This window comes from Methylobacterium sp. JK268 (assembly GCF_054052225.1).
Genome location: NZ_JBSVZN010000011.1, coordinates 1 through 108,778, shown reverse-complemented (window position 1 = coordinate 108,778; position 108,778 = coordinate 1). Strand labels below are relative to the sequence as shown.

The 108,778-nt window shown below is 71.6% G+C and carries 111 protein-coding genes and 1 tRNA gene (1 of these 112 cut by a window edge); 62 read left to right on the top strand and 50 right to left on the bottom strand.

Annotated features, from left to right (window positions below; translation table 11 throughout):
- Positions 1-218 carry the beginning of an MFS transporter gene (locus ACW9J6_RS14010; RefSeq protein ID WP_457117090.1) on the bottom strand. 991 nt of this gene lie to the left of the window's left edge, so only the first 218 of its 1,209 coding nucleotides appear in the window; it begins with the start codon at positions 216-218; its stop codon lies off the left edge, out of view.
- A gap of 101 nt (positions 219-319) precedes the next feature.
- Here ACW9J6_RS14010 and ACW9J6_RS14005 point away from each other — a divergent pair, with 101 nt between their 5' ends.
- Positions 320-907: a TetR/AcrR family transcriptional regulator gene (locus tag ACW9J6_RS14005; RefSeq protein WP_457117089.1), complete on the top strand. Its 588-nt coding sequence runs from the start codon at positions 320-322 to the stop codon at positions 905-907.
- Positions 908-961: 54 nt separating this feature from the next.
- Here the strand turns inward: ACW9J6_RS14005 and ACW9J6_RS14000 are convergent, their stop codons facing one another.
- A complete protein-coding gene (locus tag ACW9J6_RS14000) occupies positions 962-2,230 on the bottom strand; it encodes an MFS transporter (protein WP_457117088.1) in 1,269 nt (422 codons plus the stop codon).
- A gap of 218 nt (positions 2,231-2,448) precedes the next feature.
- Between ACW9J6_RS14000 and ACW9J6_RS13995 the strand changes: the two genes are divergently transcribed.
- A complete protein-coding gene (locus ACW9J6_RS13995; protein WP_457117087.1) occupies positions 2,449-2,952 on the top strand; it encodes an N-acetyltransferase family protein in 504 nt (167 codons plus the stop codon).
- An 8-nt stretch (positions 2,953-2,960) separates the two neighbouring features.
- On the opposite strand, the gene ACW9J6_RS13990 is transcribed toward ACW9J6_RS13995, so the two are convergent.
- The 8 genes from ACW9J6_RS13990 to rpmI all read right to left on the bottom strand — a co-directional run bounded on the left by ACW9J6_RS13990 (position 2,961) and on the right by rpmI (position 9,327).
- Positions 2,961-3,137, bottom strand: a complete 177-nt coding sequence (locus tag ACW9J6_RS13990; protein ID WP_457117086.1) for a hypothetical protein — start codon at positions 3,135-3,137, stop codon at positions 2,961-2,963.
- Between the two features lie 113 nt (positions 3,138-3,250).
- A complete protein-coding gene (locus ACW9J6_RS13985; RefSeq protein ID WP_457117085.1) occupies positions 3,251-4,150 on the bottom strand; it encodes a DUF1186 domain-containing protein in 900 nt (299 codons plus the stop codon).
- A gap of 19 nt (positions 4,151-4,169) precedes the next feature.
- A complete protein-coding gene (gene pheT / locus ACW9J6_RS13980) occupies positions 4,170-6,596 on the bottom strand; it encodes a phenylalanine--tRNA ligase subunit beta (RefSeq protein ID WP_457117084.1) in 2,427 nt (808 codons plus the stop codon).
- A 40-nt stretch (positions 6,597-6,636) separates the two neighbouring features.
- Positions 6,637-7,119: a hypothetical protein gene (locus tag ACW9J6_RS13975; RefSeq protein ID WP_457117083.1), complete on the bottom strand. Its 483-nt coding sequence runs from the start codon at positions 7,117-7,119 to the stop codon at positions 6,637-6,639.
- The gene (locus ACW9J6_RS13970; RefSeq protein ID WP_457117082.1) at positions 7,116-7,433 is read right to left on the bottom strand and encodes a hypothetical protein; all 318 of its coding nucleotides are present in this window, start codon (positions 7,431-7,433) and stop codon (positions 7,116-7,118) included. The genes ACW9J6_RS13975 and ACW9J6_RS13970 overlap by 4 nt, the downstream gene beginning before the upstream one ends.
- A 21-nt stretch (positions 7,434-7,454) precedes the next feature.
- Positions 7,455-8,537, bottom strand: coding sequence for a phenylalanine--tRNA ligase subunit alpha (gene pheS, locus ACW9J6_RS13965; RefSeq protein WP_457117199.1), 1,083 nt, complete (start codon positions 8,535-8,537; stop codon positions 7,455-7,457).
- A gap of 157 nt (positions 8,538-8,694) precedes the next feature.
- Positions 8,695-9,072, bottom strand: coding sequence for a 50S ribosomal protein L20 (gene rplT, locus ACW9J6_RS13960; RefSeq protein ID WP_457117081.1), 378 nt, complete (start codon positions 9,070-9,072; stop codon positions 8,695-8,697).
- A gap of 54 nt (positions 9,073-9,126) precedes the next feature.
- Positions 9,127-9,327 carry a 50S ribosomal protein L35 gene (rpmI, locus tag ACW9J6_RS13955; protein WP_457117080.1) on the bottom strand — a complete coding sequence of 67 codons (201 nt, stop codon included), beginning with the start codon at positions 9,325-9,327 and terminating at the stop codon, positions 9,127-9,129.
- A 265-nt stretch (positions 9,328-9,592) separates the two neighbouring features.
- Here rpmI and ACW9J6_RS13950 point away from each other — a divergent pair, with 265 nt between their 5' ends.
- The 5 genes from ACW9J6_RS13950 (at position 9,593) to tam (ending at position 13,051) form a co-directional block, all read left to right on the top strand.
- Entirely contained in the window at positions 9,593-10,384 is a 792-nt protein-coding gene (locus ACW9J6_RS13950) for a class II glutamine amidotransferase (RefSeq protein ID WP_457117079.1), read from the top strand.
- Between the two features lie 117 nt (positions 10,385-10,501).
- On the top strand, positions 10,502-11,224 hold the full coding sequence (locus ACW9J6_RS13945) for a sigma-70 family RNA polymerase sigma factor (protein ID WP_457117078.1): 723 nt from the start codon (positions 10,502-10,504) through the stop codon (positions 11,222-11,224).
- 176 nt (positions 11,225-11,400) lie between these two features.
- Positions 11,401-11,814 (top strand): DUF1236 domain-containing protein, encoded by a 414-nt coding sequence (locus ACW9J6_RS13940; RefSeq protein ID WP_457117077.1) that lies wholly within the window; start codon positions 11,401-11,403, stop codon positions 11,812-11,814.
- Positions 11,815-11,915: 101 nt separating this feature from the next.
- A complete protein-coding gene (locus ACW9J6_RS13935; RefSeq protein ID WP_457117076.1) occupies positions 11,916-12,200 on the top strand; it encodes a hypothetical protein in 285 nt (94 codons plus the stop codon).
- A gap of 74 nt (positions 12,201-12,274) precedes the next feature.
- On the top strand, positions 12,275-13,051 hold the full coding sequence (gene tam, locus ACW9J6_RS13930) for a trans-aconitate 2-methyltransferase (protein ID WP_457117075.1): 777 nt from the start codon (positions 12,275-12,277) through the stop codon (positions 13,049-13,051).
- 13 nt (positions 13,052-13,064) lie between these two features.
- On the opposite strand, the gene ACW9J6_RS13925 is transcribed toward tam, so the two are convergent.
- Positions 13,065-13,334: a hypothetical protein gene (locus tag ACW9J6_RS13925; protein WP_457117074.1), complete on the bottom strand. Its 270-nt coding sequence runs from the start codon at positions 13,332-13,334 to the stop codon at positions 13,065-13,067.
- A 230-nt stretch (positions 13,335-13,564) separates the two neighbouring features.
- Here ACW9J6_RS13925 and ACW9J6_RS13920 point away from each other — a divergent pair, with 230 nt between their 5' ends.
- Positions 13,565-14,146: a hypothetical protein gene (locus ACW9J6_RS13920; protein WP_457117073.1), complete on the top strand. Its 582-nt coding sequence runs from the start codon at positions 13,565-13,567 to the stop codon at positions 14,144-14,146.
- A gap of 21 nt (positions 14,147-14,167) precedes the next feature.
- Here the strand turns inward: ACW9J6_RS13920 and ACW9J6_RS13915 are convergent, their stop codons facing one another.
- The 4 genes from ACW9J6_RS13915 to ACW9J6_RS13900 form a co-directional block, all read right to left on the bottom strand.
- Positions 14,168-15,016, bottom strand: a complete 849-nt coding sequence (locus tag ACW9J6_RS13915) for an LptA/OstA family protein (protein WP_457117072.1) — start codon at positions 15,014-15,016, stop codon at positions 14,168-14,170.
- Positions 15,013-15,747 carry an LPS export ABC transporter periplasmic protein LptC gene (gene lptC, locus ACW9J6_RS13910; protein WP_457117198.1) on the bottom strand — a complete coding sequence of 245 codons (735 nt, stop codon included), beginning with the start codon at positions 15,745-15,747 and terminating at the stop codon, positions 15,013-15,015. The genes ACW9J6_RS13915 and lptC overlap by 4 nt, the downstream gene beginning before the upstream one ends.
- Before the next feature lie 122 nt (positions 15,748-15,869).
- The gene (locus ACW9J6_RS13905; RefSeq protein ID WP_457117071.1) at positions 15,870-16,484 is read right to left on the bottom strand and encodes a ribonuclease D; all 615 of its coding nucleotides are present in this window, start codon (positions 16,482-16,484) and stop codon (positions 15,870-15,872) included.
- Between the two features lie 87 nt (positions 16,485-16,571).
- A complete protein-coding gene (locus ACW9J6_RS13900; RefSeq protein ID WP_457117070.1) occupies positions 16,572-16,988 on the bottom strand; it encodes a ComEA family DNA-binding protein in 417 nt (138 codons plus the stop codon).
- Positions 16,989-17,218: 230 nt separating this feature from the next.
- Here ACW9J6_RS13900 and rpmF point away from each other — a divergent pair, with 230 nt between their 5' ends.
- Positions 17,219-17,404 (top strand): 50S ribosomal protein L32, encoded by a 186-nt coding sequence (gene rpmF, locus ACW9J6_RS13895; RefSeq protein ID WP_012334986.1) that lies wholly within the window; start codon positions 17,219-17,221, stop codon positions 17,402-17,404.
- 55 nt (positions 17,405-17,459) lie between these two features.
- On the opposite strand, the gene ACW9J6_RS13890 is transcribed toward rpmF, so the two are convergent.
- Both ACW9J6_RS13890 and phaR read right to left on the bottom strand, forming a co-directional pair.
- The gene (locus tag ACW9J6_RS13890; RefSeq protein WP_457117069.1) at positions 17,460-17,663 is read right to left on the bottom strand and encodes a hypothetical protein; all 204 of its coding nucleotides are present in this window, start codon (positions 17,661-17,663) and stop codon (positions 17,460-17,462) included.
- Positions 17,664-17,761: 98 nt separating this feature from the next.
- Positions 17,762-18,361: a polyhydroxyalkanoate synthesis repressor PhaR gene (gene phaR / locus ACW9J6_RS13885; RefSeq protein ID WP_457117068.1), complete on the bottom strand. Its 600-nt coding sequence runs from the start codon at positions 18,359-18,361 to the stop codon at positions 17,762-17,764.
- A gap of 259 nt (positions 18,362-18,620) precedes the next feature.
- Here phaR and ACW9J6_RS13880 point away from each other — a divergent pair, with 259 nt between their 5' ends.
- The 4 genes from ACW9J6_RS13880 (at position 18,621) to ACW9J6_RS13865 (ending at position 22,418) form a co-directional block, all read left to right on the top strand.
- The gene (locus ACW9J6_RS13880) at positions 18,621-19,802 is read left to right on the top strand and encodes an acetyl-CoA C-acetyltransferase (protein ID WP_457117067.1); all 1,182 of its coding nucleotides are present in this window, start codon (positions 18,621-18,623) and stop codon (positions 19,800-19,802) included.
- Positions 19,803-19,974: 172 nt separating this feature from the next.
- Complete coding sequence (gene phbB / locus ACW9J6_RS13875) at positions 19,975-20,703, top strand: acetoacetyl-CoA reductase (protein WP_457117066.1); 729 nt, start codon at positions 19,975-19,977, stop codon at positions 20,701-20,703.
- Positions 20,704-20,901: 198 nt separating this feature from the next.
- A complete protein-coding gene (locus ACW9J6_RS13870; protein ID WP_457117065.1) occupies positions 20,902-21,675 on the top strand; it encodes a ferredoxin--NADP reductase in 774 nt (257 codons plus the stop codon).
- Positions 21,676-21,692: 17 nt separating this feature from the next.
- Positions 21,693-22,418 (top strand): aspartate/glutamate racemase family protein, encoded by a 726-nt coding sequence (locus tag ACW9J6_RS13865; protein ID WP_457117064.1) that lies wholly within the window; start codon positions 21,693-21,695, stop codon positions 22,416-22,418.
- A 363-nt stretch (positions 22,419-22,781) separates the two neighbouring features.
- Here ACW9J6_RS13865 and ACW9J6_RS13860 read toward each other — a convergent pair whose 3' ends face one another.
- From ACW9J6_RS13860 to ACW9J6_RS13850, 3 genes are all read right to left on the bottom strand, one after another.
- Entirely contained in the window at positions 22,782-23,207 is a 426-nt protein-coding gene (locus ACW9J6_RS13860; RefSeq protein ID WP_457117063.1) for a hypothetical protein, read from the bottom strand.
- Positions 23,208-23,276: 69 nt separating this feature from the next.
- Positions 23,277-24,773: a M48 family metalloprotease gene (locus ACW9J6_RS13855; RefSeq protein WP_457117062.1), complete on the bottom strand. Its 1,497-nt coding sequence runs from the start codon at positions 24,771-24,773 to the stop codon at positions 23,277-23,279.
- 5 nt (positions 24,774-24,778) lie between these two features.
- Complete coding sequence (locus tag ACW9J6_RS13850) at positions 24,779-25,624, bottom strand: DNA-binding protein (RefSeq protein WP_457117061.1); 846 nt, start codon at positions 25,622-25,624, stop codon at positions 24,779-24,781.
- Between the two features lie 485 nt (positions 25,625-26,109).
- Between ACW9J6_RS13850 and ACW9J6_RS13845 the strand changes: the two genes are divergently transcribed.
- The 4 genes from ACW9J6_RS13845 to ACW9J6_RS13830 all read left to right on the top strand — a co-directional run bounded on the left by ACW9J6_RS13845 (position 26,110) and on the right by ACW9J6_RS13830 (position 30,892).
- On the top strand, positions 26,110-26,559 hold the full coding sequence (locus ACW9J6_RS13845; RefSeq protein ID WP_457117060.1) for a helix-turn-helix domain-containing protein: 450 nt from the start codon (positions 26,110-26,112) through the stop codon (positions 26,557-26,559).
- 93 nt (positions 26,560-26,652) lie between these two features.
- Positions 26,653-27,831 (top strand): methionine adenosyltransferase, encoded by a 1,179-nt coding sequence (metK, locus tag ACW9J6_RS13840; protein WP_457117059.1) that lies wholly within the window; start codon positions 26,653-26,655, stop codon positions 27,829-27,831.
- An 88-nt stretch (positions 27,832-27,919) separates the two neighbouring features.
- Positions 27,920-28,621 carry a tRNA (guanine(46)-N(7))-methyltransferase TrmB gene (gene trmB / locus ACW9J6_RS13835; protein ID WP_457117058.1) on the top strand — a complete coding sequence of 234 codons (702 nt, stop codon included), beginning with the start codon at positions 27,920-27,922 and terminating at the stop codon, positions 28,619-28,621.
- A gap of 450 nt (positions 28,622-29,071) precedes the next feature.
- Positions 29,072-30,892 carry a PAS domain-containing protein gene (locus ACW9J6_RS13830; protein ID WP_457117057.1) on the top strand — a complete coding sequence of 607 codons (1,821 nt, stop codon included), beginning with the start codon at positions 29,072-29,074 and terminating at the stop codon, positions 30,890-30,892.
- A gap of 60 nt (positions 30,893-30,952) precedes the next feature.
- On the opposite strand, the gene ACW9J6_RS13825 is transcribed toward ACW9J6_RS13830, so the two are convergent.
- Both ACW9J6_RS13825 and ACW9J6_RS13820 read right to left on the bottom strand, forming a co-directional pair.
- Positions 30,953-32,473, bottom strand: coding sequence for a carbohydrate porin (locus tag ACW9J6_RS13825; RefSeq protein WP_457117056.1), 1,521 nt, complete (start codon positions 32,471-32,473; stop codon positions 30,953-30,955).
- An 86-nt stretch (positions 32,474-32,559) separates the two neighbouring features.
- Entirely contained in the window at positions 32,560-33,438 is an 879-nt protein-coding gene (locus ACW9J6_RS13820) for a hypothetical protein (protein ID WP_457117055.1), read from the bottom strand.
- 222 nt (positions 33,439-33,660) lie between these two features.
- Between ACW9J6_RS13820 and ACW9J6_RS13815 the strand changes: the two genes are divergently transcribed.
- The 4 genes from ACW9J6_RS13815 to ACW9J6_RS13800 all read left to right on the top strand — a co-directional run bounded on the left by ACW9J6_RS13815 (position 33,661) and on the right by ACW9J6_RS13800 (position 38,772).
- Complete coding sequence (locus tag ACW9J6_RS13815) at positions 33,661-34,260, top strand: superoxide dismutase (RefSeq protein ID WP_457117054.1); 600 nt, start codon at positions 33,661-33,663, stop codon at positions 34,258-34,260.
- A 461-nt stretch (positions 34,261-34,721) separates the two neighbouring features.
- Positions 34,722-36,401, top strand: coding sequence for a methyl-accepting chemotaxis protein (locus ACW9J6_RS13810; RefSeq protein ID WP_457117053.1), 1,680 nt, complete (start codon positions 34,722-34,724; stop codon positions 36,399-36,401).
- A 72-nt stretch (positions 36,402-36,473) separates the two neighbouring features.
- On the top strand, positions 36,474-37,868 hold the full coding sequence (locus ACW9J6_RS13805) for a sulfatase family protein (protein ID WP_457117052.1): 1,395 nt from the start codon (positions 36,474-36,476) through the stop codon (positions 37,866-37,868).
- Positions 37,869-38,061: 193 nt separating this feature from the next.
- Entirely contained in the window at positions 38,062-38,772 is a 711-nt protein-coding gene (locus tag ACW9J6_RS13800; protein ID WP_457117051.1) for a L,D-transpeptidase, read from the top strand.
- 35 nt (positions 38,773-38,807) lie between these two features.
- Here the strand turns inward: ACW9J6_RS13800 and ACW9J6_RS13795 are convergent, their stop codons facing one another.
- The 3 genes from ACW9J6_RS13795 to ACW9J6_RS13785 form a co-directional block, all read right to left on the bottom strand.
- Positions 38,808-39,716 (bottom strand): carbohydrate ABC transporter permease, encoded by a 909-nt coding sequence (locus tag ACW9J6_RS13795; RefSeq protein ID WP_457117050.1) that lies wholly within the window; start codon positions 39,714-39,716, stop codon positions 38,808-38,810.
- Positions 39,713-40,594: a carbohydrate ABC transporter permease gene (locus ACW9J6_RS13790; protein WP_457117049.1), complete on the bottom strand. Its 882-nt coding sequence runs from the start codon at positions 40,592-40,594 to the stop codon at positions 39,713-39,715. Before ACW9J6_RS13790 ends, ACW9J6_RS13795 begins: the two co-directional genes overlap by 4 nt.
- 316 nt (positions 40,595-40,910) lie before the next feature.
- Positions 40,911-42,287, bottom strand: a complete 1,377-nt coding sequence (locus tag ACW9J6_RS13785; protein ID WP_457117048.1) for an ABC transporter substrate-binding protein — start codon at positions 42,285-42,287, stop codon at positions 40,911-40,913.
- Between the two features lie 518 nt (positions 42,288-42,805).
- On the opposite strand from ACW9J6_RS13785, the gene ACW9J6_RS13780 reads away from it, so the two are divergent.
- Both ACW9J6_RS13780 and ACW9J6_RS13775 read left to right on the top strand, forming a co-directional pair.
- Positions 42,806-44,209 carry a methyl-accepting chemotaxis protein gene (locus tag ACW9J6_RS13780; protein WP_457117047.1) on the top strand — a complete coding sequence of 468 codons (1,404 nt, stop codon included), beginning with the start codon at positions 42,806-42,808 and terminating at the stop codon, positions 44,207-44,209.
- A gap of 65 nt (positions 44,210-44,274) precedes the next feature.
- Positions 44,275-44,592: a hypothetical protein gene (locus ACW9J6_RS13775; protein ID WP_457117046.1), complete on the top strand. Its 318-nt coding sequence runs from the start codon at positions 44,275-44,277 to the stop codon at positions 44,590-44,592.
- A gap of 45 nt (positions 44,593-44,637) precedes the next feature.
- Here ACW9J6_RS13775 and ACW9J6_RS13770 read toward each other — a convergent pair whose 3' ends face one another.
- The 5 genes from ACW9J6_RS13770 to ACW9J6_RS13750 form a co-directional block, all read right to left on the bottom strand.
- A complete protein-coding gene (locus ACW9J6_RS13770; protein ID WP_457117045.1) occupies positions 44,638-45,774 on the bottom strand; it encodes an L-talarate/galactarate dehydratase in 1,137 nt (378 codons plus the stop codon).
- A gap of 30 nt (positions 45,775-45,804) precedes the next feature.
- A complete protein-coding gene (locus ACW9J6_RS13765) occupies positions 45,805-47,172 on the bottom strand; it encodes an MFS transporter (RefSeq protein ID WP_457117044.1) in 1,368 nt (455 codons plus the stop codon).
- Positions 47,173-47,423: 251 nt separating this feature from the next.
- A complete protein-coding gene (locus ACW9J6_RS13760; protein WP_457117043.1) occupies positions 47,424-49,424 on the bottom strand; it encodes a glycosyltransferase in 2,001 nt (666 codons plus the stop codon).
- Complete coding sequence (locus ACW9J6_RS13755) at positions 49,406-50,641, bottom strand: HlyD family secretion protein (protein ID WP_457117042.1); 1,236 nt, start codon at positions 50,639-50,641, stop codon at positions 49,406-49,408. Before ACW9J6_RS13755 ends, ACW9J6_RS13760 begins: the two co-directional genes overlap by 19 nt.
- Before the next feature lie 989 nt (positions 50,642-51,630).
- A complete protein-coding gene (locus tag ACW9J6_RS13750) occupies positions 51,631-52,512 on the bottom strand; it encodes a ChbG/HpnK family deacetylase (protein ID WP_457117041.1) in 882 nt (293 codons plus the stop codon).
- Between the two features lie 93 nt (positions 52,513-52,605).
- On the opposite strand from ACW9J6_RS13750, the gene ACW9J6_RS13745 reads away from it, so the two are divergent.
- The 4 genes from ACW9J6_RS13745 (at position 52,606) to ACW9J6_RS13730 (ending at position 57,045) form a co-directional block, all read left to right on the top strand.
- The gene (locus ACW9J6_RS13745; protein WP_457117040.1) at positions 52,606-53,625 is read left to right on the top strand and encodes a glycosyltransferase family 2 protein; all 1,020 of its coding nucleotides are present in this window, start codon (positions 52,606-52,608) and stop codon (positions 53,623-53,625) included.
- Positions 53,626-54,083: 458 nt separating this feature from the next.
- Complete coding sequence (gene murJ / locus ACW9J6_RS13740; RefSeq protein WP_457117039.1) at positions 54,084-55,613, top strand: murein biosynthesis integral membrane protein MurJ; 1,530 nt, start codon at positions 54,084-54,086, stop codon at positions 55,611-55,613.
- 84 nt (positions 55,614-55,697) lie between these two features.
- Positions 55,698-56,141: a carboxymuconolactone decarboxylase family protein gene (locus ACW9J6_RS13735; RefSeq protein ID WP_457117038.1), complete on the top strand. Its 444-nt coding sequence runs from the start codon at positions 55,698-55,700 to the stop codon at positions 56,139-56,141.
- Positions 56,142-56,148: 7 nt separating this feature from the next.
- A complete protein-coding gene (locus ACW9J6_RS13730) occupies positions 56,149-57,045 on the top strand; it encodes a sigma-70 family RNA polymerase sigma factor (RefSeq protein ID WP_457117037.1) in 897 nt (298 codons plus the stop codon).
- Here the strand turns inward: ACW9J6_RS13730 and ACW9J6_RS13725 are convergent.
- The 4 genes from ACW9J6_RS13725 to ACW9J6_RS13710 all read right to left on the bottom strand — a co-directional run bounded on the left by ACW9J6_RS13725 (position 57,024) and on the right by ACW9J6_RS13710 (position 62,861).
- Positions 57,024-58,361: a TULIP family P47-like protein gene (locus ACW9J6_RS13725; RefSeq protein ID WP_457117036.1), complete on the bottom strand. Its 1,338-nt coding sequence runs from the start codon at positions 58,359-58,361 to the stop codon at positions 57,024-57,026. The two genes, ACW9J6_RS13730 and ACW9J6_RS13725, sit on opposite strands and share 22 nt — an antisense overlap.
- A 70-nt stretch (positions 58,362-58,431) precedes the next feature.
- Positions 58,432-59,973: a TULIP family P47-like protein gene (locus ACW9J6_RS13720; protein ID WP_457117035.1), complete on the bottom strand. Its 1,542-nt coding sequence runs from the start codon at positions 59,971-59,973 to the stop codon at positions 58,432-58,434.
- Between the two features lie 29 nt (positions 59,974-60,002).
- Positions 60,003-61,445 carry a TULIP family P47-like protein gene (locus tag ACW9J6_RS13715; RefSeq protein WP_457117034.1) on the bottom strand — a complete coding sequence of 481 codons (1,443 nt, stop codon included), beginning with the start codon at positions 61,443-61,445 and terminating at the stop codon, positions 60,003-60,005.
- Positions 61,446-62,111: 666 nt separating this feature from the next.
- Complete coding sequence (locus ACW9J6_RS13710) at positions 62,112-62,861, bottom strand: DNA helicase (protein ID WP_457117033.1); 750 nt, start codon at positions 62,859-62,861, stop codon at positions 62,112-62,114.
- A 188-nt stretch (positions 62,862-63,049) separates the two neighbouring features.
- On the opposite strand from ACW9J6_RS13710, the gene ACW9J6_RS13705 reads away from it, so the two are divergent.
- Positions 63,050-64,228, top strand: coding sequence for a nucleotidyltransferase family protein (locus tag ACW9J6_RS13705; protein WP_457117032.1), 1,179 nt, complete (start codon positions 63,050-63,052; stop codon positions 64,226-64,228).
- A gap of 119 nt (positions 64,229-64,347) precedes the next feature.
- Entirely contained in the window at positions 64,348-65,481 is a 1,134-nt protein-coding gene (locus ACW9J6_RS13700) for a L,D-transpeptidase family protein (protein WP_457117031.1), read from the top strand.
- A 4-nt stretch (positions 65,482-65,485) separates the two neighbouring features.
- Here ACW9J6_RS13700 and ACW9J6_RS13695 read toward each other — a convergent pair whose 3' ends face one another.
- On the bottom strand, positions 65,486-66,028 hold the full coding sequence (locus ACW9J6_RS13695; RefSeq protein ID WP_457117030.1) for a DUF1643 domain-containing protein: 543 nt from the start codon (positions 66,026-66,028) through the stop codon (positions 65,486-65,488).
- Positions 66,029-66,187: 159 nt separating this feature from the next.
- On the opposite strand from ACW9J6_RS13695, the gene ACW9J6_RS13690 reads away from it, so the two are divergent.
- A complete protein-coding gene (locus ACW9J6_RS13690; RefSeq protein WP_457117029.1) occupies positions 66,188-66,427 on the top strand; it encodes a hypothetical protein in 240 nt (79 codons plus the stop codon).
- 6 nt (positions 66,428-66,433) lie between these two features.
- Here the strand turns inward: ACW9J6_RS13690 and lipB are convergent, their stop codons facing one another.
- Entirely contained in the window at positions 66,434-67,159 is a 726-nt protein-coding gene (gene lipB, locus ACW9J6_RS13685; RefSeq protein WP_457117028.1) for a lipoyl(octanoyl) transferase LipB, read from the bottom strand.
- A gap of 68 nt (positions 67,160-67,227) precedes the next feature.
- On the opposite strand from lipB, the gene ACW9J6_RS13680 reads away from it, so the two are divergent.
- Complete coding sequence (locus ACW9J6_RS13680) at positions 67,228-67,533, top strand: FliM/FliN family flagellar motor switch protein (RefSeq protein WP_457117027.1); 306 nt, start codon at positions 67,228-67,230, stop codon at positions 67,531-67,533.
- 111 nt (positions 67,534-67,644) lie between these two features.
- Positions 67,645-67,729 (top strand) — tRNA-Leu (locus tag ACW9J6_RS13675).
- Between the two features lie 367 nt (positions 67,730-68,096).
- On the opposite strand, the gene ACW9J6_RS13670 is transcribed toward ACW9J6_RS13675, so the two are convergent.
- The 5 genes from ACW9J6_RS13670 to ACW9J6_RS13650 all read right to left on the bottom strand — a co-directional run bounded on the left by ACW9J6_RS13670 (position 68,097) and on the right by ACW9J6_RS13650 (position 71,708).
- Entirely contained in the window at positions 68,097-69,320 is a 1,224-nt protein-coding gene (locus ACW9J6_RS13670) for a GGDEF domain-containing protein (protein WP_457117026.1), read from the bottom strand.
- A 142-nt stretch (positions 69,321-69,462) separates the two neighbouring features.
- A complete protein-coding gene (locus tag ACW9J6_RS13665; protein WP_457117025.1) occupies positions 69,463-70,215 on the bottom strand; it encodes an IS6 family transposase in 753 nt (250 codons plus the stop codon).
- 127 nt (positions 70,216-70,342) lie between these two features.
- Positions 70,343-70,627 (bottom strand): hypothetical protein, encoded by a 285-nt coding sequence (locus ACW9J6_RS13660; protein WP_457117024.1) that lies wholly within the window; start codon positions 70,625-70,627, stop codon positions 70,343-70,345.
- Between the two features lie 547 nt (positions 70,628-71,174).
- Positions 71,175-71,537 (bottom strand): CsbD family protein, encoded by a 363-nt coding sequence (locus ACW9J6_RS13655; RefSeq protein ID WP_457117023.1) that lies wholly within the window; start codon positions 71,535-71,537, stop codon positions 71,175-71,177.
- Positions 71,538-71,546: 9 nt separating this feature from the next.
- A complete protein-coding gene (locus ACW9J6_RS13650) occupies positions 71,547-71,708 on the bottom strand; it encodes a DUF3309 family protein (RefSeq protein WP_457117022.1) in 162 nt (53 codons plus the stop codon).
- A 227-nt stretch (positions 71,709-71,935) separates the two neighbouring features.
- Between ACW9J6_RS13650 and ACW9J6_RS13645 the strand changes: the two genes are divergently transcribed.
- The 4 genes from ACW9J6_RS13645 (at position 71,936) to ACW9J6_RS13630 (ending at position 73,308) form a co-directional block, all read left to right on the top strand.
- Entirely contained in the window at positions 71,936-72,145 is a 210-nt protein-coding gene (locus ACW9J6_RS13645; protein ID WP_457117021.1) for a hypothetical protein, read from the top strand.
- 78 nt (positions 72,146-72,223) lie between these two features.
- Positions 72,224-72,607 carry a hypothetical protein gene (locus ACW9J6_RS13640; RefSeq protein ID WP_457117020.1) on the top strand — a complete coding sequence of 128 codons (384 nt, stop codon included), beginning with the start codon at positions 72,224-72,226 and terminating at the stop codon, positions 72,605-72,607.
- A gap of 52 nt (positions 72,608-72,659) precedes the next feature.
- Positions 72,660-73,109, top strand: a complete 450-nt coding sequence (locus tag ACW9J6_RS13635; protein ID WP_457117019.1) for a hypothetical protein — start codon at positions 72,660-72,662, stop codon at positions 73,107-73,109.
- A 10-nt stretch (positions 73,110-73,119) separates the two neighbouring features.
- On the top strand, positions 73,120-73,308 hold the full coding sequence (locus tag ACW9J6_RS13630) for a hypothetical protein (RefSeq protein WP_457117018.1): 189 nt from the start codon (positions 73,120-73,122) through the stop codon (positions 73,306-73,308).
- Positions 73,309-73,634: 326 nt separating this feature from the next.
- Here the strand turns inward: ACW9J6_RS13630 and ACW9J6_RS13625 are convergent, their stop codons facing one another.
- Genes ACW9J6_RS13625 through msuE form a run of 3 tightly spaced genes read right to left on the bottom strand, consistent with a single transcriptional unit; the run spans position 73,635 to position 75,916 of the window.
- Complete coding sequence (locus ACW9J6_RS13625; protein WP_457117017.1) at positions 73,635-74,459, bottom strand: ATP-binding cassette domain-containing protein; 825 nt, start codon at positions 74,457-74,459, stop codon at positions 73,635-73,637.
- Positions 74,460-74,484: 25 nt separating this feature from the next.
- On the bottom strand, positions 74,485-75,273 hold the full coding sequence (gene ssuC, locus ACW9J6_RS13620; RefSeq protein WP_457117016.1) for an aliphatic sulfonate ABC transporter permease SsuC: 789 nt from the start codon (positions 75,271-75,273) through the stop codon (positions 74,485-74,487).
- A gap of 58 nt (positions 75,274-75,331) precedes the next feature.
- Positions 75,332-75,916 (bottom strand): FMN reductase, encoded by a 585-nt coding sequence (gene msuE, locus ACW9J6_RS13615; protein ID WP_457117015.1) that lies wholly within the window; start codon positions 75,914-75,916, stop codon positions 75,332-75,334.
- A 573-nt stretch (positions 75,917-76,489) separates the two neighbouring features.
- Here msuE and sfnG point away from each other — a divergent pair.
- From sfnG to ACW9J6_RS13600, 3 genes are all read left to right on the top strand, one after another.
- Positions 76,490-77,605 (top strand): dimethylsulfone monooxygenase SfnG, encoded by a 1,116-nt coding sequence (sfnG, locus tag ACW9J6_RS13610; protein WP_457117014.1) that lies wholly within the window; start codon positions 76,490-76,492, stop codon positions 77,603-77,605.
- Positions 77,606-77,616: 11 nt separating this feature from the next.
- Entirely contained in the window at positions 77,617-78,873 is a 1,257-nt protein-coding gene (locus ACW9J6_RS13605) for an SfnB family sulfur acquisition oxidoreductase (protein ID WP_457117013.1), read from the top strand.
- Between the two features lie 886 nt (positions 78,874-79,759).
- On the top strand, positions 79,760-80,554 hold the full coding sequence (locus ACW9J6_RS13600; RefSeq protein WP_457117012.1) for a DUF2189 domain-containing protein: 795 nt from the start codon (positions 79,760-79,762) through the stop codon (positions 80,552-80,554).
- Here ACW9J6_RS13600 and ACW9J6_RS13595 read toward each other — a convergent pair.
- Entirely contained in the window at positions 80,527-81,771 is a 1,245-nt protein-coding gene (locus tag ACW9J6_RS13595) for a serine hydrolase domain-containing protein (RefSeq protein WP_457117011.1), read from the bottom strand. The two genes, ACW9J6_RS13600 and ACW9J6_RS13595, sit on opposite strands and share 28 nt — an antisense overlap.
- Before the next feature lie 125 nt (positions 81,772-81,896).
- Here ACW9J6_RS13595 and ACW9J6_RS13590 point away from each other — a divergent pair, with 125 nt between their 5' ends.
- The 6 genes from ACW9J6_RS13590 to ACW9J6_RS13565 all read left to right on the top strand — a co-directional run bounded on the left by ACW9J6_RS13590 (position 81,897) and on the right by ACW9J6_RS13565 (position 87,159).
- Positions 81,897-82,853 (top strand): NAD(P)H-dependent flavin oxidoreductase, encoded by a 957-nt coding sequence (locus ACW9J6_RS13590; RefSeq protein WP_457117010.1) that lies wholly within the window; start codon positions 81,897-81,899, stop codon positions 82,851-82,853.
- A 105-nt stretch (positions 82,854-82,958) separates the two neighbouring features.
- Positions 82,959-83,192 carry a type II toxin-antitoxin system RelE family toxin gene (locus ACW9J6_RS13585; protein ID WP_457117197.1) on the top strand — a complete coding sequence of 78 codons (234 nt, stop codon included), beginning with the start codon at positions 82,959-82,961 and terminating at the stop codon, positions 83,190-83,192.
- 12 nt (positions 83,193-83,204) lie between these two features.
- Positions 83,205-83,621, top strand: a complete 417-nt coding sequence (locus tag ACW9J6_RS13580; RefSeq protein ID WP_457117009.1) for a helix-turn-helix domain-containing protein — start codon at positions 83,205-83,207, stop codon at positions 83,619-83,621.
- Positions 83,622-83,965: 344 nt separating this feature from the next.
- Positions 83,966-84,796, top strand: coding sequence for a dienelactone hydrolase family protein (locus ACW9J6_RS13575; RefSeq protein WP_457117008.1), 831 nt, complete (start codon positions 83,966-83,968; stop codon positions 84,794-84,796).
- Positions 84,797-84,869: 73 nt separating this feature from the next.
- Positions 84,870-86,108 carry a Zn-dependent hydrolase gene (locus ACW9J6_RS13570; RefSeq protein WP_457117007.1) on the top strand — a complete coding sequence of 413 codons (1,239 nt, stop codon included), beginning with the start codon at positions 84,870-84,872 and terminating at the stop codon, positions 86,106-86,108.
- Positions 86,109-86,175: 67 nt separating this feature from the next.
- Positions 86,176-87,159 carry an MBL fold metallo-hydrolase gene (locus ACW9J6_RS13565; RefSeq protein WP_457117006.1) on the top strand — a complete coding sequence of 328 codons (984 nt, stop codon included), beginning with the start codon at positions 86,176-86,178 and terminating at the stop codon, positions 87,157-87,159.
- A gap of 4 nt (positions 87,160-87,163) precedes the next feature.
- On the opposite strand, the gene cutA is transcribed toward ACW9J6_RS13565, so the two are convergent.
- A complete protein-coding gene (gene cutA, locus ACW9J6_RS13560) occupies positions 87,164-87,484 on the bottom strand; it encodes a divalent-cation tolerance protein CutA (protein WP_457117005.1) in 321 nt (106 codons plus the stop codon).
- 82 nt (positions 87,485-87,566) lie between these two features.
- Between cutA and ACW9J6_RS13555 the strand changes: the two genes are divergently transcribed.
- A complete protein-coding gene (locus ACW9J6_RS13555) occupies positions 87,567-88,337 on the top strand; it encodes an NAD kinase (RefSeq protein WP_457117004.1) in 771 nt (256 codons plus the stop codon).
- Positions 88,338-88,373: 36 nt separating this feature from the next.
- Here the strand turns inward: ACW9J6_RS13555 and ACW9J6_RS13550 are convergent, their stop codons facing one another.
- Positions 88,374-88,793, bottom strand: a complete 420-nt coding sequence (locus ACW9J6_RS13550) for a hypothetical protein (RefSeq protein WP_457117003.1) — start codon at positions 88,791-88,793, stop codon at positions 88,374-88,376.
- 360 nt (positions 88,794-89,153) lie between these two features.
- On the opposite strand from ACW9J6_RS13550, the gene ACW9J6_RS13545 reads away from it, so the two are divergent.
- Genes ACW9J6_RS13545 through ACW9J6_RS13530 form a run of 4 tightly spaced genes read left to right on the top strand, consistent with a single transcriptional unit; the run spans position 89,154 to position 92,261 of the window.
- Positions 89,154-89,957 (top strand): MetQ/NlpA family ABC transporter substrate-binding protein, encoded by an 804-nt coding sequence (locus ACW9J6_RS13545; protein ID WP_457117002.1) that lies wholly within the window; start codon positions 89,154-89,156, stop codon positions 89,955-89,957.
- Between the two features lie 58 nt (positions 89,958-90,015).
- Positions 90,016-90,819 (top strand): ABC transporter substrate-binding protein, encoded by an 804-nt coding sequence (locus tag ACW9J6_RS13540; protein WP_457117001.1) that lies wholly within the window; start codon positions 90,016-90,018, stop codon positions 90,817-90,819.
- Between the two features lie 12 nt (positions 90,820-90,831).
- Positions 90,832-91,575 carry an amino acid ABC transporter permease gene (locus ACW9J6_RS13535; RefSeq protein ID WP_457117000.1) on the top strand — a complete coding sequence of 248 codons (744 nt, stop codon included), beginning with the start codon at positions 90,832-90,834 and terminating at the stop codon, positions 91,573-91,575.
- Positions 91,572-92,261 carry an amino acid ABC transporter permease gene (locus tag ACW9J6_RS13530; RefSeq protein WP_457116999.1) on the top strand — a complete coding sequence of 230 codons (690 nt, stop codon included), beginning with the start codon at positions 91,572-91,574 and terminating at the stop codon, positions 92,259-92,261. Before ACW9J6_RS13535 ends, ACW9J6_RS13530 begins: the two co-directional genes overlap by 4 nt.
- On the opposite strand, the gene tpiA is transcribed toward ACW9J6_RS13530, so the two are convergent.
- Positions 92,252-93,010, bottom strand: a complete 759-nt coding sequence (gene tpiA, locus ACW9J6_RS13525) for a triose-phosphate isomerase (protein WP_457116998.1) — start codon at positions 93,008-93,010, stop codon at positions 92,252-92,254. The genes ACW9J6_RS13530 and tpiA overlap by 10 nt on opposite strands.
- 162 nt (positions 93,011-93,172) lie before the next feature.
- Between tpiA and ACW9J6_RS13520 the strand changes: the two genes are divergently transcribed.
- The 9 genes from ACW9J6_RS13520 (at position 93,173) to ACW9J6_RS13480 (ending at position 102,302) form a co-directional block, all read left to right on the top strand.
- Positions 93,173-95,071 carry a SurA N-terminal domain-containing protein gene (locus tag ACW9J6_RS13520; RefSeq protein WP_457116997.1) on the top strand — a complete coding sequence of 633 codons (1,899 nt, stop codon included), beginning with the start codon at positions 93,173-93,175 and terminating at the stop codon, positions 95,069-95,071.
- Between the two features lie 295 nt (positions 95,072-95,366).
- Positions 95,367-96,881 carry an anthranilate synthase component I gene (trpE, locus tag ACW9J6_RS13515; protein ID WP_457116996.1) on the top strand — a complete coding sequence of 505 codons (1,515 nt, stop codon included), beginning with the start codon at positions 95,367-95,369 and terminating at the stop codon, positions 96,879-96,881.
- 103 nt (positions 96,882-96,984) lie between these two features.
- The gene (locus ACW9J6_RS13510; protein ID WP_457116995.1) at positions 96,985-97,266 is read left to right on the top strand and encodes a type II toxin-antitoxin system HigB family toxin; all 282 of its coding nucleotides are present in this window, start codon (positions 96,985-96,987) and stop codon (positions 97,264-97,266) included.
- Entirely contained in the window at positions 97,266-97,679 is a 414-nt protein-coding gene (locus ACW9J6_RS13505) for a helix-turn-helix domain-containing protein (protein ID WP_457116994.1), read from the top strand. The genes ACW9J6_RS13510 and ACW9J6_RS13505 overlap by 1 nt, the downstream gene beginning before the upstream one ends.
- Positions 97,680-97,799: 120 nt before the next feature.
- Positions 97,800-98,420 carry an anthranilate synthase component II gene (locus ACW9J6_RS13500; RefSeq protein WP_457117196.1) on the top strand — a complete coding sequence of 207 codons (621 nt, stop codon included), beginning with the start codon at positions 97,800-97,802 and terminating at the stop codon, positions 98,418-98,420.
- Between the two features lie 45 nt (positions 98,421-98,465).
- Positions 98,466-99,479, top strand: a complete 1,014-nt coding sequence (gene trpD, locus ACW9J6_RS13495; RefSeq protein WP_457116993.1) for an anthranilate phosphoribosyltransferase — start codon at positions 98,466-98,468, stop codon at positions 99,477-99,479.
- Positions 99,480-99,505: 26 nt separating this feature from the next.
- The gene (gene trpC / locus ACW9J6_RS13490) at positions 99,506-100,351 is read left to right on the top strand and encodes an indole-3-glycerol phosphate synthase TrpC (RefSeq protein ID WP_457116992.1); all 846 of its coding nucleotides are present in this window, start codon (positions 99,506-99,508) and stop codon (positions 100,349-100,351) included.
- A gap of 248 nt (positions 100,352-100,599) precedes the next feature.
- The gene (gene moaC, locus ACW9J6_RS13485; protein ID WP_457116991.1) at positions 100,600-101,082 is read left to right on the top strand and encodes a cyclic pyranopterin monophosphate synthase MoaC; all 483 of its coding nucleotides are present in this window, start codon (positions 100,600-100,602) and stop codon (positions 101,080-101,082) included.
- A complete protein-coding gene (locus ACW9J6_RS13480; protein ID WP_457116990.1) occupies positions 101,079-102,302 on the top strand; it encodes a molybdopterin molybdotransferase MoeA in 1,224 nt (407 codons plus the stop codon). The genes moaC and ACW9J6_RS13480 overlap by 4 nt, the downstream gene beginning before the upstream one ends.
- Positions 102,303-102,319: 17 nt before the next feature.
- Here ACW9J6_RS13480 and ACW9J6_RS13475 read toward each other — a convergent pair whose 3' ends face one another.
- Entirely contained in the window at positions 102,320-102,583 is a 264-nt protein-coding gene (locus ACW9J6_RS13475) for a hypothetical protein (RefSeq protein WP_457116989.1), read from the bottom strand.
- A gap of 305 nt (positions 102,584-102,888) precedes the next feature.
- Between ACW9J6_RS13475 and ACW9J6_RS13470 the strand changes: the two genes are divergently transcribed.
- The 3 genes from ACW9J6_RS13470 (at position 102,889) to ACW9J6_RS13460 (ending at position 107,672) form a co-directional block, all read left to right on the top strand.
- Entirely contained in the window at positions 102,889-103,182 is a 294-nt protein-coding gene (locus ACW9J6_RS13470) for a NepR family anti-sigma factor (RefSeq protein ID WP_457116988.1), read from the top strand.
- On the top strand, positions 103,179-103,724 hold the full coding sequence (locus ACW9J6_RS13465) for a sigma-70 family RNA polymerase sigma factor (RefSeq protein WP_457116987.1): 546 nt from the start codon (positions 103,179-103,181) through the stop codon (positions 103,722-103,724). Before ACW9J6_RS13470 ends, ACW9J6_RS13465 begins: the two co-directional genes overlap by 4 nt.
- 351 nt (positions 103,725-104,075) lie before the next feature.
- The gene (locus tag ACW9J6_RS13460; protein WP_457117195.1) at positions 104,076-107,672 is read left to right on the top strand and encodes a glycosyltransferase; all 3,597 of its coding nucleotides are present in this window, start codon (positions 104,076-104,078) and stop codon (positions 107,670-107,672) included.
- A gap of 49 nt (positions 107,673-107,721) precedes the next feature.
- Here the strand turns inward: ACW9J6_RS13460 and ACW9J6_RS13455 are convergent.
- Positions 107,722-108,668, bottom strand: a protein-coding gene (locus ACW9J6_RS13455) for an IS630 family transposase (RefSeq protein WP_457116050.1) whose coding sequence is annotated in 2 segments (ribosomal slippage) — positions 107,722-108,329 and positions 108,329-108,668 — 948 coding nt in all. Because the reading frame shifts where the segments join, the coding sequence is not laid out codon by codon here.
- Positions 108,669-108,778: the final 110 nt, after the last annotated feature.

Genomic DNA, 108,778 nt, shown 5'->3' with positions numbered 1-108,778 from the left:
CCCAGCGCCATGCCGAGGGCGTAGAGCGAGATCAGGTCGCCGATCGCCGCCACCGAGGCGCCGAGCGCCGCCGTGAGGTCGGGCATCATGCCGGCCACCATGAACTCGGAGGTCGTCACCCCGAAGATCGCCAGTCCGAGCAGGGAAACGATCCCCCGCGCCGGGATGGTCCGGGACCCGGTCTCGACCCCGCCGGTCGTCGCTCTCGACGCGTCCATCGTCTTCGCCTATTTCTGTAGTTGGGATGATAGAAACCGCTAGCGGATCCATGACGCTGAGTCAACGATTTCTATCAATCTGACTACAGAAAGGTGCCTCCATGGCCTCCCGCGGCCGTCCGCGCAGCTTCGATCGCGACCTCGCCCTCGCGCGGGTGATGGAGGTGTTCTGGGAGAAGGGCTACGAGGGCGCGCAGCTGACCGACCTGACGGCGGCGATCGGCATCACGGCGCCGAGCTTCTACGCGGCCTTCGGCGCGAAGGAGGCGGCGTTCCGCGAGGCGGTGGACCATTACGTCGCGACGATCGGGGTCCCGCCGATGCGCGCCCTGGCGGAGGCCCCGACGGTCCGGGAGGGGCTGCGGGCCATGCTGATGGGGAGCATCGACGTCGCCCTGTCGCGGCAGCCCGGCGGCTGCCTGCTGATCCTCGGGGTGGTGAACTGCTTGCCCGCCAACGCGGCGGCGCGCGAGCACCTCCTCGGCCTGCGCCACCGCACCGTCGCGCTGATCGCCGAGCGGTTCGAGCGCGGCATCCGGGAGGGGGAGTTGCCGGCGGATTTCCCGGTGGCGCAACGCGCGGCCTTCTATCACGGGATCATGCAGGCGATCTCGTTCCAGGCGCGCGACGGGGCCTCGCGGGCGGATCTGGAGGCGCTGATCGAGCCGGCCCTGGCGGGGCTGGGCTGACATCAGCGGGACGGACCCGCCCTCCCCGCGGCGCGACGGGGCCCGGCGGTCCGGTCAGGTCGCGGACGGCGCGGGGCGCTCCGTCCAGTCCGCGTAGCGGGCGAGGCCCACGGCCCCGATCAGCGCGATCCCCGCACCGCAGGCGACGATCACCGGCAGCACGCCCAGGGCCGTGAAGGCGAGCGGCGCCAGAAGCAGCGCGGTCAGGATTCCCGCGGTGGCCGCCGCCATCGAGGCGCGCATGGCCGCTGCGAGGTCCGGCCGCGCCACGTGCGTTTGACGCAGCACCGCCACGGGGATGTCCTTCATCGGCCCGCCGATCGCGCCCAGCGCGGCGGACGCCATCAGGCCGAGGAGGACGGAGGATGCGGGGAAGCAACTGGCGAGGCCGAGCAGCATGACGCCGCAGCCGACCAGCATGTTGCCGGCGCAGATCTGGACCTGCGGCCGCAGCGAGGGCGCGCGGCTTCCGACGACCAATGTGGCGATCAGGTTCGTGCTGCCATAGGCGGAGATCACCGCCCCGTAGGCGCCGAGGCTGCTGCCGCCCAGGCCGGTGATGCCGCGCTGCTGGATCAGCAGGGGAAGGCCGAGGAAGAACACCGCGTACCACGCGCCGTTCACCCATCCGGTCGTGGCGAGCACGTAACCGAGCAGCGGGTGCCCGCGCATGGCCTGGATGCCGCGCCGGATGGCGTGCAGGACGCTCCCAGGACCCGGATTCGTGGAGACCAGCCGGCCGCGATGCCAGCGCCCGATCATGGCGATGGCCGCGCCCGAGCACAGGAAGCTGACGGCGTCGAGCGTCAGGAAGTGCACGACCGGCACGATGCCCGCCAGCAGGGCGACGAGCCCGGGTCCGAGCAGGCGCGCGGCGCGTTCGGTGGCATCGATCAGGCCGTTCGCGGCCGGCAGAAGCCGGACGTCATCGACCAGCGTCGGCAGGAGCGTCTGGAGCGCGGGGCGGAACACGGCCTCGCCGGCCGAGAGCACGACGATGGCGGCGACGAGCTGCGGCACGCTCGGATGCCCGCTCGCCAGCCACAGGCCCGCGACGGCGAGCAGGATGAGGGCGCGGGCGAGGTCGGCGCCCACCATGCTGCGCCGCCGGTCCCAGCGGTCCGCCCAGTGGCCGATGCCGAGGACCGCGAGCAGGATGACGAGGGATTGAAGCGCGGCGAGGTACCCCGCAGACGGGCCGAGGACGGCGACGCCGATCCAGGCCAGCGCCACGGCATAGAGCTGGTCGCCCACGGCGGACAGGACGAGACCGGCCCAGAGCAGCCGGACGGGAGGGCTGCGCAGGGGGTGGAGGATTCTCACGCTCGGATGCCGTCGGCCGGGATGCCGCCGACGCGGATCGCGGGGACCGCCGCAACGACGCCGCCTCTGCGTCCGTCCATACGATGCTCCTGATCCGGCGTTGTCCCCGGTTCGATCGGGGATTCTGGCGTCCTGCGAATGCGATGCCCCGCGGTGGCGAAGCGGCTTCGCCCTTCTCCACGGTACCGTTAGGGTAACCCGGCCGATAAGGAAACGCGATGCCAGATTCCTTCACCCTGCGCCGGCTCGAATCCGCCGATGCGGCCGCCTTCCGCGACCTGCGCCTCGAAGGATTGCGCGACCATCCGGCGGCCTTCGGCGCCTCCTTCGACGAGGAGGCCGCCCGTCCCGTCGCGTGGTTCGCCGAGCGGCTGGCGGCCGGGCACGTCCTCGGCGCATGGACGCCGGAGGGCCGGCTGGTGGGCCTGGCCGGCCTCGCTTTCCACGATACGGCGAAGCTGCGGCACAAGGCGCTCCTGTGGGGCGTCTACCTGCGACCGGAGGCGCGCGGCACCGGCCTCGCCGAGCGCCTGATCCGGCGGGTGCTCGGCGAGGCCGGTGCCCGTGCCAGCGACGTCCACCTCACCGTCGGGGCCGCCAATGCGGCCGCGCGCCGGCTCTACGCCCGGCTCGGCTTCGCGGCCTACGGGACGGAACCCCGCGCCCTCTTCGTCGACGGAGCCTTCCACGACGAGATCCACATGGTGCTCCGCGTGGCGTGACGCCGCCCTCAGGCGAGGACGCGCTCCCCGGCGGGTGTGCGTACCCGCGCCCGGAGGGCCGCGATCGGTCCGGCCCGTGTCGTCGGCGGATCGACGAGGCCCAGCCTGCCGTGGAGCCCGGCGATCCGGTCCGGCTCGGGATGCGCGACCTCCAGGGACAGGAGCCGCGCCCCGTCCTCCGGCATCCCGGCCGCCGTCCCGCATCGGCCGGCCGAGGCTCGCGCGCACAGGGGCCTCGCCCTCCTGCAGGCTCGGGGCGACGATCACGAGGTGGTCGAGCCGCAGCGTCGCGCCGCGCTCAGACGCTGGCCGCCGTGAGTTTGTCGTAGCAGCACTTCTTGAACTTCTTGCCCGATCCGCAGGGGCAGGGATCGTTGCGGCCGACATCCCGGTAGGGGTTGTGGTAGGTCGCGGGTGGCGCGTCATCGGCCCCGCCATCGCGCTCCACCGGGAGGGACGGCGACGCTCCCTCCGCCGTCCAGGCCAGCTCCGTCGCGAGATCGCCCAGGTAGCCGAGCCGCAGCCGCTCGAAGCGCTTGCGGCTCTCCGGCTTGGCGATCGCCTCGCGCAGGTTCTTCTCGAAATCCGACAGGTACGAGATGTCGGTCGGCGTGCGGCCGCTGCGGCGGGACTCGCGCACGCGGTCGGCGAGGTCGCTGAACCCCAACGCGCCGATCGCGTCCTCCCAGCCCTGCCAGGCCGGATCACCCGCCTCCGCCCCGCTCTCGGCGTCGAAGCGGACGAGGAGGTCATGCGTCCGCTCGCGGTCGATGCGGCCCTCGGCCGTCAGGAAGGCGGCGGCTCCGAACAGCTCCATCCGCACGATCCCGTCCGTCTCGGGAGCCATGATGGTCGCGAAGAGCGTGTCGGCGTCGCCGTCGAACAGGCTCGCGACGACCCGCGGGGCCGTGTCGACGAAGTCGTCGCCGAGCACCTCCAGGACGAAATCCTCGGGGTGGCGCAGCAGGCGCATCAGCGGGGCGAAGGCCTTCGTGTCGCGGGCCCGCGCCAGCACGTGCAGGCCCCAGAACAGCAGGGTCGCCTGAGGGACCTCGAGGTTCTCGCCCGCCGACGCCCGCTCCAGCGCGGCGAGCACTGGCCCGGCGATCGTCTCCGGCGCCGCCACGGCCCGGGCGAGGGCCTCGGCCGGCAGGTGGGAGGCCTGCGAGAGTTCCGCGACGAGCGCGTCATCCGTCATGGTCGATCTTCCCCGTCCGTCACGCCCGCAAGCTGGCGCCGGTCTTCTTCGTCACCTCGGCGACGATCTTTCCGCTCACCGCCTCGATCTCCGCATCGGTGAGCGTGCGGTCGACCGGCTGGAGCCGCACCGCCACCGCCACGGACTTCTGGTCCTCGCCGATCCCCGGCCCCTCGTAGACGTCGAAGACCTCGGCGCCCACGATGAGGGCGCGGTCGGCCCCCTGCGCGGCCTTGAGGATGTCGCCGGCCGCCACGTCGCGCCCGACCACGAAGGCGAAGTCGCGGGTCAGGGGCTGGAAGTCCGAGAACTTCGCCGCCGGCTTGACCTTGGTCGGCCGGTGCTTGGGCAGCGGCAGGGCGTCGAGGACGATCTCGACGACCACGACCGGCCCCTTCGCGTCGAGGGCCTTGAGCACCCGCGGGTGCAGTTCGCCGAAATGCCCGATCGCGTTGCGCGGCCCGAATTGCAGGGTGCCGGAGCGGCCGGGATGCAGCCAGTCGGGCCCGCCCGCCACGACCTGCAGCCCGCCGGTCGGCACGCCCAGCGCCGTGAGCAGCGCCAGCGCGTCGGCCTTGGCCTCGTAGGCGTCGACCGGGCGGGCGGCGCCGTCCCAGTGCCGTCCTGCGCCCCCGAAGCGCGCGCTGCCCCGGCGCAGGGCCGCCGCCCGGATGGTCTGGCCCTCCGGCTCGTCCGAGGCGAAGCACTGCCCGACCTCGAACAGGGCGACGTCGCCGTAACCGCGGTCGGCGTTGCGCTGGGCGGCCCGCAGCAGGCCCGGCACGAGGCTCGGGCGCATGTCCGAGAGGTCGGCGGCGATCGGGTTCGCCAGCGCCAGGTCCAGCCGGCCGCCCCCGAAGGCCTTCGCGTCGTCGCGGGGGATGAAGGACCACGTCACCGCCTCGACGAGGCCGCGCGCCGCGAGCTCCCGCTTGGCGAGCCGCGTGCGCTTCTGCAGCACGGTGAGGACCGGGCGGATCACCGTCGCCTCGACCCGCGGCAGGGGCTTCGCCTCGATCCGGTCGAGGCCGGCGATGCGCACGATCTCCTCGACGAGGTCGGCCTTGCCCTCGACGTCCGGGCGCCAGGAGGGGGTGAGCACCTTGGCGCGGTCGCCCGTGCCGGAGACGTGGAAGCCGAGCGCCTCCAGGGTCACCCGCATCTCCGTGCGGGGCAGGTCGAGCCCCGAGAGCCGGCGCACCTCGGTCCAGGGGAAGTCGATGATGCGGTCGGTCTCGGGGAGCGCGCCCGCCGCGACCGCCTCGCTCGGCACGCCGCCGCAGAGGTCCACCACCATCCGGGTGGCGAGGTCGAGGCCCGGCAGGGTGAAGGCCGGGTCGACGCCGCGCTCGAAGCGGTAGCGGGCATCCGTGACGATGCCGAGCCGGCGGCCGGTCTTGGCGATGTTCCGCGGGTCCCAGAGGGCCGATTCGATCAGCACGTCGGTGGTGGTCTCGTCGCAGCCCGAAGGCTCGCCGCCCATGATGCCGGCGATGGATTCCGGCCCGGCCGCGTCGGCGATGACCACGATCTCCTCGTCGAGCCGGTAGGTGCGGCCGTCCAGCGCGAGCAATTCCTCGCCCTCCCGCGCCCGGCGCACGGTGAGGTCGCCCTTCACCTTGGCGGCGTCGAAGACGTGGAGCGGGCGCCCGCGGTCGAAGGTGATGTAGTTCGTGATGTCGACGAGCGCATTGATCGGCCGCAGCCCGATCGCCCGCAGGCGTCGCTGCAGCCACGCGGGCGAGGGGCCGTTGCGCACGCCGCGCACCAGCCGCAGGCCGAAGAGCGGGCAGAGGTGCTCGTCCTCGGGCGCGAGGTCGCGGGTCACGGAGACCGGGCAGGCCCCCTCCCCGCGCACGGGCGCCAGGGTCTCGCGCCGGAGCGTGCCGAGTCCCGCCGCCGCGAGGTCGCGGGCGATGCCCGAGACGCCGGTGCAGTCGGGCCGGTTCGGCGTCAGGTTGATCTCGATCACCGGGTCGTCGAGGCCCGCATAGGCCGCGTAGGCCTGGCCCACGGGGGCGTCGGCCGGCAGGTCGAGGATGCCGTCGTGGTCGTCCGAGAGGCCGAGCTCGGCCCCCGAGCAGAGCATGCCGCGGCTCTCGACGCCCCGGATCGTGCCCACCGAGAGCGTGATGTTCTTGCCCGGCACGAAGGTGCCGGGCGGCGCGAAGACGCTCCGCATCCCGGCCCGGGCGTTCGGCGCCCCGCAGACGACCTGCACGGGTGCGTTCCCGTCGCCGAGATCGACGGTGCAGACGCGCAGCCGGTCGGCGTTCGGGTGCTGCTCGGCGGTGAGGACGGCGGCGATCCGGTAGGCGGCGAGGTCCGCGGCCTTGTCCTCGATGCGCTCCACTTCGAGCCCGATCCGCGTCAGCGTCTCGGCGACGACCGCGAGGGACGCGTCGGTGTCGAGGTGGTCCTTGAGCCAGGAGAGGGTGAATTTCATGGGGGACGGCCGTTGGCTGGAAAGGGTCAGGTCCGAGCGGTCACGATCGACGCGTCCGGGCGAGGAGCAGGACGGCGAGGTGGCGGTAGGTTGGGGCGGGCAGCGCCTCGATCAGGTCGACGGCCTCGCGGGCCAGCGCGATCAGGACCAGCACGTCGGAGCGCGTGTGACGGCTGCGCTCCGGGCTGTAGTCGGCGTCGTGGCGCTCGCGCAGGAGTTCGAGGAAGGCGACGCCGATCCGCTTCACCTCGGGGCCGAGCGCCTGGACGTCGGAGCGTTCGAGCCTGCGCTTGGTCTCGAGGTGGTCGAGCGAACGGTAGAGCGCGGAGACCTGCTCCGGCGGGCTGCTCCAGCCGATCAGCCCGTCCGCGGACAGGTAGCAGAGGGCGTGAAAGAGGGCGTAATAGGCATCGCTCACCGCGCGGCGCAGCGACGTTCCGCGCGGCCGCCCCGCCTCGTGGCGCGCCCGGGCCTCGGCCGTGTCGAGCAGATCGCGGACGATCCGATGCCGGATCCGCCTCATGACGGCGTGCCGATCGCGTCCGCCGGATCGTCGTCCAGGTCCCCATCGTCCGCGTCGTCCGGATAAGCGTAGGAGAGGTAGGCGTGACGGCCCTCGTCCTGCGCGCGCAGAGCGTCCTGCAGCGCGACGCTGGCGTCGATCGCCGTCCGGCCGGGAACCAGTTCGGCGCCCGGCCGCATGACGGCCCGGACGAAGAAGGACGCATCCCCGTCCTGATCCTCCCCGGCCGCCACTTCCGCGCGCTCGAAGCCGAGCGGGCCGAGCACGTGCCCGAGGATCTCGTTCGCCAGAACCTGAACCTCCGCCGCCTTCATGGCGACCTCCTCCACGATGCGTCAGCCCGTCAGCCCGCCCACCAGGCTCGGGATGTCCAGCGGCCGGAAGCCGTAATGGTCGAGCCAGCGCACATCCGCGTCGAAGAAGGGGCGCAGGTCCGGCATGCCGTATTTGAGCATCGCGATGCGGTCGATGCCCATGCCCCAGGCGAAGCCCTGGACCTCGTCCGGGTCGAGGCCGCACTGGCGCAGCACGTTCGGATGGACCATCCCGCAGCCCAGGATCTCCAGCCAGTCGTCGCCCTCGCCGAAGCGGATCTCGCCGCCCTTGCGCGAGCACTGGATGTCGACCTCCGCGGAGGGCTCCGTGAAGGGGAAGAAGGAGGGCCGGAAGCGCATCTTGACGCTGTCGACCTCGAAGAACGCCTTGCAGAACTCCTCCAGGATCCACTTCAGGTTCGCGAGCGTCGCGGAGCGGTCGATGACCAGCCCCTCGACCTGGTGGAACATCGGCGTGTGGGTCTGGTCGGAATCGTGCCGGTAGGTGCGGCCCGGGCAGATCACCCGGATCGGCGGCTGCTGGCTGCGCATGGTGCGCACCTGGACCGGCGAGGTGTGGGTGCGCAGGAGCTTGCGCTTGCCGTCGCGGCCGGGCGGCAGGAAGAAGGTGTCGTGCATCTCCCGGGCCGGGTGGCCCTCGGGGAAGTTCAGCGCCGTGAAGTTGAGCTCGTCCGTCTCGATATCCGGCCCCTCGGCCACGGCGAAGCCCATGTCGCCGAAGATCGCCGTGATCTCGTCGATGACCTGGGTGATCGGGTGGACGCGCCCGCGGGTCTCGGGGCCCTCGCGCACGGGAAGCGTCACGTCGATGCGCTCGGCGGACAGCCGCGCCGCGAGGGCGGCCTCGGCCAGCGTCTCGCGGCGGGCGAGGATCGCGCCCTGCACCCGGTCGCGCAGGCCGTTGATGAGGGGGCCGCGCTCCTTGCGTTCCTCGGGCGACATGGCGCCCAGCGTCTTCAGGAGGTCGGAGACGGCGCCCTTCTTGCCGAGGGCGGCCACCCGCACGCCTTCGAGCGCCGCCTCGTCGGACGCGCCCTCGACCTGCGCCAGGAGGTCGGATTCGAGGCTGTGAAGATCGGTCATCATGTCCCTGCCGGATCGCCGGGATGCCCTGCCCCGCGGGGCGCGGGCGGTCAAGCCGCCGCGGCGGCTGCCGAAACGCGAACGGCCCGCGCGAGGGCGGGCCGTCGAAGCGTGCGGTCTCCCCGAGGGGAGGCTCGCCAAGCGGAGGAATCCCGCGTCAGGCCGCCTGCGCGACCTCGGCGGGGAGCGCCGCCTTGGCCTGCTCGACCACGGCCGCGAAGGCCGCCGGCTCGTGGATGGCGAGCTCCGAAAGCGCCTTGCGGTCGACGACGATGCCCGCCTTGGCGAGGCCGTCGATGAAGCGCGAATAGGTCAGGCCGTGCTCGCGGACCGCCGCGTTGAGGCGCTGGATCCACAGCGAGCGGAAGTTGCGCTTCCGGTTCTTCCGGTCGCGGTAGGCGTATTGGAGGCCCTTCTCCACCGCCTGCTTGGCGATGCGGATCGTGTTCTTGCGCCGGCCGTAATAGCCCTTGGCGGCCTTCAGCACCTTCTTGTGCTTCGCGTGACTCGTCACGCCGCGCTTGACGCGTGCCATGATGATCTCCTGGATCTAGATCGAAAACAGATTGCGGTGCGTGTGAGGAGGACTTCAGCCGTTCGGCAGGAAGTACTTCTTCACGTTGGCGGCATCACCCTCGAACAGGGTGGTGGTGCCGCGCAGGCTGCGGATCTGCTTCGTGGTCCGCTTGATCATCCCGTGGCGCTTGCCGGCCTGGGCGTACATCACCTTGCCGGTGCCGGTGATCTTGAAGCGCTTCTTGGCGCCCGACTTGGTCTTGAGCTTGGGCATTTTGCTCTCCTGAACGCGAACGAGACCGGACCCTCGCGGGTCCGACCGTCACGCGCATCGGTTGCGTGGAGCGAAACGACCCGCCACGGCAGCCCTCACGGCCGGGCGGTTCGGTCGAGGGGCGCGCTCTAGCACAGGCGCCGCTTGCCCGCAATCGGGACCCGGATGCCGGGTCGCCCGGCGGGATTGCGCTCCCCGGACGATTCGGGAAGGGTGCTCCCCCTTCGCCCGCCTTCCCCCCTCCTCCCCCGGCCCGGTCCCCGCGATGTGCGAATTGCTCGGCATGAGCGCGAACGTGCCCACCGATATCCGCTTCAGCTTCGCGGGGCTGGCGCGGCGCGGCGGCGAGACCGGCCCGCACGGGGACGGCTGGGGCATCGCCTTCTACGAGGGGCGGGGCTGCCGCAGCTTCCACGACCCGCAGGCCAGCGCCCGTTCGCAGATCGCCCGGCTGATCCGCGAATACCCGATCAAGAGCCGCATCGTGGTGGCGCATGTCCGCCGGGCCAATCGCGGCCGGGTCTCGCTGGAGAACACCCACCCGTTCAGCCGGGAACTCTGGGGCCGCACCTTCACCTTCGCGCATAACGGGCAGCTGAAGGGCGTCAAGCGGCTCCCCCTCGGGCGGTTCCGGCCCGTCGGCACCACGGACAGCGAGCACGCCTTCTGCTGGATGCTGGGGCGGCTCGAAGCCCGCTGGAAGACCCTGCCGAAGCCGACGCTCCTCGACGGCGCGGTGCGGGCGCTCGCGGCCGAGCTGCACGGGCTCGGCGTGTTCAACATGCTGCTCACCGACAGCCGCACCCTCTACGCCCATTGCGGCAAGCGCCTCAGCTACCTCACCCGGCGGGCCCCCTTCGGCACCGCCACCCTGATCGACGAGGATTGGCGCGTGAACTTCTCCGAGGAGACCACGCCCGACGACATCGTCACGGTGGTGGCGACGCAGCCCCTGACCCGCGACGAGCGCTGGACCGAGATCGCGCCCGGCACGGTTCTCGCCTTCCGTCTCGGCGTGCCGGACGGCGACGAGACCGCGGCCGGGGTCGGGGGGTGAGGCCGGGGTTTCCGCGGCGGCCCAGCGACCCATGTGAATCCGGGGAGTGAGACTCTCGGGACCTGAACCGAGGGGCGCGAGCGCCCCGGCCTGAGGGGCGAGCCGACGCGGAGACCCATGACGCAGGACAGCGCCCACGACCGGCCCGACGCGCCGCGCCCCGGCCTCTCGGCCAGCATCCGCAGCCATCTCGGCACCCAGCTGCGGGTCGCCTACGAGACCCTGGGCACCGAGGATCCGAGCAATCGCTTCGCGGAGCTGATCGCCCGGCTCGAAGGGGCGCTCGCCGCGCAGGGCCAGGCCGTCCGGCCCGAATTCCGCGACGGGCTGCTCCAGGCGGTGCCCTCGCTGCGGGCCTTCGCGCTCTCGCTCACCAGCAACGCGGCCCGCGCCGACGACCTCGTGCAGGACACGCTCCTCAAGGGCTGGCAGCATCGCGCCCGGTTCCAGCCCGGCACCAACCTGAACGCGTGGCTGTTCACGATCCTGCGCAACATCTTCTACTCGGACCACCGCAAGCGGGTGCGCGAGGTCGAGGACCAGGACGGGTCCTACGCGGCCCGCCTCGCCACGGCGCCCCACCAGGGCGACCGGCTCGACGTCGAGGACCTGCAGAGCGCGCTGGCCAAGCTGCCGCCGGACCAGCGCGAGGCGCTGGTGCTGGTGGGCGCCGAGGGCGTCTCCTACGAGGAGGCGGCCGCGATCATGAACTGCAAGGTCGGCACGGTGAAGAGCCGGGTCAGCCGCGCCCGCACGCGGCTGGCCGAACTGCTCGGCTACGACGAGGAGGATCTGGGCACCGACCGGCTCATCCAATCGGCCATGCCGAAGGACGGCTGAGAGTTCCGCGCAGCACCGGCAGATGTCTGATCTGCAACGATGAATCGCGTCACGGCGCAGATTTTCGGCACTCCGGCGCAGATTTCGGCTGAACCGTTTCGCGGCTCGCGGCGTTACTCCCGCCGAACGCCGCCCCGCTCGACCGGGGTCGACGGGACGAAGACGGAGAGTGATTCATGAAGACCAAGACGCTTCTCGCCGCGGCCGCCCTGGCCTTCACGCTGCCGATGGCCGCCCAGGCGCAGGGCCTGGTGCGCGGCGCCCAGCGCGGCGCCGAGGAGGGTACGGACGCGGCCGGTCCGATCGGCGGGATCGTCGGCGGCGCGGTCGGCGCGGCCACCGGCGCGGTGGGCGGCCTGCTCGGCGTCGACGAGCGTCCCCGCTTCCGCCAGTACGTCACGGGCCGCCACGTGCGCTCTTACGACTACAGCGGCGACGTCGGCGTCGGCACGGTGCTGCCCTCCGACGGCGTGACCTATTACGAGGTCCCCTCCGAGTACGGCGTGCGCGGCCGTCGCTACACCGTGGTCAACGACCGCGTCGTGCTGGTCGAGCCGGGCAGCCGCCGCGTCGTCCAGATCCTCGACTAAATCCTGCTCCGCGCCGCCCCCGGGCGGCGCCTCGCGCCCCGGTCCGCCCCCCGGCGGGCCGGGGCTTCGTCGTTCCGGTGCCGCCGCGAGGGAGGACGATCATGGCCGAGACCGACGCCGACCGGCCCGAGCCGGCTTCCGAGGGCGAGGAGCGCCCCTCGCTGCCGCCGCCGGTGCGCGATCACCTCGCCCTGCAATTGCGGGCGGCCTACAACCGGCAATCCGCCAAGCCGGATTACCTCGGCGACCCCGCGCTGCCGCCGCACCTCGCCCCGCCGCTCCGCCGCCTGGAGCGGCGCCTGACGGCGCAGGATGCGGGGACCGAGGCGGTCGCGGCGGCCCTGGCGGCGATCGCGGATCCGCCGCCGGAGCCGGATGCCGCCTGACCGGGGCGTTTCGCGCGATCTCGCGGTGGCCGCCCGGCGCGAATCCGGGCAAGCTTCCGACAGGGAGGCGGGCCATGGCGGATTGGAACGCGGCGCAGTACCTGAAATTCGCGGATGAGCGGACCCGGCCGGCCGCCGATCTCCTCGCCCGCGTCCCGCTGAAGGACGCCGCCCGGGCGGTCGATCTCGGCTGCGGCCCCGGCAACAGCACCGAACTGCTCTGCGCGCGGTTCCCGGCGGCGCAGGTGACCGGGCTCGATTCCTCGTCGGACATGCTGGCGGCGGCGCGCGCGCGCCTCCCCGCCGTGACCTTCCTCCAGGGCGACGTCGCGCAGTTCAGCCCCGCCGAGCCGCCGGACCTGCTCTTCGCCAACGCCGTCCTTCAATGGCTGCCGGACCATGCGGGCCTGCTGCCGCGCCTCGCCCGACTCCTCGCCCCAGGCGGCTGCCTCGCCGTGCAGATGCCCGACAACCTGGAGGAGCCGTCCCACCGGCTGATGCGCGAGGTCGCCGCCGAACCGGACTTCGCCGGGCCCCTCGCCGAGGCCGCCGGCGCGCGCGCGCGGCTCGGCTCGGCGCGCGACTACGATGCCTGGCTCTCGGCCGCGGGCTGCCGGGTCGAGATCTGGCGCACCACCTACTACCATCCCCTGGCGGGCCACCGGGGCATCGTCGAGTGGGTGCGCAGCACCGGCCTGCGCCCCTTCCTCGATCCCCTCGACGCCGCCGGACAGGCCGCCTTCCTCTCCCGCTACGAGGAGGCCCTGGCCCGGGCCTATCCGCCGCAGGCCGACGGGCGGGTGCTGCTGCCCTTCCCGCGCCTGTTCCTGGTGGCGCGGCGCGTGCGCTGACGGCGCCGGACCCTCAGTACGGGCTGCCGTAATAGGGACCCGGAACGGGGCGGTAGCGGTGCCCGACCGGGCGGCCGTAGGGAGGATAGGCCCGGATGTAGGGGTCGAGCCGGGGATCGCGGTAGTTCCCGTTGTTGATTCCCGCCGAGCGGTCGTTGCCGCTCAGCGCGGCGTAGGGCGAGAGACCGCTGCCGGAATCGCTGTTGCCCCGCGCCAGGGCGGGCCCGGCGAGCCCGACCAGGAGGGCGGCGGCGAGGGCATTGCGGGACGTGGCCGTGAGCACGGGACCCCTCCTCTGGAGATCGGCGGTGTCGACAACGGGTGGCTCGCTCCTTCGTTTCAGCGTCCCGTCGTCGCAATTATGAGTTGGCTATCCCGGCGGGCCGGATCGCGGGGATTCGCGTGGACCGCACCTCTGTTGACCCAGCGGAATGTCGTGCGATCATCCCGGCCGGGGCGGATCTCCGCCGCAGCGCGGTCGGGGGTCGGGCGATGGGGGGACGGGTGATCCGGATGATCGCCGCGGCTTGGGCCGCAGCCAGTCTCGGGGCCGGACCGGCCGCCGCCCTGGTGATCGAGGTGCAGGATGGGACCATGGTGCTGCGCGGGCCGATCGTGCCGGGCGACGGCGCGGCCTTCGCCCGGGCTCTCGCCGAGCCGGAAGCGCGGGGCGTGCGGGCGGTGTCCCTCGACAGCGGCGGCGGCAAGGTCCTGGAGGGCATCGCGATCGGCCGGGCCGTCCGCCGCGCCGGGCTCGCGACCATGGTCGACGCGGCCGCGGCGCGCTGCGACAGCGCCTGCACGCTGATCTTCGTCGGCGGCGTGCGGCGGTACTACGTGCACGGCGAGACGGTGTTCGAGGGATTGTCCGGCCGCACCGGGCTCGGCTTCCACACCGCCCACCGGCCCGGCACGCGCGTCGAGGGCAGCACGCTCAGCGAGCGCGGCAGCGACATCATGCGCCGCTTCTACGACGAGATGGGTGTGCCCCGCGCGGCGGATCTCGTCGCCCGGGCGGCCTTCAATACGCTCTACCGCCCGTCCGGCACGACGGCGCTGCAGCTCGGCATCGCCACGAGCCTGCAGGCGCCCTGACGCGAAAGCCCCCCGGCCCGCTCAGTTCGCCTGCGCGCGGGGCTTCGGCGCCGGCTTGCCGGCCTGGGCCGGGGGCTGCTGGCAGCCCGCCTGCTTGCCCGTTTTGGACTCGTCCTTGCCGCCGGGCACGAACATCGCCGAGACCCGGCCGCCGGAGGTCGGGTCCATGTTCGCCCGCCCGGTAGTCATGTCGTAGACGAGCCGGTTGCCGCGGGTCACGTTCTGGCACTGGCTCAGCACGACGTTGCCGGTGAGGATCACCCGGTTCGCGGCCTTGTCGAACACGGCGTGGTTCCCGGTCGCCACCTGGTCCTTGTTCACTACCGTGACCGGCCCCGCGCATTCCACCTGCCGGATCGCGCCGCTGTCGGTGGGGTCGACCGGCGGGGCGTCGGCCGGCTTGACCGCGGCGTCCCGGGCCTGGGGCACCCGGGGTCCGGCCGTTTTCCCGTCACCCGACCGGGTCGGCTCGGTCTTGGCCTGGAGGGTCTTGCCCGGCTCGGCTTTGGCCGGCTCGATCTTGGCCGCTTCGATCTTCGCCGGTTCGACCTTGGCCGCTTCCGGCTTGGTCTCGCTGCCCTTGGGCTCGTCCTTGGCCGCCTTGTCGTGGTTGCGCTGGTAGTAGACCGTCATGGTGGAGCAGCGGATGGTGCTTTCCCCCTGCACCGCCACCACGTTGCCGGCGAAGATCGCCTTGTTCTCGCGGTCGAACACGTCGAGGCGGTCGGCGTCGATCTTGATCGGCTCCTTGCCGGAACTGCCGAAGGCGCCGAAGCCGGATCCGCGCTCCTTCTTGGGCGTCTCGGCCGAGGCGGCGGCCGGGGCGGCGAGGATCAGGAGGGCCGCGAGGGCGGCGAGGCGGCGGGTCACGGCTGGTCGTCCTTCACTTCGGCCGAGGAGGTGCGCAGCGTCGGCGCGTCCGCGCCGCCGGTCACGCCGCCGTCGAACACCGCCCGGACCCGCCCCACGAAGGAGATCGTCCGGCCGTTGTCGATCACGTCGAGCGTGTCGGCGTTGATCGTGCCGTTCGGCAGCGTCACCGCCACCGGCTCCCGGGACGACAGGGTCCCGGCCTTGAAGTTCACCTGGGCGGAGGAGAGGCGCGCCTCCTGGCCCTTGTCGGTCCACATGCGGATGTTGCGCGTGAGGTCGAGCGATTCGCGCTGCGTGTCGAACACGCCCGTCCGGGCCTCGATGTGCGAGCGGCCCCCCGACTCGTCGGCCTGCATGTGGCCCACCATGTCCTGCAGCTCGATCACGGTCGGGTGCCGCACGTCCTGCAGCGCCGCCGTCGCCGTCACCACGTACGGGCGGCCGTCCTTGCCGCGATAGCCGGTGAGGCGGGGATGCTCCATCGTCACCTTCGAGCCCGAGACGCTGACCGCACCGAGGCTCACGGTGACGCCGAGCGCCCCGAAGGGATCGAGCCAGGTCACGGCCGCGACCGCCAGCACCGCGGCGGCGGAGCCGACCGGGATCGCCCGGCGCAGGAAGCGCACCCGGGCGCTGTGCGCCTGGGCCCGTCGATGCGCGCGCAGGCGCAGCGGATTGATGCCGGCGGGATTCGGGCCGGTGGGAGTCGGGCCGATGACGGCTTCCATCACGGGAGGGACCACGGGCGACGGCGCTCCGGCTGGGATCCCGGCTCTCCGGCACGGGCGAACTGCCCCGCCATGCACGCTCCGGGTGTCGAAGTTGTGGCCGCCGCGCGGGCGGCGCGCCCTCAGCTATGGGCCAGGATGTCGACCTCGGCCCAGCCGAGGAGATCGAGCCGCGCCCGGGTCGGCAGGAAGGCGAAGCAGGCCTCGGCCATGGCCGTCCGCTCCTCGCGGGCCAGCATCGCGTCGAGCTTGGTGCGCAGGGCGTGCAGGTGCAGCACGTCGGACGCCGCGTACTCGACCTGCGCCGGGCTGAGGGTCTCGGCCCCCCAGTCGGAGGATTGCTGCTGCTTCGACAGCTCGACCCCGAGCAGCTCCCGCACGAGATCCTTCAGCCCGTGCCGGTCCGTGTAGGTGCGCGCGAGGCGCGAGGCGACCTTGGTGCAGTAGATCGGCCCCGGCATGACGCCGAGCCGGTGATACAGCACCGCGAGGTCGAATCGCGCGAAGTGGAAGATCTTGGTGACCGCCGGGTCGGCGAGGACGCGCTTGAGCACGACCGGTTCCGGCCCGGCCTTCGGGATCTGCACGAGGTCGGCCTCGCCGTCGCCGCGGGAGATCTGCACCACGCAGAGTCGGTCGCGGTGCGGCTGCAGGCCGAGGGTCTCGGTGTCGACCGCGATGGCCGGGCCCGGCGCGTAATCGTCGGGCAGGTCGCCGCGGTGCAGGCGGTGGGACATGGGGCGTCGGATCCGGGTCGGGGCGCCGCCTCCGCGGCGGCTCCCCGGCGCCTAACACCCCGCCCCGGGCGCGGCAAGCGCGGGCGATCAGCTCTTCTGACGCGCGATGATCTTGTCCTTGATGCCCTCGTAGGCGTTCTTCGGGATGATCTTGCGGGCCAGGAGGTCGTCCTTGCCGCGATAGGGGCGGTTCTTGATGATCGCCTCGGCGCGGGCCGGGCCGATGCCCGGAAGCCCGTCGAGTTCCTCCTTGGTGGCGCTGTTGATGTCCAGGAGGACGGATTTCGCCGCCGGTGCCGCGCTCGGCGCCGTGGTCGCCGCCGGCGCCGCGGCCGGCTTGGCCGCGGGGGCCGGTGCGGGCGCCGGCTTCGCGGCCGGGGCAGTGGGCGCGGGCTTGGTGGCCGGCGTGGTGGCAGGCGTCTGGGCCAGGGCGGGGAGCCCCGTGCCGAGGAGAGCCGCCACCGCGAGGGCGCGGCCGAGGCGGGGGAAGCGGATCTGCGTCATGGGAAGAAGGACCTCCGAGGGTCGCTCACGCCGGTCAGCACCGGCCCCTGCATCAGGCCCGGCGGCGCTTGAACCCGCGCTTAACATGGCCAAGCTGACGCCAGAAATCGACCGGACGGGCTAGCCAGGCGCGAATCTCCTCTGTATAAGCCGCGCTCCGATGAGTTCTCAGGGTGCGCGGCGGCTCCGCCCGGGGCAGCCCGCGCCTGTTTTGTTGCAAGAGACGTGTCATGGCCGTTCCGAAGCGAAAGACCTCCCCGTCGCGGCGCGGCATGCGCCGCTCCGCCGACGCCCTCAAGGCCCCGACCTATGTCGAGGACAAGGATTCGGGCGAGCTGCGCCGCCCGCACCACATCGACCTGAAGACCGGGATGTATCGCGGTCGTCAGGTGCTGAAGGTCAAGACCGAGGCGTGAGGCGCGGCGCCCCGCACGGGGCGCCCCGAATCCCGCGCGGCGCCCGTCGGGCGCGTCAGGACCCCTCCCCGGCCCGGGCGAGGGGTTTTTGCGTGGCGCCGACGCGCGCGCCGGCCGCGTAGCGCTCCGACGCCTCGCGGGTGCGGCGCTGCCGGGACGGGCGCAGCGCCCCGGCCGGCCCGTCGATCAGCTGCACCAGGAACGAGGCCAGGGGCCGGGCGGGCACAGCCCGCGCCGGCTCGGGCGGAGCGGTCGCCACCAGCGCTCGCGAGTCCGCCCCATTCGCCGTCTCACATTCGGACAAGGTCCGCCTCCTACCGCGCCGCCGGACCGGTGACGCGCAAGGCGCGGGCCGGTTCATTTCTTGGCGAGGGCCTCAAGCCGGGTCTGCATCTCCAGCATCTGGCGGCGCAGGTCGTCGAGCTCGCCGCGCGAGGCGGCCGGCGGGGCCGGCGGTGCGGGCTCGGTGGGCTTCTCGGGGACGGCGGCGCCCTGCGTGAAGGGGGTGAACATCCGCATGGCCTCGCTGAAGAAGGTCATGTTGGCACGCACCTGCTCCTCCATGGCGTGCTGGAACGCGCTCGCCCCGAAGGTCTGGGACATCTTCTCGCGCAGGCCGTCCTGCTCGCGCGTCAGATGGTCCATCGAGAATTCCAGGTAGCTCGGCACCATCGCCCGCATGCTGTCGCCGTAGAAGCGGATGAGCTGGCGCAGGAAGGCGACCGGAAGCAGATTCTCGGCGCCCGCCTTGTTTTCCTGCTCGAAGATGATCTGCGTCAGCACCGAGCGTGTGATGTCCTCGCCCGACTTCGCGTCGTAGACCACGAAATCCTCGCCCGCCTGCACCATGGCGGCGAGATCTTCCAGGGTCACGTAGGTCGACGTGCCGGTGTGATAGAGCCGCCGGTTGGCGTACTTCTTGATGACGGTGGGAGTCGACTTGCCGCTGTCCGCCATCTCGACGGGCTCTCCTCTGGGACACGCGCGGAGCGTGGCGATCCGCCCGTTCCGGACCGGCCGATCGGGCGTCTTTCCGGCTGAGACCTTAAGGGGTTCCTGTGCTGGCGAAAATAGCAATCTGCGCGGCGTCCACGCAAACAATGCCTTCACAGGCGCGCAAGCCCCCCGCGCCCGCGTCTTGACTTCGGGGAGGTGACGGCGTTCATCGGCATTAAACGCGCTCCGAGGCGCGGACGATGAACAGGTGGAGGTGCGCATGGCAGAGAAGCAGGACATCGTGATCGTCGGCGCGGCGCGCACGCCGGTGGGCTCCTTCAACGGCGCCCTCGCCAGCCTGCCGGCCCACGAGCTCGGGGCGATCGCGATCAAGGCCGCGCTCGAGCGCGCCAAGGTCTCGCCGGAGGACGTGGACGAGGTGATCTTCGGCCAGGTGCTCACCGCGGGCGCCGGCCAGAACCCGGCCCGCCAAGCCGCCATGGCCGCCGGCATCCCGCAGGAGGCGACCGCCTGGGGCCTCAACCAGCTCTGCGGCTCGGGGCTGCGCACGGTGGCGGTCGGCATGCAGCAGATCGCCAACGGCGACGCCGACATCATCGTGGCGGGCGGCCAGGAATCGATGTCGATGGCCCCCCACGCCCAGCACCTGCGCGGCGGCCAGAAGATGGGCGACCTCGCCCTGGTCGACACGATGCTGAAGGACGGCCTCATGGACGCCTTCAACGGCTACCACATGGGCAACACCGCCGAGAACATCGCCCAGCGCTGGCAGCTGACCCGCGAGGAGCAGGACGCCTTCGCGACCCGCTCGCAGAACAAGGCCGAGGCCGCCAAGAAGGGCGGGCGCTTCAAGGACGAGATCGTCCCGGTCACGATCAAGACCCGCAAGGGCGACGTGGTCGTCGACCAGGACGAGTACATCCGCGACGGCGCGACGCTCGAGGCGATGGCCAAGCTCCGTCCGGCCTTCTCGAAGGAGGGCACGGTCACGGCCGGCAACGCCTCGGGCATCAACGACGGGGCCGCCGCGATCGTGCTGATGTCGGCTGCCGAGGCCGAGAAGCGCGGCCTCAAGCCCCTCGCCCGCATCGCCTCGTGGGCGACCGCCGGCGTCGACCCGAAGATCATGGGCACCGGGCCGATCCCGGCCTCCCGCAAGGCCCTGGAGAAGGCCGGCTGGAAGCCCCAGGACGTCGACCTGATCGAGGCCAACGAGGCCTTCGCGGCCCAGGCGCTCGCGGTGAACAAGGAACTCGGCTTCGACGATTCCAAGGTCAACGTGAACGGCGGCGCCATCGCGATCGGCCACCCGATCGGCGCCTCGGGCGCGCGCGTCCTCGTCACCCTGCTCCACGAGATGCAGAAGCGCGACGCCAAGAAGGGGCTCGCCACCCTGTGCATCGGCGGCGGCATGGGCGTCGCCCTCTGCGTGGAACGCTGACGGCCGCCGCGCATTGCCTGGGGCGGGGCCGCGCGGCCCCGCTTCGGAAGGGGGGTCAAAGTCAAGACCCCGTTCCGGCAGACCAAGAACCAAGATGAAACGGGCGGACGGGCCCTTCTCCACCGGCCCGACGACCTCTAGGGAAGAACACGCATCCGCAGGGAGAGGGAGCATGGCAGAACGCGTCGCACTGGTCACGGGCGGGACGCGCGGCATCGGCGCTGCGATCTCGAAGGGGCTGAAGGACGCCGGCTACAAGGTGGCGGCGAATTACGGCGGCAACGACGAGGCCGCCAACGCCTTCAAGGCCGAGACCGGCATCCCGGTCTTCAAGTTCGACGTCGGCGATCCGGCCGCCTGCGAGGCGGGCATCCGGGCCGCGGAGGCCGAGGTCGGCCCGATCGACGTCCTGGTGAACAATGCCGGCATCACCCGCGACGGCATGTTCCACCGCATGACCTTCGAGCAGTGGCAGGCGGTGATCCGCACCAACCTCGACTCGATGTTCACCTGCACCCGGCCGCTGATCGACGGCATGCGGGCGCGGGGCTTCGGCCGCATCATCCTGATCTCGTCCATCAACGGCCAGAAGGGCCAGATGGGCCAGACCAACTACTCGGCCGCCAAGGCCGGCGTGATCGGCTTCGCCAAGGCGCTCGCCCAGGAGAACGCCAACAAGGGCATCACCGTGAACGTGATCGCCCCGGGCTACATCGCCACCGAGATGGTCAAGGCGGTGCCCGAGGAGGTGCTCAAGTCCAAGATCCTGCCGCTGATCCCGGTCGGCCGCCTCGGCGAGGCCGAGGAGATCGCCCGCGCGGTGGAGTTCCTGGCGAGCGACCAGGCCGGCTTCGTCACCGGCTCGACCCTGACCATCAACGGCGGCCAGTACTTCGCCTGACCGGCGCGCCGCCCGCCCCGTCTCCGGGGCGGGCGGGTGCGGCGGCGCACCGCCTTTCGGGAGCGATTCCAACAAGCAGCCTTCTGTCGCGGCGCCTTGAGCACCGCGCAGACCCGGTCCGTTGCCAGGCACCTTGACGGGTCTGCCGCAGGTGCGAGAAGACGCGGCCAAACGGTTGATGATCCAGGAATCCGCCCGATGAGCAACTTCAACGAGGAGCGTGTGCTGTCCGTCCATCACTGGACCGACACGCTCTTCAGCTTCCGCACGACCCGCGACCCGTCGTTCCGCTTCCGCAACGGCGAGTTCACGATGATCGGGCTGAAGCAGGAGGGCAAGCCGCTGCTGCGCGCCTACAGCGTGGTCTCGGCCAATTACGAGGACGAGCTGGAGTTCTTCTCCATCAAGGTCCAGAACGGGCCGCTCACCTCGAAGCTGCAGCACCTCAAGGTGGGCGACCCGATCATCGTCAGCCGCAAGGCGACCGGCACCCTGGTGCTCGACAACCTGATGCCCGGCCGGCACCTCTACCTGCTCGGCACCGGCACCGGGCTGGCGCCGTTCCTGTCGATCATCAAGGATCCGGAGACCTACGAGCGCTTCGAGAAGGTCGTGCTCGTCCACGGCTGCCGGCAGGTGCAGGAACTCGCCTACGGCGAGACGATCACCGAGACGCTGCCGAACCACGAGCTGATCGGCGAGATGGTCCGCGACCAGCTGATCTACTACCCGACGGTGACGCGCGAGCCGTTCCGCAACCGCGGCCGCATCACCGACCTCATCACCTCCGGCAAGCTGTTTCAGGATGTCGGCCTGCCGCCCATGGCGATCGAGAGCGACCGCTTCATGCTCTGCGGCAGCCCGGACATGATCCGCGACACCCGCGACCTGCTCTCGGGCGCCGGCTACGTCGAGGGCAACCACGGCGAGGCCGGCCACTACGTGATCGAGAAGGCCTTCGTGGAGAAGTAGCGGGAGCCGCCGGGGCCATGCGCCTCCTCCTGATCAACCCCAACACGACGGCGTCGGTGACGGACCTCGCCGCCGAGGCCGTGCGCCGGCTCGCGCCGGAGGTGGAGGTGGTGGCCGCGACCGGCCGCTTCGGCGGGCGCTACGTGGCGACCCGCGCCACCTACGCCATCGCGGCGCACGCGGCCCTGGACGCGCTCGCGGAGCACGGCGGATCCTGCGACGCGGTCTACCTCGCCTGCTTCGGGGATCCGGGCCTCCTGGCCCTCAAGGAGGTCTCGCCCGTCCCGGTGGTGGGCATGGCGGAGGGGGCGCTTCACCTCGCCTGCACGCGGGGCCGGCGGGTCGGGATCGTCACCGGCGGGGTGGCCTGGGGGCCGATGCTGTGGGACTTCGCGGCCGCGCTCGGCCTCGCGGAGCGGATCGCCGGCATCCGCACCGTCGCGCCGACCGGGGGCGAGATCGCCCGCGACCCGGACGCGGCCCTGGCGCGCCTCGCCGCGTCCTGCCGGGCCTGCGCGGAGGATGACGGGGCCGACGTGGTGGTGCTGGGCGGCGCCGCGCTCGCCGGGCTCGCCGCCCGGATCCAGCCGGAGGTGCCGGTGCCGGTGCTGTGCTCCGTCGAGGCCGGCGCCCGCATGGCGCTCGCCGCCGCGGGGCTGCGCGGCGACCGCGCCCCGCCGCCCGCGAGCGAGAGCGTGGGCCTGAGCCAGGCGCTGGCGGCGCTGCTGGCGAACCCGCGCTGAGGGGGTTGGCGCCCCCCCTTCCCCGCAAAGTCACGGCTGTCAGGGTAAAATTCGAGGCACTGCTCCCCTCTCCCGAGTGGGAGAGGGGCCGGGGGATCGAAGATCCCGCGTGAGGGTGGCTCGGGTTCAGATTGGAACTGAACCGTCGAGCTGCCAGCGGCGCTGTCCAGGCATCTTGCTGAAGCGTCCGTCCCTCACCCCTACCCCTCTCCCACTCGGGAGAGGGGATCCTCCGCCTGCTGAACTGGTGTCGTTTGTTGTTGGATGGGTGCTTCCCGGGGACCAAAGCGCGTTCTTGCGGGCCTTGGATTTTCTCCGGACAGCCATGCCGCAGAGGGGGGAGGGTTCCGGCTGCGCGCCGCCCTACTGCACGATCTTCGGCCCATTGCCCTCCTGCGGCGCCCCCTCCGGGGCCGCGGCGTCCCCCGGCAGCAGCACGCCCTTCGCGACATTGCCCTCGGGCCCGTACTCGGTGGCGACGATCCGGCAGGCATTGTCCCGGTTCGCCATCATCTGGTTCGACATCAGCGTGAAGATCGCCTGGACCTGCGCCCCGAAGGGGCCGCGGGGCGGGCGCACGTCGTCGAGCGTCACCTTGAACTGCCCGAGCAGGGTCTCGAAGGGCGCGACGCCGATCCGGTAGCCGCAGACATTGGCCGCCGCGAAGACGTAGGCGGCGGTCTCCAGCGCCCGCGGCGGCGGAGCGTTGCGGATCGGCTGGGCGGCGGCGCTGCCGCCGAGGGCGGCACCGGCGAGGACGAGGCCGGCGGGCGCGAGACGGGTCTTCATCGAGGGGGGATCCTCCGGGTCGGGGCTCTCCCGGCCCCGCTCGACCCCGAGATAGGGCAGATCCGCCCCCTACTCCACGGCCAGCTTGTAGGGCTGGCCCGGGCGCAGGGCCGCACCCCGCTCCAGCCCGTTCAGCACCAGGAACTGGTCGAGGGCGCGGTCGCCCGTCGCCATGCGGTGCGAGAGCCCCTCGGCGGTGTCGCCCTGACCCGCCGACACGATCTGGATCCGGGCCGGGTGCAGGCGCCGGGCATCCTCCGGGCTCACCGCCGCCAGGCTGGCGAGCCAGCGTTCGAAGGGGGCCTGCGGGTCGCTCGCGCCCTTGGCGGCCATGATCATCCGGAAGGTGTTGGTCCCGACCCGCACCGCCGCGAGGCGGAAGAACCAGTCCTTGCCCTTCGAGGCGGCCGTCACGGCCGGGAAGCCGTTGATCATCCGGGTCTCGACGCTGCCGGCCTCGATCGCGTCGGTCCAGGTGGCGCGCAGCACCTCCTCCAGGCCTTGGCCCGCATTGGTCTCGACCGCGTCGAAGAGCAGGCGCCGCCCGCCCTCGGGCGTGGTGCCGAGCACGGCCCGGGCGGTGTTCTCCAGGGCGAAGCCGTCCGGAGCCTCGAACGTCACCCCGAGGCGCGGGTGGATGAAGCGGCGGCCGCGCACCAGCCCGTCGCCCGGATTGTCGCCGTAGGCGATGCCGTCGATCGCCGCGAGATAGAGGGCGCGATCCTCCGACCCGAGCCCCGGCGCCCCGATCCGGCGGGCCGCCTGGGTCACCTGCGTGATGCGCTCGGGGGTGCTCGGATGGGTGGCGAGCAGGTCGGGCTCGCTCGGGATGCCGCTGCCGGCGCGCAGGGCCGTCGCCCGGTTGAGGCTGGTCAGGAACCGCGCCGCGCCGAACGGGTCGTAGCCCGCCCGCGCCAGCGTGCGCACGCCGGTCTGGTCGGCCTCGAATTCCTGGCTGCGCGAGAACTTGGCGAGCACGAAGCGCGACTGGTCCTGCAGCAGGGCCCCGGTCGCCGGGTCCTTGAGGACGTCTGCCACCACCTTGCTCACGAGCTCGGAGCGCAGCGCCATCTCGGTGCGGGCGTTGGCGTGGCGCAGCGTGACGTGGGCGATTTCGTGCGCCAGCACGGCGGCGAGTTCGGAGGAATCGTTGGCCAGAGCCAGGAGCCCGCGCGTCACGTAGAGCCGGCCGGTCGGCAGCGCGAAGGCGTTCACCACGGGCGAATCGAGCAGCGTGACCGCGTAGGTCTCGTCCGGGCGCTCGGTCGCCCGCACCAGCCGGTCGGTGACGTCGCTCACGAGGCGCAGGGCGGCCGGCGCCCGGTACTCGCCGCCGAAGGAGGCGACGAGCTTGGCGTGGTCCGCGTCGCTGCCGCCGCGCTCGCGCCCGCCGGTGGCGCGCGGCGCCTCCGGCGGCACCGTCACGGCGACGGGCGTCAGCGTGCCGGTCTGGTCGCCCGCGCAGGCGCCGACGGCCAGCACCACGAGCGCCGCCGCCCACCGCCCCGCCCGCGGGCCGCCCGATCCGTTGCGCGTGGATCCGTTGCGCGTGAAGAGCCCGTCCATTCCGATCAGCGCCGCTGCGCCCGCTCCTCATCCAGCATCTCGATCGTCTCGGCGGCGCTCAGGTCCAGGGTCGGCCCGCGCCACGAGTCGAGCACACCGCGCGCCCGGACGCGTCGTCCCCGAAGCGCGGCCGCGTTCAAACCACGTTCGAGCAGGGTCCGCCAAGTGCGTTTCGACACGGTGATGGTCAGACCTTCCTCTCCGAAACGGGCGAAGTTGAGGTAGGTGCGGGTTTTGCGCTCGCCCACGTTGCGTATCCGGCCCTCGACGATCACGAAGTGTCCAACCCGCGCCTTCAGGACCTCGACCTCCTCCGCCCGCACCACCGCCGCCTCGGCCCAGAGGCCGCGCCGCTGCGAGCGGGCCGCGGCCTCGACGGCGAGGAGCCCCGGGCGGCACAGCCTATCCGATTCGCCCGCATCGACCAGGGCGAGGCCCGCCGCCAGCAGCCCGCCCGCGAGGTCGACCGGCTCCTCCGACGCCTCGCCCTCCGCGGAACCCTCCGCGCGGCCCTCGGCCACCGCGTCGAGCACCACCCGCTCCCAGCGGTCCGCCAGCCGCTCCTCCCGGGTCGCGAGGGGGCGCCCGCGCAGGGCCTCCAGCCACGCGCGCGCCGCCGCCGCCCGCGCCGGATCCTCCGGCAGCCGCACGCCGTCGAGGCGCGCCCGCCGCCCCGAAGCGAGGAGGAGGTCGCCCTCCGGGGCGATCCCGGCGAGGCGGTCGGTCCCGTCGACCCGGCCCGGGCAGGTCTCGGCCGAGGCCGGTGCGGCGAGCGCCGCGAGGAGGAGGATCCGGAGCGCGACGGCACCCCGTCGTCCCGGTTGGCGGCCGCCCGTCGAGATGCTATGCACGCCCCGTGGGTCTCCGTAGCTCAGCTGGACAGAGCACAGGTTTCCTAAACCGGGAATTGGGCGTCGCGCCGGGAAACCGCGCGGCGGATCCGCTCAAAGTCGGGGAAAGCGTCGATCCCGCATCACGCCGATCCCGAGCCAAGCCCGGCCGCGAGGCCGGGAAGGTGTAGAGACTAGACGGGCGGCACCTAAGGGCCTCGCGCCTACGGTGAAGGGATAGTCCAGACCACGAACGCCGGGAGGCGGCGGCGAAAGCCGAAGTGGGATGAAACCTGGGGTCGCAGGTTCGAGCCCTGCCGGGGACGCCACACCTCTCCCCATGGGTCCGGAGACGCATCGGCCCGCCGCCGCGCCCCTTCGCGGCCGGTCCGGCCGCCGCGTCCGTTCGCCCGGTCGCCGGGCATTCATCGAAAATCAACCATCGGGGATCAACAATTGCCCATCCCCAGCGACGGCGCCCCCGCGCGCCCCTTCGGCGAGCCACCATGGCCGGCAAACCCGCGGACGCGCGCGACGCGCATATCGGCCGGCGCCTGGAGCAGCTGCGGCTCGCGGCCAAGCTCTCGCGGGAGGCCGTCGCCGACCGCATCGCCATCTCGGACACGCAGGTCGGCAAGTACGAGCGCGGCTTGAACCGGATGAGCGCCGCCGACCTCCACGCCGTCGCGCGCCTGTTCGATGTCCCGATCGAGTACTTCTTCGAAGGAATGCCGCGGGACGAGGAAGGGGGGCCCGGCCTGCGCGACCGGCCGCAGGCGTCCCTCTCCGGCACCGGAACCTACGCGGATTTCGCGGGCGCGGTCGCCCGCGCCGCCGACGCGCACCTCCCCGCCGACGAGCGGCGCCGCCTGGCCGCCGTGGTCAAGGCCCTCGACCGTGCCCTCGACAGAGCAGCACCGTTCGATATAGAGAACGTCTCCGGTTCTTCGGGTTGACCTCCGGTTTGCCGGCTGCCACAACCGCCCTCGATCGAGGTGACGGGCAGACGATCGGACGGATGCGCCCGGCCTGACAGGGGGTACGCAGCGATGGCACGTTCCGATTATCTGTTCACCAGCGAGTCGGTCTCCGAGGGCCACCCGGACAAGGTCTGCGACCGCATCTCCGACACTGTCGTGGACGCCTACCTGGCCGAGATGCCGGAGGCCCGGCTCGGCGTCGAGACGCTCGCCACCACGAACCGGATCGTCATCGCGGGCGAGGTGCGCGGCCCCGATTCCGTGACCTTCGCGCGCCTGGAGGAGCTGACCCGCGCCGCCGTGCGGGACATCGGCTACGAGCAGGACGGGTTCCACTGGAAGAACGCGGACGTCGCCATCCACCTGCACGCCCAGTCCGCCGACATCGCCCAGGGCGTCGACGCCTCCGGCAACAAGGACGAGGGCGCGGGCGACCAGGGCATCATGTTCGGCTACGCGACCGACGAGACGCCCGCCCTGATGCCGGCGCCGATCTACTACGCCCACAAGATCCTCAAGGACCTCGCGGAGGCCCGCAAGGCCCGGCAGGGCGCGGCCGCGGTGCTCGGGCCGGACGCCAAGAGCCAGGTCACGGTGCGCTACGAGGGCGGCCGCCCGGTCGAGGCGACCCAGATCGTGCTCTCGACCCAGCACCTCGACGAGAGCCTCGACTCGCCCGCCGTGCGCGCCATCGTCGAGCCCTATATCCGCGCGGCGCTTCCGGGCGGCTGGGTCACCGACCGGACCGTCTGGCACGTGAACCCCACCGGCAAGTTCGTGATCGGCGGACCGGACGGCGATTGCGGCCTCACCGGGCGCAAGATCATCGTCGACACCTATGGCGGCGCGGCGCCCCATGGCGGCGGCGCCTTCTCGGGCAAGGACCCGACCAAGGTCGACCGCTCGGCCGCCTACGCGGCGCGCTACCTCGCCAAGAACGTGGTGGCGGCGGGCTTGTCCCGGCGCGCCACGATCCAGCTCGCCTACGCCATCGGCGTCGCCAAGCCCCTGTCGATCTACGTCGACCTGCACGGCACCGGCGAGGTCGACGAGGCGAAGCTGGAGCGGGTGCTCGGCGAGATCCTCGACCTGTCGCCCCGCGGCATCCGCACGCATCTGAGCCTCAACAAGCCGATCTACGCCCGCACCTCGGCCTACGGCCATTTCGGCCGCGAGCCCGACGCGGACGGCGGCTTCTCCTGGGAGAAGACCGACCTCGTGCCGGCCCTCAAGTCGGCCCTGGCCTGACCGGCGCCCGCGGTGCTACGGGGCGCCCTCGCCCCGCGGCGCCGGGCCTCCGGGGCCGCGGGGCTCCCGCGCGCTGCACCGGACCACGATGACCGACGACGACACCGACGCGGCCCCCGAGCGGGGCCGTGCCTTCTACGGCCGCCGCAAGGGCAAGCGCCTGCGCGCCGGCCAGGAGGAGCGCATCGCCGCCCTCCTGCCGCGGCTGCGCCTGCCCGCGGAGGGGCCGATCGACCCCACCGGCCTGTTTCCCCGTCCGGTCGAGGCCCTGTGGCTGGAGATCGGCTTCGGCGGCGGCGAGCACCTCGCGGCCCAGGCCCGCGCCCATCCGGAGGTCGGCCTGATCGGCTGCGAGCCCTTCGTGAACGGGGTCGCCAAGCTGCTGCGGGCCGTCGACGACGACGGGCTCGACGCGGTGCGCCTCTGGGACCGCGACGCGATGGAGCTGCTGCCCCGCCTGCCGGCCGCGAGCGTCGCCCGGGTGTTCCTGCTCTACCCCGATCCCTGGCCCAAGCGCCGCCAGCGCAAGCGCCGCTTCGTCTCGGACGAGAGCCTCGCCGAGATCGCCCGCGTCCTGAGGCCCGGCGGGCTGTTCCGCTTCGCGAGCGACATCGACGACTACGCGGGCTGGACGCTGGTGCGGGCCGCCCGCCAGCCCGCCCTGTCCTGGACGGCGGAGCGCGCCGACGACTGGCGCCGGCCCTGGCCCGACTGGCCGGGCACCCGCTACGAGGCGAAGGCGCTGGCCCAGGGCCGGCGGCCCACCTACCTCACCTTCCGGCGCGCCTGACCGGGCGGCGCAGTGCAGCTCACGAAACTCCCGCCGCGCTGGAGGCGCCACGGCGAACGACGACGGTGATCGGGAGTGTTGGCAGAGACACTCGCCCGGTCTCCGGGCGGTGGCGGCGCGAGGCCGAAACCGGCCTCGCTCAGGTCCGCCCCCGCCTGCGCCGCGCCACCTTCTGCCCGTTCTGCCTTTGGTGATAGGCTGCGGCCGCGAAGACCGAGAGAGCCTTGTCGCTGAGTGTCTTGTCGCTGAGTGTCATGGCGGTCATCATCCTGCGCGCCTCACGGCCCTCCGGGCCGGGGCGCCGGGGAAGGGGAAGCGGGGAGACCGGCCGGGGCGCGGGCGAGCCGGACGCGGTGTCGCGACGCGCGAGACCTTCTCCCGTTCTGGCCGGCGCTCCGGCCGGCCCGAGCGGCCGGCGGGGAACCGGCCCGGAGACCAGCGGGGCGCGTCTTGGACCACAGGCCTGATCACGAGACCGTCCGGCGGGAGGATGCGCCGGATCCGGGGAACGAGGACGCCGCGCTCCTGCGCCTCGCCTTCGAGGCGGCGCCCGTCGGCATCGTCTGCCTCGCCGGACCCGGCGACCGGCCCGGGCCGGGGGACCGCATCCTCGCGGTGAACGCGCGGCTCTGCGCCCTCCTGTCGGCCGCCCCCGCCGACCTCGTCGGACTGCACCTCGGCGACCTCCTGGATCCCGACGGCATCCCGCCCGATCCCGTGTCGGGCGCGGCGATCGAGCAGTGCTGGCGGCGTCCGGATGGCGGCACCGTCTGGGTCACGGTGCGGGCCGGCCCGCCGCGCCCGGGCGCGGAGGGCCAGCGGCGGGTGCTGATCGTCGAGCCCGCCGAGGATCACGGGGCCGCCGCCCGCGCCGAGCAGACCCGCCTCGCCCTCTCCTCGGCGGGGCTGGGGGACTGGAACTGGAGCCGCGCGGGCGGGCGCATCACCCTCTCGGAGCGCGCGGCCGAGATCCTGGGCCTGCCGCCGGGCCCCTCCACCACCTGGGAGGACCTCCAGCTCCGGCTGCACCGGGACGATTTGGAGCGGGCGCGCGCCGCCGTGCAGGAGGCCGCGCCCCTCGGCCGGGCCTACGCGATCGACGTGCGCTACCGCCGGCCGGCGGACGACCAGGAGGTCTGGATCTCGGCCCGGGGCCGCGCGCAGCTCGCCCCGGACGGGAGCGTGACCGGGATGATCGGCGTCGTGCAGGACGTCACCGCCCGCGAGGAGGCGCGGCGCGCCCTCCACGACCGCGAGCAGCGGCTGCGGGTCGCCACCTCGGTGGCGGCCCTCGGCATCTTCGAGTGGCACGTCCTCGACGACCAGGCGCTCTGGGAGAACGAGCGCATGTGGGAGATCTTCGGCCGCCGGCCCCGGGACGGCACGATCAGCATGACGGAGTTCTTCCGCACCGTGATGCACCCGGAGGACCGGGGACCGTTCCGGGCGGCGGTGGCCGCGGCCCTGCGGGGCGAGGGCGTGCTCCACGCCGCCGGCCGCATCCGCCGGGCGAGCGACGGGGCGTGGCGCACCATCGAGATGGCCGGGCGCTTCGAGCGCGACAACCCGGGCGGCCTGCCCCGCCGCCTGATCGGCGTCGTGGCCGACATCACCGACCGGCGCGTCGCCGAGGAGCGCCAGACCCTGCTCATCCGGGAACTCCATCACCGGGTGAAGAACACGCTCGCCACCGTGCAGGCGATCGTCGGCTCGACCGCCCGCACGGCGTCGAGCATCGAGAGCTTCTACGAGGCCTTCGTCGGGCGGATCATGTCCCTCGCCCACACCCACTCGGTCCTGACCGAGGACGTCTGGCAGACCGCCTCGCTCCGCGGCCTCCTGGAGAACGAACTCAGGCCCTACGCGGACGGCGCCATGACCCCGCAGGAGGAGGGACGGATCACCCTCGACGGACCCGCCGTCGACCTCGCCTCCGAGATCGCGGTGCCGATCGGCATGGCGATCCACGAGCTCACCACCAACGCGGCGAAGTACGGCGCGCTCTCGGGCCGCGGCGGACGGGTGCAGGTCTCCTGGAGCCTGGAGGAGGAGGACCGGCCGATCCTGCGCTTCGAGTGGCGGGAATCCGGCGGGCCGCGGGTGGTGCCGCCGACCCGCCAGGGCTTCGGCTCGCGCCTGCTGCAGCGGGTGCTCTCGACCCAGGTCCAGGCCAGCGTCGCGATCGACTACGCGCCGGAGGGCCTGCGCCTGACCATGCTGGCCCCCCTGCCCACGCGCAACATCGCCCTCAATCCCCTGGCGGCGCTGTAGGGCGGGGTCCGTGTTCTCGTCGCGAAGACCGGACGAGCTGCATCGCCGTCTCGGCCCCCTTCAGTAGCGCACCGTCGCCCGCAGGCCGAACACCGCGGCGTTCCTGATCCGGCTTCCGTCGGGGTCGCGCGGGTTGGGGATCCCGCCGCCCGGCTTGAAGACGTACTGCACGCTCGGCTGCAGGGCGAGACCGGGGCCGAGCACCAGCTGGTAGGTCGCCTCGACCGCCGCCTCGACGCTGCGCCGCGGGCGCGGCATGCCGAAGAACGCCGCCGCGGCGTCGAGGCGGCGCGCCTCGGGCGAGATCCGGGCGAGGCCAAAGGCGAGGCCGATCGTGTCGTCCGAGCGGCCCTCGAGCAGGCCCCGGTACGCGATGCCGGTATCGACGTAGAGGTCGACGAGGTTGCGGTCCGGGGGCGACCAGGAGGCCCGCAGGAAGACGGCGGCGCCGTCGTTGGGGTCGTCCGGCTCCTGGTAGATGGTCTGGTCGATGAGGCCGTAGACCCCGCTGTCCCCCCGCAGCCGGCGCCCGACGCCGGTGCTCGCCGGGTCCGCCAGGAACAGACCGCCCGCGTCGCGGGCGAGCGCGTTGAAGCGCCCGAAATGGTACCAGCCGCCGAGCGTCACCGTGCCGGGCCTGACCGTCGCCCCCGGCTCGATGCCGTAGGCGTAGGCCGCCTCCGCGATGACGAGCGCCGGGTCGGAGAGCGGGAAGCGCAAGTCGTTGGGGTTGCGCTTCTGCGGCTCGGGCTGGCGGCCGAACCGGTCGGGCCCGCCCGGATCCCCGTCGTAGAGGCCGGCCTGGAGGGAGAAGTTCTGGTTCGGCACCAGCTTCAGCCGCGCGCCGGGCGACCCGAACGGATAGGCCGGGCCGCCGCCCGGCAAGTCGGCGGCGAGGCCGGTCGGCCAGCCGAAGGTCCCATTGGCGAAGAGCAGCCCGGTCTGGCTGACCATGTACTCGGTGTCGGTGGCGAGCTGCCCGACGCGCAGGGCCACGAGGCCGTCGAAGAGGCTCTGCTCGAACCAGTACTCCGCCAGGCGGGAGGAGGTCAGGGCCTCGATGTCGCTGACCGCCAGGAGGTTGCCGACGTAGGAGCGCGAGGCGCCGCGCCCGTTCACCTGGTAGAAGGTGGTGTGGAGCTTGGCCCCGGTCCAGCCCGCGAGCCCGTCGAGGTCGACATCGATGTCGATGTCGAGGAGCCCGAGCGTCGCGGTGCCCCGGCGCATCCCGCCCCGGGCCGTCCGCACGGCCTCCGCGGTGTAGATCACCCCGAAGGTGATGCCGCGATCCTGCAGGAAGGCCCGGAACCCGCCCGGGTCGCCCGCCGGGCCGAGGCGGTCCTGGATCGAGGTCGTGACGTCCGCCGAGCGCCGCGCCGAGAAGACCGGCTGGGCGACCGAGGTCTGGGGATCGTTGCCCGCGCCGACGCGCGAACCGATCGCGAGGCCTTCCCGGGCGATCCGCTCGGCCTCGCCGGGCGCTTCCGGCGCCGGCTGCGCCGCGGCGGTCCCGGCGCCCAGCGCCAGCAGGAGCGCGGCCGTGCGAGCGGGCCGCGCTATCGCCCGGACCCTCCGCCCCATCCCCCCAGAGTCCTCCGCCCCGCTCGCCCTCCTTCTGCCCCCTCGCCCGTGACAGCCTCACGAAGCCCGTCGCGGCGCGACGCGGCTCAGGCGGCGCCGGAGCGCAGATCCCCGCCCGATTCCCCGCCCTCGGCGATGAAGGTCTTGAGCTCGTCGAGGGAGTGGAACCGGAACTTCCCGCTCGGCGTCTGGGCGTCGATCGTGCCGTCCTCGTACATCACGTAGGTGTTGCCGCCCGAAGCGTAGGTGCCGACGATCGTCGGTTCGGGCGCCGGCGGTGGAGCGGCTGCCGGGACCGGCGGCGGCGCGTCGGGGACCTCCGGGGCCGGGACGGGCGACGCCGGGTCCTCCGTGAGCGAGTCCTCACGCCCCGGATCCTCCCGCCCCGTGTCCTCCGGGTGCGGGACGTGCCGGGGCGGAGGCTCGGCGGCCGTGTCGGCGAGGGCCGACGGCGCGGCCTCCTCGTGCGGGCCCGGGTCCGCCGGCGGCTCCTCCGGCTCCTCCGCCCGGGGCGGCGGCGCGGCGGGCTCGTCGGGTGCGGGGTGGATCGGGCGCACCTCCTGCGCCGCGAGTTCGGCCGCGCCCGCCACGCCCGCCCCCCCGAGGGCCGCCGCGATGGGCGAGGGTGTGGGCACCACCGGCTCCGGCGCGGGGGGGCGCTCCGGCAGGAACGGGGCGGCGGGCCGGAACGCGGGGGCGCGCATCTCGGGCAGGGTCGGCGCCGGGATCTCGGCGGGGGCCGGCGCGGCGAGGGGGCGCGGCGCGGCGAGATGCTGCTCGATGCGGGCGAGCCGTGCCGCCGCCACCGCGAGGCCGAGCAGCACCGCCCCGCCGCTCGCCCCGACGCTGCCGGCGATGACCATCGTCCAGCCGACCTCCAGCCGCACGTAGGGGATGCCCTGCGCCATCGCGGCGAGGCCGCCCAGGATCATCAGCAGGGCAAGGGCGAACAACGCACGAATCATCACCACTCTCGAACACGCGCGGGCGGGCCGCCTACGGCCGAGATTAAGGGGCTGACGCGCTTTTGCAAAATTCGCCCCGATCCGGACCGGCGGGATCCGCCCCGCTCTCCCGCGCGGCACGTTGCCGGACCGCTCCCGCCGACTTACCTAACGCCCGGATCCCGGGCCGCAGCGCGCCTGCCGGCCGCGCGGTCCGCCGCCCACACGATGCGGAGACAGACGATGGCCTTCACGCTGCCCGAACTGCCCTACGCCTACGACGCGCTGCAGCCCTACATGTCGAAGGAGACCCTCGAGTTCCACCACGACAAGCACCACAAGGCCTATGTCGACACCGGCAACAAGCTGCTCGAAGGCTCGGAGCTGGCGGGCAAGAGCGTCGAGGAGGTGGTGAAGGCGTCCTACGGCCAGAACCAGCCCCTCTTCAACAACGCCGGCCAGCACTACAACCACATCCATTTCTGGCAGTGGATGAAGCCGAACGGCGGCGGCGCCATTCCGGGCGCGCTCGAGAAGAAGATCGCCGAGGACCTGGGCGGTACCGACAAGTTCAAGGCCGACTTCATCCAGGCCGGCGTGTCGCAATTCGGCTCGGGCTGGGCCTGGCTCGCCGTCAAGAACGGCAAGCTCGAGATCCTGAAGACCCCCAACGGCGAGAACCCGCTGGTGCACGGCGCGCTGCCGATCCTCGGCGTCGACGTGTGGGAGCATTCCTACTACATCGACTACCGCAACCGGCGTCCCGACTACCTCAAGGCGTTCATCGAGAACCTGGTGAACTGGGAGCACGTCGAGAAGATGTACCACGAGGCCACCGCCTGAGGGCCGCCCTCTCCGCGGCACCGGCGGGGACTCGCCTCGCCTTCGGCGAAGCCGTCGAAGGCGAGGCGTGATCCCTCGTGTTCGCGCGATCCCGGGCTTGCCCGGGATCGAGCCGGGCGGCGAGCCGCCCCGTCCTCCCGCGCGTCACGGCCGCCACCCGCGCCGTGCGCCCGCGTCGACCGCGCAGGGAGCCGTCCTGGCCGGCGCCTCGGTCCGTCCTCGCCCACCCGGGGACGCCGGATCTCCGCACCCGGCCCCGAGCGGCGCCCGGACGATCCACCGACAACCGTGTCATCGGAACGTTGTCGATCAGAATTCGAGGGCCATAGATCCCTGAATGTCGAGCGATTCGGCCGAAAAATAGATCTTAGATGGCTAAATTAATCGCGGTTTTAAGCCGGGATTAAAGGGATCTGCTTTATCGGCGAGGGCGATTTCGTGGATATGAAGTGTCGCCCGTCATGCGTCTCACACTCGGCCGGAAGCTCGGCGCGGTCATCCTCGCCCTCAGCCTCGTCGCCGCCGGCATCTCGGCCTTCGCGCTCGTCCAGGCGGAGACTGAGCAGCGGCGGGCGGCGGTGACCGACGCGATCGTCGCGACGGCGCTGCAGGCGCGCAGCCTCGCCCAGGCGATCGAGCACGCGGTCGTCCAGGCCACCGCGGTCTACACGGCGGACGACACGCAGGGCGCCAAGGCCCGCTTCTCGGCCCTGCAATCGGCCCTCGCCGAGGTCGAGCGGGCCCGCGGCGCCTTCCTGTCCGCCCTGGGCGAGGACGTGCCGGCCGACGAGGCGCGGCGTCTCGATCTCGCGATCAAGGAATTCGTGGCCTACCAGGCCGACACGGCGGAACTGGGCCTGACGATCTCGCCCAAGGCGGCGCTGATCCAGGCGACCGACGAGGCGACGGTCCGCAACCGCGAGCAGATGGTGCGGCGGATCACCGATCTCGGCGAGAGCACGCTGGCGCGGCTCGACCGGCAGCGGGAGGCGGCCGCCGCCGAGCGGCACCGCGCGCGGCTCGCCCTGGTGCTCGCCCCCGGCCTCGCGATCCTGATGTCGCTCGCGGCCGCCTCCGTCCTCGTCACCACGCAGATCCGCCGCCCCCTCGTGCGGCTGAAGGAGACCATGCGGGCGCTCGCGGCGGGCCGGCTCGACCTGGCGGTGCCCGACACGGGGCGCCGCGACGAGGTCGGCGAGATGGCCCGCGCGATCGCGACCTTCCGGGCGGCGCTCGTGGAGAAGCGCGACCTCGACGCGGCGGCGCAGGACCGGGCGGCGCGGGACGAGGTGCGGGCGCAGGATCTCGCCCAGGCGACCGCCGCCTTCCAGGTGGAGATGGAGGAGGTCTCCGCCGCGCTGGTGGGGGCGGCGGACGACATGCAGCGCGCCGCCGGGACCCTGCTCGCGGGCGCGGGCGAGACCAGCGGCCAGGCCGGCGCGGTGCTGCGCGCCGCGCACCATTCCTCACAGATGGTCGGCACCGTGGCGGAGGCGATCGGGCAGCTCTCGGCCGCCGCCGACGCGATCGCCGGCCGGATCGCGCGCACCAACGCCATCGCCGGCGGGGCGCTCGACCAGGCGCGGGGCCTGGAGGCGACGGTGGGCGACCTGACCTCGGCCGCCGCCGAGATCGGCGCGGTGGTGACCCTGATCCGCGCCGTCGCGGAGCAGACGAACCTGCTGGCGCTCAACGCCACGATCGAGGCGGCCCGCGCCGGCGCCGCCGGCAAGGGCTTCGCCGTGGTGGCCGCCGAGGTGAAGGCGCTCGCCGGCCAGACCGCGCTCGCGACGGACCGGATCACCGCGCAGGTGGCAGCGATCCAGGCCGCCGCCGAGGGCACCGCCGCGGCGCTCGGCGCCATCGGCGGGACGATCGGGCAGGTCGGCGCCATCGCCCAGGAGGTGGCCGCGGCCGCCGAGGAGCAGGAGGCGACGACCCGCGCGGTCGCCGCCGCGATCGCCGGTGCGGCGGCCGAGACCGAGACGGTGTCGGTCAGCATCGAGGGCGTGCAGGCGGCGGCGCGGTCGAACGAGGCCGAGGCCGGGCAGGTGCGCCGCGCCGCGGACGCCGTCGCGGCGCGCAGCCAGGGTCTGCAGGGGGCGGTGGCGGCCTTCGTGGAGCGGGTGCACGCCGCCTGAGGCCGCCGCGCGGGCTGGCGGCGCCCCGCGGTATGGCCTAGCTTGGGGCCGGACTCGGCCGGGGGGTGGAGCATGGGGCGCGTGACGCGGCGGCGCGTGCTGGGGAGCGCGGCGGGGGCGGTGCTGGGCGCCGCGACCCGGGCGCGGGCGGCGGCGGCGCCCAACATCGTGTTCATCGTGGCCGACGACCTCGGCTACGCGGATCTCGGCTGCACCGGCCGGCCCGACATCCGCACCCCGCAGATCGACCGCATCGCCGCGCGGGGCCTGCTTTTCACCCAGGCCTACGCGAATTCCGCGGTCTGCTCGGCCACCCGGACCGCGCTGATCACCGGGCGCTACCAGGACCGGCTGGCGGTCGGCCTGGAGGAGCCGGTGACGACCCGCTTCACCGGCGGCATCCCGGCCGACCACCCGACCCTGCCGGGCCTGCTGCGGCGCGCGGGCTACCGCACCGCCCTCATCGGCAAGTGGCACCTCGGCAGCGTGCACGAATTCGGGCCGCTGCAGCGGGGCTACGACGCCTTCTGGGGCTTCCGGGGCGGGACGATCGACTATTTCAGCCACCGCGGCACCGACGACAAGCCGGATCTCTGGGACGGCGACGGGGCGGTGGAGGAGGACGGCTACGCCACGCACCTGCTCGGCCGGCACGCGGTCGAGGAGATCGCGAAGGGCGCCGGGAGCGGGCGGCCCTTCTTCCTCAGCCTGCACTTCAACGCGCCGCACTGGCCCTGGGAGGGGCCGGACGATTCCGAGGAATCGCGCCGCGTCGCCGGCACCAACCTGCGGGACTTCGACGGCGGCAGCCAGGAGACCTACCGGCGCATCGTCGCCGAGATGGACCGGGAGGTCGGGCGGGTGCTCGACGCCCTCGACGCGCACGGGATCGCCGAGGACACGATCGTGGTCTTCACGAGCGACAACGGCGGCGAGCGCTTCTCCGACACCTGGCCTTTCACCGGCCGCAAGACCGAGCTGCTGGAGGGGGGCTTGCGCGTCCCGGCCCTGCTGTCCTGGCCGGCCCGGCTGCCGGCGGGGCGTAGCTGCGACCAGCCGATGATCAGCATGGACTGGCTGCCGACGCTGCTCGCCGCGGCCGGCACCGTCCCCGACCCGGCCTACCCGCCCGACGGCATCGACCTCCTGCCGATCCTCACCGGCGCGGCGCCGGAACGGCCGCGGACCTTCCACTGGCGCTACCGCGCCAACGCCCAGGCGGCGACGCGCGACGGAACCCTCAAGTACCTGCGGATTCGCGGCAACGCCTTCCTGTTCGACGTGGTGGCCGATCCCCTGGAGCGGGCGAATCTCCGCGCCCGCCGGCCGGCGGATTTCGCCCGGCTCGAAGCCGCCTGGACGGCCTGGAACGCCGCCATGCTGCCGCTGCCGCCCGACAGTTTCTCGGAGACCTATACGGGCGCCCAACTCGCGGATCACTTCGGTGTCGAAGAGAAGGGGCGGTGACGGCGCGGCCGGTTGCCCTGTTCTCGACACCAAGACCTGCAGGATCGGCCCCGAGCGACGGGATCGTCACGTGTCATCGTGGCGGCCGGTGCTTGCCAGCCGGGCCGTGGGCCGGCACTCTCAAGCGTGGCAGGACGCCGGACGGGAGGATGCCGCAAGAGCATCGCGCCGGCCGGCCGGACAGGGGGACGTGATGACGATGGATGGTGGACGTGCCGCGGCCGGCACGATGGATGCGGTCGCGCGGCGCGGATCCCGGGCGGAGTCTCTGAGCCGCCGGTCGTTCCTGGCCGGCTCGGCCGCCGGCCTGGGGGCCCTCGGGCTCGGCGGCTGCGCGACCTCCGACGGCCTCGCCTACGTCGATACGGCCGTGATCTACGGCCCGGTGCCGGACGAGAAGTTCGCGATCCCGGCGGTCGACGTGAGCAAGGTCGATCCGAAATACTACCGCCGCACCGTGCGCTACGACACCAAGGAGGCGCCCGGCACCATCATCGTCGATCCCGGCCAGTACTTCGTCTATCGCGTCGAGGGTGACGGGATGGCGACCCGCTACGGCGCCAATGTCGGCCGCGACGGCTTCCTGTGGAGCGGCGACGCCTATGTCGGGCGCAAGGCCGAGTGGGCGACCTGGACGCCGCCCAAGGAGATGATCAAGCGCCAGCCCGAGGCGGCGAAATACGCCCGCGGCATGCCCGGCGGCCTCGACAACCCGCTCGGCGCCCGCACGCTCTACCTCTATCAGAACGGCGCCTACACGCTCTACACGATCTACGCCAGCCGCGACGCCGAATCGATCGGCTCCGGGATCACCAGCGGCTGCGTCGGCCTGCTCAGCCAGGACATGCTGCACCTCTACGCGCGGACGCCGGTGAAGACGAAGGTGGTGGTCCTGCCGGCCTAGGGGCGGCTCGTCCACGACGGGCAGCGCCGGCGGCCTCAGCTCTTCACCGCGCCGGCCGTCAGCCCCCCGACCATGTAACGCTTGAACACGTAGTAGACCGCCGCCGGCGGCAGGGCGTAGATCAGCCCCGTCGTCATGAGCAGTTCCCAGGGCGAATCGTCGGCCGCCAGGAAGCTGCCGAGGCCGACCGGCAGGGTCACGTCCGTGTCGCGGGACAGGAGCAGGAAGGCGAACAGGTATTCGTTCCAGGCGAGCAGGAGCGCGTAGACGCCGATCGCCACGAGGGACGGCATCATCAGGGGCAGGTAGACGAAGCGGAAGAGCTGGGGCGGCGAGGCCCCGTCCATCACGGCCGCCTCGTCCAGCTCCGCCGGCAGCTTGTCGGAGGCCTGCTTCAGCACCCAGATGGCGTAGGGGCTGGCGATCGTCACCATCGCCAGGATCAGCGCCCACTTGGAGTTGAGCAGCCCGTAGGCGCCCATGGTCTTGTACATCGGCACGGCCAGGAACGCCGCCGGGATGAAGTAGGTGAAGAGCGCGAGGTTCATCACCGTCCGGCCCCCCTTCACCTTCAGCCGGCTGATCGCGAAGGCGGCCGAGGTCGCGATCAGCAGCGTCAGGAATCCGGTCGCGAACGCGATGACCACCGAGTTCCAGAATTGCTGCCAGAAGTTCGACAGGAAGTAATGCCGCTGCCCGAAGACGATCTCGAAGTTCTTCAGGGTCGGATGCTCCGGGAAGAGCGCGCCCGACATCGCGTCCTCCTTCGGCGAGATCGCGAACAGGACGAGGTGGTAGATCGGGATCAGGGTCCAGAGCAGGACCGGGATGCCAACGAGAAGCAGCTTCGCCTCGGTCCCGGCGGCCCTCAGCCAGTCCGAGCGGGGCCGGGGGTCGGGGGCCCGGGCGGCGGCGAGCGGCGCCTGCGCGAGGCCGGTGCTCATTTCGACAGTCTCCGCATCAGCACGTAGACGAGGGGCAGGACGAAGGGCATCGCGCAGACGACCGCCGCCATCGAGTGGTCGACCTGATCGAGCCTGAGGTAGCGGATGCCCAGCGTCGCGAGCACGTGGGTGAGGTCGGCGGGACCGCCGCCGGTGAGCAGGTAGACGCTGTTGAAGTCGCCGAGCGTCCAGATCATCGAGAGGATCGTGCAGGTCACGTAGAGCGTCCGCATCGACGGCCACGTCACGTGCAGGAACTTCTGCCAGCGCGTCGCCCCGTCGACGGAGGCCGCCTCGTAGAGGTCGGCCGTGATGGCGAGGCGCCCGGCGAGCAGGATCAGCGTCCAGAACGGCAGCGACTTCCAGATGTGGACCGCGATGGCGAGCGTCAGCGCGAGGGCGGGGTCGTTGAGCCAGTTCGGCCCGTCGTCGCCGGTGAGCCGGAAGATGATCTGGTTCACGATTCCCCATTCCGGGTTCAGCATGAACCGGACGGAGAGGATCGTCGGGATCGACGGCACCGCCCAGGGCAAGATGAACAGGACGGAGAGCCAGCGGATCCAGCGCCGCTCGTTCGTGAAGAAGCCCGACAGGAACAGCGCGATCACCATCTTCACGTTGATCCCGACGAGCAGGAAGATCAGCGTGTTGACGACGGCGCGGGCGAAGATCGGGTCGGCCGCGAGGTGGGCGTAGCTCGCCGGGCTGCGGGCGAGCCAGAGCCCGTAGCCGACCGGGTAGACCACGAAGAACAGGAACACGAGGAGATAGGGCGCGATCAGGATCGCGCCCCAGGCCTGCCAGGCGCTGAGGCGGAACGGCGGGGCCGCCGCCGCCGGGGCGGCGGCATCGACCGTGAGGGCGCGGGTTCCGGTCATCCTCGGTCTCCCTGGTGGGGCGCCGCCCCGGGTGTGTCGTGCGGGCCGAACTCACGGCTGCTTGAGTACGAGGCACCTCTCCCCTCTCCCGAGTGGGAGAGGGGCCGGGGGTGAGGGCGGCTCGAGTGCAGCAAGAAAACTGAACGGTGCCGCTGGCAGCTCAACGGTTCAGTGCCCTTGTGGAACCCGAGCCACCCTGCGCGATCTTCGATCGCCCCTACCCCTCTCCCACTCGGGAGAGGGGATCCCACGTCATTCTCAGGCACCGGTGGCTTGTCTGCAGATGCTCAAACCTCCCTAAAGACAGCCGCCCCGCCTAAGGCCCGGCGATCTGCTTGATGCGGGCGAGCATCTCGTCGGCGGCCTTCTCCACCGGTACCTTCTCGCTCACCACCCGGTTCATCGCCTTGGCGAACACGTTCTCGTTGTTGACCAGCGTGAATTTGTAGTTCTTCACGTAGTCGAACGGCTCGGTCCCCGACTTGAACTGGTTGTACACGGTCCTGCGGTGCTTGTCGGCCTGCCAGAACGGGCTCTCGATCGAGGCCTTGGTGACCGGGAACCAGCGGCCGATGGCGCCCTCGACGTAGGGGCGCAGGTTGTCCTCCTCCATGATGAACTTCACGAATTCCTTGGCGGCCGCCTTGTTCTTGGCGCCCGAGAAGACGACGCCGTGCTTCACGTCGGCCCGGTACGTCATCGGCTTGCCGTCCGGCCGGTTCGGGAACGACCCGGTGATGATCGTCTCCTCGTAGGCCTTCCGGGCGTTCTCGCGCTGCTCGGGCGTCGCGCTCGGGTTGACGCTGTCCTCGTACCACTTCGCCGCGATGGAGATGGTGAAGTTGTGCGTCATCACCGTGGTGCGGTTGTGGAAGGCGACGTTGTTGTCGGGGTCCTTCCAGGTCGTCGCGGAGGCCGGGACGCACCCCTTGACGTAGGGATCGGTGTAGTCCTTGAGCGCCTTGACCAGAGCCTCGCGGGTCTTGGGCTCGTCCACGAGGAGCTTGCCGTCGTTGTCGACGAGCCGCACGTCGTAGGCGTCCATGTAGGCGTAGAAGGACTGGAAGCTGTCGGTCGATTCCACGCCCATCGGCGCGCCGATCCCGTAGATCCGGGTGCCGGTGGCCTTCCGGTAGGCGGGCTGGACCTTGTCGCACCAGAAGGACCAGTAATCGGCCCAGTTCGTCGGGATGTCGCTGGCCTTGAGCCCGGCCTTCTCGATCATGTCGCTCCAGATTTCCGTATGAAGCGTCTGCCGCTTCAGCGGGAACCCGTAATACGCCTTCTTCTGGGTCTGGCCGTTGTAGAGCAGCGTGTGCTCGACCGTCTGCGGGGCGAAGCGCGCCATCATCGGCTGCAGGACGTCGGTGAGGTCCTCGAGCTTGCCCTCGAAGGCCCACTTGCCGGCCGCCTGGTTGTTGTAGGTGTCGGAATAGCCGACGTCCGGCGGCGAGCCGGAATCGAGCGCCGCGACGGTCTTGGGGATCATGTCCTGGATCGCGTATTGCGACAGCTCGACCTTGATCCCGGTCTTCTGCTCGAACTTCTTGATGGTCGCCCAGAGGGACTCGTCCTCGGAGCGGTAGAAGCCCTTGCTGAACCAGACGGTCAGCGTCTTCTCCTGCGCGACGGCCGGCAGCGCTGCCACCATGCAGCCGCCCAGCACCAGCGCTCCCGCGATCCCTCGCCTCATCGGTCCACTCCTCCCGGCCGCCTCGTTCAACGGACGGCTCTTGGGGATTTCAGCACGTGACGCGGCCCGTGGCAAATCGACGGGGGGCGGTGGCGAGGGCCGGAAACGGGGCGCTTCCCGGTCCCGCGGACCCTGTTTCGCGGCGGCCGCGCCTCCCCCGATCCGCGGACGAGCGCGCGCGGAGCAGACGGCCCGGTCTCGCGCCAGGGGAACGTGGATCATCGAGACTTGACTCGGCGTTCAGTCAGGTGTCGACAATAACAAGATTCATGTAACCATCACTCGCCTCATCTAGACGGAGTAGATTGGTCAGGATTCGGCCTAATGCGCTCAAATTAAAGATTTATTAGCACTTCTCGCCAAGTCTTCGGGGGGATCGGCAGCAGCGAATACAAGCGTATCTCCGCAGCCGGGCAGCATGACCGGAGCTTCGTGGCGTTATGAACTGGTTGAGCAAGGGCAGTCGCGGTGCGAACAGGATGGAGGTTGCGGCCCTTGCTGCGCTCCGGACCAACGTCATGATCGCCGACGCCGACATGACCATCACCTACATGAACCCCGCCCTCGCGCGCTTCATGCACGAGGCGGAGGCCGACCTGAGGGCCGACCTCCCGCGCTTCGACGCCGCCAAGCTCGTCGGCAGCAACATCGACGTCTTCCACAAGGACCCGAGCCACCAGCGCCGCATGCTGGCCGCCCTCGACAAGCCGCACGCCGCCACCATCCGGGTCGGCAAACGCGTCTTCGACCTCCTCGTCACGCCCCTGTCCGAGAACGGGCGCCGCCTCGGCTTCGTCGTCGAGTGGAGCGATGCCGGCGATCGGCTGCTCAACCTCGACTATTCGAGCCAGATCGCGGCGATCGGCCGGTCGCAGGCGGTGATCGAGTTCCTGCCCGACGGCACCATCGTCACGGCAAACCGGAACTTCCTCAGCCTGATGGGCTACAGCCTGGAGGAGATCCGCGGCCGTCACCACGGAATCTTCGTCGAGCCGGAGACCCGCGCGGGCCGCGAGTACACGGAGTTCTGGGAGCGGCTGCGCCGCGGCGAGTACCAGGCGGCCCAGTTCAAGCGCATCGGCCGCGACGGCCGCCCCGTCTGGATCGAGGGGTCGTACAACCCGATCCTCGACCAGCACGGCCGGGTGTCGAAGATCGTCAAGTTCGCCAGCGACGTCACCGCCGAGGTGAAGCGCCTCACCGAACTGAAGACGCTGATCGACGAGAACTTCGCCGAGGTCGACCAGGCCGTCGCGCGCTCGAACAGCGAGGCCGAGCTGGCGCGCCTGGCCGCCGGCAAAACCTCCGACAACGTGCAGTCGGTGGCGGCCGCCGCCGAGGAACTCGCGCGCTCGGTCAACGAGATCTCCGCGAGCATGGGCAAGGCGCGCGTGACCAGCGATGAGGCCCAGCAGCAGGCCGGCGCCGCCGGCGAACTCACCCAGCGGCTGACCGCCACCGCCGCGGCGATGAACGGCATCGTCGGCCTCATCCAGAGCATCGCCAGTCAGATCAACCTGCTCGCCCTCAACGCGACCATCGAGTCGGCCCGGGCCGGCGAGGCGGGGCGCGGCTTCGCGGTCGTCGCCCAGGAGGTCAAGAACCTCGCCAACCAGGCCGCCCGCGCCACCGACCAGATCGCGACCGAGATCGGCAGCATCCAGGCCGTGTCGGGGCAGGTCGTCGAGTCGCTGCGCACGATCCAGGGATCGGTCGAGGTGATGCGCGACTACGTCGTGCGGACGGCCGCGGCCGTCGAGCAGCAGAGCGTGGTGACGCAGGACATGTCGGCCAACATGCAGGACGCCGCGGGGGCGGTGAGCGCGATCGCGCACAATATCGGGGCGATCTCGCAGGCGGTGGGGAGCGTCACCCAGGCGGTGGAGACCACCAAGGGCGCCGCGCGCGTGCTGGCGCGCTGACCGGGCGGCCGGCGCGCGGCTTTCCTCCGCGCTCCCCGAGAGGCCATGCGAGCAGGCGGTGCACCATGACGCAGATCCACCTTCTTCCCGTCATCCCGGCACCGGAGGCGAGCGGGCGGCTCGCGGAGGGCCTGGTGCAGGTCCTGGCGGCCGGCATCGATCCGGGCCCGCGGCATCACCAGATCCGGGCGCTGCAGCGGACCATCGGGGGCGGCCTGCGCGACCTCGCCGAGGCGCTGGCGGTCCTCTCCGCCGAGGATCCGCAGCGGCAGGCGCTCCGGGAGAGCGTCGAGCGCTACGTGCGGACCGTCGAGGACGTGATGGCCTCCACCGACCGCATCGTGACGACGGCGACCGCCGCTTCCCCCGCGACCCCGGCCTGATCGCCGCCGCCCCGGCCGACGCGCCGCCGCCGCGCTCCGCGCCCCTCACGCCAGGCTGCCGAACGCGGCGGTCTCGCGGGTCCAGGCGAGGGCCTGGTCGCTCAGGGTGATGCCGAGGCCCGGGCGCGTCGGCACGCGCATGCGCCCGTCCGCCAAGTCCAGCCGCTCGTTGAACAGCGGCTCCAGCCACTCGAAATGCTCCACCCAGGGTTCGCGCTGCATGGCGGCGGCGAGGTGGATGTGCAGTTCCATCGAGAAGTGCGGCGCGATGGTGAGGCCGGCGAACTCGGCCAGGGCGGCCACCTTGAGGAAGGGCGTGATGCCGCCGACGCGCGGCGCGTCCGGCATCAGGAAGTCGGCGCCGGTCTGGCGGATGAAGTCCCAGTGCTCGGACACGCTCGTCAGCATCTCGCCGGTGGCGATCGGCGTGTCGAGGGCGGCGGCGAGGGCTGCGTGGCCGGCGGCGTCGTAGCAGTCCAGCGGCTCCTCGATCCAGACGAGGTTGAAGCGCTCGAACAGGCGGCCCATCCGCATCGCGGTCGGCCGGTCCCATTGCTGGTTGGCGTCGACCATCAGCGGGAAGGCGTCGCCCAGGTGCTCGCGCACCGCCGAGACGCGCCGGACATCCTCGGCCCAGTCCGGCTGGCCGACCTTCAGCTTGATCCCGCCGATGCCCTTGGCGCGGGAGCGATCGGTGTTGACCAGGAGCTCGTCCAGCGGCGTGTGCAGGAAGCCCCCCGAGGTGTTGTAGCAGCGCACCGCGTCCCGCTGCGCCCCCAGCAGCTTGGCGAGCGACAGCCCGGCCCGCTTCGCCTTGAGATCCCACAGCGCGACGTCGAAGGCGCCGATCGCCTGGACGGCCAGTCCGCTGCGGCCGGCCGAGGCGCCCGCCCAGGCGAGCTTGTCCCACGCCTTCGCGATGTCGCTCGGATCCTCGCCCAGCAGCGCCGGCGCGATCTCCCTGGCATGGGCGAACTGGCCGGGGCCGCCGGCGCGCTTCGCGTAGCTGAGGCCGAGCCCGCTGAGGCCGGCGCTGGTCTCGACCTCGCAGAACAGGATCGCGATCTCGGTCATCGGCTTCTGCCGGCCCGTGAGCACCTTCGCGTCGCTGATCGGGGTCTTGAGCGGCAGGGAGACGGAGCGGAGGCGGATGCCGGTGACGGTCTCGTGCGGTTCGGTCATGGTGTCCTCCGATGGACGAATGCGGGGCGCTCAGGTCCGGGCCGGGCCGGAGAGGGAGGCCCGGGGGGCTGCTGCGCGGGCCGTCCCGCGGGGCTCGGCCGCCTCGCCCAGGTCCAGGCGGCGCAGCGGGCCGACGATGACGAGGTAGGAGAAGGCGCCGAGCAGGGCCACGAGGCCGATATAGACCAGGGCGAGGTCGAAGGAGCCCATCTCCTTGACGATGATTCCGATGGCGAGCGGCGTGACGATGCTGGCGATGTTGCCGCAGAAATTGAAGATGCCGCCGCTGACGCCCATCATCTCTTTCGGCGAGACGTCGCCGACGATGCACCAGCCGAGATTGCCGATGCCCTTGGCGAAGAAGGCGACGCTCATCACCGCGATGACGACGGTGTCGGAAGGGACGTAATTCGCCAGGACGATGCTGCTGGAGACCACGAGGCCGACGATGATCGGCGTCTTTCGCGCGACGGTGAGGCTGCAGCCTCGCCGCAGCATCCAGTCGGACCAGACGCCGCCGGCAAGACCGCCGAGGAAGCCGCAGATCGCCGGGATCGCCGCCACGAGGCCGACCTTGAGGATCGACATCCCGCGCGCCTCGAGCAGATAGGTCGGGAACCAGGTCAGGAAGAACCAGGTGATCGTCGTCAGGCAGAACTGGCCGATATAGAGGCCGACCATCATGCGGTTGCCGAAGAGCGCCCTGACCTCGGACCAGCGGATGCGGTCGCGCGCGTCGCCCATGTTCGGCAGGCCGCCCCCGGCCTCGATGTAGTCGAGTTCCGCTTGGTTGACGCCGCCGTGCCGGCGCGGCTCGTGAACGTAGATCAGCCAGACCGCGCCGAGGACGATGCCGACTCCACCGGCCCAGAAGAAGATCGCCTGCCAGCTGTACGCGTGCAGGATCCAGGTCATCAGCGGGGTGAAGGCGGCCAGCGCGAAATATTGAGCCGATTGAAAGATCGACGTGGCGAACGCCCTCTCCTGGGCCGGGAACCACATCACGGTCAGGCGGCTGTTGGCCGGGAACGCCGGTGCCTCGGCGATGCCCATCAGGAACCGGAGCGCGAACAGGGCGAGGAACGTGAAGGAGACGAGGTGGACCAGCCCCTGCATCATCGTGAGGGCCGACCACAGGATCAGGCCGAGTCCGTAGACGAGGCGTGCCCCGTACTTGTCGAGGACCCATCCGCCGGGGATCTGGAGGGCGGTGTAGGCCCAGCCGAACGCCGAGAACGCGAGACCCATGGTGATCGCGTCGAAACCGAACTCGGTCCGCATGGCCGAGGCCGCCACGGACAAGGTCGCGCGGTCGACGTAGTTGAATGTCGTCGCCAGGAAGATCAGCGCCAGGATGACATACCTGATGTTCGTCCTGCGCGGAACGTGCCCAGCCATGACGGTCCTCCCACCGGGGTGCCGGCCCTTCTCGCTGTTTGGTGAGGATCAGCGGAGGCCTGATGCCGCCCCTACCATCGCGGTCGTGCGACGGCTCTGTCCAAGCCTCTTCGTGAATGGATCGATGCCGATCGCGCATCGATTCGGCGCGTGGAGGGGGGAGATGGGATCCGTTCGATCAGAGTGGATCCCGTCTCGCCAGGCTCCCGGGCGGAGCGAAGCCGATATCAGCGAGCGCGTGCGCCGGGATTTCAAGCCGATCGTCTCGCGGTCCGGCCGAACATGCGCGACCAGATGCCCCCCACGATCGCGGATTTGTCGAGGTCGTGGATGTCCTGTGAGTAGCCGCCCGTGTAGAGCTTCACGATCATGCGGTCGTGGCAAGTCTCGTCGAGCGTGTAGGAGAACTTGACGGCCGCCGGACCCTTGCGCGTGCGACGGCCGACCTTCTCGACCGTGCAGCGCAGGTGCGGAAAGCGGTCCATCTCGACGATGATCCGGTCCCCGACCTTCACGGTCGGGTCCGTGTCGAATTCCGCGATTCCCCCGTCGAGCGACAGGCTCGTCACCCTGCCCGTCACGGCGCCGTCCTCGAACTCGACGCGCGCGTCCTCGTTCGTCGCGAAGCTGTCGAGCGGCGGCCTCGGCTTCTCGAAGCAGATCAGCGCCGCCACCATCAGCACCAGGATGTTCGCGACCGCCCAGTAGGCCGACACCACGGAGAATTCCCCGCGCCCGATCCGGGACCATTCGGGCACCACGTTGACGACGAGGCCGAGGGCGGTGACGGCGATCCAGAAGGCGATCGAGAAGAACGTGTAGGCGTCGAACTCGGATTCCTCGTTGCCCGAGCCCTTCGGCGTGACCCGGAATGGCACGCCGAACGGTTTGACCAGGCTGGAGATCACCACCGGCAGCATGCGGAAGGTGGCGAAGGCGCCGACCGCCGACGAGACCAGCGGCAGGTAGCGCGTCGGCGTCAGCCAGCCCATCAGCAGGAAGTAGGCGGCGAGCACCGGCAGCTGGTACCAGACGATGTCGGCCGTGCTGGTGAAGTAGAGCGGGGCGGCGCCCGTCCAGAGATAGACGGCGGGCACCACCAGGATGATGAAGCGCACCGTGTACTGGACCAGCCAGGACAGGGGCAGGAACATGAAGCGCTGGAACAGGGTGAGGCCGGGGCCGCGCAGCGGCCCGTTATGCAGGTAGATGGTCTGAATTCCGCCTCGGCACCAGCGGCCCCGCTGCACGAAGTATCCCTTGAGGTTCTCCGCCGCGAGCCCCATCGAGAGCCGCTCGTTGAGGTAGCGCGTCTTGTAGCCCTTGTTGAGGAGGGCGAGGGTGGTGAGCAGGTCCTCGGTGATCGAGTCGTGCGGGAAGCCGCCGATCGTGGTGATCGCCGCCCGCCGCGTGATCGAGCACGAGCCGCAGCAGAAGCTGACGTCCCAGGCGTCGCGCGAGGTGGCCATCTCGTCGAAGAACAGGCGCTGCTCGTCGGGCCAGACCTTCTCCAGGCTGAGATTGGCTTGCACCGGGTCCTTGTTGAAGAAGTGCTGCGGTGTCTGCACGATGCCGATCGTCGGGTCGGCGAAGAACGGCAGCGTCCGCCGCAAGAAATTCTGATAGGGCACGAAATCGGCATCGAAGATCGCGATGAAATCGCCCGAGGACACCGTGAGGCCGTTGTTCATGTTGCCGGCCTTGGCGTGCGAATTGTCGGGGCGGGTGACGTGGATCGCACCCTTCTTCTCGCAGTATTCCCGCAGCCAGTCGCGACGCTTGTCGTCGAGGACGTAGATCGTGAGCTTGTCCTTGGGATAGTCGAGGGCGAGCGCCCCGACGATGGTGCGCTCCAGGACGTCGAGCGGCTCGTTGTAGGTCGGGATGAACACGTCGACCGTCGGGAGCTCGGCGGGATCGCGCGCGAACAGGTCCCTCTCCAGGCGATCGGCCTCGGCAGAGCGGTCCACGGAGCGGCTCATCGCGATCAGGAAGAGCAGGATGTCCGCGAAGGCGCCGAGCTCGACGAGGAAGACGAACCACGTCCAGAAGAAGCCGAAGCTCCCGTTGGCCGGGTAGGGCAGCACGGTCGCGGCGAAGCGCCAGACGAGGTAGCGCAGGGCGACGAGCAGCACGAAGGCACAGGTGACGGCCCGCGACCACGTCGCGCCGCGCGGCCAGTTGAGCGTGAGGACCAGGAAGAACGCGGCGACGAGGAGCGTCGGCGCCAGGGCTACGAGATGCTGAACCACAGGTTCTTCACCCACGACAGGATGGGAATGCCGGCGGTCGCGCGCGCGATGCGGACCTGCACGGTGCGGCCGACCTGGCAGAAATTCGCGTAGTCGGTCTGCATCGCGTTCGGTTCGAGCGCGACCCGGATGCGGGCGTTCTTGCCGCGGCTCTCCGGAGGGACGGCCGCGAGCACGACCTCCTCGACGGCCGCACTGGCTCCGCGCACCGAGACCACCGTGCCGTGGATGATGTCCGTACTGCCGAGCAGCCGCACTTCCGCCCGGTCGCCCGGCTTGATCTGGTCGTAATCGACCTCGTCGACGAGGATGTCGACGAACAGGTCGCGGCAGTCGAGCAGCCGGATCAGCTCGTTGCCGACCACCACGTTCGATCCCGCCACGACGTTGTTGCGCCAGATCACGCCCTCGAAGGGAACCCGCACGCCCGTGGCCGAGAGACTGTCGTTGCGCTGACGCTCGACCTCCAGCTGGCGCTCGAGTTGCTGGATGCGCGCGCGCTCGGAGCGGGCCTGCGTCTCGACATTCGCGAGCTGGATCGCGACCTCGTCCGCGCGCTGCTGCGAGTAGGGCACGTCGTTGCGGCCCTCGCCGACGAAGGTGCCGTGCTTGACGGCCTCAAGCTGCCGGCTGAGGCGCTCCAGCTCGGCCCTGGCGATGGCCTGCTCGCTCACGGCGGTGATGGATGCCGCCCGCGCCGCCTCGACGGAGCTTCCCGCCACCACGCCGGTCGCGCCGAGCGTGGTCTTGCGCGCGAGGTCGGCCGATGCCGAGGCCTGGTTGGCCTGGGCCGCGCTGATGCGCTGCTGGCGGATCGACATCTCCAGCTGGATGTTGGCGATGCTCGCCTGCTGATACTCTCTCAGGCGGCCGTTCAGGTCTTTCCGGAGCGCCGTCAGATTTCCGATCTGAGATTCCAGAGCGCGCAATCGTTCGCGCGCTGCACCGAGGTCGGCATCCAGCTGGGCTTCCGCCGTGCGCGCGATGCGGGAATTTTGGATCGCGAAGAGTTCCGTGTCCTTCGGCACGGAGGTCCCGACCTTCGGCGGTGTTGCGGTGACGACGCCCTCGATTGGCGCCGCAACAAGCGTAAAGCGTGCGTTGACCGTCCCATCAAGGCTCGTATATCCGGTAAAACTTGGCAAAACGGCAAGCAAGGTCGCCCCGAGCAACAGCAGCCCGACGGTGATGCGAACGCCCCGCCTGTTCCATAACATTGCCTGACCCTCGTTCACAACCAAAAGATGCACCCATAACCGTTCATCACGGAATTTGGTTCGATGCCTCTGCGTTGCGCGCGCCAGGGTTCGCACGCGTCACGACCCGACCGGTCCGCCGCGCGCCGTGATCCGGATCCGGGACGGAGGCGGGTTGCTTCATCCGACCGGGCGATGGTCGGTCCGTCGCGGAAAGTTTCTCGGAAACAAAGGCTTGGGGCGAGGTGGTCGGGCGCTGATCGAGGCCGAGGGGCGTCTCGGCGTGGCGGTCTCGCTCCCACAGGGGACGACGTGCACCTCACAAAACTCCCGCCGCGCTGGAGGCGGCACGGCGAGCGACGACGGTGATCGGGAGTTTTGTGAGAGACACTGAGCCGTCCGCGTCCGGCACGGCTTCCGAATTCCGTCACCGTCATGAAGATTTTTTCAACTCGCCTCATAAAATCAAACAAAAGAGAAAGCCGCACTTGCCATTCATCTCACCTTTTCCATTTTCGCGAACCGATCTTTATGAGGCGCCGCCTACATGCGGGGTGAATGGCGAATCGAAGAGCCGGCAGCGCAGGAGACATCCTTTTGGATCAAGCATCCGAGATTGTCGGGTCGGGCCCGGTGCGCTGCACTGCGGACGCGCTCGCATCGCCGATCAGGAGCCTTGCGGTCGCGATCGCCTGGGGCGGCTTCTTCGCATGCTGCGTTGCCGTCGTGCTGTACGACCTCCGATTCAGTGTCTCCGATCACCCGAGGCTGTGGTTGCTGAGTGGCTGGAGCAGCGTCCTGGTGGGGACGCAGTTCGGTCTGTGGGTGCGCACTTGCTGAGCGGTGTCGCGGCGGCCCAGGGCTGACGTCGATCGCAGCTGCGGCCGCGCGGCGCCGGACATCCAGGACGCCGAGCCCCACCATCCGAGATCGGGCGCGCGCTCACGGCCGAACGTTCCGTCCCCGCGCCGCAGGGGGCCGCTTCGGGGCTCGCCCCGTCATCCAGACGGTCAAGCCGGCCGGGTTTCGGCCTCAGTGGGCGCGGGCGGACAGGGCCCCGCCGCGAGCACCAGCCCCTCCCGCTCCAGAAACATCCCGAAGCGCTCCGACGCCAGGTAGGCGAGTTCCGCCGGCCGGCTCTCCACGACGGGATCGAGGGCCCGCAGGCTCTCGTCGGCCTCGCCCGGGTGGCACATCACCAGGGGCGCTGGGCCGAGCGCCGCGAAGGCCCGCTCGAAACGCGCCGCGAACCCCTCTCCGGGCGCGAAATCCGAGAACCCCGAGAAGCCGCGGTTGGTGGCGAAGCCCGCCCGCGTCGCCGCCGCCCGGAAGCCGAGGGCGAGCGCGCACACCAGGGCGGCCTTCGGGGCGGAGGGACGCGCCAGGATCGCCGCGGCTCGGTCGCCGGGGTCGCGCAGCCAGACCCGCGCGGCAAGGCCCCGGGCGGCGAGTTCGCCGAGAAGCGCGCTCCGCACCCCCGGCAGGACGTGGACATGCTGGTGCCCGTCCACGAAGTCGGGCGCCCGCCCGAAGGCCCGCGCGAAGGCGTCGAGCTGGCGGGCGATCTCGCCCGCGATCTCCGCCCCGTCGACCGCCCCGGACAGGCAGGCCCGCATCAGCCGCCCGAGTGCCGGCAGGCGTCCGTCGGGCGCGAGGCGCGGCATCGCCCCGAGCGGCGCCCCGGCGGTGAGCGTGAGATGGAGGCCGAGCCCGATCCGCCCGTCGAGGTCCCGCAGGGCCGGCGCCGCGCCCGCGAAGGCGGGCAGGTTCGTCATCGACCCGGTGGCGGAGAGACGCCCCGCCCGGGCGAGCGCCAGGATGCCGCGGCTGACGCCGGAACTGATGCCGTAATCGTCGGCGCAGAGAACGATCGGTCGCCGTTCAGGTGGCATGTGCGAGAGCATTCCCTTGAGCCGGCGGCCGAAACCGGCTCTTGATCCCCCACGCGCCGGTCCGCCGGCCCCCAAGGAACGAGGGAGGGTATCGTGGAGCTGTTCAGGCCCGACGACCCGATCGACCTCAGCGTCGTCATACCGGTCTACAACGAGAGCGCCAATGTCGGCCCGCTCCTCGCCCGCCTGCTGCCGGTGCTGGAGCGCGTCACCGCCGCCTACGAGGTCGTGTTCGTGGACGACGGCAGCCGCGACGCGACCGCGTCCGTGATCGCCGAGCACCATGCCCGCGAGCCGCGCATCGGCGCCGTCTCCTTCAGCCGCAACTTCGGCAAGGAGGTCGCCATCGCGGCCGGCCTCGACCACGCCCGCGGCCGCGCCGTGGTGCTGATGGATGCCGACCTGCAGCACCCGCCCGAGTTGATCGAGACCTTCGTGGCCCGCTGGCGGGAGGGCAACGTGATGGTCTACGCCCAGCGCGCCGACCGCGACGACGAGAGCGCCATGCGCCGCGGCTTCGCCCGGCTGTTCTACCGGCTCTTCGCCACCTTCGGGGAGATGCCCCTGCCCGAGGGCGCGGGCGATTTCCGGCTCATCGACCGTCGGGGCGTCGAGGTGCTGCGCGCCCTGCCCGAGCGCGCCCGCTTCTCGAAGGGCCTCTATTCGTGGATCGGCTTCCGGCAGGTCGGCGTGCCTTACACGGTGGAGGCGCGCCACGAGGGCGAGAGCAAGTGGAGCTTCCGCAAGCTCTTTCGCTTCGCCTTCGACGGCATCACCTCGTTCTCGACCGTGCCGCTGCGGGTCTGGACGTATCTCGGCGGCGGCATCGCGGCGCTCGCCCTGTGCGCGGCCCTGTGGTTCATCGGCGAGCACCTGATCTTCGGGCCGAGCGTGCCCGGCTACGCCTCGCTGATCGTGTCGGTGATGTTCTTCTCCGGAGTCCAGCTGATGTCGCTCGGCATCATCGGGGAGTATATCGGGCGCATCTTCGCCGAGGTGAAACGGCGCCCGCTCTACGTGGTCGCCGAGCGGATCGGCCCGGCCGCCTCCGGGCACACCGCCCCGTTCCCGGATGACCGCCGCGCTCGCGCCACCTTCACGGGCGCAGTGTAGGGGACGTCGTCGACCTGCGCGCGGGATCCCCTCTCCCGCCCGGGGTTGCGGATCCACCCATCTCCGTTGGAGAACAGGGAGCGGCGGCTTCGCGTCCCTTCCTCTCCCCTCTGCGGGGGGAGGGTGCCCCGCGGCGAGTGCGCAGCACTCGTGCCGGGGCGGGAGAGGGGAACCACGGTGCCGAATTGAACGGAACTGTTGTGATGGGCGCCTGGCTCGGAATCGTCGCGCCGGCCCCTCTCCCGACCCCTGCTGACGCAGGGGCCACCCTCCCCCGCAGAGGGGGGAGGGACGGCGCGGAGATGTCTCCCGAGTTCTGCGACCCCGATGTGTGACCATCGTCGCCCACTCGGGAGAGGGGAGACCGCGCCGCGTCCTCGACGGTTCGGCATCATGAGGCGACGCGTGCATCAACGACTTCCGGCGCGACGGGTCCGCGCCAACGACGAGACTCCCCGATGATCCGCAGCATCCTCTCGGTTGGCGGCTGGACCCTGGTGTCCCGGGCCACGGGCTTCCTGCGGGACGTGCTGATGGCCGCCGTGATGGGCGCCGGGCCGATCGCCGACGCCTTCGTGGTCGCCTTCCGGCTGCCGAACCACTTCCGGGCGATCTTCGGCGAGGGCGCCTTCAACGTCGCCTTCGTGCCGACCTATGCGGGGCTCGACGGGGCCGGCGACCGGGAGGGCGCGCGCCTCTTCGCCGACCGCATCTTCACCCTGATGCTGCTGGTGCAGGTGGCGCTGCTGGCGCTGGCCCTGCCGCTCATGCCGGTCGTGGTGCGGGCGCTGGCGCCGGGCTTCGTGGAGGAGCCGGAGAAATTCGCCCTCGCGGTGGCGCTCACCCGCATCACCTTCCCGTACCTGCTGTTCATCACCCTGGTGACGCTGCTCTCGGGCGTGCTCAACGCCCGGGGGCGCTTCGCCGCCGCCGCCGCCGCCCCGATCCTCCTCAACGTCGCGCTGCTGGCCGCCCTCGCCCTCGCCTTCCTGTTCCCCAATGCCGGCTACGCGGCGGCCTGGGGCGTGGCGGTCTCGGGCGTGCTGCAGTTCCTGCTCGTCTGGGCGGACGCGATCCGGGCCGGCGTCGCGCCCCGCCTCGTGCGGCCGAGCTTCGCCGATACCGGGATGAGCCGGTTCTTGCGCATGCTCGGGCCGGCGGTGATCGGCTCGGCGGGCGTGCAGATCGCGATGTTCGCCGACACGATCATCGCCTCCTTCCTGCCGACCGGCGCGGTCTCGGCCCTCTACTACGCGGACCGGCTCTACCAGCTCCCCTTCGGGGTGATCGGCATCGCGGCCGGCACGGTGCTGCTGCCCGAGATGAGCCGCCGCCTCGCGGCCGGCGACGCGGCGGCCGCCCACGCGGCCCAGAACCGGGCGACCGGCTTCTCCCTCGCCCTCTCGGCGCCCTTCGCGGTCGCCTTCCTGCTGGTGCCGGACCTGATCATGACGGCCCTGTTCCAGCGCGGGGCCTTCGACGCCGAGGCGGCCGCCCGGGCCGGGGCGGTGCTCGCTGCCTACGGCCTCGCGCTGCCCGCCGCGGTGCTGATCCGCAGCATCGTGGCGAGCTTCTACGCGCGGCAGGATTCGCGCATGCCGGTCGTCGCCTCGCTCACCGCGGTGGCGCTCAACGTCGCCCTGAAGGTGGCGCTGACGGGGCCGCTCGGCGTCACCGGCCTCGCGCTCGCCACGGCCGCGGGCGTCTGGGCGAACGTGCTGATCCTGTTCCTGATCGCCCGGCGCCGGGGCTGGACGGCGCCGAGCCGGACGCTCGCGGTCACGGCCTGCGGGGTGCTCGCCGGCTGCGCGGTCCTGGCGCTCGGCACGCTCGGCGGATTGCCGCTGATCGACCGGCTGATGCCCGCCCTGCCGCGCTTCCGCGAACTCGCCGTGCTGGCGGTGCTCGGCAGCTTCGGGATCCTGGCCTACGCGGCGACGCTGCTCGCCGCCCTGCGGCTGTTCGGGGTGCGGCTGCGGCGGGTGTGAGCCGCGCCGTTTTTCCGGCGGCCCGTGTCACATCCGGGACCGGCGCCTCGTCATGGGGATGTCCACCGGGACAGGAGAGACCCCATGAGCCCCCGCATCGCGAACCCCCACGACCTCGCCCCCGCGACCCTGACGGCGATGCTGCAGGTCGAGGCGAGCATCCGGCAGAGCGGCCTCGAGTCGAGCCTGCTCGAACTCGTCAAGCTGCGCGCCTCGCAGATCAACGGCTGCGCCTTCTGCATCGCCATGCATGCCGGCGACGCGCGCAAGCACGGCGAGACCGAGATGCGCCTCTATCTCCTCGACGCGTGGCGCGAATCGCCCCTCTACTCGGAGCGCGAGCGGGCGGCCCTCGCCTGGACGGAGGCGCTGACCCGCGTCGCCGAGAAGGGCGCGCCGGACGCCGATTACGACGCCCTGAGGGCACAGTTCACGGAGGCCGAGCAGGTGCTGCTGACCGTGCAGATCGGCGCCATCAACCTCTGGAACCGGCTCCAGGTCGGCCTGCGGGCCGAGCACGCGCGCTGAGGCCGCCGTGTCGGCCGACGGCGCCACGGCGGCCTTCGAGGCGGAGCGGCCGCGGCTCCTCCGCCTCGCCTACCGCATGCTCGGCTCGCTGGCGGAAGCCGAGGACGTGGTCCAGACCGCGTGGCTGCGCTGGCGGGAGGCCGACCACGGCGCCGTGGCGTCGCCGCCCGCCTACCTGACGCGGGTGGTCACGCGCCTGTGCCTCGACGGCCTGAAATCGGCGCGGGTGCGGCGGGAAACCTACGTCGGCGCCTGGCTGCCCGAGCCGCTGGTCGAGGAGCCCGACGGGCCGGACGCGGACGATCTCACGCTCGCGCTGATGCTGGCGATGGAGCGCCTGTCGCCGCTGGAGCGGGCCGCCTTCCTGCTGCACGACGTCTTCGGGGTGCCGCTCGCCGAGGTGGCCGCCACCCTGGACCGGGAGGAGCCGGCGATCCGCCAGCTCGCCGCCCGGGCGCGCCGCCACGTCCGGGCCGAGCGCCCGCGCTACCCCGTGCCGCCCGACGAGGGCGAGCGCCTGACGCGGGCCTTCTTCGCCGCGACGGCGAGCGGCGATGTCGGGGCGCTGCGGGCCATGCTGGCGCACGACGTGGTGCTGCGCTCCGACGGCGGCGGCAAGGTCATCGCCGTCCTCAACCCGATCACCGGGATCGAGAAGGTGCTGCGCCTCTTCGCCGGCCTGCACCGCAAGCGGATCGCCCCCGGGCGCCTGATCCGGCTCGCGCGCATCGACGGCCTGCCCGGCACCATCAGCGAGGAGCCCGGCGGGATCCTCCAGACCACCGCTCTGGTGATCGAGGAGGGGCGGATCCGCGCCGTGTTCATCACCCGCAACCCGGACAAGCTGCGCCACGTGGCGGCTTTGGTCGCCGGGCCTCCCGATCACACCGATCCCATCATGTAGAAGGCGCCGTTGACCCCCGCCGCCTTCACGTCGAGCGGCCGCGTGCCCGTCCACTGCACCGATTGCGGCGGGTTCTTGGTGATGGACAGGGCGTCGCGGGCGAGCGTGCCGAGCTGGGCCGCGACGCTGTCCGCGATCAGCTTGACCACGAGCTCCGTGATCAGCACCGCGATCGGGCCGAGGAACCAGAAGTACCAGGGGATGTCCGCGGAGTGCTGGCTCTGCGGGTTGGGATCGGGCTCGAAGGCGAGCGTCTGCGTGGCGGCATCGAAGCGGGAGCGGTTGCGCGCCTTCAGCCGGAAGGTCATCGTGATCCCCGCCTTGAGGTCGCAGAACCCCTCGACCTGGGTGACCAGCCCCTCCCCGTCCGTCGCCACGGCCAGCGCGCGGATGACCGGGTGGTAGGTGATCGCCCCCGACTTCACCGCGATGGTCTCGAAGGAGCGGACGTTGCGGATGGTCCGTGCGGCCTCGTCCAGGCGGAAATCCGCCGGGGAGGCCTGGTAGGCGGTCGGCAGGAACGGCAGCACGACGTTGCGGAGGAACAGGAGGTCGGAGATCAGGTAGCTGCCGGAATGGCCGCCCCCGATCGCCGCCTGGTCGATCGTCCGCTCGAGCCGGTCGATCGGGCGGGCGGTGGTGACGCTGAGCACCGCCAGGTAGCCGTGGGGCGCGCCGATCTTCTCCATGTAGGCGTAGTCCGACGCGACCGGCGTGAGCCAGGAATTGGTCCCCGGCGGCACCAGGTTGATGCTCGCGAAGGCGAAGGCGATCTGCCCGGCCTGGCGCACGACGGCTTCGGCGATCGCGGCGCCCAGGAGCGCCCTCTGGCTGGCGCTCAGCCTCCCACCCGGGTCGATGATGGTCACCGGCGTGACGAAGCCCGGCGTCCCGGATTCCGCCGCCGAGTGGGCGACCTGCTGCAGGAAGAAGGCGAGCACCTGCGCGGAGGCGTCGGGCTTGGGCAGGACGCGCAGGAACACGGACAGGACCACCGCGACGCCGTCGAGGGCGATCGCGCCGGCCTGCTGCGCGAGCGAGGCGAGGTCGGGCACCATCGCCCGGACGTGGTCCGGCAGGCCGAGCGGCCCGATCGTCAGCGTGCCCTCGGCGATGGTCAGGCGCAGGAACAGCAGCTTGTCGTTGCCGCCCTCGACGACCTCCCAGGACCGGAAGCGTCCCGACGCGCTGACCGCCGGATCGGACCCCAGATCCACCGCGAAGGTGGGGATCAGGGACTGGAGGTTGTTCGCGAGCGTCTGGTTGATCCGGTCGTTGTCGATGACGAAGACGGTGTCCCAGCCGAACGTCTGCATCGTGGGTCCCTCCCCGCCGCGAGGGGCGACCGGCCGGGGGACGGCGGCACCTCCCCCGGCCGACGCACCGTCAGAACGCGAACTGGGGATCGCCGCCGAGCTGGAAGGCGCCGTTCAGCCCCGCCGAGGTGAGCTTGAACGCCTTCGAATCCGGCCAGTGGACCGGGGAGGTGCCGTTCGCCACCATCACCGTGATGGTCGGCAGCGCCTTCGCGGCGTCGCCGCCCGCCACCAGGGCGATCAGCTCGGGCGTCGCCGCCGCGAGGCCGGCGATGATCAGGATGATGATCACCGCGATGATCCGGGGCACCGTGGCCGTGATGATCCGCCCGGCCACCCCGGCCGCCACCGCGCCGACGATCGACACGATGATCTCCGTGACGGTGACCCAGGTCTCCTTCTCGATCCACTGGTTGCGCACCGGATCCTTCGATTGCTTGAAGTCGAGGGTCTGCGTCCCGTCCGGTTTGTCGATCAGGACGATCTTCTGGTAGCTGATCGTGTCTACCCAGGCGACGATGCCTGGGGAGATGTCGATGCTCGTGCGGGTGTGGATCTGGACCTCGTCGCCGACCACCTGCAGCTCGAAGATCTGGACGTAGGGTGTGTAGTCGATGAGGCCGCTGCGCACCGGCGCCATCTTGAGCGGGCCGGTATTGACGATCATCTGGTTGTTGGCGGTGACCTTGAAGCTCGCGGTGGTGGCGCCTTCGAAGCCCTTGTACAGGCCGGGCAGGACGACGTTGTTGAGGAACCGGCTCATGCTGATGTTGAGCCCGGACCGCTGACCCTTCGGGATGGAGTTCGGCGCCAGCTGCTTGCTCAGTCCCTCCGGGCTGGTGTTGGTGGTCATGTTCAGCACGCCGAACACGCAGTCCTCTTCCGGCGCCTTCGGGTCGACCGGCTCGAAATACGCGTAGCTGGTGCAGGTCGGCTTCAGCCACTGGAAGTCGCCCTCGGCCGCGATCTCGTTCACGTTGACGGACGCGAAGACGTGGGAGAACCGGCTGAGATTCTTCAGGAACCACGTCTGCATGGCCTCCTTCATCAGCGCCTGCGTGAAGACCGAGGGCTTCGGATCCGGGAACGTCATGTTCTGGATCACGACGGCCGGATCCTCTTCGCTCCGCGATTGATCGTCGGCGTGCAGGTCGAGGGTCTCCTGGATGGGGTTCTCGGCCTTGGGCGCCACGGCGGAGAGGTATTTCAGCTTGATCGAGATGTAGACCTTGGCCCCATTCATCGAATAGGTTTTCGTACCGGAGGTCATGGTTCCCGCGGCGATGGGGATCACCATGAACAGGATGCCGCCGCTGCCGCCGCGCGCGAGCTGCCAGCTTCCGAACGTGCCCTTGACGCCGTAATTCTCGTCGGGATCGACCATGATCTCGAAGTCCAACGGATACTTGCCGGACTTCGTCAGCGCCTTGTTGACGTCCGGCAGCCGGATCGCGAAGGTGGTGTCCCAGCCGAGGGTGGTGGTCTCCTGGCTGGTCTCGGCCGCGGTGAGCGCGGGCCGCGCGCGGAAGCGCGTCCAGCTCCGCGGCTGGGGCGACAGGCCCACCTCCTCGAGGGTGCGGGCGAGCCGGGGATGGGTGAGGGTCTCGGTCATCGGGAATCGCCTCTCGTGTCAGGGGCCGGTCAGAAGGAGAAGTTCGGGTTGCCGCCGAACTGGAAGGCGCCGTTGAGGCCCGCTTCCGTCAGCGTGAACCCTCCCGCTCCGGGCCAGGACACCGGGTCGGTCGCGCCGGTCGCGAAGGGGCCGATCGGTGGCAGCACCTTGGCGGCGCCGCCGCCCGCGACCTCGGCGATCAGCTCGGGGATGAGCGCCACGACGCCCGCCACGACGGTGATGATCACCGCCGCGATGACGACCTTGGCGGTGTCCTTGAACGCTTCCGAGGCCGCCCCGGCGACGCTCCCGACGAGGGCGACCACGATCTGCGTGATCTTCACCCCGTCATCGACCTCGATCCAGTGGTGGCTCGCCGTCGGCCGGGCCTCCTTGAAGTCCAGGGTGTGGCTCCCGTCCGGCTTGGTCACCAGGACGATCGTCTGGTAGGCGACGGCGTCGACGATGGCGCGGATGCCCGGCGAGATCGGGATCCGGGTCCGGGTGTGGATCTGCAGCTCGTCGGCCACCACCTGCAGCTCGAAGAGGTCGACTCGCGGCGTGTAGGTCGTCCCGTTCACCACGATGCTGTTGACGTCGAAGCTCGCCGTATTGACGATGACCGTGTTGCCGGCCTTCAGCGAGAAGCTGGACGCGGTCGCCTTCGGGAAGGCCTTGATCAGGCCGGGGAGCACGACCTTCTCGAGGTAGCGCGGCAGGCCGACGGTGAAGCCCGCCCGGCTCGCCGGCGGCACGCAATTGGGGCCGAGCTGGTTGGGGAGCCCGTCCGCGCTGCGGTTGTCGGTCATCGCGATGACGCCGAAGAAGCTGTCCTCGTCCGTCGGTCCGTCGAGATAGGCGTAGCCGGTATAGGTCGGCTTCAGCCACTGGAAGGCGTCGCGGGCGATCTCGTCGAGCTTGATGCCGGCGAAGACGTGGGAGAAGCGCCGGATGTTGGCGTTGAACCACTGCTCCAGCCCCGCCTTCATGAGCAGCAGCACGTAGGGCGACGGCGTCGATGCCGGATGCTCGAGCCCGTGCAGGACCACCGCGGGATCGGCGTCGCTGCGCGGCTCGGGGTTGACCACCAGCCAGAGCGCCTCCGTCTGGGATCCGGGTGCGGGCGTCCGCGCGAGGCTCGGCGCCACGTAGTGCAGCTTGATCGACACGATCGCGGTCGCCCCGTCCATCGGGAAGTGCCGGATCTCGCCCTCCTCGCGGATCGTCATGACGCCGGACTCGATCGCCACCGCCATCATGACGATGCCGCCGCTGCCGCCGCGGATCAGCTGCCACGGCCCGAAGCGGCCCTGCAGCGTGTAGTCGTCCTCCGGGCTGACCGTGATGTCGAAGCCGGTGGGCCAGCTCTTCTTCGTCGCGATCGCCGCGTTGACGTCGGGCAGGCGGATCGCGAAGGACGTGTCCCAACCGAGCGTCGATGTCTCGCCGTCCAGGAAGTCTCTCGGCATCATGTCCCGGGTCCGAAAGGCCGGGGCGCAGCCGGTTTCGAGTTCGGGGAGGCCGAGTTGTCGTCTCGATGTGGCGGTTTCGGGATCTAAGTCCAAGACAAGCGTCATGAGCCTGCACCCTTCTGCGCGTTCGATATGCCGATTTTTGGAAATCTCTCTTCGAGCAGGTGATTTGAGTTTCCGACGCCCTGCTCCCTTTCACGGTATGACTGATGGCTGGACACTTCAACTACAAAAGCCAGTAATTTTTTAGGGCGGAAATCGGAAGGTGTTTTTCAAAATATCTCAGTACAACCGTTCTTATGATTCATTTATATTGATCTCGCGCCCTTATACGACCGTAGGTTGTGTTATTGAGGGAGCCAAACTATGTCGGACATTACGGACACTGATCAGTCCGCGGGTGCCGCGACCGGGTCGGCGGTCGACGATCTGCGCTCCGTTCCGTGATGGTGTCGGTGTCCGGAGGGCCGGGCCGCCCCCCGGGCGGCGGAGCATTGCCGGCTCACGCGCCGCGCACCTCCGGCATCCCGCGGCGTACCCTGGCGGATGATACCGGGAGCGGTGCGCCCGCGGGGGAATGCCCCTCGTCCGGACGGGAGCAGCCACGGCGGCAGACGATCGGGCAGGAGACGCCGGACGATCCCGGCCTGCCGCCGCGGGGCGCTCCTATCCGGGCCGGGCGGCTCCGAACCGCACCGTGCCGCCCTGCAGGAAGCAGGTCTTGTCGAAGAGCCGCAGGTCCGCCGGGTTCGGCAGGCGCACGTCGTCGAGGTCGGGACAGGGTTTCTGCGCCGGGTTGTAGCGCCGGTCGATCTGGGAGATGACCGTCACGATCAGCCCGCGGTCGCGCGCGAGGGATTTCAGGGCGGCGAGTTGGCTCGCGAGGTCCGGATTCTCCCGCCGCTGGTCGAGGACCTGCAGGTAGTCGACGACGACGACGTCGCCGCGTCCCGCCTCCGGCAGCGTCGCGGCGATGTACCCGGCGCTCACCGCGTCGGAGCAGTCGAGCATGAGACGGTCGCTCACCGGGTCGGGCTCCGCCCCGATCGCGGCGAGGCGGTCGCGCACCTGCCGCTCATTGTCCACCAGGGTGAAGAAGGCCGCTTGCCGCCCGGCCTTCACCGCCTCGACGGCGAGGGCGAGGCTCAGCCGGGTCTTGCCATGGCCCGGCCGGGCGCCGACCAGCAGGAGGTCGCCCGGATCGAGCCGGGCGAGGAGGCCGTCCGCCGGAACGGGGAGTGGGGCGGTGGCCTCCGCTTCCATCTCGGCGGCGAATCGGGCGACCAGCAGGCTCCATCGCGCGAAGCCTTCCCGCCGGGCGACCCGGTCGAGGGCGTCGTGGAGCGGGATGCCGTCCCGGCGGGACAGGCGCTTGGCGGTGCGTTTGAGGCCGTGGATCGGCGCGGACAACAGCATGCAACCCTCCTCGCGAGGGCGTCGCACTCCCTCCTCATGCGGCCTGCTCGCCAGGATGGTTCGGCGGTCCGGGAGCCCTGTACGGCGGTACTGCCCCGAGCGGAGGGGGGACGCGTGGGCTGCGCGCGACTCGGATCATAGCGCGGCCGTGCCGCGTGGGGAACCGGCCGGGCGCCCGGGCGAACCCCATGCGGACGTGCGCCGGACGCCACGGTGCCTATATATGCAAAAACCGGATTTTGCATATATACGTCATGGACGCGCTTCCGCTCGCACATCACACCCTCTTCGCCGACCTCCAGCAGCGCTGCCTGGACGCGCTGTTCGACGCGCAGTTGCCGGAGAACGGGTCCTTCACCCAGCGCCACCAGAACGGCCGGTCCTACTGGTACTACATGGGCTACACCCCGGGGGACGAGGGGCGGCGCTACGCGAAGTACGTCGGACCCGTCGACGATCCTGCGGTCTCTGCCCGGGTCTCCGCCTTCCGGGACGCCAAGACCGGCTATCGCGAGCGGCGCGATCTCGTGCGCGCTCTGCGGGCCATGGGCCTGCCCGCACCGACGCCCTTCGTCGGCGACGTGGTCGAGGCGCTGTGGAAGAGCGGCTTCTTCCGCCTGCGCGGGGTGCTGGTCGGTACGGTGGCATACCAAGCCTATGCGGGCCTGCTCGGTGCCCGCCTGCCCGATGCGCACCTCGTGACGAGCGACCTCGACGTGGCGCAGTTCCACGCGATCTCCGTCCTCGTGGATGACACCATGCCGCCTGTGCTGGAGGTGCTGAGACAGGTCGACGCGACGTTCCGGGAGGTGCCCCATCCGAGCGACCGCAAAGGTGTCACCGCGTTCATCAATGCCCGGCAGTTCCGGGTCGAGTTCCTGACGCCGAACCGCGGAAGCGATGCGTTGAGTGCCGCCGCCTCACGGATGCCGGCGCTCGGCGGCGCATCGGCACAGCCGCTGCGCTACCTCGATTTCCTGATCTTCGCGCCGGTCCGCTCGGTGCTGCTCCACAAGGGCGGTATCCCGGTGACGGTGCCGGCGCCGGCACGGTTTGCCGTCCACAAGCTGATCGTCTCCCGCCTGCGGCGCGAGGATCCGGCGAACGCCGCCAAGTCCCGCAAGGATGCGATGCAGGCCGAGAGCCTGATCGAGGCGCTTGCCCTGGCTTCGGAGAGGGAGGCCCTCGCCGATGCGTGGATGGAGGCGTGGGACCGCGGGCCGCGCTGGCAGGAGCACCTCCGTGCCGCCTCGCGACGCCTCGCTTCGGCAGCGAACGCGATCCTGCGCGAGGCCGTCACGGCGTCCTGTCGCGAGACTGGCACCGCGCCGGCGGATTACGGATACCCCTCCGCCGGGGAATCCTAACGTCAAGAGCACCACATCCCGCGTTGCCGCGCGGTCCGGCCGCCCGCGCCAGCCGCCGCAAGATCCCCATAATGGCCTGCCAGGGAGCGGGCCGGCGCGGCGGGGGAGCGGGACGGCGAATGGCGAGGCGGGCGCGTGTCCTGGCGGTCCTTGTCTTCGCGAGCCTGGCGCTGCTCCCCGCGGCCTCGGCGCCGGCCCTCGCGGTGCCGAAGGCCCTCACCCCGATCCCCGCCCCGACCCTCGCCCTGATGACCGCGCGGGGCACCGATCCGTCCGCCCCGATCCTGATGCGGGCCTACAAGAAGGAATCGGAGATCGAGGTCTGGCAGCGAGGGACGGACGGGCGCTACGCGTTCCTCAGGACCTTCCCGATCTGCCGCTGGTCCGGCCAGCTCGGCCCGAAGCTGCGGGCGGGCGACCGGCAGGTGCCGGAAGGCTTCTACGCCATCCGCCCGCAGCAGATGAACCCGAACTCGCACTACTACCTGTCCTTCGACGTCGGCTACCCGAACGCCTACGACCGCGCCCATGGCGGCACCGGCTCGGCCCTGATGGTGCACGGCACCTGCTCGTCGGCGGGCTGCTTCGCGATGACGGACCGGCAGGTCGCCGAGATCTTCGCGCTGGCCCGCGAGGCCTTCGCGGGCGGGCAGGCGGCCTTCCAGTTCCAGGCCTATCCGTTTCGCATGAGTGCCGAGAACCTCGCGCGCCACCGCCAGGACCCGCATATCGGCTTCTGGCGCCAGCTCAAGGAAGGCGCGGACCGCTTCGAGGCGACGGGCCTGGAGCCCATCGTCGCCGTGGTGGGCGGCCGCTACGTCTTCGCTCCCTACCCGGACCCCACGGCGGAGGCGGCGGCCCTGGCCCGGCGGGGCCAGGAGGAGGCGCGCATCGGCGACCTCGTGATGCGGGGAATCGAGGGGGTGCGCACCACCTACGCGGATGGCGGCCAACACCCGGTCTTCGCCGCGCTCCTGCGCCGCGGCGCCTCCCTGGGCGAGGTGAGCCGCCCGGAGGCGCTGGCCTTCGCCGGGCAGGAGGTGGTGACGCTGCCGGCCCGCCGCGTTCCCGCCGCGGCCGTGCCGCCCGCCCCCGCGCCCGTCCTCGTCGCCCTGCCGGTCATCGGGACCGAGCCGTCGCTGTTCACGCGTGCGCGCCTTGCCGAGGCGGCGACGCGGCTCTCCCTCACCACCCCGCCCGGCGCCGGGCGACCGCTCTTCGTGACCGCGCCGCGTCTCGCCGCCCTTCCCTGACCCGTCATCGCCGGGCCGCCCGCCACACCACCAGCGGCGCGCCGAGGGGGACCCGGTGCCGCCCCCGGGCGAGCGGGTGGATCGGCGCGCCCTCCGCCGTGAGCCCGAGGGCGTGGAGGTCGCGGGCGCCGTCGCCCGACAGGGCCGCGACGACCCGGTCCCGATGCGCCCCATCCTCCAGCAAGAGGCCCCAGGCGACGATGATCAGCGGCGCCGCCGCGGCGAGCGCCCGGATGCGCGCGAGGTTGGCCTCCCGCCCGGCTTCCCGCGCCGCCGGATCGAGCCCCGCGAGCCAGCGGCGCAGCTCCGCCGGGTCGGGGGCGATGCGGTCCTCGGCGTTGACGAGCGTGTAGCCGCCGATCCCCGGGCGGTCCCGGAGCAAGGCGCGCAGGCGGCAATTCGTCGGGTCCTGGCGCGCCGCGTCGGCCCGGCTCGGATTGGCCGCGCAGACGAGCGCGCGCGGCGCGTCCGACCACCAGCGGTCGAGACGGTGACGGTGCAGGCCGCAGGGGCTGAACGCCGCCGTGCCCTCGATCACGCCCTGCATCGCCCCTCCCCGCAAGGTCGAGACGCCCTCCAGCGAGGGTGATTCGCGAGTCCGGCGGCAGTGCCGGCTTGGCCGCGGGACGGTCCCGACGTCCGGCGGCGTTCCGGAACCGGAGGTGGCCGCCGGTCATTTCTTGGGCAGATCGGAGAAACACCTGTCATGAAGCTCATGAACCGACGAACGACCCTGGTGCTGAGCCTGCTCGGCGCCGCCCTTCTGGCCCAGGCCACTGAGACGCCGCAGAAGAGCCGCGAGCAGGCGCCGAACATGCCGGCCCCGCAGCAGACCCTTCCGGAGAAGGTGCGGCCGACCGAGCCCGGCACTACCGGGACGACCGCGCCGCGGCCCGGCAGCGAGGACCAGACGGCGCCCAGCAACGCCGGTGCCCACCGCACCTGAGGCTCCTCAGGCGAGGAGCGTCGGGCCGACGGGGAGCGTCGGGCCGAACACCTCCTCGAAGCGGGCGCGCAGCACCGCGTCCACCTCCGGCATCGTCACCGGGCGGCCGAGATCGACGAGGCTCGTCACCCCGTGCCCGCGCACGCCGCAGGGCACGATGCCGTCGAAATGGGTCAGGTCCGGCTCGACGTTCAGGCTGATGCCGTGGAACGTCACCCAGCGGCGCACCCGGATGCCGATCGCCGCGATCTTGTCCTCGACCCCCTCCCCCTTCTCCGGCCGGCGCACCCAGACCCCGACGCGGTCCTCGCGGCGCTCGCCCCGCACCGTGAAGGCGTCGAGGCTGGCGATGAGCCACGCCTCCAGGGCCGCCACGTAGAGCCGCAGGTCGGGGCGGCGGCGGTTGAGGTCGAGCATCACGTAGGCCACGCGCTGACCCGGCCCGTGATAGGTGAACTGCCCGCCCCGGCCGGTCCGGTGCACGGGGAACCGCTCCGGCGCCACCAGATCCTCGTCCCGGGCCGAGGTGCCCGCCGTGTAGAGCGGCGAGTGCTCGACCAGCCAGACCCGCTCGCGCGCCTCGCCCCGCGCGATGGCCGCGACGTGGGCCTCCATGGCGGCCTCGGCGGCGCGGTAGGGCGTGTATCCGTCGCTCACCACCCACTCGACGGGGGGCGCCCCGGGCACCGGGAGCAGGGCGTGCGGGGCGACGGCGAGGCGGTCGTTTACCAAGGCTTCACCATGCGTGGGGAAAGCTCGCGCGGCGGGCGCGCCGTGCGGCGCGGGACGGGACGGGGCACGTGGCGGTACTCGAAGAGCTGAAGGTTGATCTCACGGTCGTGCTCGGCCGCACGCGGATGCCGATCCACATGCTGCTGCGCATGGGGCGCGGCGCGGTGATCGAACTCGACGCGACCGACTCCGATATGGTCGATATCCTGGCGAACGACCACCCGATCGCCCGCGGGCAGATCGTGGTCACGGGCAACCGCATCTCCGTGGAGGTGACCGAGCTGATCCACAAGGCCGAGGTCGTGCGCGAGCCCGGCGTGCGGGTCGGGGACGGCGCCGGCGCCGCCCTGAGCGAGGCCCCCGAGCCGCCGTAACGATTTTCGCGCCGCAGCGCTTGTGACCCCGGATTCGATCTGCTATCAGCGGCGCCGCTTCAGACGGGTTTCAGCCCCACCCCGCCGGCCAGGCCGACGAGGAAGCACTCCGCGGCCGTGGCGGAATTGGTAGACGCGCTAGCTTGAGGTGCTAGTTGGGCAACCAGTGGAGGTTCGAGTCCTCTCGGCCGCACCATCCTGAAAACCGAGGGTTTTCCGGGATGGATGCCTGAACTGAGGTCAACGCCCCGACCTCGTTTTTGCAAATCGTTTTGCAGAATTTGCCGCGACGAGGACTCGGTTCGTTCCTCCGCAGGCGCATACCCGATATCCGGAATCAGCCCCCATCCGTCGGCTCTCGCCCGTGGCGCCCGTGCGATGCCCTTAGGCATGAGCGCTGCCGATTCGCCCTCCCCTTCCGTCCTCGATTGGTCCCGCAGCCTCGCCAGCCTGTCGCCCGGCCAAGCGCCCTGCCCCGGCTTCCGGCCTGAGGATTGGGCGACGACCCTGGACAACTGCCGCCGCTTTGTGAACGAGTTCGGCTATGCAGGCCGATTTGCAGATTACACGAATGCCACTTCAATCTGCTGATCCGCCTTACTCACAATCTGACAAAGCCGCGAAAAGTTGTCGGCTTCTATCATGAGCTTAAACGTCTCAGGGACCCCGGCGGTGCTGGCGATCTTCAGCCCGGCGCCCTCTTCGGACAAGCTACGCACCGTACAGTCAATCGACGAGCGGCCGCTGTTGAACGAAACCCGGCCGGCTTTAAGCACCCGGCGTCGGACACTTTGCCGGACAGTTTCGACCGGCAGCCATTCCATGCACCGGTTGCGGCCGTCCTGTTTGGCGGCATAGAGCGCCGAATCCGCCCTCTGCAAGAGCGCATCGATATCACCCACGCTCGCGTCGAGTGCGGCCACGCCGAAGCTCGCCGTGACCTTGATCGAGTCGCGGGCAGTCGGGATCAGCCGCTGCGCGATGGCCGAGCGCAGCTTCTCAGCCACCTTCATTGCGGACAGCAAACCCGTGTGCGGCAGCAGAACCGCGAACTCCTCTCCTCCGACGCGGCCGAACGCATCGGACTTGCGCAGCTCCTGACGGCAGGCATCAGCAGCGGCGGCCAGCACCCGGTCACCGACGGCGTGGCCGTGCTGATCGTTCACGGCCTTGAAGCGGTCGAGGTCGAACATCATGCAGCTGAGGTCGTGCCGATACCGCACCGCCAGCGCTAGGGCGCGGGAGAACTCGTCCCGGAAAGCACGGCGGGACAGGGCACCGGTCAGCCCGTCCGTCATGGCAAGGAGCCGCAGTTCCATCTCGCTCATGACGATGCGCGCGAGATCGGCAAGCGTGTCCAGATGCTCAGCCGGGAAGCTACGCGGTTGAGTGTCCATCGCGCAGAGCGTCCCGATGCTGTGCCCCTCGGGGGTGCGCAGGGGAACGCCCGCGTAGAACCGGATATGCGGCTCGCCCAGGACGAATGGATTGGCGGCGAAGCGCGCGTCAGCCAGCGTGTCCGGCACTACGAGCGGGCGAGCCTCGCGGACGGCGAAGTTGCAGAGCGCCGGCTCCTTCGATGTCTCACAAGCGGCGAGGCCCTGCCGTGACTTGAACCATTGGCGGTGCCCGTCAATGAGAGTGATCGTCGACATTGGCACATCGAACATGCGCCTCGTCAGGCGCGTGATGCGGTCGAAAGCCTCCTCGGAGGGCGTATCGAGGATGTCGTAGCGATCGAGCGACGCAAGCCGCTCCTGCTCGTGAATGTGATCCTCAGAGCGCATTCGCCGATCCTGGGTCTGGTGGATCTCACGACCGAGCGCTAAACCACGTTGCTTTCGGAATCATTTCCTATGGTCTGGCCGGCGCGATGGGCGTGTCGCAAACCCGGCTGTAGGCCGCAGAAGGACGTCTGCCATCCCACTTTCATGCTTTGTTCGCAGCGGGCAGGCCAAAGCAGCAGGCGAGCAGTCGTTTCTGCTCCCGCACTGACCAGGCACCCGCGAACCCGAAGCCCTTGCGTCGCCACTGCATGGCCTCGAAGCCCTGGATGGTGCGCCGAGCCGTGTGCAAGGAGCGGAGCCCGCCCACCCGCGGCATCGCCCGTTTCACCCGGAAGTGGTCGCTCTCGATCCCTTGCTGCAGGTGCTTGGTGGCGTAGTGGATGGGCGGGCGCGGCAGCAGGCCCTCCTTGCGGCTCTCGGCAATCGCGGGCGGGTACGGGCCAGCGCCGTCGATGCCGATGCGGTCCGGCGCGAGGAGTGGCTCGGCCGAGAGCATTTTGCGGAAGAAGCGCTTGGCGGCATCGAGATCGCGGTTGGCCGTGAGCAGGAAGTCGATCGCCTCACCGTGCTTGTCGATGGCCCGGTACAGGTCGCGCCACCGACCCCGAACCCGGAGGTAGGTCTCATCCACGCGCACGGAGCCGCAGTGCGGCTTGCGGAACCGGCGCAGGCGCCGCTCGATGGCGGGCGCGTAGGCGAGGACCCAGCGGTTGATGGTGGGGTGGTCGACCTCCATGCCCCTCTCCAGGAGCATCTCCTCAATGTCGCGGTCGCTGAGGGCGTAGCGCAGGTACCAGGAAACCGCCTGCACGATCAGGGTGGTCTCGGAGTGCCGGCGCCGGAAGTCGCCTTCGGCCTCTCTTTTCAGCTTGAGAGCGAGAGCGTTGAGGATCATGGGCCGGCTCCGAGACGGAGGCGGCAAGCTGGGCAGGTATGGCTAACGACCCGTGAACGGCGGCCCATCCAAGTTTGCGACAGGAACCCGCGCGCTCCTCACCGCCGACCGTTGTCGGCGGGACGGTCTATCGCAGGAGCGGATCCGGCTGATAATCCTTGCGCAACCGCTGAATCTGGTCCTCCGTCAGCGCGTAAGCGGCCGTGACGTCGGCGAGAGCGCCCGAGAAGATCCTCAGGCGATTGCGGGCGACTCTCAGGATGTTCTCCCCGCCGTAGACGCCGTACGGGACGGGAACGACGAGACGGCCGCTGACATCCTCACCAAACAGAGCGAACGTGACGTCCCAGTACTCAGGGGCTCCCGACGGGCGACAATGCATGTTGGCAACGCCAACCGACGCTGACCGCATCGTGACCTCCCAAGAGAGTGGCGCATCGGGTCGCCACAACCTTAGACATGTATTGTCCGACCGAGAACCTCGCCGGCTCTCCTATCCAATCAGACGTCACCATGGCAGTCAAGAAGTGTCACCGCAGGCCGAGTCTGGGCCGACATGCAATCGAGCCCCTGAATAAACCAGTTGATATAAACCGACCCCTCTTCGCGGCTCTAGCCCTCGCCGGGTTCGATCTTGCCGCGATTGACGCCGTAAAGGGATCCATCGCCGATGGGCGGGCGTCTCCACGCGCGGGACTGGGGCGGGAGGGCTGCGCGTCCGGACCCGCCACGGGTCGTCGCCGGCCGCGCGGTCGGAACGGAACAGCGCCGGACGTGGGCGTGTGGGACGGATCGCGTCGACGGCCGGACAGGCAGTCGCATGCCTCAGATGGTCGATCGGATCGTCTTCGCCATGATGCGTCCGCCGCCGACCCCGTTGTGCGGGGACTGGCGCCGGAACCGCTGAGCCCGAGGCCGGGCCGCGCCGCTCGTCGCGGGCGGCTCCGGCCCGGCCCGCCTCACGATCGGCTGTGGATCAGGTAGCCGAGCAGGTAGCCCACCGCGACGGCGCCCAGCAGGGCCCCGAGGGGCGCGGCCTCGGTGTAGGGCCTGACGGCCTCGTTGCTCCTCCGGTAGACGTCGTCGGCGGGCGGGATCCGCTCGCGGCCCTGTCGGAGCGCCTCCTGCGCGAGGCCGCCGGCCTGATCGGCCAGCCGGCTCGCCGCATCCTTCGCCTGCCCCACCAGGGACTCGGCGGTGCCGCGCGCCTCCCGCAGCGCCCCTTCCGCGCGGGTCTTCGCGTCCCCGGTGAGGTCCCCGACCGCACCCTGGACCTGACCCGCAACCTTGTTGACCTCACCGGTCACGCGCTTCTCGTCCATCGCGCCCTCCTAAATCCGTCCCATGACGACGAGGATGATGACGATCACCAGGAGCAGGCCCACGCCCCCGCCCGGGGCGTAGCCCCAGCCCCGATTGTACGGCAGCCCGAGCGGCAGGACGCCGAGCAGAGCCAAGATGAGAATAATGAGGATAATCGTTCCAAGGCTCATGAGGACCTCCCCCCGGATGATCGAGCGAGACAGGAACTGCCTTCGATTACTGAAGTTCCGCGTCGAATGTCGGTGCGCCGGAATCCCTCGCGGCCGAGGCGCGCGGGCGCATGGCACCGATGCTCCCCGCGGCCGAGGTCGCACCCGGCGCCGCCTCTCGCGTTCTGGGACAGCGGGCCCGTCCGGGGCGATGCCGCGCGGCGGCAGGCGGGGGAGTGTCGGAGCCAGTGTCCGGGGAACGCTTTCTGCGGGAGGCCGAGGCCGCCCGCGATCGGCTGCTCAATCATCGCCGCCGGCTCTGCCGCCTGATCATGCAGGCCGGCTACACCGACATGCCGCTCGGACGGCTCGGCCTGATCCAGCGGGACCTGGAGGCGATCGAGGCCGCGATCGTGGATGAGCGGCGGCGGCTCTCGGAGGATCCGGGCCGCGGCTGACCGGGCCGCCCGCGGCGCGGCGGGGGATTGCGATCGGTCCGGGGGAGCGCATCCTGCCTCGGCCGCCAGGAGGGTGTCATGCGGGTTCTGCTGGTCGGGTACGATCCCGACATCGTCGATTTCTCGGATCCGGCGCTGTCCCCCGGGCTCGACGCCGCCAAGATCCGCGCCGGTATCGCGCTCGCCGTCGCGCAACTGCGTGAGCGCGGCTGGGAGGCGGATCACTGCCTCGTCCGGCCCGACGCCGCGGCGGCGGAGGCGGTCGCGCGCCGTCTCGGGGCCGCCGCCTACGACTGCGTCGTGATCGGCGCCGGGATCCGCCAATGGTCCCGCCACGTCGCGGTGTTCGAGGCCATCGTCGCGGCGATCCGCAGGAGCGCGCCCGGGGCCGCGATCGCCTTCAACACCCGTCCGGAGGACAGCGCCGACGCGGTAGCGCGGTGCCTGATCCCACCCCGCTGAGGCCGGGCGCCGCGGCAAGCCTCGCACCAGCCCTCCCGGCTAGACCGGGACCATGGGTGCCGCTCTCGCTCTCCCTCGCCGCCGGACCGCTCCGCCCGCTTGGCTGGAGGGGCTGGCCTCGCTCTCGCCCCACCGCCTCCCCTGCCCGGGTTTCCGGGACGAGGAATGGGCCACGACCCTGGCCCATGCCCGCCGCTTCGTGGACGAGTTCGGCGCGGAGGCCGACCGGCTCGGCTGGGACACGCTCACGCTGTTCGGGGTGCATCCCGAGGCCGGCACCATCCGGGGCGACTGGTGCGGGGTGCTGATGCCCTGCTCCTACCCCGTCCACGCGATCAACGCCTTCCACCTCAGGAAGCACGTCTGGACCTCGTACCGGCTGAAGCCGGGGCGCGGGCGGGGCGTCCCGGTCTGGGCCTTCGGGCGCGAGGCCCCGCGGCACGATGGCGTCGCGCCGAACTCCGGCACCCGCGCGGGCTTGTCCCCGGCGGCACGAGCCTGAGGAGACGCGCATGACCGAGACCCGCAAGCCGATCAACCCGCTCGAGCGCGAGGAGGCCGTCGGCATCCGGGATGGCAGCGACCATCGCGGCGAGCCCGCCACGCCGGGCCGCCACGGCACCGGGGTCGCGCCCGCCCCGACCGCCCCGCCTCCGGCGGGCGGGACGGGATCCGCGCCCATCCGCCGGGACCGGGGCTGACGCCGCCTGACAGAAACCGGTTCGCATGGGCGTCAGGTCGCGAACTGGGTACCACCTCCCTGTTCCGGGCGCATGCAGCGTCAGCGGAATGCGATCCGGAATCCGGCGCAGGACTCCGCGAAGCGACTGCTTTCAGCAAAGGTGCTGCAAAGCGGACGCTTCGCAATGTCGTGCGCTGGTTCCCGAATCTCCTTCCGCTGACGCTGATCGCGTCTGGAAAAGGGGGAGCCCGTCACGAAGCGGGTGTCTCCTGGTCTCCTTCGCCAGGGTCGGCTGCGCCGGTGCCCGACTGAGACGGCACCCGCTTCGATCAAGCGGATCCCGACTTAGGCCCCCTGCCCTTCCCCGAGCAGGTGCTCCAGGATCCGCCCCTCCAGGGACGCGAGGGCCGGATCGCCCCGCCGCCGCGGGCGCGGCACCTCCACGGCGAGGTCGAGGGCGACGCGGCCCTCCTCCACCACCAGGATCCGGTCCGCGAGCGCCACCGCCTCCGCCACGTCGTGGGTGACGAGCAGGGCCGTGAAACCCTGCTGGCGCCAGATCCGCTCGATGAGATCCTGCATGCCGATGCGGGTGAGCGCGTCGAGGGCGCCCAGGGGCTCGTCGAGGGCGAGGAGCCCCGGCCGGCTGACGAGCGCCCGCGCCAGCGCCACCCGCTGCCGCTGGCCGCCCGACAGGGTCGCGGGCCACGCGCCGGCCTTGTCCGCCAGCCCGACCTCGGCGAGGGCGGCCGCGGCGCGGTCCCGGCGCTCGGCCCGGCTGCCCTCCTCGCCGAGGCCCACGGCGACGTTGTCGACCACCCGCGCCCAGGGCAGCAGGCGCGGCTCCTGGAACATGATCCGGCGCGGAGGGCGGGCCTCCCGTCCGGGCGCGGTCAAGGCGACCTCCCCGGCGCTCGGCGCCTCCAGCCCGAGCACGAGGCGCAGCAGCGTGCTCTTGCCGCAGCCCGAGCGGCCGACCACGGCGACGAACTGGCCGGCCGGGATCGTGAGGTCGAGTCCGTGCAGGACCGGCCGCCCGTCGAAGGACTTGGCGAGACCCGACAGGCGGAGGCCGAGGCCCGTGGCGGACGGGCGCGGGTCGGCGGGAAATCGCGGATTCGCCGGCGAGAGGGCGGCCTCGTCGAAGCGGCGCAGGGCGGTGGCGGTCATGGGCGCTCGTCGCGTGGGGGGCGGATCAGGCGGCCCGGTAGGCCGGGTTCCAGGACAGGCAGAGCCGTTCGAGCTGGCGCGTCAGCAGGTCCGCGACCTTGCCGAGCACCGCGTAGATCAGGATCGCCAGCACCACGACGTCGACCAGCATGAACTCGCGGGCCTGCATCGCCATGTAGCCGAGCCCCGAGGAGGCCGAGATCGTCTCGGCGACGATCAGCGTCAGCCACATGATGCCGAGGGCGTAGCGCAGGCCCACGAAGATCGACGGCAGCGCGCCGGGCAGCACGACCCGCAGGAACAGGCTGACGGGCGAGAGGCCGTAGACCCGGCCCATCTCGATCAGCTGCGGATCGACCGAGCGGATCCCGTGCAGCGTGTTGGCGTAGATCGGGAAGAAGACGCCGAGCGCCACCAGGAACAGCTTCGCCTCCTCGCCGATCCCGAACCACAGGATGACCAGCGGGATCAGCGACAGGTGGGGCACGTTGCGGATCATCTGCACGGTGGTGTCGGTGAGTCGGTCGGAGAGCCGCGACAGCCCGTTGGCGAGGCCGAGCGCGAAGCCGATGCCGCCCCCGACCAGGAAGCCGCTCGCCGCGCGCAGGAAGCTCACCCAGAGGTTGGTCCAGAGCTCGCCCGTGGCACCGAGACGCCAGCCCGCCGCGACGACGTCGAAGGGCGCCGGCATGAACCGGGTCGAGACGAGGCCGAGCGAACTCGCCGCCTGCCAGCCGGCCACGATCAGGGCCGGGAGCAGCCAGGGCGCGAATCGGGCGGAGGTGCGGGCGAGGAGCGTGCGGGGCTGCGTCATGCGGGGCCTGGGGCTTTGGGCGGGGACAGGGCCGGGACGGGAGCGGCGCGTCGGACGATCACCGGGAGGCCCCGGCGGCCCGGGCGGCCGGTCCCTGCGCGGCGGCGGCGCCGTGAGCGAGGAGCGCCGCGAGTTGCGCCGCCGCGTCGCCCACCCGCGCACGGATCGCCGGTTCGACCAGGGCGCCGTCCCGGAAATCCGGGTCCGAGGCGTAGACGGCGGTGGGGACGGCGAGCGCCGAAAAGAAGCCGAAGAGCGGCCGGAAGGAATGTTCGACGACGAGCGCGTGACGCGGCCCGCCCCCGGTCGCCGCGATGGCGACCGGCTTGTTCGCCAGCGCCGCCGGATCGACGAAGTCGAAGACGTGCTTGAACAGGCCCGTATAGGCGCCCTTGTAGACCGGGGAGCCGACGATCAGCGCGTCGGCGGCCTCGATCTCCTCGACGATCCGGCGGGCCGGCAGCGAGAGCTGGTCGCGCGACCACGCGGCGCCGAGTGCGGGCCCGGCATCGACCACGTCGTAGAGCCGGATCTCGACGGGCAGGCGGGCCGCCGTCTCCTCGGCGATCGCCTCGACGAGGGCGCGGGTCTTCGAGGGGCGCTGCAGGTTGGCGCTGAAGCCGATGAGTTTCGGTCGCGTCATCAGGAGGTTCCGCTGGTGAGGGGGCGGTTCGCGCCCCGGGCCGCCCACCCGGAGACGAAGGTCGTGAACGGACGCCGATGCTCCGCCAGAACCCGGCCGGGGTCAATGAAATGTCCCTTTAAAAGAACGATGGTTTGGAGTTGATCCTGCCCGTACTGCCGAATTCGATGGAATAAAATTCTCGCAAGTCCGTCCCTCAACCGAGGATCCCACGATCTCCGGGCCGTGGCGGACCGCCGGGTTCGCGGGCGCGGCCGGATTCCACCTCGTTCTCTTTACCGAACGGTCCGGTGCAGGATTCGACCTTTCGGGGAGGCGAAGGCGGCTTCTTCTCCCCGATCCCGCCGGGCGCAACAGGATGATCCCCGGGAGGCCCGAAAAAAGCACGTCGTTTCCTTTGACGCCGGCCGTGCGGCTGGGGGAGGCTTGTCCCAGCGGAATGCGCGGCATGGCCCGCGCAGCCGCGTGGTCCCGGCGCGGTCCGCCCCCGCCCGGCGCCTCACCGTCAGCACCGATCTCTCCCCGGCGCGCAGGCCGTCCGGCCCGCCGCCCCGAACCGCAGGTCAGCGACCGATGACGCATGCCACCGATCCCGGCGCCGCCGACGCGCCGGTCCGCTTCGCCTACTGGGTTCCGAACGTGTCCGGCGGCCTGGTGATCAGCAAGATCCCGCAGCGCACGGGCTGGGACATCGACTACAACCGGCGCCTCGCCCAGCTCGCGGAGGCGGCCGGGTTTGACTACGCCCTCACGCAGATCCGCTTCACGGCGGGCTACGGGGCCGAGTACCAGCACGAATCGGTCGCCTTCAGCCACGCGCTGCTCGCGGCGACCTCCCGCCTCAAGGTGATCGCGGCCCTGCTGCCGGGGCCCTGGAACCCGACGCTGGCCGCCAAGCAGCTGGCCACGATCAGCCAGCTCACGGGCGGGCGCATCGCCGTCAACGTGGTGAGCGGCTGGTTCCGCGGCGAGTTCGCGGCGATCGGCGAGCCCTGGCTCGACCACGACGAGCGCTACCGCCGCTCGGAGGAATTCATCCGCGCCCTGCGGGGCATCTGGACCCAGGACAACTTCACCTTCCGGGGCGATTTCTACCGCTACACGAACTACACGCTGAAGCCGAAGCCCGCCGATCCCCAGCCCGAGATCTTCCAGGGCGGCTCCTCGCGGGCGGCCCGCGACATGGCGGCCCGGGTCTCCGACTGGTACTTCACGAACGGCAACACGCCGGACGGCATCGCCCGGCAGGTCGCGGATATCCGCCAGAAGGCCGCCGCCGAGGGCCATCGGGTCAGGATCGGCGTCAACGCCTTCGCGATCGTCCGCGAGACGGAGGCGGAGGCGAGGGCCGTCCTGCAGGAGATCATCGACCACGCCGATCCGGAGGCCGTGAACGCCTTCGGCCATGAGGTGAAGAATGCCGGCCAGGCCTCGCCCGAGCGCGAGGGCAACTGGGCCAAGTCCAGCTTCGAGGACCTCGTCCAGTACAACGACGGCTTCCGCACCAACCTGATCGGCACGCCCGACCAGGTCGCCGAGCGCATCGTCGCCCTGAAGGAGGTTGGGGTCGATCTCGTGCTGCTGGGCTTCCTGCACTTCCAGGAGGAGGTGAAGGCCTTCGGCGAGCAGGTCGTGCCGCGGGTGCGGGCCCTCGAAGCCGCCCGCGCCCGGCGCGCCGTCGCGGCCTGAGGGAGGATGCCATGACGATCGCCGTGAACCCGTCGGACCTCGACACCGCCCGCGCCCGCGCCGTGAAGGGCCCGCCCCGGCCGTCCGCGCCCGCCCACGTCATCGCGGACGACGCGGAGGCGCTCCGGGTCGCCGAGGCCCTGGCCGCGCGGTTCCGCCCCGGCGCCTCGGAGCGCGACCGGGCGAGCCTGCGCCCGCTCGACGAACTCGACGCCTTCTCGCAGAGCGGCCTGTGGTCGATCAACGTGCCGCGCCAGTATGGCGGGCCCGAGGTGTCCTACCGGACGCTCGCCCGGGTCATCGCGCTGATCTCGGCGGCCGATCCCGCGATCGGCCAGATCGCCCAGAACCACCTCGGCATCGTGGCGGCGATCCGCACCGTCTCGGATCCCGACCAGCAGGCGCTGCTCTTCGGCGAGGTGCTGCGCGGCACCCGCTTCGGGAACGCCTTCTCGGAGCGGGGCACCAAGCGCGCGGCCGAGTTCGCCACCCGCTTCACCGATCGGGGCGACCACGTCGTGGTGCGGGGGCAGAAATTCTACGCGACGGGCGCGCTCCTCGCCCACCGCGTGCCGATCGTCGCCCTCGATGACCAGGACCGGGCCTGGTACGCGATCGCGGACCGCGACGCGCCCGGGCTGACCGTGATCGACGACTGGTCGAGCTTCGGGCAGCGGGGCACCGCGAGCGGCACGGTGCTGATCGAGGACGTGCGCGTGGAGAAGAGCCACCTCGTGCCGGCCTGGCGGGGCTACGAGCGGCCGAGCGCCGATGGGGCGATCTTCCAGATCATCCAGGCGGCGGTGGATGCCGGCATCGCCCGCGAGGCCCTGGACGAGACGGTGGCCTTCGTGCGGGAGAAGGCGCGGCCCTGGATCGACAGCGGCCAGGAGCGCGCCGCGGACGATCCCTACACGATCCGGGCGGTGGGCGACCTGACCATCCGCCTGCACGCGGCCGAAGCCCTCCTCGACCGGGCGGGCCTCGCGATCGACGCCGCGGTGGCGGCGCCGGACGCGGAGAGCGTGGCGGCGGCCCAGCTCGCCACCGCGGAGGCGAAGGTGCTGACGACCGAGGTGGCGCTCGCGGCGACGAACACCCTGTTCGAACTCGGCGGCACCCGCTCGACCCTCGCCGAGCACAACCTCGACCGCCATTGGCGCAACGCCCGCACCCACACGCTGCACGATCCGGTGCGCTGGAAGGTGGCGATCGTCGGCAACCACGCCTTGAACGGGGTGAAGCCGCCCTTCCACGCCTGGAGCTGAGGGCGGCGGGCGTGCCCTCCCCCGCGCGGCTGGGCTGTCAGGGACAATCGCACGCCCTTTCCGATGTGCTTTAATCCTGAAGAAGCGCCAGTTGAACAACACTGACGCCATTCCGGATCGCGCGGGATCCCCTCTCCCGAGTGGGAGAGGGGTAGACGTTTCAGCAAGCAGACTGAACCGTTGAGCTGCTAGCGGCACGGTCCAGTCATCTTGCTGAACCCGAGCCACCCTCACGCGGGATCTTCGATCCCCCGGCCCCTCTCCCGAGTGGGCTGGCGGATTCACAGAACGCGAAAAGTGCAAACGGAGCAGAGGTTTACATCTACATACGACGGTTCCCAGGTGTGGCGCGGGGAACCCCTCTCCCGTGCGGGAGAGGGGCAGGGGTGAGGGTCCAGGTGGTTCAGCAAGAATTCTGACGTGTCCCGCTGCCAGCACGACCGTCTTCGCTTGATGACGGCACGGTCCGGGACCCTCACCCCTACCCCTCTCCCGCACGGGAGAGGGGATCCCGCGGGTCTCCTCGGTTCGGTTTAAGCGACTGCGAAAGAAAGGCTTTTTCACGCCAATAGGCGAAGTGTGAACACGCTAGCCCACTCGGGAGAGCGGAGAAGCGCCTCACATTTTCCCCGGACAACCGTGCCCGCAGAGGGGGGAGGGTCGGCGGCGGGCGGGTGATCGAGACAACGTGATCGCCGCGCCTGCCACCCGCCTCCGCGCACCCCCCTTGGTCCCGACCCGCCCGCGGGATTAGGCTCCGGGGATCCGGCCCATCCCGGGTCCGGCCCCGTGACGGACCAATCTCGGCGCGCACGATGCCCTGACGACCAGCACTCCGATCCCGGCCGTCGGCCGTCGCGCGCAGCTCCTGTGCGGAGGACTTGCGATGACGGTGTCTTCAGCGTTCCTGCCCGGCTACGCCACGCACGGCCCCGCCGTGCACCGGATCGACGCGGCCGACCTGCGGGTGGCCCTCGCCAAGGGCTGGGCCGACTTCCTCGACAACCCGACCCACATCCTGTTCATCGTGATGATCTACCCGATCGCCGGGGCGATCATCGCCGCGGCGACCTTCGAGAGCGACCTGCTGCCGCTGCTCTTCCCCCTCGCCTCGGGCTTCGCGCTGCTCGGGCCCTTCGCGGCGATCGGCCTCTACGAAATCAGCCGGCGGCGGGAACGCGGCGAACCCAGCGACTGGCTGCAGGCCTACGCGCCCCTCACCCGCCGCTCCCCGCGGGCGATCCTGGCGGTCGGGCTCGTCCTGGCGGCGATCTTCCTCGCCTGGCTCGCGGTCGCGATGGGGCTCTACCACGCCCTCTATGACGGGACGCGCTTCGAGACCGTCGGCGCCTTTGTCTCCGACGTACTCACCACCCCGCGGGGCTGGGCGCTGATCCTCGTCGGCAACCTCGCGGGAGCGGCCTTCTCGCTCCTGGCGCTCGCGGTCAGTGCCGTATCGATCCCGCTCCTCGTCGACCGCGACACCGACGCGGGCACTGCCATCGAGACCTCCATGGCCCTGATGCGCGAGAACCCGCGCACCATGGTCCTGTGGGGGCTGATCGTGGCGGCGCTCCTCGTGCTCGGCATGGCGGGCCTCTTCGTCGGCCTCGCCGTGGTGCTGCCGGTGCTCGGCCACGCCACCTGGCACCTCTACCGCCGGGCGGTCAGTCCCGCCTGATCGATCAGCGCCGCGTAGGTCAGCACGCGCAGCTCGCGCCGGATCGGCAGCGCCGAGGAGGGCATGAGCTGCGTGAGCAGGATCACGAACATCTCCTCGGCCGGGTCGATCCAGAAGGCCGTCGAGGCGGCGCCGCCCCAGGCGACCTCGCCCGGCGTGCCGAGGATCTGCGCCTTGGCCGGGTCGAGCATCACCGAGAAGCCGAGCCCGAAGCCGATCCCGCTGTAGCTCGATTCCGAGAAGCGCGGCTGGCCCATATCGGCGAGGTCGCCGCGCAGGTGGTTGGTGGTCATCAGGTCGACCGCCTTGCGGCCGAGGAGCCGCACCCCGTCGAGTTCGCCCCGGTTCAGGATGAAGCGGCAGAACCGCGCGTAGTCGGCCGCCGTCGAGACGAGCCCGCCCCCGCCCGAGGGCACGATCCGCGGCCGCGCGTAGCGGCCCTCCAGCGCGTCGTCGATGAGGGTCAGGCGCCCGCCCTCGCCGTAGGCGTAGTTCGAGGCGAAGCGGGCGAGCTTCTCCGCCGGCACGTGGAAATCCGTGTCGACCATGCCGAGCGGGCGGATGATCCGATCGCGCAGGAAGGCGTCGAAGGGCTGCCCCGACACCACCGCCACGAGGTGGCCGAGGACGTCCGTGCCGATCGAGTAGTTCCACTCGGCCCCGGGCTGGGACAGGAGCGGCAGCGCGGCGGCCTTCGCCACCACGTCGGCGAGCGAGGTCTCCGCGGTCTGGAAGTCGACGCCCCCGTCCCGGTACATCGCGTCGACCAGGGTCGATTCCATGAAGCCGTAGCTGAGCCCCGAGGTGTGGGTGAGGAGGTCGCGGATGGTGATGTCGCGCTCGGCTGGCACGCTCTCCCACGTCCGGCGGCTGCCGCCGGTGAGCACCCGCATGTCGCGGAATTCCGGCAGGAAGCGCGTGACCGGATCGTCGAGCTGGAAGCGCCCCTCCTCGTAGAGCATCATCACCGCCACCGAGGTGAGCGGCTTCGTCATCGAGTAGATGCGCACGATGGTGTCCTCGCGCATCGGGCGGTTGCGCGCGAGGTCGCAGAGGCCGTGCGCCCGCGAGAAGGCCACCTCCCCGCGCCGCGCCACCGTGACCGAGAGACCGGCGAGCCTGCCGGCCTCGACGTAGCGGCGCATCCAGCCGTCGATGCGCTCCAGGCGCTCCGCGCACAGGCCGACCGTCTCGGGGCGGGGGGAGGAATCGGGCACGGGGGGCTTCCTGTCTGAGGGCTGTCCGGCGGTTCTAGCCCGCCCCGGCCGGCAGCGTCACCGGTCGATTGACCGCGCCCCGCCCGGGTGCGAAGCCTGACCGATCACGCTCCGGAACCGTCCCGATGGCACTTCCCGACCGCCTCGCCGGCGCCCTGGCCCTGCCGGTGGTGGCCTCCCCGATGTTCATCGTCTCGGGGCCGGACCTCGTGATCGCGCAGTGCCTGGGGGGCATCGTCGGCTCCTTCCCGGCGCTCAATGCCCGGCCCAAGGAGGCCCTGGACGCGTGGCTGACGCAGATCGAGGGGGCACTCGCGGCGGCGCGGGAGGCCGATCCCGGCCGGATCGTGGCGCCCTACGCGGTGAACCAGATCGTCCACGCCTCGAACGACCGCCTGGAGCACGATCTGGAGGTCTGCGCCCGGCACCGGGTGCCGATCATCATCACCTCCCTGCGCGCGCCGGACGCGGTCGTCGCGGCGGTGCATGGCTGGGGCGGCCTCGTCTTCCACGACGTGACGACCCTGCGCCACGCCGAGAAGGCCCTGGAGGCCGGGGTGGACGGGCTGATCCTGGTCTGCGCCGGGGCCGGGGGGCATGCCGGCGCCCTCAGTCCCTTCGCCCTCGTCGGCGAGGTGCGCCGGTTCTACGACGGGCCGCTGATCCTCTCGGGCGCCATCACGACCGGCGCGGCGATCCTGGCCGCCCAGGCGATGGGGGCCGACCTCGCCTATATGGGCACGCGCTTCATCGCCACCGCGGAGGCGAATGCGGCGCCGGCCTACAAGGACATGATCGTCGGCGCGAGCGCGGCGGACGTGGTCTACACCCCCTACTTCACCGGCGTGCCCGGCAACTACCTCAAGCCCAGCATCGCGGCGGCCGGCCTCGACCCCGAGGCGCTGCCGCATGCCGACAAGACCCGGATGGATTTCGGCTCCGGCCGCACCAAGGCCTGGCGCGACATCTGGGGGGCGGGCCAGGGGGTTGGCACGATCGGCGACGTGTCGCCGGCCGGCGAGGTGATCGTGCGGCTGAAGCGGGAATACGCGGCGGCGCGGGAGAGGTTGCTGGGGCGGTAGGACGCGCGTCTTGATGTGAGATGACGTGATGAGCGGGGTCTGTCGAAAGTTCGGTCGAGAGCCGCGGCTGTGCGGCAGGCCCGATGACGGGCCGCTAGGAAGACGATCGGCTACACGCCGGCCGCCCGCAGGAGCCTCGCGAAGCTGCCGGAGAGCGTGCGCGACCAGCTTCGCGCCAAGCTGCGGCGCTACGCCGAGACGGGTGCCGGGGACGTGAAAGCGCTCGCGGGTCGGACCGGCCGGCGTCTACGCAGCGGGGACTATCGGGTGATCTTCGAAGAGTCGGACGATGCGATCGAAGTCGTTGCGCTCGGTCACCGGCGCGACATTTATGCGTGAGGATGACACCGCATGGCGATCCAGTTCATCACGGCCGAGAATGGCGAGGAGTTCGTCGTGGTTCCCCGACAGGATTACGAGGCCCTGCGCGCCGAGTCCGACTCGCTGCGCGCGCGGCTCGCCGACGAGGAGGCCGAGGATCGCATCACGGCCCGGATCCTCGACCGGCACAGGGCCGACAAGGCGGCCGGCCGGGCGGTGCTGCTGCCCGACTGGCTGGTCGACGCCACGCTCGATGGCATCTCGCCGGTTGCAGCGATCCGCGACCATGTCGGCCTGAGCGAGCAGCAGCTGCGCGATGCGAGTGGCCTTGCCGCGATCGAACTGGACGAGATCGAGCGTGGGACGAAACGCGCAAGTGCGGAGACGAAGAGCAAGCTCGCCCGGGCTCTCGGCTGTGATATCGCGTGGCTTGAGGAAATTGAATAATAGATTAATTTTCTGGTATATCGCCGAAAATTAAGCAAAATAGCGAGGTAATTTATATATTATTCATTGATGGCCTCGGGGGTGTAAGGTCGAATAATTCTTGAGGTCCAGGGATTGGTTTTTGTTTCAGCCGGATGCCTGTGTGCCGATCTCCGCCATTTCAATGCGAGCACCCGAGGTAGAGGGTGCGCGCCGGTCCTGACACTCCGAAAGTCTCGGAACCTGCACAGCATGCGACCGCGCTCCGTCGTCCACAGGTCCGTGCGGCACCGGATTTGAGCCCCGGCGAGGCACGGTTCATGCTCCCCGAAGGGAAAGAGCCGAATCCCCGCCCGGAGGACGCGATGAGACCGCTGCGCAGCCTGCTCCTCGTCCTCGGCGCGCTCGCCGCCACGGCCGCGCGGGCCGAACCGACGGCCGTTGCGTTCCCGGGACCGGACGGCGTCACGCTCCGCGGAGAGCTCTACCGGCCGGCCGGGTCCGGCCCCTTCCCGGCCGTGGTGGCCCTGCATGGCTGCGGCGGGCTCACCGACCGCTCGGGCGGGCTCAACCCCCGCCACGCCGATTGGGGCGAGCGGCTCGCCGCTCTCGGCTACCTGGTCCTGTTCCCCGACAGTTTCGGCTCGCGCGGCCTCGGGCCGCAATGCGGGGTGACGGCGCGGGAGGTCCGGCCGGGGCGCGAGCGCGTGCGCGACGCCTACGCGGCCAAGGCCTACCTGCAGGGCCGGCCCGACGTGTCGACGCGCGCCGTCTCCCTGCTCGGCTGGTCGAATGGCGGCTCGACCGTGCTCTACGCCGCCCGCGCCGGCGCCGCGGCCCAGGATGACGGTCCGCCCTTCGCGAAGGCGGTCGCCTTCTACCCGGGATGCCGGTCCCCGCAGGAGCGCGGCTGGCGCGGTGGGCTTCCGCTGCTGATCCTGGTGGGCGGCGCCGACGACTGGACCGGTCCGGGACCGTGCGAGACCCTGGCCGGGGAGGCCCGGGCGCGGGGCGAACCCGCCGACATCGTCGTCTATCCGGGCGCGTACCACGATTTCGACCATCCCGACCTCGCGCTGCGGGAGCGGCGCGGCCTCGCCTACACGGTCAACCACGACGGCATCGCCCATGTGGGCACGGACCCGGCGGCGCGGGCCGACGCGCTGAAGCGGGTGCCGGCCTTCCTGGCGCGGTAGGGTGCGCGCCGCGCTTGCGACTCCGGCACGCCCCTCGCATGCTCGCGGCGACCACGACGATGGGCGAGGCGGCATGGCGACGAATCTCTCGGTGAACGGCTCCCGGCTCTGGGAGACGCTGATGGTCTCGGCCGGGATCGGCACCGGGCCGCGCGGGGGCCTGCGGCGCCTCACCCTCACCGAGCCCGACCGGGTGATGCGCGATCAGCTCAAGGCCTGGGCGCAGGCGGAGGGCTACGGCCTCGCGGTCGACCGGCTCGGCAGCATGTTTCTGCGCCGCCCCGGCACCGAGCCGGACCTGCCGCCGGTGCTGATCGGCAGCCACCTCGACACGCAATGGGCCGGCGGGCGCTTCGACGGCATCCTGGGCGTGCTCGCCGGGCTCGAGGTGTTGCGCACCCTCGACGACCTCGGCGTCGCGACGAAGCGCAGCATCGAGGTCGTGAACTGGACGAACGAGGAGGGCGCGCGCTTCTCCCCGCCGATGCTCTGCTCCCTCGCCTGGTCCGGCCAGCAGACGCCCGAATGGGTGGAGGGGCGCGTCGACCGCGACGGCCTCCGCTTCGGGGATGCGCTGGCGGGGATCGGCTATCGCGGCCCCGAGCCGGTCGGCGGGCGGGCGATCGACGCCTATTTCGAGCTCCACATCGAGCAGGCGCCGGCCCTCGACCGGGCGGGCGTGCCGGTCGGCATCGTGACCGGCGGCTACCCGAGCTGCGGGATGCGCATCGCCGTCGAGGGCGAGACCGCCCATACGGGCCCGACCCCGATGGCCGAGCGCCACAACGCGCTGATCGGCGCCGCCATGGTAGCGGTGGCGGTCAACGACATCGGCTGGGCGCACGCGGAGGCGGACGGCAAGGCGACGGCCGCCCGCCTCGACCTGGTGCCGAACCTGCCCGGCACGCTCTCGGAATACGCCGAGCTCTTCGTCGACATGCGCGCCCCGGAGGTCGAGCGGCTGGAGGTCATGAAGGCGGCGCTGCGGGCCGCCCTCCCCGACTGCGCGGAACGCTCGCGCACCGGGATCCGAATCGCCGAGGAGTGGGGCTTCGGGGTCTTCGGCTTCGACCCCGGGCTGATCGCCCTGCTGCGCGAGACGGCGCAGCGCCTCGCCATTCCGACCCTCGACCTGCGCTCGCAGGCCGGCCACGACGCCTACCACGTCGCCCGGGTGGCGCCCGCCTGCATGATCTTCACGCCCTGCAAGGGCGGCATCACCCACAACGAGGCCGAGGACGTCGACCTCGATGCGACGCTGCCGGGCGTCAACCTCCTCCTCCACGCGGCCCTCGCCCGCGCCAACCGGTGATGCGCTTGACGGGGGCCGGTCGCGCCTTAGCTGCCGGGCGGGTCCACCGCATCCGGGATGGAGAGCCATGTCGATGACCCGCCGCACCCTCCTCGCCGCCGGTCCCGCCGCGGCCGCCAGCGCCGCCGGACCCGGGAGCGGGGCCGCCGCGGGGGCGCCCGAGGCTCCGCCCAGCCCGAAGGCTCTCCCCGGGATCTACCGCTACGGGATCGGCGAGGCGTCGGTCACGGCCCTCCACGAGGGCGGGGTCGCCCGGCCGATCGACGCGTCCTTCGTGCGCAACGCTCCCCTCGAGGGGGTGCAGGCTGCCCTGGAGCGGGCCTTCCTGCCCAAGGACCAGCTGCCCATCACCTTCACGCCGCTCCTCCTCGACCTCGGCGGCAAGCGGGTGCTGATCGACACCGGCTTCGGCGATGCCGGCCCGCCCTCCACCGGCGGCCTGCTGCGGGGGCTCGCGGCGCTCGGCCTGCAGCCCGCGCAGATCGACGCGGTGGTGATCAGCCACTTCCACCCCGACCACATCATCGGCCTGCGCCGCCAGGACGGCAGCCTCACCTACCCGAACGCGCAGGTGCTGGTGCCGGAGCCCGAGGCCGGCTTCTGGCTGCACGAGGATCGCCGCGCGAACCCGCCCGAGGCACTCAAGCCGACCCTGGCGGTGGTGCAGAAGGTGTTCGAGCCGAAGGACATCCGGGTCGAGCGCTACGCCTGGGGCAAGGAGGTGCTGCCCGGCCTCACGGCGGTCGACGCGCGGGGGCACACGCCCGGCCACACGTCCTTCGTGCTGCATTCGGGCGACAGCCGGCTCGCGGTGATGTCGGACGTGACCAACCACCCGGCCCTGTTCGTGCGCAACCCCGACTGGTCCGCCGTCTTCGACATGGACGCCGACCAGGCCCGGGCCACCCGCCACCGCATGCTGGAGATGGCGGCCGCCGAGCGGCTGCCGGTCGCCTTCTACCACGCGCCCTTCCCGGCGGTCGGCCATATCGCCAGGGCCGGCGCGGGCTACGAGCTGGTGCCCGCCCAGTGGGGCGTCGGCCCGACCTGACGCCTCACCCGCCGGTCTCGGCGAGCAGCCAGGCCAGCGTGTCGGCATCGGCGCCGGACGGCGTCAGGTGGAGGAGGATCGGCGTCTCGTAGGGGTGGCGGGCCTTGAGCGCGGCGCCGAGCGCCTCCGCCAGCCCCTCCCGGCTCTTCACGAACGCCACCACCTCCTGCCCGCGCTCCACCGCGCCCTTCCAGGCATAGACCGAGCGCATTCCGGGCAGGACGTTGACGCAGGCCGCGAGCCGCTCGCGCACCAGCGCCTCCCCGACCGCCAGCGCGGTCTCCTCGTCCGGAAAGGTCGTGTAGACGAGCAACGGGCGCTCCATGCTATGCGTCTCCCGATGACGGCGATGGCCGGTCCCGAGTGAGCGGGCCGCGGCCCGCCGCGTCAAGCGGGGCGGAACGGTCATGGCGCGGCGCTTCAACCGGATGGCCTTCATCGCCAGCCCCACGGCGGACTCCCGCGAGGCCGCCGCCCTGCTGATGCAGCGCTACGACCACGTGGCGCCGGAGGAGGCGGACGTGGTGGTGGGGCTCGGGGGCGACGGGCTGATGCTCCAGGCCCTCCACCGCTTCATGGGCACCGGCAAGCCGATCTACGGGATGAACCGCGGCACGGTCGGCTTCCTGATGAACGAGTTCCACCTCGACGACCTGCCCGACCGTCTGGAGCAGGCGGAGCGCAGCGTCGTCCACCCGCTCCTGATGGTGGTGACGGACGTGCTCGGCCTCACCCACACGGCGCGGGCGGTCAACGAGGTCTACATGCTCCGCCAGACCCACCAGACCGCGAAGCTGAAGATCTCCATCGACGGGCAGGTGCGCCTGCCCGAACTCATCGCCGACGGCGTGCTCGCGGCCACCCCGGTGGGCTCGACGGCCTACAATTTCTCGGTGGGCGGCCCGATCCTGCCGATCTCGGCCCAGCTCATCGCGCTCACGCCGATCTCGGCCTTCCGGCCGCGGCGCCAGGGCAGCGTGCTGCTCCCGAACCACGCCCGCATCCGCATCGAGGTCAAGGATCCGGAATACCGCCCGGTCTCGGCGGTGGCCGACCACACCGAGTTCCGGCGCGTGGCCCGCGTCGACACCCAGCTCGACCGCTCCACCGACCTCGTGATGCTGCACGATCCCGGCCACAGCCTGGACGAGCGCATCCTGCGCGAGCAGTTCGGGTGAGCGGGCGTCCCGGACCCGCCGGCGCGGTCCCGCGCCTCACAACCCTCGGACGAACCGGGTGAGCGTGTCGTCCGCGGCGCGGACCCGCTCGGCCACGCGCTCGCGCACGCAGACCCGCACCGTCATGTCGGCCCAGAACAGGCCCTGACGCTTCATCTCCCGGCATTCCAGGATCGGCGGCCCGTAGATCCCGGCGGCGATGAAGAGCAGCGCACCCAGCACCTCCGCGAAGGCCCGCAGGCCCGGGGGCCAGGGCGACGCGGGCCGTTCCTCGCGCCGCAGGGGCCGCGCGTCGAGGAGCCGCGGGACCTCCCGCCGTCCGGCGAACCGCCCGTCCTCGTCCGGCTCGACCACCCAGTCGACCGCGTCCGGCCGCAGGGCGGTGAGCGCGGTCGGCCCGGAGGGCGGCCGGTGGGACGACGGCCCGGAGGACGAGGGGATGCGATCCAACACCATGATGCGGGACTCCCGATTTGGCACAGGGACCATGGTCATGCCCCAACGTCAGAGAATCCCGCGCCAGTCGGAACGGATCCTTTACCACGGTGCCGTCTCCCGGCTCGGGCGTTCCGTCGCCGTCGCGATCCGCCATCGTCCTCGGAAGATGAGAAGGACATCGTGCACATCGGCCGCCCGTGAGAGTCATCATTCTCCATTGTCTCTCAAATACGAAACCGATTGCTGTTGACGGACTGCGATTGCGCGACGATCATTCTCATGTGTTCTGAATATTCATGAGGATGGCGGCGAAGACTGGCCGCTCGACATCCTCGCCTCCGTCATCCTGACGCGCCGTGCCCCATCCGAGGTCGATCCATGTTGCCTGTCTTCGCCCGACGAACCCTCCTCGCCCTCGCGGGTCTCGCGCTGCTGGCCGGTCCCGCCGCGGCGGACCCGCTGCGGATCGTGGCCTCCCCGGTCCCGCACGCGGAGATCCTGTCCTTCGTGAAGGACAAGCTCGCCCCGGACCTCGACATCCGGATCATCGAGATCTCGGGCGACATCCGGCCCAACGCCTTGGTGCGCGACGGCGACGCGGACGCGAACTTCTTCCAGCACACGCCCTACCTGCGCAGCGAGGAGACGCAGCTCGGGACGCGCTTCGCCGTGACGGCGGCGACCCACATCGAGCCGCTCGGCCTGTACTCGAACAAGGTGAAGAGCCTCGCGGACGTGCCGGTCGGCGCCACGGTGTCGGTGCCGAACAACGTCACGAATCTGAGCCGCGCCCTCGCCCTGCTCCAGGCGAACGGGCTGATCCGGCTGAAGCCCGGCCTCGGCGAGGGCCAGTTCGCGACGCCCGCCGACATCGCCGACAACCCGAAGAAACTCGCCATCGTGCAGGTCGCGCCGCCGCAATTGCCGCGCTCCCTCGACGACGTCGCGCTCGCCGTGATCAACGGCAACTACGCCCTCGAGGCGGGGCTCACCCCGGCCAAGGACGCCCTCGCCCTCGAGAAGGCCGAGGGCAACCCCTACGCCAACATCTTCGTCACGACGGAGCGGCTCGCCGCCGACCCGCGGGTGCAGCGCCTCTCCGCGCTCCTCACCTCGCCCGAGGTCGCGGCCTTCATCCGCGAGAAATACCGCGGCTCGGTGATCCCGGTCCACGGAGGTTGACGACCCCATCCCGGCCGCGGGCCGCGCGCCCGCGGCGCCCTCACCAACGGAGACATCCTTGCGTCGCTTCCTCGCCCTCGTCCTCGCGACCTTCCTCAGTGCCGGGGCCGCCCAGGCGGACCGTCTCGACGACATCAAGAAGGCCGGCGTCCTGCGGGTCGCGGCCTTCGACGGCAACCCGCCCTTCGGCGTCGTCGATCCCGCCACCAAGCAGGTCGTTGGCCTCGACGTCGACTACGCCAAGGCCATTGCCGACGCGATCGGCGTGAAGCTGGAGCTGCGCCCCACCAACCCGGCGAACCGCATTCCGCTCCTCACCTCCGGCAAGGTCGACCTCGTCCTGGCGAACTTCACCATCACGGAGGAGCGCGCCAAGCAGCTCGACTTCAGCATCCCGTACTTCGCGTCCGGGCAGCAATTCCTGGCCCGGAAGGGGACCTTGTCCTCGCCCGAACAGCTGAACGGGCTGCGCATCGGGGCCGACAAGGGCACCACCAACGAGATCGTGCTGCGCCGCGACTACCCGAAGGCGACCGTCGTGGCCTTCGACGACACGCCCTTCGCCTTCGCGGCCCTGCGCAACGGCAACGTTCAGGCGATCACCCAGGACGGCCCGAAGCTCGTCGGCCTGCTGGCGAAGGTGCCGGACCGCGAGAACTACGAGATCCCGGCCTTCAGCATCTCGAACGACTATATCGGCGTCGGCATCCCGAAGGGCGAGGCGGCCCTCGTGGAGGTGGTCAACCGGACCCTCCGGGACCTGGAGGCGAGCGGCCAAGCGGCAGCGATCTACGACCGCTGGTTCGGGCCGCAGACGACGCAGCCCCTGCCGCGGCTGTTCAAGATCGGCGACCGGACCTGAGGCTCCGCCAGGATGGGTGTCCTCGGCGAGCCGCTGGCGCCGCACTACCTCCTCTGGTTGCTGCAGGGCTTCGGGGTGACCCTGGCCCTGTCGGCGGCCGTCTGCCTCGCCGGGACGGCGCTCGGCCTCGGGGTCTGCGTCCTGCAGGTCGCGCCGAGCCGGCTCCTGCGCGGGGCGGCCGCGGCCTTCGTGAGCGCCGTGCGCAACACCCCGCTGCTGGTGCAGCTGTTCTTCTGGTATTTCGGCGCCGCCGCCCTGCTGCCCTCCGGCCTGACGGCCTGGCTGAACGCGCCGCACGCCCTCGACTTGCCGCTCGACTTGCCGCCCGGCGCGCTGCACTGGCCCGCCTTCGAGACGCTCGCCGGGTTCTTCGGCCTGACGCTCTACGCCGCCGCCTACATCGCGCAGGAATGCCGCGCCGGCCTCAACGCCGTGCGCCCCGCCCAGCGCGAGGCCGCCCTGGCGCTCGGCCTCACGCCGCTCCAGGCCTTCCGGCACGTCGTCCTGCCGCAGGGCCTGCGCATCGCCTGGCTGCCGGTGGTCGGCCAGTACCTCAACACGATCAAGAACACCTCCCTGACCATGACCATCGGCCTCGCCGAACTCTCCTACGCCTCGCGGCAGGTGGAGACCGAGACCTTCCTGACCTTCCAGGCCTTCGGCATCGCGACCCTGCTCTACGTCGCGGCGGTGGCGGCAGTGGAGGCGGCGGGCCACGCCCTGGCGGCACGCCCCCGGCAGGCCGCCCGCCGATGAACCTCGCGGTCGTCACCGATCATCTCGACTACCTGCTGGTCGGGGCGTGGCCCGACGGGCCTTTGGGCGGGCTGGCGCTGACGCTCTGGCTCACGCTCCTCTCCGGCCTCGCCTCCGGCGGGCTCGGCCTCGGCCTCGGCATCGCGCTCGCCATGAGCGGGGGCGCGGCGCGCCGGGCGCTGGTGGCGGTGCTCGGCCTGCTGCGCGCCGTCCCGGTGCTGATGCTGATCTTCTGGAGCTACTTCCTGCTGCCGATCCTGCTCGGGATCGCCGTCCCGGAGATCGGCACCGTGGCAACCGCCCTGGCGCTCGTGGGCGGCGCCTACCTGTCCTACGCGGTGGCGGCCGGGATCGGCAGCATCCCGGACGGCCAGTGGCAGGCGGGCCTCGCCCTCGGGCTCGGCCGCTGGGAGGTGCTGCGGCTCGTGGTCCTGCCCCAGGCCCTGCGGGCGATGGCGCCGTCCTTCGTCAACCAGTGGACCGCCCTGATCAAGGACACCTCGCTCGCCTACGTGATCGGCGTGCCGGAACTCTCCTTCGTCGCCGCGCAGGTGAACAACCGGGCCATGGTCTACCCGGCCGAGATCTTCCTGTTCGTGGGCGCGGTCTACTGGAGCCTCTGCGCGCTCCTCGACCGGCTGGCCACGGCCCTGGCGCGGGGCCGGCGGCGGGCCGCTCAGGCGTAGGCGGCGGCGATCCCGAGGAAATCCTCCGCCTTGAGGCTCGCCCCGCCGACCAGCGCCCCGTCGACGTCCGGGACCGCCATCAGCTCGGCGGCGTTCGACGGCTTCACCGAACCGCCGTAGAGGATCCGCATCCGGGCGCCCTCGTCCCCGAGCCGCCCGGTCAGCTCCCGGCGGATCAGCCCGTGCACCTCCGCCACGTCGGCGGGCGTCGGGGTGAGCCCGGTGCCGATCGCCCAGACCGGCTCGTAGGCGATCACCGTGTCGGCGGCGCGGGCGCCCTCGGGCAGCGAGCCGGCGAGCTGGCCGCGCACCACGTCGAGGGTGCGGCCGGCTTCCCGCTCCGCGCGGGTCTCGCCCAGGCAGATGATCGCGACGAGCCCGGCGCGATGCGCCCCCCGCGCCTTGTCGCGCACCTCGGCGTCCGTCTCGTGCTGGTCGGCGCGCCGCTCCGAGTGGCCGACGATCGCGTGGGTGGCGCCGAGATCGGCCAGCATCTCGGCCGCGATGCAGCCCGTATGCGCGCCGCTCGGCGCCGCGTGCACGTCCTGCCCGCCGATCCGCACGGGCGAGCCGGCGGCGGCCTCCGCGAAGGCGTCGATCAGCGTGGCGGGCGGGCAGATCAGCACGTCGATGCGGGCGGCGAGGTCCGGCGACAGCCCGGCGATCACCGCCTCCAGGACGGAGCGGGAGGCCCGCGTGCCGTTCATCTTCCAGTTCCCCGCCACCAGCGGCCGCGGTCGCTCGCCCATGCGCTCCCCTCCAGGTTGATGCGTAGCCGGTAACAGAGGCCCCCTCCCACCGCAAACCGCGCCGGCGCCCGGACTTTGCGCAGAGGCGCGGATGGGCTATCGCGGGCCCTTCGGAAGGGGCGGTGCGCGGGGCGCGCGGCCGCCGGCTCGTCGAGGACCAGGATGCTCCAGGGGTTCCGCGCCGCCAGCGAGAGCTGGCTCGGCAAGATCGTCATCACGGTCGTGTTCGGCCTGCTGATCGCGGGCCTCGCGATCTTCGGCATCGGCGACATCTTCCGCGGCGGCAGCACCACCACGGTGGCGCAGGTCGGCGGCACCAAGATCTCGGCGGAGGCGGTGCGCAGCGCCTTCCAGAACCAGCTCCAGCGCCTCGCCCGCCAGGCCCGCCGGCCGATCACGCCCGACCAGGCCCGGGCGCTCGGCCTCGACCGGGAGGTGCTGAGCGCGCTCGTCACCGAGGCGACCCTCGACCAGAAGACGCGCGAACTCGGCCTGCGAGTCTCGGACGACACGGTGGTGCGCCTGATCAAGGAGGAGCCTGCCTTCAAGGGCCCGACCGGCGCCTTCGACGTCGCGGTGTTCAACGACACCCTGCGCCAGGCGGGCCTGACCGAGGCCGCCTTCGTGCAGGAGCAGCGCGCCGTGGCGGCGCGGCTCCAGCTCGCCGATTCGCTCACCGCCGGCCTGCCGGTGCCGCTGGCCGTGCGCGACGCGATCCACCGCTACACCGCCGAGCGTCGCGCGGCCGCCTTCCTGCTCCTGCCCGAGAGCGCGGCGGGCGAGATCCCGCCCCCCACCGACGAGCAGGCCAAGGCCTATTACGACGAGCACAAGGGCAATTTCCGCGCGCCGGAAGTCCGGGGCGTGAGTCTGCTCGTCCTCGATCCGACCACCCTCGCCAAGCCGGATTCCGTGACCGAGGCGGAGGCCCGCGCCCGCTACGAGGCCGACACGTCCCGCTACGGCACGCCGGAGAAGCGCACGATCCAGCAGATCGTCTTCCCCAACGAGGCCGATGCCGCCGCGGCGCTCGCCAAGATCCGCGGCGGGCAGGCGCCCTTCGAGGCGGTGGCCGCCGAGCGCGGCCTCGACCCCAAGAGCCTCGACCTCGGCACCTTCACCCGCGCCGAGCTGTTCGATCCGGCCGTGGCCGACGCCGCCTTCAAGCTCGACAAGGACGCGGTGAGCGAGCCCGTGAAGGGCCGCTTCGGCACCGTGCTCCTGCGCGTCACCGCCATCGCGCCCGGCAGCGTGAAGCCCTTCGACGCGGTGACGGACCAGATCCGCACCGAGATCGCCCGTGAGCGCGCCCGCGACGACCTGGAGAAGGTCCACGACGCCATCGAGGACCAGCGGGCCGGCGCCAAGCCGCTCGCCGACATCGCCCGCGAGCGCGGCCTGTCCCTGGTGACGATCCCGGCGACCGACGCGCAGGGACGCGATCCCAAGGGCGCGCCCGTCGAGGGCCTGCCGGACAAGGACGCCGTGCTGCCGGCGATCTTCCGCGCCGACATGGGCGCCGACAGCGAGGCCCTGCGCACCCGCTCGGGGGGCTACGTCTGGTACGACGTCACCCGCATCGACCCGGCCCATGACCGCCCCCTCGACGAGGTGCGCGACCAGGTGGTGAGCCAGTGGACGGCCGAGGAGGTCGAGAACCGCCTCGCCACCAAGGCCCGCGAGGCGGCCGAGCGCCTCGACAAGGGCGAGGCGATCGAGGCCGTGGCGTCGTCCCTGGGCGTCGAGGCGAAGACGGCGACCGACCTCGCCCGCGGCCGTGCCAAGGACGGGCTGACGCCCGAGAGCATCGGCCGCATCTTCGCGACGCCGGTCGGCAAGGCCGGCTCGGCGAGCGCCGGCGACAAGGTCCGGGTCGCCTTCACGGTGACGGAGGCGGTCGTCTCGCCGCTGGCGCCGGGCGCCGAGGGCAATGTCGAGGGCCAGTTCCGGCAGGCGCTCGGCGACGACCTCCTCGCCGAGTACATCGCCGACGCCCAGAAGGAGGAAGGCGTCTCCATCAACCAGGCCGCCTTCCGGCGGGCCATCGGCGGCGAGTATTGATCCAGGACGCATCCCGTCCCCGGGTGAGGGCGCCGAGATTTTCGCCCTTGCTCTCCCCCCTTTTCCGGGCGCATGCAGCGCCAGCGGAATGCGACCCGGAAACCAGCACAAGAAGACGCGAAGCGTCCGCTTGTCAGCAACGCGGCTGGGAGTCGGAGCCGCTTCGCGGCGAGTCGTCATCTGGTTTCCGGATCTCCTTCCGCTGGCGCTTCAGTCGTCCGGAAAAGGGGGGAGGTGAAAGCCGCGATCCCCCAACCCTGCGCCGAAGCTCTCCGCCCACTCCCCCGAGTTCCCCATGCTGGTCACACCCACGCTCGACGCCGCGGACGCCGCCCTCGCTGCGGGCACCCCCGTGCTGCTGCGCGCCACCCTCGTCGCTGACCTGGAGACGCCGGTCGCGGCCTTCCTGAAGCTGCGGGCGCAGTGGTCCGGCACGGCCTTCCTGCTCGAATCCGTCGAGGGCGGCGCCGTGCGCGGGCGCTACTCGATGATCGGCCTCGACCCGGATCTCGTCTGGCGCTGCACCGACGGGCGCGCCGCCCGCGCCGATGCGCCCGCCCTCGACCGCTTCATTCCCGACGACCGCCCGCCGCTCGAGAGCCTGCGCGCCCTCATCGCCGAGAGCGCGCTGCCGTCCGATCCGGCCCTGCCGCCCATGGCCGCCGGCCTGTTCGGTTATCTCGGCTACGACATGGTCCGGGAGATGGAGCGGCTCGGCCCCCCGAAGGCCGACCCGATCGGCGTGCCGGACGCGATCCTGGTCCGTCCGACCATCATGGTGGTGTTCGACGCCGTGCGCGACGAGATCGCCGTCGTGACGCCGATCCGGCCCGCCCCGGGCACGAAGCCCCGCGCCGCCTTCGAGGCCGCGCTGGCGCGCCTGGAGCGCGTCGCGGACATCCTCGAAGGCCCGCTCCCCGTCGAGGCCCGCGCCAACCCGACCGAGATCCCCCCGCCCAACTCGGTGTCGAACACGACCCCGGAGGCCTTCCACGCCATGGTGGCGCGGGCCAAGGAGTACATCGCGGCCGGCGACATCTTCCAGGTCGTGCTCTCGCAGCGCTTCGAGGCGCCCTTCGCGCTGCCGGCCTTCGCGCTCTACCGCTCCCTGCGCCGGGTGAACCCGGCGCCCTTCCTCTGCTACCTCGATTTCGGGACCTTCCAGATCGTCTGCTCCTCGCCCGAGATCCTGGTGCGGGTGCGCGACGGCGAGGTCACGATCCGGCCCATCGCCGGCACCCGCCGCCGCGGCGCCACGCCGGAGGAGGACCGGGCACTCGCCGACGAGCTCCTGGCCGACCCGAAGGAGCGGGCCGAGCACCTGATGCTCCTCGACCTCGGCCGCAACGATGTCGGGCGCGTCGCCGAGATCGGCAGCGTGACGGTCACGGACTCGTTCTTCCTCGAATATTACAGCCAGGTGATGCACATCGTGTCGAACGTGGTGGGGCGGCTGGACCCCCGCCACGACGCGCTCGGCGCCCTGGTGGCCGGCTTCCCGGCCGGCACCGTCTCGGGCGCCCCGAAGGTGCGGGCGATGCAGATCATCGACGAGTTGGAGCACGAGAAGCGCGGGCCCTATGCCGGCTGCATCGGCTATTTCGGCGCCGACGGCCAGATGGACACCTGCATCGTGCTGCGCACCGCCGTGGTGAAGGACGGGCGCATGCACGTCCAGGCGGGCGCCGGCATCGTGTACGATTCCGACCCGGCCTCCGAGCAGCAGGAATGCGTGAACAAGGCCAAGGCCCAGTTCCGGGCCGCCGAGGAGGCGGTGCGCTTCGCCGCGCAGGCCCGGCGGGGGCAGTGAGGCGGGGCTCCGCGCCGGCCGCACTTCCGTCCGATGGACTCGGCGGCCCTTTCCCCGGAGGCGGCGCCATTGTCCGATTCCTTGGCCGGGGGTGACAGATGCGATGCGCGTGGTCTCGAACAAGGCTTTGGTCGCGTTCGCGGCGCGCCATCCGGCCGCGGCGACACCGCTTCAAGCCTGGCGGAAGATCATGGAGTCCGGCACCTTCGGAAATTTTGCCGACCTGAAACGCACCTTCAACGCGGTGGACCGTGTCGAGAAATTTTACATATTTGATATCGGAGGCAACAAGTTTCGCATCATCGCGACCATTCATTTCAATCGAGAGATGTTGTTCATACGCGAGGTTCTGACGCACAAGGAGTACGACTCGTGGAAGCCGTGATGCTCAACGCCGCCGATGTGGAAGAGATCGCCGGACATTACGGTGAGATCGCCAAGAAGGTTCCGCTCCACCCGATCGTGACAGAGGCAGAGTACGACACTGCCGTCTCCGTCATGAACGCCCTGCTCGATCAGGGCGCGGACGACGAGAACCACCCGCTGGCGGGGCTCGTCGCGACTCTCGGCAAGTTCATCGGCGACTACGACGACGCCCATTTCCCGCTCCCGGAGATTGGTGCGGCCGCGATCCTGCGCACGCTGATGGAAGCGCACGGTCTCAAGGAGGGCGACCTTCCGGAGATCGGAACTGACGACGCGGTCGCGGAGATCCTGGCGGGGCGGCGGGATCTGGACGTGCGGCAGATCCGCGATCTCTCGCGCCGGTTCGGCTTGAGCCCCGCCGCCTTCTTCTGAGCCGCCCGACCGAATGCCGGCCCGGTCCGGCAGGCCGCCGAGACAAGCCCGGTTTTGATCCCGCCCCTTGACCCCACCCGCCCCGCCGCCCACACCGGCCCGGATCCCGAGCGCGACGCCATGGCCGACATCCTCGTCATCGACAACTACGATTCCTTCACCTGGAACCTCGTGCACCTGATCGGGCCGCTCGCCGCCTCGGTCGCGGTGGTGCGCAACGACGCGATCACCGTCGCGGAGATCCGCGCCCACGCGCCCGATGCGCTCGTCCTCTCGCCCGGCCCCTGCACGCCGAGCGAGGCCGGGATCTGCCTCGACGTGGTCCGGGAGTTGAGCGACGCGATCCCGATGCTCGGCGTCTGCCTCGGCCTGCAGGCGATGGGCCAGGCCTTCGGCGGCACTGTCGTGCGCGCGCCCCAGCCGATGCACGGCAAGGTCTCGACCGTCGAGCACCGGGCCACCGGGCTGTTCCGCGGCATCAACGGGCCCTTCGCGGCCACCCGCTACCACTCGCTGATCGTCGACCGCGCCACCTGCCCGGCGGACCTCGTGGTCACCGCGGAGGCGGACGGGCTGATCATGGCGCTGGAACACGCGAGCCGGCCGCTCCACGGGGTGCAGTTCCACCCGGAGAGCATCCTCTCCCAGCACGGGGAGCGCATGGTGCGCAATTTCCTCGACCTCGCCGGGGACTGGAACGCTGCGCGCCGGGGTGACAAGGCCGCCGCCGGCGTGCATTGACGCAGCCGTGACACACCCGCCGCGCTGAGACTGCCAAGGCCCGTCATGGATTCGTTCAAGCCCTACCTGGCGAAGGTCGCCACGGGTGCGGCGCTCACGCGCGAGGAGGCCCGCAGCGCCTTCGACCACCTGCTCTCCGGCGAGGTCACCCACGCCCAGGCCGGCGCCTTCCTGATGGCCCTGCGGGTGCGCGGCGAGGCCAACGACGAGATCGTCGGCGCGGCCGGGGCCCTGCGCGAGCGCATGGTCCGCGTCGCCGCGCCCGCGGGCGCCATCGACATCGTGGGCACCGGCGGCGACCATTCGGGCAGCCACAACGTCTCGACCCTCGCGGCGATCCTCACCGCCGCCTGCGGCGTGCCGGTGGCCAAGCACGGCAACCGCGCCGCCTCCTCGCGCTCGGGCTCGGCCGACGTGCTGGCGGCGCTCGGCGTGCGGCTCGGGCTCGATCCCGAGGCGCTCGCCCGCTGCCTCGCCGAGGCCGGACTCTGCTTCATGTTCGCCCAGGCGCACCACGCCTCGATGCGGCACGTGGCGCCGGTGCGGGTCGAGATCGGCACCCGCACGCTCTTCAACGTGCTCGGGCCGCTCTGCAACCCGGCCGGGGTCGGGGGCCAGCTGCTCGGGGTCTACGCCGCCTCCCTGGCCGAGCCCCTGACCCGCGTGCTGGCCGATCTCGGCAGCCGCCGGGTCTGGACCGTCCACGGTTCCGACGGGCTCGACGAGATCACCACCACCGGCCCCACCGCCGTGGTGGCCCTGGAGAACGGCGCCATCCGGCGCTTCACCATCGATCCGCGGGAGGTCGGTCTCGCGCTCGCCGCGCCCGAGGACCTGCGCGGGGCCGATCCGGAGTCCAACGCGGCGGCGCTGCGGGCCGTCCTCGACGGGGCGCGCACGCCCTACCGCGACATCGCGGTGCTCAATGCCGGGGCGGCTCTGGTGGTCGCGGAACGCTCCGCTAATTTGGCGGAGGGGGTGGCCCGGGCCAGCCAGGCGATCGACACGGGCGCGGCGCGCGCCGTCCTCGACCGCCTCGTCGCCGTCTCCAACGCCTGACGGCGGCAAGGCAGCCGCGAAGGGAGATGCCCGTGACCGCGACCCCCCCCGCGCCCGTGGTGGACAAGCCCCCGACCCCCGACGTGCTCGCCCATATCGAGGCCTACAAGCGCCGCGAGGTCGCCGAGGCGAAGCTGCGCGTGCCGCTGGCCGAGCTGGAGCGTCGGGTCGAGGCGGCCGATCCGCCCCGCGGCTTCGCCCGGGCGATCGCGGCGCATCTCGCCGAGGGCCGCCCCGCGCTGATCGCCGAGATCAAGAAGGCCTCCCCGTCCAAGGGCTTGATCCGTGCGGATTTCGATCCGCCCTCCCTCGCCCGCGCCTACGCGGAGGGCGGCGCCACCTGCCTGTCGGTCCTCACCGACGAGCCCTCCTTCCAGGGCCGGCCCGACTACCTGACGGCGGCGCGCGCGGCCTGCGCGCTGCCGGCGTTGCGCAAGGACTTCCTGTTCGAGCCCTACCAGGTCTACGAGGCCCGGGCCTGGGGCGCGGATTGCGTGCTCGTGATCATGGCGAGCCTCGACGACGCGGAGGCGACGGCGATCGTCGAGACGGCCCACGATCTCGGCATGGACGTGCTGGTGGAGGTCCACGACCGGGCCGAGCTGGAGCGGGCGATCCCGCTCGGCACGCGCATGATCGGCATCAACAACCGCAACCTGCGCACCTTCGAGGTCTCGCTCGACACCGCCTTCGCGCTGGCGCCGCTGGTGCCGCCGGACCGGATCGTGGTGGGCGAGAGCGGCATCGCGGGCCACGCGGACGTGCAGCGGCTGGCCGACGCCGGCATCCGCACGCTCCTCGTCGGCGAGAGCCTGATGCGCGAGGCCGACGTCGCGGCGGCGACGCGGCGGCTGCTGTTCGGGGGCGGCTAGGCCGTCACCGGCCGACCGATGAAACGCGGGGAACCCCTCTCCCGTGCGGGAGAGGGGCAGGGGTGAGGGTCCCGGACCGTGCCGCAATCTGGCTGAACGGCAGTGCTGGGAGCGGGACGCTTCAGACAGCTTGCTGAACCACCTGGACCCTCACCCCTACCCCTCTCCCGCACGGGAGAGGGGATCCCGCGCCTGACTCATGAACTCCTTCCGACGGAAGGCGGGTTCGACGACGCGGAGCGCACCCCATGCCGAGCCTGACCCACCTCGATGCGACCGGCGCGGCCAACATGGTCGACGTCTCCGACAAGGCGCCCACCGCCCGCACCGCCCGCGCCGAGGGCGCGATCGTGATGCGCCCCGAGACCTTGCGCCTGATCCGGGAGGGCGACGCCAAGAAGGGCGACGTGCTCGGCACCGCGCGGCTCGCCGGCATCATGGCGGCCAAGCGCACCCACGAGCTCATCCCCCTCTGCCACCCGCTCCTCCTCGCGAAGGTCCGCGTGGAGTGCGAGCCCGACCCGGCGCTCCCCGGCATTCGGGTCACCGCCGAGGTGAAGGTCCAGGGACCGACCGGGGTCGAGATGGAGGCGCTCTCCGCCGTCTCGGTCGCCTGCCTGACGGTCTACGACATGGTCAAGGCGGTCGACCGCGCCATGCGGATCGAGGGCATCCGGCTCCTGGAGAAGAGCGGCGGCCGCTCCGGCCCCTACGCGGCGGATCAGGCATGAGCCCCCTCCTCCCCGTCGCCGAGGCCCTCGGCCGCATCCTCGCCGGAGCCGTGCCGCTCCCGGCCGAGACCGTGCCGGTCGGGCGCGCCGCCGGCCGCACCCTCGCGCAGGAGGTGCGGGCCTTGCGCACGCAGCCGCCCTTCGCCACCTCCGCCATGGACGGCTACGCGGTGCGCAGCGCCGATCTCGCGGGGGCGCCCGTCACCCTGCGGCTCGTCGGCACCAGCGCCGCCGGCCACGGCTTCCGGGGGCCGGTCGGCCCCGGCGAGGCCGCGCGCATCTTCACCGGCGCGCCGATGCCCGAGGGCGCCGACACCATCGTCATCCAGGAGGATGCGGAGCCCGGCGAGGGCACTGTGCGCCTTCTCGTGGCGAACCCGCCCGGCCGCCACCTGCGCGGCAGCGGCCTCGACTTCCGGCAGGGCGACCTCCTGCTCGCGGCCGGCACCCGGCTCGACGGGCAGCGGCTCGCGCTCGCCGCCGCGGGCGGCCACCCGACCCTGCCGGTGCGCCGCCGGCCCCGGGTCGCGATCCTGGCCACCGGCGACGAGCTGGTCCGCCCCGGCGAGCCGGCCGCCTGGGACCAGATCGTGGCGTCGAACGGCCTCGCCCTCGCGGCGTTGGCCGAGGAAGCGGGCGCGGTGGCGATCGACCTCGGCATCGCGGGCGACCGCTTCGCCGACCTCGAAGCCGCCATCGCCCGCGCGCGGGAGGACGGGGCCGACCTGCTGCTGACCCTCGGCGGCGCCTCGGTCGGCGACCACGACCTCGTCCAGTCGGCGCTGGTGCGCCAGGGGCTCGACCTCGGCTTCTGGCGGGTGGCGATCCGGCCGGGCAAGCCCCTGATGCACGGGCGGCTCGGCCCGATGGCGGTGCTGGGGCTGCCCGGGAACCCGGTCTCCTCGGTCGTCTGCGGTCTCGTCTTCGTGCGCCCCCTGATCCGGGCGCTCCTCGGCGACCCGCGCGCCGGCGAGGATCGCAGCGAGCCCGCGCTCCTCGGCGACGACCTGCCCGCGAACGACGCGCGCCAGGACTACATGCGGGCGCGGCTCGACACGACCGGCGACGGGCCGCCCCGGGTCCACCCGGCGCCGCGGCAGGATTCCTCGATGCTCTCGGTGCTCGCCACCGCGGAGGCGCTGCTGATCCGCCCGCCCCACGCCCCGGCCGCCCGGGCGGGCGATCCCTGCCGCATCCTGCGGCTCGACCGCGCCGGGTAGGAGGCGGCCGCCCGCCTCTACTGTCGCCGCGCGCCGCCCGTCGGCTCGCCGCGGTCGAAGGCGCTGATCGCCGCGCGGCACTGCGCCGAGAGGCGGCCCCGATTGCGCTCGAAGCAGCGCTCGACCTCGGGGCTGTCCGGGTCGGCGCCGGCGCAGAGGCGGAAATAGTCGCTGGCGCAGTTCATCTGCAGGCCCGGATCGTCCCGCTGCGCGAGGACCGGCGTGGCCGTGACGGTGAGGAGGGCCGCCAGGGCGGCGGGAACGCGAAGCGACGGTACCAAGAGACAATCCCCGATCGTTGGTCGGCGGTAACGTGAGGACGGGCGCGGCACCGGGCAAGCGTATCGGCGCCACAGTGGCGTCCCGTCGCGGGCCCGCCCCATTCGTGCGCCGCCGGCGCCGATCCGGTCAAGCTTCCTGCAGAATAGTGAAGCTCGATGCGACGCTTCTTCATTAAGATTGGCTGAATATCGTTTTCAGACCTCATTAAAATCCGTGGCTTTAGTGCGGCATCCGCAATCGGGTGCGGCCATCGACGCATCCTGAACGAGGCGACGGGCCGCGATGGCGGCCGCAGCGAGCGGCGATGACCGAGGATATCACGGCGGGCCGGCCACGCGGAGCGGTCCGGAGCGGCCGCACGCGGGCCCGTCCCACCCCGACGATCGACGCCGCCGGCCGGGAGGATCTCGGCCACGCGCTCCGCCGCGCCTACGCGGAGCTGCTCGCGGCCCCCATCCCGGAGCGATTCACGACGCTCCTCGCCGCCCTCGGGGGCGAGGACGCCCCGCGCGACGAGAGCGCCCCTGGCCAACAGGGCACCCTCGGACACGAGGGCGCGGGGGCCGCGTGCGACGGCCCAGAGGAGAGCTGCCCATGACCGGCGTCGATTCCGAGATGCGCGCGCTCCTGCTGGGAGCGATCCCGGCCCTGCGCGCCTTCGCCTTCTCGCTCACGCGGGACGCGGACCGCAGCGACGACCTCGTGCAGGAGACCCTGGTGCGGGCCTGGACGAAGGCGCACACCTTCCAGCGCGGCACCAACCTGACGGCGTGGCTGTTCACGATCCTGCGCAACCTGTTCTACTCGGAGCAGCGCAAGCGCCGCCGCGAGGTCGAGGATGCGGACGGGGTCCAGGCGGCGCGGCTCGCGATCCTCCCGGAGCAGGAGGCGCATGTCGAGTTCGACGCCTTCCGGCTCGCGCTCGCGGACCTCCCCGCCCCCCAGCGCGAGGCCCTGATCCTGGTGGGGGCGCAGAGCTTCACCTACGAGGAGGCGGCCGCGATCTGCGGGGTGGCGGTCGGCACGATCAAGAGCCGGGTCAGCCGCGCGCGCATGCGCCTCGTCGCGGTGCTCGGGATGCGGGGGCCGGAGGATATCGGCAGCGACGCGTCGACGCGCGCCGCGATGGGGGGATCCTGAACGGCCGGGCCGCGTTGCCTGCCGGGTCGCGGCCGTGCTAGAGCGGCGCCCGGTCGCGGGACCGCCGGGTGCTGCGCTAGCGCGTTGATCGGACGGAATTTTCCGCGACGAACCGGACACCTCTCCGTCGCGCGACGCCGCTGCGGGGCCCGGCATCCCGGGCTGGGGAGATCGACCATCCCGGTCCGTTCGCCCGATCCGGACGGGCCCTCGCGGGAGCGCCACGTGCCGCAGCGCCGGATTACGATCCTCGACACGCTGCGGCGGAGGCTCCTCCCGGGCGCGCGGCGCCGCGTGCCCGTGGCGTTCGAGCCGGACTTCTACCGGCGGCTCTATCCCGACCTCGCGCGGATGGCGCCGGAGGCCCTGCTGACGCATTACCTGCGCCACGGCCGGGCCGAGGGGCGGTTTCCCACGCGCGCGGCCTATCTGGCGCATCTCGCGGCGCGGCATGGCGACCTGCCGGAGGGCTTCAATCCCGGCCTCTACCGCGACCTCAACCCCGACCTCGCCGACCGCCTCACCGAGGATTGGCAATCCGTCGCCCATTACCTTGCCGACGGACGCGCGGAGCAGCGGCGCCACGCCCTCGACCTCTCGGGCGAGGAGGCGGATTTCGCGCGCCGCGCGGGGCTGGAGCCGGAGGCGGGGCGGGAGGCTTTCGCGGACTTCCTGCGGGCGCACGGCCTCGTCCCGGGCCGCTGGCTGCTGCGCTTCGACCTCGACCAGTTCGGCCTCCTCAACGCCGACTGGATCGAGGCGCCGCCCGCGACCCGCGCGGAGGGGATCCGCCTCTTCGCCGCGCGGGGCATCGCGCGCCTCGCGCCCATCGCCGCCGACGCGGCGTTCGATCCCGCCTTCTACCGCGCGGTCTACGGGGTCGCGGGCATCGCCGAGGACGCGGCACTCTACCGTCACTGGCTGAGCACCGGGATCGAGCGCGGATGGGTGCCCAACGAGGCCGCCCACGTCACCGACCTGATCGGCGAGGCCGGTCTGCCCGCCTGTTTCGACGCCGAAACCTACCGGGCGAGCCTGCGCGGGGGCCGGCGCCTGCGGCCCTCGCAACTCCTCGCCCAGTGGCTGGAGACCGGCTTCCCCCAGGGACGGCTCGACATCGTGTCGGGGCCCGGGGCTGCCGCCTTCCTCACCCGCGTCGGCGAGTGGCACCGGCGGCACGGACGTCTCGTCCCGGCTCTGCGCGCCTTCGACGAGGCCCTCGCCCGCGGCGGGCCGACCGCCCGGCGCCTGCACGGCCGCGCCGAGATCCTGCAAGCCCTCGGCGAGCCGGCGGCGGCCGAGGCCTTCGCGGCCGCCGCCGCCCGGCCCGAGGCCGGTTTGTGGAGCCAGGTCGGCGCGCTCCAGGCCCTCGCGGCGGCGGGCGACCTGCCGGGGGCGCTCACCGCCCTGCGCGCCGCCTCGGCCCGCTGGAGCCGCGACCCGCGCTGGCGCGAGGCGGCCCTCGCCGTGCTGCGCCGCGCCTTCGACGGCGCGGTCGAGGCGGCCCGGGAGGCCTACCGGGCGGGCCGGCGGCCGGAGGGGGACGCGATCCTGGAGGCGGCCCTGCACCGTCTCGAGGACGACCTACCCCGCGCCGAGCCGCTGCCGGCTCCCTTGCCCGCCGCCCCCGGGCGCCGGCTCGTCATGCTGGCCAATCTCGACCTGCCGCAATGCGTCCACTACCGGGTCGAGCAGCGCCGCCGCCAGCTCGCCCAGGCCGGCTGGGAGGTCGAGATCTTCGGGCAGGGCGAGGCGGGCGCCTTCCGGGAGGCCCTGCCCGGGGCGGCGGCCGCCCTGTTCTATCGCGTCCCGGCCTTCCCGGACGTGCTGCACGCCATCCTGTACGCCCGGGCCCTCGGCCTGCCGACCGTCTACGACATCGACGACCTCGTCTTCGATCCGATCCACTCGCCGGGGCCCTACGCGGATTTCGAGGGGCAGATCTCGCCCGAGGAGTATGTCGGGCTGCTCCTGGCCGTGCCCCTGTTCCGCTTCGCCCTGTCGCGCTGCGAGGAGGGCTTCGCCTCGACCCCGGCGCTGGCCGAGGCCATGCGCCCGCTCCTGCGCTCGGGGCGCTGCCACCTCCTGCGCAACGGCCTCGACGAGCGCAACGCGCCGTTCCTGGCGCGGCCCGATCCCGCGCCGGCGGATCCGGACGCGCCGGTGACGCTCTTCTACGGCTCGGGGACGCGGTCCCATAACCGCGACTTCACCGTGCTCGCCGGCCCGGCCCTGTTGCGCGTGATGACGCGCCACAAGCGGGTGCGCCTGGTGATCGCCGGCCATCTGCGGCTCGACCCGGCCTTCGCGCCGGTCGCCGAGCGGATCCACCGGCTCGGCTTCACGCCGCGGGCGGACGAGTACTGGGAGGCGCTGTCGGCCGCCGCGATCAACCTGGCGGTGCTGCTGCCGGGGGCGGCGGCGGATGCCAAGAGCGAGATCAAGTGGCTGGAGGCGGCGGTCTGCGGGGTGCCCTCCGTGGTGAGCGGGACCCGCACGCACCGGGAGGTCCTGGCGGACGGCGAGGACGCCCTGATCGTCGACACGCCGGAGGCGTGGGAGGCCGCCCTCGAGCGGCTCGTGACGGATCCGGACCTGCGGCGGCGCATCGGCCTCGCCGCCCGGCGCAAGGCGCGCCGCGATTACGGCCTGGCGGCGGGCGCCGCGGCCCTGGCGCGGGCGCTGCCGGGGGCCGCCCGCCCGGGGGCGCCGGCCCTCGCGGGGACGAAGCCGCGGATCCTGCTCGTCAACGTGTTCTTCCCGCCCCAGACGATCGGCGGGGCGACCCGGGTGGTGGCCGACAACCTCGACCGCTTCCTCGACGCGGCGGGCGACCGCCTCGCCTTCGCGGTGGCCGCGAGCGACGAGGGCGCCTTCCCGCGCGAGCGCGCGCGGATCGACGCCCATCGGGGCGTGCCGGTCCTGCGCATCGGCGTTCCGGCCGAGCCGGGGGTGGACTGGCGGCCGTTCAACCCGCGGGTGGGCGAAGTCTTCGGCCGGTTCCTCGACCACGCCGCCCCCGACCTCGTGCATCTCCACTGCGTGCAGCGCCTGACCGCCTCGGTGCTGGAGGAGGTGCAGGCGCGCGGGCTGCCCCACCTCGTCACGGTTCACGACGGCTGGTGGATCTCCGACCACCAGTTCCTGCTCGACCGGGACGGCCGGCTGGTGCGGCCCGCCCCCGTGGCGCTGCCGCCGGAGGTGGATGCGCCCTACGGGGCGATGGCCCAGGTCGCGCGGCGGCAGCGCCTTGCGCGCCTGCTGTCCGGGGCCGACCGGGTGCTGGCGGTGTCGGAGAGCTTCGCGCGCCTCTACCGGGAGGCCGGAATCGCCGGGGCCGTGGCGGTGCCGAACGGGCTCTCCCTCGGGGCGGTGGCGCCGCGGGAGCCGGGGCGGGGCCCGCGCGTGCGGCTCGGCCACGTGGGCGGCCGCGAGGCGCACAAGGGCGCGCCCCTGGTCGAGGCGGTCCTGCGCACGACGCCGACCCGCAACCTGAGCCTGACGCTCGTCGACTTCGCGCAGGACCCGGGCTCCGCGCGCGAGGAGGTGTGGGGCACGACGCCGGTGACGATCGTCGGGCCGGTGGCCCCGGAGGCGGTGCCCGCCCTCTACCGCTCCCTCGACGTGCTGCTGGCGCCCTCCCGCTGCGCGGAGAGCTTCGGGCTGGTCTCGCGGGAGGCGCGGGCCTTCGGTCTGTGGGTGGTGGCGAGCGACCGCGGCGCGATGGGCGAGGAGGTGCGCCCCGGGATCGACGGGTTCGTGATCGACGTGGGGACGGCGCAGCCCCTGCGCGAGGTCCTGGCCGCGATCGACGACGACCCGGCGCGGTATTGCGCATTGCCGCCGCCCGCGGCCGGGCCCGTCCGCAGGGCGGCGGATCAGGCCGACGACCTGCTGCGCCTGTACGACGAGATCCTCGCGGCGCCGCGCCACCGCGCGGCGGAGTAGCGGCGCCTAGAGCGTTTGCCGTTCAGTTAGAAATAGCTTGGCTTGCGGCTCAGTCGGCATCGTAGCCCGACGCAGCGATGATGCGGCCGCACTCCCGTGGCTTGAAGCAGCGCAGGATGCGCTGGACGGCCCGATACAGAGCCTCCTCGCTGCGCGCTGCCGCCTTGCGCAGCAGCGCCTTGATCTTGGCAAACACCTGTTCGATCGGGTTGAAGTCTGGCGAGTAGGCGGGGACATACAGGATCCGCGCTCCCACCTCCGCGACTGCCTCGCGCACCCCCTCCACCTTGTGGGCCGACAGGTTGTCGAGGATCACCGTGTCGCCCGGGCGCAGGCTCGGCGCCAACTCCTCCTTCACGTAGGCCAGGAATGCGGCACCGGTCATCGCGCCGCGGCGCAGATGCGGGGCGACCAGCCCATCGCTGCGCAAGCCCAGCACCAGCGTCGTGCTCGCCCAATGCCCGTGCGGGGTCGCCATCCGGCATCGTTCGCCGCAGGGCGCTCGCCCGCGCAAACGCGCCATCTTGGTGTTGACCCCGGTCTCGTCCACGAACACCAGCCGCTCCGGATCCAGGTCGAGCTGGTCCTCAAACCACGCCTCGCGGACTTCCTTCACGTCTGGGAGTTGCTGCTCGGCGGCATGCGCTGTCTTTTTTTATATGTCAGGCCGTGCCGCGTGAGCAGGCGCGCGATCGCGCTGAGCGAGGTCTTGACCCCGCGCCGGGACAGACGACCCTTCAACTCGGCCAGCGTCAGGTCGGGCGTCCGCGCGACCTGGTCGAGCAGAACCGAGGCGTGCTCTTCGAGATCAGCCGAGCGACGGTCCCCGCCCATGGGGGCAGCTGCTAGCGAACCGTCGCAGCTCAACTGGGTGCGCCACCGGCTGGCACTGGCTGGGCTGACGCCGAACCGCTCGGCGACTTGCGAGCAGGACAAGCCCTGCTCCAGAGCAGCAACGACGCGACGACGAAGATCGACGGACAGGGCGGCAGGCACGGTTCCTCCTCGTGCACCTGAGGATTGATCTCCACCAGGTAACATCCACATAGGAGCGGGACCACGTCCAGCCAAGCGAAGCCATTTCTACCTGAACGATAAATGCTCTA

Excerpts from the sequence above, each read along its gene's own strand:
- ACW9J6_RS14005 (WP_457117089.1), top strand. The coding sequence starts at position 320 with ATGGCCTCCCGCGGCCGTCCGCGCAGCTTCGATCGCGACCTCGCCCTC.
- ACW9J6_RS13995 (WP_457117087.1), top strand. The coding sequence starts at position 2,449 with ATGCCAGATTCCTTCACCCTGCGCCGGCTCGAATCCGCCGATGCGGCC.
- ACW9J6_RS13990 (WP_457117086.1), bottom strand. The coding sequence starts at position 3,137 with ATGCCGGAGGACGGGGCGCGGCTCCTGTCCCTGGAGGTCGCGCATCCC.
- ACW9J6_RS13985 (WP_457117085.1), bottom strand. The coding sequence starts at position 4,150 with ATGACGGATGACGCGCTCGTCGCGGAACTCTCGCAGGCCTCCCACCTG.
- pheT (WP_457117084.1), bottom strand. The coding sequence starts at position 6,596 with ATGAAATTCACCCTCTCCTGGCTCAAGGACCACCTCGACACCGACGCG.
- ACW9J6_RS13975 (WP_457117083.1), bottom strand. The coding sequence starts at position 7,119 with ATGAGGCGGATCCGGCATCGGATCGTCCGCGATCTGCTCGACACGGCC.
- ACW9J6_RS13970 (WP_457117082.1), bottom strand. The coding sequence starts at position 7,433 with ATGAAGGCGGCGGAGGTTCAGGTTCTGGCGAACGAGATCCTCGGGCAC.
- pheS (WP_457117199.1), bottom strand. The coding sequence starts at position 8,537 with ATGACCGATCTTCACAGCCTCGAATCCGACCTCCTGGCGCAGGTCGAG.
- rplT (WP_457117081.1), bottom strand. The coding sequence starts at position 9,072 with ATGGCACGCGTCAAGCGCGGCGTGACGAGTCACGCGAAGCACAAGAAG.
- rpmI (WP_457117080.1), bottom strand. The coding sequence starts at position 9,327 with ATGCCCAAGCTCAAGACCAAGTCGGGCGCCAAGAAGCGCTTCAAGATC.
- ACW9J6_RS13950 (WP_457117079.1), top strand. The coding sequence starts at position 9,593 with ATGTGCGAATTGCTCGGCATGAGCGCGAACGTGCCCACCGATATCCGC.
- ACW9J6_RS13945 (WP_457117078.1), top strand. The coding sequence starts at position 10,502 with ATGACGCAGGACAGCGCCCACGACCGGCCCGACGCGCCGCGCCCCGGC.
- ACW9J6_RS13940 (WP_457117077.1), top strand. The coding sequence starts at position 11,401 with ATGAAGACCAAGACGCTTCTCGCCGCGGCCGCCCTGGCCTTCACGCTG.
- ACW9J6_RS13935 (WP_457117076.1), top strand. The coding sequence starts at position 11,916 with ATGGCCGAGACCGACGCCGACCGGCCCGAGCCGGCTTCCGAGGGCGAG.
- tam (WP_457117075.1), top strand. The coding sequence starts at position 12,275 with ATGGCGGATTGGAACGCGGCGCAGTACCTGAAATTCGCGGATGAGCGG.
- ACW9J6_RS13920 (WP_457117073.1), top strand. The coding sequence starts at position 13,565 with ATGATCGCCGCGGCTTGGGCCGCAGCCAGTCTCGGGGCCGGACCGGCC.
- lptC (WP_457117198.1), bottom strand. The coding sequence starts at position 15,747 with ATGGAAGCCGTCATCGGCCCGACTCCCACCGGCCCGAATCCCGCCGGC.
- ACW9J6_RS13905 (WP_457117071.1), bottom strand. The coding sequence starts at position 16,484 with ATGTCCCACCGCCTGCACCGCGGCGACCTGCCCGACGATTACGCGCCG.
- ACW9J6_RS13900 (WP_457117070.1), bottom strand. The coding sequence starts at position 16,988 with ATGACGCAGATCCGCTTCCCCCGCCTCGGCCGCGCCCTCGCGGTGGCG.
- rpmF (WP_012334986.1), top strand. The coding sequence starts at position 17,219 with ATGGCCGTTCCGAAGCGAAAGACCTCCCCGTCGCGGCGCGGCATGCGC.
- phaR (WP_457117068.1), bottom strand. The coding sequence starts at position 18,361 with ATGGCGGACAGCGGCAAGTCGACTCCCACCGTCATCAAGAAGTACGCC.
- ACW9J6_RS13880 (WP_457117067.1), top strand. The coding sequence starts at position 18,621 with ATGGCAGAGAAGCAGGACATCGTGATCGTCGGCGCGGCGCGCACGCCG.
- phbB (WP_457117066.1), top strand. The coding sequence starts at position 19,975 with ATGGCAGAACGCGTCGCACTGGTCACGGGCGGGACGCGCGGCATCGGC.
- ACW9J6_RS13870 (WP_457117065.1), top strand. The coding sequence starts at position 20,902 with ATGAGCAACTTCAACGAGGAGCGTGTGCTGTCCGTCCATCACTGGACC.
- ACW9J6_RS13865 (WP_457117064.1), top strand. The coding sequence starts at position 21,693 with ATGCGCCTCCTCCTGATCAACCCCAACACGACGGCGTCGGTGACGGAC.
- ACW9J6_RS13860 (WP_457117063.1), bottom strand. The coding sequence starts at position 23,207 with ATGAAGACCCGTCTCGCGCCCGCCGGCCTCGTCCTCGCCGGTGCCGCC.
- ACW9J6_RS13855 (WP_457117062.1), bottom strand. The coding sequence starts at position 24,773 with ATGGACGGGCTCTTCACGCGCAACGGATCCACGCGCAACGGATCGGGC.
- ACW9J6_RS13845 (WP_457117060.1), top strand. The coding sequence starts at position 26,110 with ATGGCCGGCAAACCCGCGGACGCGCGCGACGCGCATATCGGCCGGCGC.
- metK (WP_457117059.1), top strand. The coding sequence starts at position 26,653 with ATGGCACGTTCCGATTATCTGTTCACCAGCGAGTCGGTCTCCGAGGGC.
- trmB (WP_457117058.1), top strand. The coding sequence starts at position 27,920 with ATGACCGACGACGACACCGACGCGGCCCCCGAGCGGGGCCGTGCCTTC.
- ACW9J6_RS13825 (WP_457117056.1), bottom strand. The coding sequence starts at position 32,473 with ATGGGGCGGAGGGTCCGGGCGATAGCGCGGCCCGCTCGCACGGCCGCG.
- ACW9J6_RS13820 (WP_457117055.1), bottom strand. The coding sequence starts at position 33,438 with ATGATTCGTGCGTTGTTCGCCCTTGCCCTGCTGATGATCCTGGGCGGC.
- ACW9J6_RS13815 (WP_457117054.1), top strand. The coding sequence starts at position 33,661 with ATGGCCTTCACGCTGCCCGAACTGCCCTACGCCTACGACGCGCTGCAG.
- ACW9J6_RS13810 (WP_457117053.1), top strand. The coding sequence starts at position 34,722 with ATGCGTCTCACACTCGGCCGGAAGCTCGGCGCGGTCATCCTCGCCCTC.
- ACW9J6_RS13805 (WP_457117052.1), top strand. The coding sequence starts at position 36,474 with ATGGGGCGCGTGACGCGGCGGCGCGTGCTGGGGAGCGCGGCGGGGGCG.
- ACW9J6_RS13800 (WP_457117051.1), top strand. The coding sequence starts at position 38,062 with ATGACGATGGATGGTGGACGTGCCGCGGCCGGCACGATGGATGCGGTC.
- ACW9J6_RS13795 (WP_457117050.1), bottom strand. The coding sequence starts at position 39,716 with ATGAGCACCGGCCTCGCGCAGGCGCCGCTCGCCGCCGCCCGGGCCCCC.
- ACW9J6_RS13790 (WP_457117049.1), bottom strand. The coding sequence starts at position 40,594 with ATGACCGGAACCCGCGCCCTCACGGTCGATGCCGCCGCCCCGGCGGCG.
- ACW9J6_RS13785 (WP_457117048.1), bottom strand. The coding sequence starts at position 42,287 with ATGAGGCGAGGGATCGCGGGAGCGCTGGTGCTGGGCGGCTGCATGGTG.
- ACW9J6_RS13780 (WP_457117047.1), top strand. The coding sequence starts at position 42,806 with ATGATCGCCGACGCCGACATGACCATCACCTACATGAACCCCGCCCTC.
- ACW9J6_RS13775 (WP_457117046.1), top strand. The coding sequence starts at position 44,275 with ATGACGCAGATCCACCTTCTTCCCGTCATCCCGGCACCGGAGGCGAGC.
- ACW9J6_RS13770 (WP_457117045.1), bottom strand. The coding sequence starts at position 45,774 with ATGACCGAACCGCACGAGACCGTCACCGGCATCCGCCTCCGCTCCGTC.
- ACW9J6_RS13765 (WP_457117044.1), bottom strand. The coding sequence starts at position 47,172 with ATGGCTGGGCACGTTCCGCGCAGGACGAACATCAGGTATGTCATCCTG.
- ACW9J6_RS13755 (WP_457117042.1), bottom strand. The coding sequence starts at position 50,641 with ATGTTATGGAACAGGCGGGGCGTTCGCATCACCGTCGGGCTGCTGTTG.
- ACW9J6_RS13750 (WP_457117041.1), bottom strand. The coding sequence starts at position 52,512 with ATGCCACCTGAACGGCGACCGATCGTTCTCTGCGCCGACGATTACGGC.
- murJ (WP_457117039.1), top strand. The coding sequence starts at position 54,084 with ATGATCCGCAGCATCCTCTCGGTTGGCGGCTGGACCCTGGTGTCCCGG.
- ACW9J6_RS13735 (WP_457117038.1), top strand. The coding sequence starts at position 55,698 with ATGAGCCCCCGCATCGCGAACCCCCACGACCTCGCCCCCGCGACCCTG.
- ACW9J6_RS13725 (WP_457117036.1), bottom strand. The coding sequence starts at position 58,361 with ATGCAGACGTTCGGCTGGGACACCGTCTTCGTCATCGACAACGACCGG.
- ACW9J6_RS13720 (WP_457117035.1), bottom strand. The coding sequence starts at position 59,973 with ATGACCGAGACCCTCACCCATCCCCGGCTCGCCCGCACCCTCGAGGAG.
- ACW9J6_RS13715 (WP_457117034.1), bottom strand. The coding sequence starts at position 61,445 with ATGATGCCGAGAGACTTCCTGGACGGCGAGACATCGACGCTCGGTTGG.
- ACW9J6_RS13710 (WP_457117033.1), bottom strand. The coding sequence starts at position 62,861 with ATGCTGTTGTCCGCGCCGATCCACGGCCTCAAACGCACCGCCAAGCGC.
- ACW9J6_RS13705 (WP_457117032.1), top strand. The coding sequence starts at position 63,050 with ATGCGGACGTGCGCCGGACGCCACGGTGCCTATATATGCAAAAACCGG.
- ACW9J6_RS13700 (WP_457117031.1), top strand. The coding sequence starts at position 64,348 with ATGGCGAGGCGGGCGCGTGTCCTGGCGGTCCTTGTCTTCGCGAGCCTG.
- ACW9J6_RS13695 (WP_457117030.1), bottom strand. The coding sequence starts at position 66,028 with ATGCAGGGCGTGATCGAGGGCACGGCGGCGTTCAGCCCCTGCGGCCTG.
- ACW9J6_RS13690 (WP_457117029.1), top strand. The coding sequence starts at position 66,188 with ATGAAGCTCATGAACCGACGAACGACCCTGGTGCTGAGCCTGCTCGGC.
- ACW9J6_RS13670 (WP_457117026.1), bottom strand. The coding sequence starts at position 69,320 with ATGCGCTCTGAGGATCACATTCACGAGCAGGAGCGGCTTGCGTCGCTC.
- ACW9J6_RS13665 (WP_457117025.1), bottom strand. The coding sequence starts at position 70,215 with ATGATCCTCAACGCTCTCGCTCTCAAGCTGAAAAGAGAGGCCGAAGGC.
- ACW9J6_RS13660 (WP_457117024.1), bottom strand. The coding sequence starts at position 70,627 with ATGCGGTCAGCGTCGGTTGGCGTTGCCAACATGCATTGTCGCCCGTCG.
- ACW9J6_RS13655 (WP_457117023.1), bottom strand. The coding sequence starts at position 71,537 with ATGGACGAGAAGCGCGTGACCGGTGAGGTCAACAAGGTTGCGGGTCAG.
- ACW9J6_RS13650 (WP_457117022.1), bottom strand. The coding sequence starts at position 71,708 with ATGAGCCTTGGAACGATTATCCTCATTATTCTCATCTTGGCTCTGCTC.
- ACW9J6_RS13640 (WP_457117020.1), top strand. The coding sequence starts at position 72,224 with ATGCGGGTTCTGCTGGTCGGGTACGATCCCGACATCGTCGATTTCTCG.
- ACW9J6_RS13635 (WP_457117019.1), top strand. The coding sequence starts at position 72,660 with ATGGGTGCCGCTCTCGCTCTCCCTCGCCGCCGGACCGCTCCGCCCGCT.
- ACW9J6_RS13630 (WP_457117018.1), top strand. The coding sequence starts at position 73,120 with ATGACCGAGACCCGCAAGCCGATCAACCCGCTCGAGCGCGAGGAGGCC.
- ACW9J6_RS13625 (WP_457117017.1), bottom strand. The coding sequence starts at position 74,459 with ATGACCGCCACCGCCCTGCGCCGCTTCGACGAGGCCGCCCTCTCGCCG.
- ssuC (WP_457117016.1), bottom strand. The coding sequence starts at position 75,273 with ATGACGCAGCCCCGCACGCTCCTCGCCCGCACCTCCGCCCGATTCGCG.
- msuE (WP_457117015.1), bottom strand. The coding sequence starts at position 75,916 with ATGACGCGACCGAAACTCATCGGCTTCAGCGCCAACCTGCAGCGCCCC.
- sfnG (WP_457117014.1), top strand. The coding sequence starts at position 76,490 with ATGACGCATGCCACCGATCCCGGCGCCGCCGACGCGCCGGTCCGCTTC.
- ACW9J6_RS13605 (WP_457117013.1), top strand. The coding sequence starts at position 77,617 with ATGACGATCGCCGTGAACCCGTCGGACCTCGACACCGCCCGCGCCCGC.
- ACW9J6_RS13600 (WP_457117012.1), top strand. The coding sequence starts at position 79,760 with ATGACGGTGTCTTCAGCGTTCCTGCCCGGCTACGCCACGCACGGCCCC.
- ACW9J6_RS13590 (WP_457117010.1), top strand. The coding sequence starts at position 81,897 with ATGGCACTTCCCGACCGCCTCGCCGGCGCCCTGGCCCTGCCGGTGGTG.
- ACW9J6_RS13580 (WP_457117009.1), top strand. The coding sequence starts at position 83,205 with ATGGCGATCCAGTTCATCACGGCCGAGAATGGCGAGGAGTTCGTCGTG.
- ACW9J6_RS13575 (WP_457117008.1), top strand. The coding sequence starts at position 83,966 with ATGAGACCGCTGCGCAGCCTGCTCCTCGTCCTCGGCGCGCTCGCCGCC.
- ACW9J6_RS13570 (WP_457117007.1), top strand. The coding sequence starts at position 84,870 with ATGGCGACGAATCTCTCGGTGAACGGCTCCCGGCTCTGGGAGACGCTG.
- ACW9J6_RS13565 (WP_457117006.1), top strand. The coding sequence starts at position 86,176 with ATGTCGATGACCCGCCGCACCCTCCTCGCCGCCGGTCCCGCCGCGGCC.
- cutA (WP_457117005.1), bottom strand. The coding sequence starts at position 87,484 with ATGGAGCGCCCGTTGCTCGTCTACACGACCTTTCCGGACGAGGAGACC.
- ACW9J6_RS13555 (WP_457117004.1), top strand. The coding sequence starts at position 87,567 with ATGGCGCGGCGCTTCAACCGGATGGCCTTCATCGCCAGCCCCACGGCG.
- ACW9J6_RS13550 (WP_457117003.1), bottom strand. The coding sequence starts at position 88,793 with ATGGTGTTGGATCGCATCCCCTCGTCCTCCGGGCCGTCGTCCCACCGG.
- ACW9J6_RS13545 (WP_457117002.1), top strand. The coding sequence starts at position 89,154 with ATGTTGCCTGTCTTCGCCCGACGAACCCTCCTCGCCCTCGCGGGTCTC.
- ACW9J6_RS13535 (WP_457117000.1), top strand. The coding sequence starts at position 90,832 with ATGGGTGTCCTCGGCGAGCCGCTGGCGCCGCACTACCTCCTCTGGTTG.
- ACW9J6_RS13530 (WP_457116999.1), top strand. The coding sequence starts at position 91,572 with ATGAACCTCGCGGTCGTCACCGATCATCTCGACTACCTGCTGGTCGGG.
- tpiA (WP_457116998.1), bottom strand. The coding sequence starts at position 93,010 with ATGGGCGAGCGACCGCGGCCGCTGGTGGCGGGGAACTGGAAGATGAAC.
- ACW9J6_RS13520 (WP_457116997.1), top strand. The coding sequence starts at position 93,173 with ATGCTCCAGGGGTTCCGCGCCGCCAGCGAGAGCTGGCTCGGCAAGATC.
- trpE (WP_457116996.1), top strand. The coding sequence starts at position 95,367 with ATGCTGGTCACACCCACGCTCGACGCCGCGGACGCCGCCCTCGCTGCG.
- ACW9J6_RS13510 (WP_457116995.1), top strand. The coding sequence starts at position 96,985 with ATGCGCGTGGTCTCGAACAAGGCTTTGGTCGCGTTCGCGGCGCGCCAT.
- ACW9J6_RS13505 (WP_457116994.1), top strand. The coding sequence starts at position 97,266 with ATGCTCAACGCCGCCGATGTGGAAGAGATCGCCGGACATTACGGTGAG.
- ACW9J6_RS13500 (WP_457117196.1), top strand. The coding sequence starts at position 97,800 with ATGGCCGACATCCTCGTCATCGACAACTACGATTCCTTCACCTGGAAC.
- trpD (WP_457116993.1), top strand. The coding sequence starts at position 98,466 with ATGGATTCGTTCAAGCCCTACCTGGCGAAGGTCGCCACGGGTGCGGCG.
- trpC (WP_457116992.1), top strand. The coding sequence starts at position 99,506 with ATGCCCGTGACCGCGACCCCCCCCGCGCCCGTGGTGGACAAGCCCCCG.
- moaC (WP_457116991.1), top strand. The coding sequence starts at position 100,600 with ATGCCGAGCCTGACCCACCTCGATGCGACCGGCGCGGCCAACATGGTC.
- ACW9J6_RS13480 (WP_457116990.1), top strand. The coding sequence starts at position 101,079 with ATGAGCCCCCTCCTCCCCGTCGCCGAGGCCCTCGGCCGCATCCTCGCC.
- ACW9J6_RS13470 (WP_457116988.1), top strand. The coding sequence starts at position 102,889 with ATGACCGAGGATATCACGGCGGGCCGGCCACGCGGAGCGGTCCGGAGC.
- ACW9J6_RS13465 (WP_457116987.1), top strand. The coding sequence starts at position 103,179 with ATGACCGGCGTCGATTCCGAGATGCGCGCGCTCCTGCTGGGAGCGATC.
- ACW9J6_RS13460 (WP_457117195.1), top strand. The coding sequence starts at position 104,076 with ATGGCGCCGGAGGCCCTGCTGACGCATTACCTGCGCCACGGCCGGGCC.